The organism is Vibrio sp. T3Y01, assembly GCF_013114525.1.
Taxonomy (GTDB): Bacteria; Pseudomonadota; Gammaproteobacteria; order Enterobacterales; family Vibrionaceae; genus Vibrio; species Vibrio chagasii_B.
In genome coordinates this window covers 1-115,343 of sequence record NZ_VTXJ01000001.1, presented here as the reverse complement: position 1 = coordinate 115,343, position 115,343 = coordinate 1, and the positions used below count along the sequence as shown (strand labels likewise).

Genomic DNA, 115,343 nt, shown 5'->3' with positions numbered 1-115,343 from the left:
CCAGCACGACCGGTACGACCAACACGGTGAACGTACTCTTCAGTGTGCTTAGGCATATCAAAGTTGATAACGTGGCTTACGTTTGGAATATCAATTCCACGTGAAGCAACGTCTGTTGTTACCAAGATCTTGTAAACCGCACGCTCAAACTGGCTCATGATGGCATTACGTTGCGTTTGGTTTAGATTACCACTCAGTGCAACCGCTTTTAGCTTCTTCTCGTTAAGCTTGTCGGTTAGACGATCAGTGTCAGCACGAGTTGCCGTGAAGATCATAACCTGACGGTACTCAGCCTCTTCCAGAACGCGGTCTAAAATCGCCTCTTTATGATCCAAGTGGTCACAAAGGTAGAACTTCTGCGTGATATCAAGGTGCTGCTCATTCGAAACACCAACAGAAATACGCTTAGGAGCGTCTAACATCTCATTCGCGATGTCGTTCACTTCAGCGTGATCAAGTGTTGCAGAGAACATCAAAGTTTGACGACGACGGTGCTTCGCAGCGTTTGCAATGCGACGAAGTTCAGGAGCAAAGCCTAGATCAAGCATACGGTCTGCTTCATCAAGGATAAGCGTTTCAACACCATCTAGGAACAACGAGCGGTGCTCTAGGTGGTCAGCAAGACGACCTGGAGTCGCAACGATAAAACGAGGATACTTACGCAGTGCTTTCACTTGGTCGTTAAAGTTCTCGCCACCCAAGATAAGCGCCGCTTCGTAAGACAAACCACCCAGCATGCTACGTAATTCACCGTAAACTTGCTTAGCCAGCTCACGAGTAGGAGCCAAAATTACACCACGAGGATCACGAGCAGAAAACGCTTTGGTTTTTAATGCCTTGTGAATCATTGGCAGAACAAACGCCAATGTCTTGCCTGAACCCGTTTTTGATGAAGCCAATAGATCCTTACCGGCAATAGCAACAGGGATCGCTTTCGATTGGATCTCTGTCGCTTTCTTAAAGTCGTAATGTTTTAAGTTCTTCAGTAAGCGGTTATCTAAGCCTAAATCTTTAAAGTGCAAAGGACTCTCCAGTCATGATGGTATTGAATAAAATTATTTTAACGCGACATGATACCGCGAAAATGCTTTATAAGGATAGAGATCACAGAAAATTTATCCCTACTAACAAAGTTGTCTAGAACATTGTATGCGTTGCTAGCAAAGGGTTAGCCCCATTCAATCGACGAAAAAGTCCTTCAAAAGCGGCCATCTCATAAGTGAGACAGAACGTGATGCTTAGCTAATTCCCTCAAAAATTTAGCAATTTCTTTAGTTATTGTTTTTGCAGTTAAAAAATTAGTCGCTACAATCATTAATGAAGCGACTATATGATAAAGAATGTATAGCGCATTTTTTGATGGTAAATAAGCAAGGAGTTCTTATGAATAAGACGTTAATCGCAGCTGCAGCCTCAGTTTTCATTCTAGCTGGTTGTTCTTCAGAGCCAGAAGAAGCTGCAGTATCAGAAATGGATCAACTAACTAACCAAGTCGCTCAACTAACAAGCGAAGTTGAAGCTCTTAAGAGTGACAAAGCAGCAGCAGAAATGAAAGCTCAAGAAGCTTCTGCAGCCGCTATGGCAGCAAAAGAAGAAGCGGATCGTGCTAACGACCGTATCGACAACATCGCTGAGTCTTACACTAAATAGTTTGATATCTAAGCGCGATTAAGCTGTAGATTAAATAAGTCGCAAAAAGCAGTATATAGAAAGCACCACCTCTTAACGGATGTGGTGCTTTTATTTGGGGAAAACTAAATAGGTTAAAAGAAGAAAGTAAACCGACTCTCAACAAAAGCCTACGAGTTAAAATTCAATCACAGGAGGTGCGATTTCAACAGGCACACCATTTTGAGCAAAGATAACCGCTTTGGCTTTTGAGTTTGGTAGATCGGCATCTTCAAGCCACCATTTCAACTCTACCGGGATTTGTAGTGATTTTTTAGAACCATCACTTCGAGTCAATGGCTCATGCGCTTCAACAAACACACTTCTATCTGGCTCTAATGAAACCTTGATCGGCTCATTAATAATGGTCACTTGCTCACCACGGTTTACCTGTTCAAAAAGCCACTCTATATCTTTAGGCTCCATTCGGATACAACCTGAGCTAACACGCAGACCGATACCAAAGTCTTTGTTAGTACCGTGTATAAGATAATCCCCCGCACCATAAGCAAGTCGCAATGCATATTCTCCCAATGGGTTTTCTGGCCCAGCTGGAACCACCCTAGGTAATTCGATCCCTTTCTCTAGATACTCTTCACGGATTGACTTCGGTGGTGTCCAGGTCGGGTTGGGTCTTTTTTGACTTATCTTGGTGATCATTTCTGGCGTATCACGTCCTACTCGACCAATGCCGACAGGGAATACGTGCACCTGGTTCTTCTCGGGCTCAAAGTAATACAGCCTTAACTCGGCAAGGTTAATCACAATTCCTTTTCTTGGGGTGTCCGGCAGAATCAAACGACTAGGGATACTCAGTACATAGCCTTCAGCAGGAAGGAAAGGATCAACGCCTTTATTTGCCGCCATTAACGAGAGAAAACCAATATCGTATTGCTTTGCAATGTTCGCTAGCGTTTCACCTGCTGCGACTTCGTGCTGTTGTATTCGACCTACAATGCGACTCTCTTCAGGAGGCAGTTCAAAGGTCGCCGCAGACACCCACGACGACACCATCCCAGCAGCAATCAAAGTACCTTTCACTGCAAACGTAGTTGCTCTCAATGCAAACGAAACGCTCTTGCGTATTTTTGTTGTCATGGAGTACAAAAGCGTCGAGTTAGCGCAATACAACATACAATTCCTTGGTTTACTGTCCTTATCAAAGTTTAGATTATCGTTGATTAAACGTCTCTACAACGAATTGTTACTTCAAACCCCATATGCAATCGATCTTTAATTTGAGTTTTTTCTTTAAATCACCTTCAATTATTCCACACAAAATCGATTGCCTTTAAGATTTCAACATATTTAGTTATCAATATTAATAAAACGATAATAGCAGAGCCATTTTGTGACTAGGGTCTCATGGAGCCTCGTTTTAACTCGCTAATATTGCCTCAACAAAACGAATTCAATTCAACAGAATCGGTAATTGATTAAATCCTGTTCCTATAATTACCGTTTAAACTTTGGAGAACGACCATGGCTACACCTCATATTAACGCTCAAGCTGGTGATTTCGCAGAAACAGTACTGATGCCGGGTGACCCGCTTCGCGCAAAATACATTGCTGAAACATTCCTTGATGACGTGAAGCAAGTTTGTGACGTTCGCAACATGTTCGGTTACACAGGCACTTACAAAGGTAAGAAAGTTTCTGTAATGGGCCACGGTATGGGTATCCCATCATGCTGCATTTACGTGCACGAGCTAATTGCTGAGTACGGTGTAAAGAACGTAATTCGCGTAGGTAGCTGTGGCGCAGTACGTGACGACGTTAAATTGATGGACGTTGTTATCGGTATGGGTGCTTCAACAGACTCAAAAGTAAACCGTATTCGTTTCAACAACCACGACTTCGCGGCAATCGCTGATTTCGGTCTTCTAGAAGAAGCAGTAAACCAAGCACGTGCACAAGAAGTTCCAGTTAAAGTTGGTAACGTATTCTCTGCAGACCTTTTCTACACTCCAGAAGCTGACCTTTTCGAAAAAATGGAAAAGCTAGGCATCCTAGGTGTTGATATGGAAGCGGCTGGTATCTACGGCGTTGCTGCAGACCTTGGTGCTAAAGCACTGACTATCCTAACAGTATCTGACCACATCATCCGTGGCGAGAAACTAAGCTCTGAAGAGCGTCAAAAATCTTTCAACGACATGATGAAAGTTGCTCTAGAGACTGCAATCAACATCTAACGATTTGATAAGAGATACATTGAAAGGCGTTACCCCGCAGCCAAGTTCACTTGGCTGCTCAAATAATCCCGAGGGGGAGATCGTGTCTAACGACAAGCTGCCAAAAGATGCGGATGGTTTGCAACTCAACTTTTGTAAAACATTGGCGTGTGACAACTTTGGCTTGAGCGATGCAAAACGTTATGTTTTGCAACACGCGAACCCTAAGCGTCCAGCGATGGTTTGTCGTGAATGTGGAGCTTTCCCCCCCTTACTTAACAATCGTGAAGTGTTAAGCGAACTTCATCGCCTAAGACAACTTCATAGCGATGGGCTCCCTGCTTGTCGTAATGACGATTGCGATAACTTCGGCTTATCGGTTCATACCCATAAACATCTTTATCATGCCTTCGGCTACAGTGGCGACAGGCAGCGTTATCGATGCAAAGACTGCCAATCAACCTTTGTTGACAAGTGGTCTGGTTCCAATAAAAAACTTCAGTTTCAAGAGAACCTCATGGGCTTACTGTTCATGGGCTATTCCGTACGTGAAATCTGCCGAAAACTAGAGATCAACCCAAAGACTTTCTATGACCATGTTGACCATATCGCGAGCCGATGCCGTCGCAAATTAGCGATGATCGATGCACGATGGGTAAATCATGCCAAAGACTATCAGTTCGCTTCCCATTATCAGCGCTTACAACCACAAAGTAGCAACGGAGTGGTTTGGATAGCGACGGGTGAGGCGCATTCTGGCTATATCCTTTGCCAACACGTGAATTACTCACAAAATGAAGAGCCATCAGGGAATGTCGATCACAACCCTTATGATGATGTGGCGCGCTTTGTATCTAAAGAGCACTCTTCAGAAGCGAATCTTGAACTGCCTCAGCGATCAGACAAACTCAAAGAGCGTATTGAACAGCAATACCAAGTCATTTTGGCAAGAGGCAATGTTGAAGACCCGATGGGTAACCTCACAACGTTTAGCTACCCTTCGAAAGGGGCGCTCATTCGACCGCCTTATACGTCTTATGCTCACTTCCTGCATGTGCTTGATATGTGTGATGAGAACAAACACGTTGCGATCTATATGCCACAAGATCCATTACTAAGATCTGCCGCCCTGAGCGTATGTTTGCCGCGTATCCAGAGTCAAAATATTGACCTTATGTATGTAGAAGAAGACGCAGGTTGGCAAGACGATCAAAGTTTTGAAAAGATCGATATCGTTCACATGAGTTGGTGGCGCGATCGCTGGGCTATTGCCAATCAAGGTGATAAGCAGAAAGGTATCTGCTACCTAACAGGCAGTAATCCGGAGCCAAAACAGTGGTTTAATACCGCATCAATTCAACAAACCAAGTTTTATCAAGAGCGTTTTCAGGTGCTTTTTGATAGCTTTATCAATGAACCAAGACGTAAGCTTCGTCCAGGCGGCATTCTTCCATTACTCGACATATTCAGGGCTTGGCACAATCTGTGCTACCAAGATAAGCAAGGACTCACTGCAGCGCAGCGCTTAGGCGTAGCAGAGCACCCATTGACGTTAAAGCAACTACTTTCATAAAAACAAGCGCTCTAGATAATTATTCGGGAACTCATTGATTTTAAAGTAACAACATGAGGCATCCCCCATAATTGGAAAAGATTCATGTTCCTTTAGTGCTCTGAGAAAGATAATTGGTGCTTATCCTAAACCACACTCTTATAATGATTGTGTTATCAATATGTTCGATAATTATGGATCTAAGCCTTGGACAAAAATCAGTACCTTCTTGAAACAGAACTAGAACAACTCAAAACTCGCGTCGACTCTGAACCATTGGTGATCCTAGAGATTGCACAACAATGCCTCGTCAGATCCGAACAAGTTCTGTTTGAAGAAGGCGCGATTCAGTCGCTAATGTTGATGGCGAGATGTTGCTGGAACCTAATGGATTACCAAAAAGGGTTAAAGTACATCAAGGAAGCCTATAAGCGACAAAGCCGCTTAGATACCGATCTTTTTCTGCCCGAAATCCTCCATTTACACGCGCTCCAGTTCTGGGGACAAGCCAAGTACTACTCTGCACAACAGTTCTGGATCAATGCGTTAGAACAATCAGCACTGGTCGATGAGGTCGAGATTCAAATCGAATGCCTCATTGGCCTTGGCAACATCTGGCGAATGACTCACGAATATAAGCTGGCTCGTTCTACACACCAGCTTGCCGTTAAAGTAGCCAACAACAGCCGTATCGGTTGGTTAGAAGGTAAAGCAAGAATCCTTCTCGCATGGGATTACTACCTACTCAACAACTATGTTGAAATGCTGTCAGTATTAGATGGTGCAGAGGAAGCGTTAAAAGAACATAAAGACAACACTTGGCACGCAGAGGTATGGGACTTCAGAGGCTTAGCTCTACTTGGCCTTGAGCGCTTAGACGACGCTGAACGTGCAACAGCCAAAGCGCACAACTTGGCAGTTGAACACAACCTAGTTTGGATGAAAGCGCACTCGTATATCAGTCGTGCTCGTCTAGAGTTGCTACGAAAAAGACCAGAGCAAGCCGCGGAACTGCTTAGGCTCGCGGAAGAGTCAGCAAACGAATTCGACAATGGTGAACTGCTCAGTCAGATCTGCTACCAACAATCTTTAGTCGCAGAAGAAAATCAAGATTTCAAAGCCGCATTAATCGCCTTTAAAAAGTACCGTCAATATTCTACCGGTATGCTTCGAGAACAGACTGCTCGTGTTGGTTTAGATAAAGCGCGCAGCTCCAAACGCCAACTCGAACAGAGAGCGAGAAAGCTCATCAACCGTATTCGTGGCCAACACGAGTACGATCCTGAAAAACATTTCTCTTATGTTGTTTCAGAAACCTTTTGGTGGGAGCAGTTAGTCCTGTTCAAAACTGAGCTTAAACGCTCAAACCACAGCATCATTATGTTTCAACACGTCGACCCAGACTACTTAGATGTCTGCACCGAAATCGCTCATACCTTGTGTAATCAAGATGATTTCATTTCAAGACTCAGTTCAGAGCGTGTTGCTCTCATGCTCTCTGAAAAAGGCGAAGCTGCAGAGCAAACCTTCCAAACTCTAAGTACCATGCTTGATATTTATCCATGGCATCGAAAAGGATTAAAAGGTTCAAAACCAACCGTCAGCCTCAATGACATTTTGACGTTCCCATTCACTCTTGAACAACTAGAAGAAGACGATGCCGAGGTAAGAGTTTGATGGAAACGCTACTAAGTAAAATCACCGATGCAGGTCTAGACCCTTCTTCCGTTTCAGGTGAAGAAGCGATCATATTCTGGAACCATATTCGCCAGCATGTTTCGACAACCAAAACCGAGCAAGCGCACTGCTATATCATTAGTTCGGAATATCGCGCTGAACTGCAGCAAACCCAAACCAGTATCGAAGAACTTAGACTGGCACTCAATCTATTAAATTTGCCAACAGATATAGAAGATATTCTGACCGTCAAAACCAGCCTAAGTGATCGCTTGGTAGAAGTTGGGGATTACACTTCGGCGCTTAATGAGTTCGTTAGCTCATCATCCATCGCGGTTGAACATGGCTATATCGATGAATACGTAATGGCAATTCTAGGCATGGGTAACCTGTGTGACGCTTATGGCGACCACAGTAGAGCCCTTCGTTATTACCAAAAAATCAATAGCATAGACCATGCGATAAGTAGTCGCTCGCTTCGTCTCAAGTTCAAGCTTCATATGGTCGCGAGCCTACTGCTACTCAACCGCATTACTGCCGCTAGCGACTTACTCAATGAGTGTGAAGAACTCAGTATTCTGGTCAGTAACAAACTGCTTACCGCTCAGATCTTGCTTTACCAAGCAAAAGTATTGCGTGCAAAGAAGAAATATCACGAGGCGCTGCGTTGCCTGTCTAAGATTCAATACTCTGCTAACAACACTCAAGCAAGTTGGTTAGCAACCATGACACGTCTCGAGCTCGCTCATTGTTTAAGTGCCATCGGCAAACAAGAATACGCCAGCATGATCTTGTCGAGTACAGACAAGCGCATGAAGGTTTACTCATCCCCAGTACTCGCTAAACGGTTCTATGATTCGCTAAGCGACGTGTGCATGAACCAAGGACGTTTTCAGGAAGCATTAAGCTACGAGAAAAAAGGCTATCGAATTGAGACGGATCTAATGAAACAGATCCCAATCAGTGAGCTGGGAGCCAGCCAACTTCGTCGCCTGTCGAGATTCGAGCTGCAACTAAAACTCATCCTCTCTGAACAAGAAAACAGAGAGCTAAAAGAGACAACCGAACAGCACAAAAACGCTGTGGCACAGCTCCAACAGGATGTGTTCACCGATCCATTAACCGGTTTGCACAACCGCCGATGGTTAGATGTGAAGCTAAAAGACATGCTGTTACACGACACCTCTTTCGCACTCATGGTTGTCGATATTGATCACTTTAAGTCAATCAATGATGAACTGAGCCACCTAGTGGGTGATAAAGCAATTGTGAGTGTCTCTCAAGAGTTAAGGTCGTACTTCAAGTTCCGAGGCGCTTCCTGTGTCAGATTCGGTGGGGAAGAGTTCTTAGTCATTCTCGAAAATACCGACATGGCAAAAGCAGAAATGCACTCAGAGAATTACCGTGAACGAATTTTCCAATTTGGTTGGCATGAAATACTCGGTGAGCGTGGCTTAACAGTCAGTATTGGTATCACGATGCATCGTGAGGGCGAGAATACACAGCGTACCTTCTATCGAGCAGACAAAGCCTTATATCGTGCAAAAGCAAACGGTCGAAACCAAGTCTGCACCGAGTAATGAAATAGTTAAAGTAGTGCCGAACCACTTCAGCTCGGCACTATCCAATAGCAAAACAATACCTTGCTTCGAGCTTTATCTATTCATGAAAAGACGTCATTGATAGAAGAACAAAGATATTCCTCCTACTGCGGCAAGCGTGCCTATGAGACTCTGCTTTGAGACCTTTTCCCCCTTCAACGCATAAATCACCAGAATAAAGACCGGACTGGTCGCTATCAATGTTTGAGCTATCGCGGGATTGGCATTTTTTAAAGCAATTTGTTGCAACCAAAGCGCGAGAAACGTCCCAACAAAAATGGCGCTGAGTAACCATAGCTTGTCGAGTTTAGTCATATCCCATAAATCCCTTTTGATTGATGAGTAAGGTTTATTCTCTACAAAAGGAATAATCATCATCACCGCAAACACACCGACTGTCAGGCGAATCAACGCCCCCAACAATGGTGGGATATCACCAGCCACCAAAGCGTAGTGAGAAATAACCACACCTGAAGCTTGGCACACACTTGCTACTAGCCCGTATCCAATGCCGCTCCATTGCGCTTGGTTAGTTGAATCATTGTTCGCCGATTTAGAAGGTTGAAATACCACGAAGGTCACCGCTAGCGTGGTAATGACGACACCGAGCCAACTTTGAAGTGTCAACGCAGCACCCAAGAACATCAACGCCAGTACACCAGAAAGAGGCGGAGCTAACGATTCAAGCAGCAGTGTCTTATTGGCACCAATTCGTTTCAAAGCAGCGAAGTAAGCACTGTCACCAATTGCGATTCCAATAATTCCTGAAATCGCCAATATCCAAAAGTGATTAGCACTCAGTTCAAACTCTAGCATTGGGATAAGCGGCATCACAAGCAGCATCATGACTGAAGCAACCAAACCCTTGATGATATTGAGCTGCATTGCTGAGAAACGATGCCCAAATTGCCCATAAATCCAAGTCGCACACGCCCACACGATAGCGGCACCGATCGCCGCTATTTCACCTATATACATTTGTATCCATCCTTGTGGTTATGTGCATCCCGCATATTTCAACGATCACTATTGAGTCAGTATGACAAACAAGATAACAGAAATAACTCAATAAATTAGAGAGTGATTTTATAAGTTCCAATAATGACATCGCTCACATTAGAAGCAAAAACACATTATTTATAACTCGGTAAATCATTTTGATAACAATTACTTGGATGATAGCGTAGTATATTTATAACTAATATCTAACATCACAAGGATCTGTTATGTTTTTAGACTACTTTGCGCTCGGTCTACTGATTTTCGTAGCATTAGTCATCTTCTACGGCATCATCGTCATTCACGATATTCCCTATGAAATTGCGAAAGAACGCAATCATCCTCATCAAGATGCTATTCATGTCTCTGGCTGGGTTAGCCTTTTCACTCTACATACTATCTGGCCGTTTCTTTGGATCTGGGCGACATTATGGCGCAAAGATCGTGGGTGGGGCTTTGCCAAACTCGAAGAAGAACAGCACGACATTCACCACCGTGTTGATATCTTAATCGACCAAGTGAACACTCTTCAGGAAGAAATCTCACAACTCAAGAAAGCAAAGCCAGAGCAAAGTAAGCAAGATAACGATCAAAATAAAGCTCAAGATCAGGAGGTTAAGTAATGGATTTACTGCTGATAATGACCTACGCGGCACTGTGTATCACCATTTTTAAGGTGTTCAACATTCCGCTAAATAAATGGACTGTCCCTACTGCTGTTCTTGGCGGTGTGATCATCATCGGTACTTTGATCTTACTGATGAACTACAACCACCCTTTCACTCAGATTGGTAACCAAGTTTACTCAACAACGCCTATCGTTTCAGGGGTTAGAGGTAAAGTAATTGAAGTGCCAGTAGAGGCAAATAAGCCTCTGAAAAAGGGCGATATCCTCTTTAAAATCGATCCTATTCCGTTCGAGGCTGAAGTCGCAAGATTAGAAGCGAAAGTAAAGGAAGCAAGCCAAGGTGCGCTAGGAATGGAATCTGACGTTGCTGAAGCTGAAGCTGCAAGAATCAAAGCTATTGCTGAGAGAGACAAAGCTCAACGTGAGTTCTCTCGTTACAAACGCGGTTACGACAGTGGTGCCTTTACTGAGCAACAACTGGATACTCGCAGACAAGCGTATAAAGCATCAGAAGCTGCCGTAAAAGTGGCAGATGCGACTTTAGAAAGAGCAAAAATTGCTTTGGATTCTGAGATCGGTGGCGAGAATACAGCAGTATTAAGCCTATTAGCTGAATTGCGTAAAGCTCAGTTTGACTTAGAGCAGACCGTGGTTCGAGCGCCTACCGATGGCTACGTGACTCAATTAGCACTGCGCCCAGGTGTTATGGCAGTGCCACTGCCACTTGCTCCGGTGATGACTTTTGTTCACACAGAAGACCAGTTCTACACCGCAGCCTTTAGACAAAACTCTTTGCAGCGCTTACAACCAGGCTATGAAGCAGAGTTCCTGTTTAGAGCATTACCAGGCAAAGTATTCAAAGGACGCATCGAAGAAGTGATTCCAGCCATCGGTGAGAGCCAATTCCAAGCGAGAGGTGCGCTACTGGGTACTGAGGCATTGCGTACTAGTGGCCGTGTGTTTGTGAAATTGACCATTACTGATGACCTGTCTGATTTCCACTTACCTATGGGTACAGCAGTAGAAGTTGCAGTTTATTCAGATAGCTTCACTCATGTATCTATCATGCGTAAAGTACTTATTCGCATGAAGAGTTGGCAAAACTACCTATACCTAGATCACTAAGCCAGGTATAGGTTGGCCAAGAACTGACTTAACACACTGTTAATGTGAATGAAAAAGCCAGACCTGCTCTGGCTTTTTTGTTGCTTGATTAACCATAAACCAATGCTTTTTACATCATATAAACTTATCTGGATGGAATTTTAGACATCTAGACACTTACCTTCCCTTATGGAAGGGTTCTACTGTATAATGCGCGCCTTATTTTTTATATTTGCCTAAAAAACGATCTCGATGAGATACCTACTAAAAATGGCGAATATACGTTCTTTGTTATTTTTATCTTTCAGTATTTGAGGTTACCTATGAACTTTTCAGCTAAAACAGTGGTTGTCATTGCCATTGGTGCAGCACTTTACGGCATTGGTGGTTTACCTATGTTTGGTGTGCCAGTGTTCGCTAATACGACATTAAAACCAGCAATGGCGGTGTTAGCACTGTTTTCTGTTTTGTTCGGCCCAATTGTAGGTTTCTTAGTCGGCTTCATTGGCCACTGGGTAACAGACCTATTCGCAGGCTGGGGTGTATGGTTAACTTGGGTATTGGGCTCAGGTATTGTGGGTATGATCATCGGTTTATTCCCGATGTTGACCAAAAATCGCCTTCAGCAAGGTGAGTTGCCGATGAAGGACTTCGCGCTGTTTGTGATACTTGCGCTTGCCGGTAATGTGGTCGGTTACGGCTGCTCCGCATTCCTAGATACCATCCTTTATGCAGAACCGTTTACCAAAGTCTTCACTCAACTGTCTATCATTGCAGCGGGTAACACCGTTCTGATCGCTGTTGTTGGCTTGCTGATCCTTAAATCAGTCGCTAAACGCAACAAACAAAGCCGTAACCTGACTGAGGCATAAGCGATAATGACTATAGCATTTTCGAACTTCTCTTTTAGATATGAGTCGCTGGATAAACCGACGCTAAAAAATATCAATCTAAGGATAGAGAAAGGAGAGAAAATCGTCATTATTGGACCAAGCGGCAGTGGTAAATCTACCCTAGGTCAATGCCTTAACGGTCTAATTCCTCATGCTATCAAAGGTGAGGTGACCGGGTCTCTAGAGATCAACGGCAAGAACATTTCTGATTTTTCTATGCACGACTATACCGAGCAGGTTGGCACAGTATTACAAGATACTGATAGCCAATTTGTCGGCTTGAGTATTGGCGAAGACATCGCATTCGCTCTGGAAAACCAGTTAGTGTCGAACATTGATATGTACCCTCTGGTTAAGTCGACAGCAAAAATGGTCGACTTAGCAGATATGCTTGATCGTTCGCCACATGATTTATCAGGCGGTCAGAAACAACGCGTGTCATTAGCAGGCATCTTAGTTGATGACGTTGACATCCTGTTGTTTGATGAACCTTTGGCTAGCCTTGACCCGAAAACGGGTAAAGCGACTATCGAAATCATCGACCAGCTTCATAAAGAAACCAACAAGACTATCGTAATCATCGAGCATCGTCTTGAGGATGTTCTGCACCGCGATATCGACCGAGTGATTTTGATGGAGCGCGGTGAAGTTGTTGCGGACATGACACCCGATGAAATCTTAGCTTCTGAACTGCTTGAAACACACGGTATTCGTGAACCACTTTATTTATCTGCTCTTAAGGCAGCGAAAGCACCTTTGACCAGTGAAGATAAACTATCAAACCTCAAAGCTCTCGATTACAAAAGGTTCCGTCCTGCAGTTCAGACTTGGTTTGCAGAGCGCCCGACTCCAGTTGCCGAGAAACAGTACCAACCTTTGCTTGAGGTCCACGGCCTGACTTACTCTTACGATGGTGAAAAGAACGCTCTCGAAGATGTTAGCTTTAAGATTGGTAAGGGTGAGTTCGTTTCAATCTTAGGCAAAAATGGCTCCGGCAAATCAACCATCACTAAGATTATCATGGGTGTGATTGACGCAGATTCAGGATCTTCATACCTTAACGGTGAAGACCTGTCAGAGCTTTCTATCTTCGAAAGAAGTCAGAAAGTCGGTGTTGTGATGCAGAACCCAAATCATATGATCTCTCATCATATGATTTTTGATGAAGTTGCATTCGGTCTGCGTAATCGTGGGGTAGCAGAGCAGGAAATCAAAGAGAAGGTGGAGAACGTTCTTGAGCTATGTGGCTTGAGTAAATTCCGTCACTGGCCAATCGAAGCACTGAGCTACGGCCAGAAAAAACGCGTCACGATTGCTTCTATCTTAGTATTGGAACCTGAGCTTCTGATCTTGGATGAACCAACAGCGGGTCAAGATTACCGTAACTACACCTCAATGCTGGCGTTTATCCAAAAGCTTAACCGCGAGTTAGGTATCACCGTCGTGATCATTTCACACGACATGCACCTTGTTCTAGAGTACACCACACGCTCAATTGTCATTGCTGACAGTAAGCTGATTGCCAATGCCGCGATGACGGAAGTATTCAGTCAGCCATCGCTGTTAGAACGCGCAAATCTTTGTACCACCAGCATTTATGAACTCGCGACCATGATGAAAATCGACGACACCAATGCATTTATGCAGTACTTCATCGACTACGAGAGAAGCTCGCTATGAATGCATCAAAAGTAAAATTCGGCATCAACTACATTGATACCAAATCACCGCTGCATGCGTTAAACGGCATCACTAAATTTGCTCTTTTCTTAGCTTGGGTGACTGTTGTATTAACGACATTCGACCTACGGTTAATCACGTTACTCATCCTAACGGGGCTTTATCTACTCAAGCTAACCAGAGTGCCGGTTAGGGTTTATAAGCCTCTGTTACTTGGTACGGCTAGCGTACTGAGCCTGAATGCTTTATTCATGTATCTACTTGCGCCTCAACAAGGTACTGAGCTTATCGGTAGCGAAACACTATTACTTGCTTTGCCTGGTAACTACTCGTTGAGCCAAGAGACATTGTTTTACTTGGTGACCGTAACACTTAAGTACATGAGCATGTTTCCGATAGCGCTGATCTTTGTATTCACAACGCACCCGACTGAGTTTGCGGCTAGCCTCAACCGCATTGGTGTTCCTTACAAGATTGCCTACGCAGTGAGCTTAACGCTACGTTATTTGCCAGAAGTTAAGAAGGATTTCGTCAACATCATGCATGCCCAACAAGCTCGTGGTGTTGAACTATCTAAGAAAGCGCCACTTCTTACACGCATTAAAAATGTTGCTAAAGTGTTAGGGCCATTGATTTTCTCAAGCCTAGATAGAGCAGATGAAATATCGAATGCTATGACGCTGCGTGGCTTTGGCAGACACAAGTCTCGCACTTGGTATAGCTACGAACCATTAAAACGTATAGATTTTATTTGTCTATTTATCATTGGTTTAATCGTGATGTTGGCTATCGCGAAACGCATTCTTGAACCAACGTTGTTTTGGTATCCATTTTAGTATCAAGCTAAACAACCAGTTAAAATGATACACCGCTCAATAGGGCGGTGTTTTTGTTTTACCTATCCACTTTTGAACAAAACTTAACCGAACAAACCATAACCATCGGATTTTGACGATAAACTGACCGTTTCCTCACATCTTTGGTTTGAATTCTAATTTAGAAGCTCTTAATATTCTTTTTACAGAATGTTGCGCGAAATAGAGATTTGTAATGGCTCGAATTACCCAAGTACAGAAACTAGAAAACCAAAAGCACTACGATGAGATCGTACTAAGCCTTTTTCTAGCTGAAGGACATGAAGCACTAACTTATGCAAGGATTGCTCAGGAAATTGGCATTAGTTTAACAACGCTTCAGGGTTACTACCCATCGACTCGTGCTATCCGCTCCGTATTACATCAACACATGCTTTCGATTGTTATTGAGAGTTTAGACTTCTCGTCTGAGGAAGCCTTTGTTCAATCATGGCAAAACGCTTTAGATAATGAACAATTCCGATACGTGATCAAGTTGATGTTCTTTCATGCCTCTCAGGTTAAAAGCCCAGAAGAATTTAATATCAGCTCAGATGGTGAGTTTCGAGAGAAAATGTTTGAGAGCTTTGGTAACGATTCAGTTCGACTCCTTGAAACTGTGGTAGGACGTTCAATGTTTTATCTAACGAACTTCAAACAACACTGAGCAAATACGTCACCCATTGAAAAAGGAGCTTTAAAGCTCCTTTTTTGTGCCTAAAACAAAACAACTGCAGAATACCACTCCATAGGCACACCCATGTTATAGATAATTATAATGCCTTGTAATTAAAACTAATTTAGCGCTATAACGTATAAATTCATTGTTATTTATTTGTTCTCGGTACCTTACATACCTAAACTTTCTCAATATGAAATAGACGACTATAATTTTAAAATGTCTCGAATTACTAAAATACAGAAACTAGAAAACCAAAAGCACTACGATGAAATTGTACTCAACCTTTTTCTTGCTGAAGGTCATGAAGCACTAACTTATGCAAGGATTGCTCAAGAAATTGGTATCAGTTTAACGACGCTTCAGGGCTATTATCCAACGACTCGTGCTATCCGCTCCGTATTGCACCAACCCATGCTCTCGATCTTCATGGAGTGTCTCGATTTTTCATCAGAAGAGGCGTTTATACAGTCATGGGAGAACGCCCTCGATACAGAGCGTTGCCAGTATGTGATTAAATTAATGTTCTTCCACGCATCACAAGTTAGTCACCCCGAGGCCTTTGATACGACCTCGAAAGGTCAGTTTTGCGAGAAAATGCTGGAGAGTTGTGGCACCGATTCGATTCGGCTTCTTGAGACCATGCTAGGACGCTCCATGCTCTATCTCACCAACTTCAAGTAGCTCAGATCAATTTGCTGAAATAATAAAGGGAACCTCTAAGGTTCCCTTTTTGTTCTGTCTAATAAGTGACGTATCTTCGTTAACTAGTTCAGCTTGTAGAAAACCGTTGATAATGGCGGCAAACGCAGCTCAATCGATGTCGCTAAGCCTTCGCTTTCCACTTGTTCAATTTCAGCAACCTGCTTCACTTCAAAACCACTACCTGCGTAATCTACAGAGTCGGTATTCAATAGCAACTTATACTGACCTTGTGCCGGCACGCCTAAACGGAAGTGCTCGTGAGGAACTGGCGTAAAGTTCGATACCACCAGCACACGCTCACCAGATTCACTGATACGCTCGTGAGCTAGAATGCTCGCTTCCGCTGAATCCTGTAGACGCCATTCAAAACCTCGTGGGTCGAAGTCCAAATCATGCATCGCAGCTTCATTACGGTAAAGATGGTTCAGATCTTTGGTTAGCTTTTGGACACCTTGGTGACGTTCGTAGTCGAGTAAGAACCACTGCAGTTGGTCATCATGGTTCCACTCTGCTGTCTGGCCAAACTCAGCCCCCATAAAGTTAAGCTTCTTACCCGGCTGTGCGTACATGTAACCCATGTATGCGCGTAGGTTAGCCGTTTGCTGCCACTCATCACCCGGCATCTTGTTATGGATAGAGCCTTTACCATAAACCACCTCATCATGAGACAGTGACAATACATAGTTCTCACTGTGTGCGTAAACCAGTGGGAAAGTAATCGTATCGTGGTGGTATTTTCGGTTAATTGGATCTTCTTGGATGTAAGATAAGCTATCGTGCATCCAACCCATGTTCCACTTAAAGCCGAAGCCTAAACCCCCCATAAAGGTCGGTGTAGAAACACCAGGGAAAGCCGTCGATTCTTCCGCAATGGTCATCGCATTCGGGAAATGTTTGTAGACTTCTTCGTTCATCCATTTCAATGTCGCGATGGCGTCGTAGTTCTCATTGCCGCCATCAACATTCGGAATCCATTGATCGTGGCTACGCGAGTAATCGAGGTACAGCATTGAAGCTACGGCATCCACACGAATACCATCAATATGGAATTGCTCGAACCAGTACAGCGCGTTTGCCACTAAGAAACGACGTACGTGTTCGCGACCTAAGTCATAGATGTACGAGTTCCAATCCTGATGCCAACCACGGCGTGGATCTGGGTCATGGAACAACGGTGTACCATCGAAGTTAGCTAAACCGTGGTCATCGCTCGGGAAGTGTGCTGGAACCCAGTCAAGTACCACGCCAAGACCGGCTTGGTGACATTGGTCTACGAAGTATTTGAAGTCATCCGGTGAACCAAAGCGGCTGGTTGGCGCGAAAAGACCAACAGGCTGGTAACCCCATGAACCATAGAACGGGTGCTCTGAAACTGGCATTAGCTCGACGTGAGTGTAACCAAGCTCAGTGAGGTACGGGATCAGCTCTGCTGCTAACTCGCGGTAGTTTAGAAAATCACCTTCAGCATTACGCTTCCAAGAACCAGCATGTAATTCATAGAACGACAGTGCTTCTTTACGCTTCTCTGTCACTGGGCGATTTTGCCATTTGGCATCTTGCCACTCATAACGAGCGTGATCGTAAGTCACAGAAGAGAACGAAGGGTACTGCTCAGAGTAGAAACCCCATGGGTCAGCCTTGTGAGGTAAGCCTTCACCATTTGGTCCTTTTAATTCGAACTTATATTGAGCGCCCTCTTCCAAGTCTGGAATGAATAAGCCCCAAATACCGTAGTCCAAACGTTGCATAGGGTGGCGACGACCGTCCCACGAGTTGAAGTTACCTACTAAGCTAGCCGCTGTTGCATGCGGTGCATAAACCAAGAAGCGAGTACCAGAAATTGTCTGACCATCACGCTCTAGCGTAACAAACTGAGCCCCCATGTGATGGTACATATCTTTAGGTGTGTGAAGGTCTTCATAGCTCGCGTACAGATCATGATACTGGTAAGGATCATCGATGATCTGCTCTACTCCCGCCCAATCAACTGCAAGCTTATAGTGAGTAAAACGCAAATCTCTTTGTTGCTTAAGAATGAAGCCACTTTCATCCTCTCGCTCTAACTCAATACGAGGTTCCTTTCCAACAATCAACTCGACTTTATCTGCCCCAGGGATCCATACGCGTAATGCACCTTGAGCTGAAGGTAAGTACGGCCCTAAAAACGCAAACGGGTCAGTGAAACAAGCCTGTGATAGTTGGGTATATATTTGTTTTTGCTTTGAAATCGAACTTAGTTCCAAAACGTTTCTCCCTAACCAAACATCCAAAAAATATAATACAAAAATGCCCGCTATTAGTGCGGGCAATATAACGACGATTTATTCTACCAGATGAGCATTCATTATTGAGTGACCAAGGTTGTAGTTTCGTACGCCGTAAGCAAAAAACCACCTATTTTCAAAGCCACTCAAACTCATCATTTACCTGCTTTTTCTCGAACTTCTGTTAGCTTAGAAGCAATTCGATTCACGCCGTCATGAGCAAAGATTTCGTCTAGGTTCATCGATAGTTTACGACGCCAGTTTGGGTACTCATCTACAGTACCAGGAATGTTTACTGGCTGGTCCATTTCCAACCAGTCTTCCAATTGAACACTAAGTAGTGTTGAGCCACCGGCAGCAACGTGCAGTTGAAGTGCTTCCGCAAGGTATGAGTCCATTGGTACTTGGCTCGCGTCACGGCCTACACCTTCAGGTAAGAAACCATGCCATGCCACAGAGTCTAAGATACCTTGCTTACATTCAAGACGGTCATCAAACAAGCCGTTCAGCTGCTCCTGATCTGGGTACAGACCAATCTCTTGACCCATTTTCAGGTCATCGCAGTGCCAGAAGCCACGTAGTGTTGGCATATCGTGAGTACATAGTGCCGCCATCGACTGTTCAGCATAATGAGCAGGTGAGATGAAACCACCATCTTCTTCTGATGTTTCGAAGAAGAACACCTTGTACGAGTGAACACCCGCATCAGCCAAGATATCGACAATCTCATCCGGCACAGTACCTAAATCTTCACCGATAACGCTACATTGGTAACGATGAGATTCAAGAGCAAGAATTGACAGCATGTCTTGAACTGGGTAGTAGATGTAAGCGCCTTTCGTTGCGTCTTCACCTTTTGGAATCCACCATAGACGAAGCAGGCCTAATACGTGGTCAATACGCAACGCACCACAGTGCTTCATGTTTGCTCGAAGCAACTTGATGTAAGCATCATAACCCGTCGCCTGAAGTACTTCTGGGTTTAGCGGTGGAAGACCCCAGTTTTGACCCAATGGACCAAGAATATCTGGCGGAGCACCGATGCTTGCATCCATCACAAGATTACCTTCATCAGCCCAAGTTTCACTGCCTGAATCCGCAACGCCTACCGCTAGATCTCGATACAAGCCAACCGCCATGCCTTTTTCTTCTGCCAATGACTGAGCATCGTTGATTTGGCAGTCAGCTAGCCATTGTAGGTACATGTAAAGATGTACTTTATCTAGGTTGTCTTTGATGTACTTTTGAGTAGCTGGGCTGTCGAATGTACGGTATTTCTCAGGGAATACCGGCCATCCCCACATACCAGAATCTTCAGCATGCAATTCACCGTGCAGAGCGTCAAAGGCCGCTTGGTGCATCAGGCTATCACCGCCCTCTTCAACAAACGCTAAGAATGCTTGTGCGCGATCGCTGTTTTTGTCTAAGTGACGAGTTTTAAACTCTGTAAATAGCAGAGGCAAGATGCTCATCTTCAGCTCAGACACTTCGGTGTAGTTCACCCAATGTGCATCACGTGCTTTCTGAAGGCGCTGTTGGAACTCTGCGCTGCCTACTGTTTGTTGCGCTTCAGCGCTTAATGCAAATTCAGGAACTGAGCTCACATCAATGTATAGGATGTTCAACCAACGACGTGAAGACGGGCTGTATGGGCTCGCACCTTCTGGGTTCGCTGGGAATAGAGAGTGAATTGGGTTAAGACCCACAAAATCACCACCACGTGATGAGATGTCAGCAACCAGCTGTTTCAGATCACCGAAGTCACCGATACCCCAGTTATGCTGAGTGCGCAGTGTGTAAAGCTGGACACTTGGGCCCCAAAGCTTTTTGCCTTCTTCAATTGGCGACTGCTTAAAGCACGCTTTAGGTGTAATAATTAGCGTCATTTCGTAAGGCTTTTTACGGCGCTTACGGCTCACAATTAACTTGTGGTAACCCCATGCCAGATCACTTGGCAATGCAAACACTAAAGGGCCACCCTCTGCACGCTCATCACGAACGACTTGAGATTGAAGATAGCCTTCAAGTACCTCTCCTTGCTCGGTCTCTAAACGCCAGCTGAACTCACTTTCACGAGCGCTTACACCTAGATTCAACGCCACTTCTACTGGCTCACCATCACGCAAGACAAGAACTGGGTCTAGTACATCTTTTTTGTGTTTTCTTTCTGCTGACTTAAGCAGTGCATCATCGCTGCTTGTATCGTAGCCCAATGAAGCCAGTAGAGATGTAATTGTCTCATCTGATACCTGTGCTTCATCGCCCCACGCACTAACGTAACTGTCGGCAAGGTTTGCCATTTCTGCGACTTGTTTTAATACGGTCTGTTCTTTCATCGCTCTCTCCGAAAACGTTCTAACGCTTTCAATTTTGTAGGGTTGTTATTTAATCTGTTACTAATCAATTAGCTTGTGACAATCAGTTTGTGAGCATTTCTATCGGAGCTAAGCCATCTGTTTGCTCACAAGCTAATTGAGCCAAGGCAGAGGCTGCCTTGGCTGCGTTGGAAGTATTAACGGTTAACCGCTTCTAGTTTCCAGATATTGTTCACGTAGTCGCGGATAGAGCGGTCTGATGTGAACTTGCCAACCAATGCGGTGTTAAGAATCGCTTTCTTAGCCCAACCCGCTTGGTCTTTGTATTGCGTGCCCATGTCTTCATGCGCTTTCACGTAAGAAGCAAAGTCAGCAAGACATAGATATGGGTCACCACCATCTAGCAGGCTGTCAAACGTTGCACGTAGAAGGCCTGGTTGACCTGGTGTGAACTCTTCACCAGTTAGTAGATCAAGTGACGCCTTCAGTAGTGGGTCTGCATTGTAGTAATCGTATGGGTTGTAACCCTGAGCTTTCAGTGCTTGTACACCATCAACGTCTAGACCGAAGATGTAGATGTTCTCATCACCCACTTCTTCACGGATCTCAACGTTCGCACCATCCATCGTACCGATAGTTAGAGCGCCGTTTAGAGCCATCTTCATGTTACCCGTACCTGATGCTTCTTTACCCGCTAGCGAGATTTGCTGAGAAACGTCAGCCGCTGGGATGATGATTTCCGCCATGCTTACACGGTAGTCAGGGATGAATACCACCTTAAGCTTATTACCGATGCGAGGATCGTTGTTGATCTTCTCGGCAACCTTATTCACTGCGAACATGATCTCTTTCGCTAGGTGGTAACCCGGTGCTGCTTTTGCTGCGAAGAAACATACGCGTGGCTCACACTCAAAACCAGGTTCGTTAAGGATGCGGTGGTACAGAGATAGAATGTGAAGCAAGTCTAGGTGCTGACGCTTGTACTCGTGCAGACGCTTGATTTGCACGTCAAAGATAGCGTTAGTATCTAATTCGATACCCATGTTCTCTTGAACCCAATCAGCAAGACGCTGTTTGTTTTCTTTCTTAACCGCCATGAATTCTTTTTGGAATTTCGCGTCTGTCGCGTACTTAGCAATGCCTTCTAACTGCTCAAGTTTCGCAGGCCACTCTGAACCGATCTTATCTGTGATTAACGCAGACAGACCTGGGTTACAGAACTTCAACCAACGACGTGGTGTAATACCGTTTGTTACGTTAGTCAGTTTACCTGGGAAGATTTCGTTGAACTCAGGGAATAAATCTTTCTTAACTAGCTGAGAGTGAAGCGCTGCTACACCGTTTACCTTGTAAGAGCCAATTACACATAGGTTTGCCATGCGAACCATGCGGTGGAAACCTTCTTGGATGATAGAAAGCTTCGCTTGCTTCTCACCGTCACCAGGCCACATCTTACGAACTTCTTGCAGGAAGCGGTGGTTGATTTCAAAAATGATTTCCATGTGACGTGGAAGTAGACGCTGGATTAGCGACTCAGACCAAGTCTCTAGAGCTTCTGGAAGTAGAGTGTGGTTCGTGTATGCAAATGTGTGTGCACTGATTTCCCACGCTTCATCCCAAGATAGGCCGCGCTCATCGATAAGAATGCGCATTAGCTCTGGGATCGCGATTGTTGGGTGCGTATCGTTTAACTGGATAGTCTCTTGCTTAGGAAGATCCGCTAGAGAGAAGCCTGCTGCTTCGTGACGACGTAGGATGTCACGTACAGACGCTGCAGAGTGGAAGTACTGCTGCATTAGACGAAGCGTTTTACCCTTCTCGTGGTTATCATTCGGGTATAGAACCTTAGTGATGTTACCAGCATCGATCAGTGCGTGTTGCGCTTCGAAGTAATCACCGTTGTTGAAGCTTGCTAGTGAGAATGGTGCAATTGCCTGGCATTCCCAAAGACGCAGTGGGTAAACCGTGCTTGACTCGTAACCAACGATTGGTAGATCCCATGGCATTGCTTTTACTTCCATACCTGGAACCCAAGTACGCACTTCTTTACCGTCAATGTATTCAACTTCAACATGACCGTAAAAACCAATGTGTTGCGCAAGTTCTGGACGAGCGATTTCCCAAGGGTAGCCTTCAACGCCACGCCATGCGTCCGGTGCTTCTTTTTGACGACCGTCTTCGAAAGACTGCTTAAATAGACCGTACTCATAGTGTAGGCCGTAACCTACTGTTGGGAATTCTTGTGCTGCACAAGAGTCCATGAAACATGCTGCTAGACGACCAAGACCACCATTACCTAGTGATGGGTCACGTTCTTCTTCTAGAAGGTCCGTTAAGTTCTGGCCTAACTCTTCCATCGCATGCGTGATCTGCTCATACAGACCCATGCTAATTAGGTTGTTACCCGTTAGACGACCAATCAAGAACTCTAGCGAAAGGTAGTTTACGCTCTTCGCATTTTTGATTTTCTCGTCATTTTCAGTTTCTAACAGGTCAAATGTTGTAAGTTCGGCTAGCGCGCGACCCATTGCTAGGTACCATGCGCGGCTATCTGCGTTTTCTATAGTAGTTGCGTAGGTTGCAGATAGATGTTTCTTAACGCTTTCTTGGAACGACACTTTATCGAAAGTTTTTTGCTGAGTTGGTTTCATTTCAGAAATCTCGCTTTTAATAGTTCTAATTCATCTGTGACATATCGTGCATGGTCACTAGAAACTAAACATCCTCCCGCTAACGCGCCAAACTAGGAGTAGATGGGAGGGCGTAGGGGGCGTACCGACATAGGGTTAGTGATCTGACTCTCATGTTCTGACTTCGAACAAAAACTTGGAGTGACTAAGATCACAAGCTCCCGTTCGATAACTTAACTTCGATTGATGTGATTTTTATTTGACCTAATTACAGTCATTGTCAAATCTGAGTTTCAGATCACGAAAATAATTTCCGGGTATCATCTTTTGCATTAAATACAGTGCAAACAGAAACAAAGTCACATTATCGAACCACCACATTTTGTGAGAAAAGTCACAAATAAAGGGCGTAGAGACTCAAAAACATGCAGGAGTGCAAGGTTTCTGCGGAGGATCATAGTCGGTGTCGTTTTGCTTCACGTAATATGAGTAAAGACTTAAGTAATTAGGCTAGTGTCATTGGACAGCACTCAATGCGTGCTTAATAGATTCCAGACCATAGCCACGGAATAGGTGTAAAACTTCGACATGTGGATCCCTTCGAAACTGACTCGTCCCGGCCGCTTACACAATGCAATTCTGCGTCCTAGGGTTCTCGATCTGCTTCAGAATGCAGATTGCTATAAACTCGTACTGTTCCGCTCCCCAGCTGGATACGGCAAGACCACCATGGCTGCCCAGTGGTTGGTAGATAAACCCAACGTAGGTTGGTATAGCATCGATGATAGTGACAACGATGCATTCCGCTTTATCAACTACCTACTTCAATCACTCAATAAAGCGACGCAAAACGCCTGTCCTAATGCGCAAAAACTGGCAGAAAAAAGACAATTTTCATCGCTGCATTCTCTATTAAGCGAAGTCTTCGCCGAGATGTCTGAGTTCCATCAGGAATGTTTCCTCGTATTGGACGACTATCACTTAGTGAACAATGACGACATCCACGAAGCCATGCGCTTTTTCCTTAAGCACATGCCCGACAACCTAACGCTTGTTGTGACCAGCCGCGGCACACCTCCACTTGGAACGGCCAACCTGCGTGTTCGCGACTTAATGATCGAATTAGGCAATGACTCTTTGGCATTTGATACCGAAGAGACGACACGTTTCTTTAATCAACGCGTTGCCGATGGCATTGATGACACAACCGCCGATAGTATTTGTAGTTATGTAGAAGGTTGGCCTTCTGCGTTGCAACTTATCGCCCTTCAAGCACAGCACCAAAAGCGCACGCTGGCACAGTCTGCTGAGTCGTTCTCTCACTTCAACCATGCTCATTTGTGGGACTACCTGGTTGAAGAAGTCTTCGACTTGTTAGACAAAGAAACCCGCCAGTTCTTGATGCAATGCTCTGTACTTGACCACTTTAATGATGAATTGGTGTGCGCACTTACTCAACGCGAAGATGCGCTCGGAATGATCGAATCTCTCAACCGATTTGGCCTATTCATCTACCCTCTTGAGGGAGAGAAGAACTGGTACCGCTTCCATAATCTGTTTGGTGAGTTCCTTGCCCATGAGCGCCAAGCTCGCATTCCGCAACAAGAAGCTGAACTGCACCGCAGTGCAGCAAAAGCCTGGATCAAACAGAAGACACCGCATCAAGCACTGCGTCACGCACAACGCGCCGATGATCCTGATTTGATTGTTCAAATCCTCAGCGAACACGGCTGGCAGATGTTTAACCAAGGTGAGTTGTCATCACTAGAGATGGCAATTAAGCAGCTCACGACCGATCAGCTCTACAGCGAGCCAAAACTATCGATGCTACGGGCATGGCTAGCGCAGAGTCAGCACCGTTATGATCAAGTGGGTACCTTGTTAGAAGAGGCAGAAACTCAGTATCAAGCACGAAACATCGAGCTAGATACTCAACAACAAGGCCAGTACAACGCCTTACGTGCACAGGTAGCCATTAACAGCAACGAACCAGAGAAAGCACTCGAACTCGCAGAGCTTTCTCTAAGCCAGCTTAATACCACGGTTTATCGCAGCCGCATTGTGGCAACCTCAGTTGTTGGCGAAGTCAATCATGTCATGGGTAACCTGAGCCGCGCTCTACCAATGATGCAGCAAACTGAGAAGTTGGCTCGCCAGTATCAGGTTTACCATCAAGCACTGTGGGCAATTCTTCAACAAAGTGAAATCTTGATTGCTCAAGGCTACGTTCAAGCGGCATTTGAATTGCAAGACAGCGCGTTCAAGTTGATTGAAGAACATCAACTTCAATACGTACCTCTACATGAATTCTTGCTACGCGTACGAGCTCAGATCTTCTGGTGTTGGAACCGTTTAGATGAAGCGGAAGAGTGTTGCTACAAAGGCTTAGATATCCTCGGTCACCACTCTCCAAGTAAACACCTTCATAGTTACTCAATGCTAGCTCGTATTTCATTGAGCCGTGGTGAGATCGACAAAGCGTCGAAGTTTATTGACCAGATCCAACACTTGTTACGCCAATCAACCTACCACGTTGACTGGACGGCGAATGCTTCACTGTCTCTGATCTTGTTCTGGCAAGTGAAAGGCGATAAAGATGCAATCCGTGACTGGCTAAGCGTTGCTGTAAGACCGGAGTCTGCTAGCAACCACTTCTGTCAGCTTCAGTGGCGAAACATCGTGCGTGCTCACATTATTCTTGAGCAATATGAAGAGGCTGAAGAGGCATTAGCATTCTTAAAGAGCGAAGCACAGCGCTCACACTTGATTACCGATACGAATAGAAACTTGATCGTCGAGGCTGTTTTACGCACGCAAATCAACGATGAAGACAGCGCACGTGTATTACTTGAAGAAGCCCTACACATGACCAACCAAACAGGCATGGTCGGTAACTTCTTGGTCGATGGTGGCACTATCGGACATATCTTAGATAAGTTGAGCAACAAGCCAGGCCTAGGTGATTTAGAACGTCACCGAGCACAACAAATCATGAAGGATATCTCGACCACTCAGCGCAGCCGCTCAGTTCACTTTGATGAAGACTTTGTTGAAAACTTGGTTAATCACCCAAACATTCCTGAACTTGTACGTACCAGCCCACTCACTCAACGTGAATGGCAGGTACTGGGCTTGATCTACTCTGGCTTCAGTAACGAGCAAATCGCTCAAGAACTGGATGTAGCAGGCACCACGATCAAAACTCACATTCGAAATCTTTATCAGAAGCTCAACATTGCTAACCGTAAAGAAGCGATAAGCACAGCAGAGAATTTGTTGCAGTTAATGGGTTACTAAACTGATTCGAAATTCGAGAAAACACAAGCTGGTCACCGACGGTGGCTGGCTTTTTTTTCACCTGAAATTCAGAGCCTGAAAGTATAGAGGCGGGAGTAGAAAAAGGAGAACACCAAATGACAGGCAAAAAAATAGCCAACCGCAATAATCGCGATTGGCTCTATATATTTGTGAACAAATCATAGGTTCACTAACAACGTCAGTTGGCTAGGTGACCCTCGGCTTAAGAAGGGTCGATTAGTACTATGCAGTTAGCGTGCCAACTTTAATTAGGCATTTTATAAGCCCTGCATCGCATAAAAGCGGCTAATTTTACATGCGAATTGCAAAGTGCATTTGCATAATGCAATCAAGATGCAATATTGATAAGAGACCAGTTTCATCCCTAGCATTAATGATAAATTACTAATTGACTGTATTTTAAATGTTAGGCAGATATTCACATCAACGTATTGCCTTACAATTAAGAGAGTAAGAAAAGCACCTTCTCAGTAGCATATTCATACTTTTTTGACAGCAAAGTTTGTATACTGCACGAAATCACCCTCAACTCTATGAAGCAATGAACTACTTAAGTACTTTTTTCAAAGGCATGGCCATGGGCGCGGCTGACGTTGTCCCAGGCGTTTCAGGCGGAACCATCGCATTCATCACAGGTATTTACGATACGCTTTTAGAAAGCATTCGCAGAATTAACCCTAGCGTACTTGGTTTATGGAAGCGCGAAGGCTTCAAAGCCGCGTTTAACCACATCAATGGCTTTTTCCTAATTTCATTATTCGCAGGCGTGTTCACCAGCATTGCGACATTCGCAAAACTGATTTCTTGGTTATTGGTCACCCACCCAGTTCCACTGTGGTCTTTCTTCTTTGGTTTAATCTTGGTGTCGGTTTTCCACATTCTTAAGCAAGTAGAAAAGCGCGATATGATTCGATTCGTTTTTCTACTGCTTGGCGTTGCCTTCGCTTATAGCATTACTGTGCTTAAGCCACTGCAAATGGAGCCAACCAGCATCAACGTCTTAATTGCGGGTGCAATTGCTATCTGCGCGATGATTTTACCCGGTATTTCAGGCAGCTTTATTCTGCTCCTGATTGGCATGTATGGCCCAGTGCTTGGCGCCGTTAAATCATTTCAAGTCGATGTACTTGCGCTATTCCTTGCGGGCTGTGTGATTGGACTGCTGACTTTCTCACATGTACTGTCTTGGCTATTGCGTTCATTCCGCGACTTCACGCTTGTGTTCTTAACTGGTTTGATGATCGGTACGCTGCCTAAGATCTGGCCTTGGAAAGAGACCATCAGTTGGCGCATCAACTCTAAAGGTGAGCAAGTGCCTCTCATTCAAGAGAACTTGTCTCCATTTAACTTCGAAGCCGTCACCTCTCAGCCTTCTCAACTGACCTTGGCTGTGATCATGATGTTGGTCGCTATCGCATTAGTTCTTGGCTTAGAAAAGTTTGCCGAGCGCAATGCTGACTAACCTCTAACAATCGAGCGGCATTTCGCATGTAGGGTGCTTTCCTTAAATAGCGACGTGTCAGTAAATTGAATCAAAGCGAAGCTACTGGCTTCGCTTTTTTATATCTACCATACGCACAAAATTGCTTTTTGATACAAGCACGTATTGAGTGGTGTGATACCATCGCCGTTCTTATAAAATCAAATGAGAACACGACATGCACCCAGCATTAAAGGTTGCTGCGCTCGGTATTGCGCTGGTCGCTGGCTTTTATGGACCACAGGCAGTCGAGCAATTTAAATCGGTAGTAGGGAGCCACTCTCCTGACGTCAACTTAGATGACTACTGCATGCTTTCAACAACATCGTGTGAGCAAGACAGCGTTGCTATGACCCTTGAGCATGAAACAGCTCAACCTCTAGTCCCAACAAAAATCAAAGTGGTGTGGGAAGGCGCGGCCTCTGAAACCTTGATGCTATCGCTGACCGGTTTAGAGATGGAAATGGGCTCAGCACGTTTCCAATTAAAAAATACTGGTAACAACATCTATGAAGGTGATGTCATTTTACCCGTGTGTACCATGGATCACATGACTTGGCTTGGTGAGCTCACCGATGGTGTTGAAACCGTAAAACCTGCAATAAGGATGACAAGATGAGTAAGAATTGGTCGCTAGCGCTGGTTGTAGCGTTTGTACTTGGCTTTGGAGTAAAAAGCTATCTCGATGGTCAAACAGAGGCTCAAGAGCAACACGTTGAAAAACAACAATTCTCCGAAACAACGCTTTTTGGAAAAGACAACCAACCAATAAAACTCTTTGACGAAACCGATGACAGAATTCGTATCGTTTACTTTGGCTTCACACGCTGCCCTGACGTTTGCCCAACATCATTAGCAATGCTAGCGGGTGCGCTCAACCAGATCTCTGATGAATCGAAAGCCAAGATTCGCCCTATGTTTGTTTCTCTTGATCCAGAGCGCGATGCCGCGGAAGCGTCATACGAATACGCGCAGTACTTCAACCCAATGATTGAAGGGATGAGTGGCCCATTGGATGTCACCACGAATCTGGCACATAAATACGGTGTTATTTTCAGAAAGACACAGCTTGAAGGTTCCGAGCTGGAATACACACTCGACCACAGCTCATATTTCTACTTTTTAAAGCCCAACGGTACCTTGATTACTAAAGTACCGCACACGTTGACGCCTGCGCCAATTGTTGAAGCCATCAACACATTGACACGCTAGTGTGCTAAGTCACTCTAGAAGCAGCGTGTATAAAAATAAAGAACTCAACTAATCGAGTTCAAAACGTAAAGTCAGGTCCCAGACCAAAACATAAAACAATAAGGACAACAACATGAAGTTAAAAGCACTTGCTCTAGCAGGCTTATTGCTCACCCCTCTTGCTCAGGCAAAAAGCGACATCATGGTACATGACGCGTACGCTCGTGCGACACCGCCAACGGCTGTGAACAGCGCAGTATTTACGACCCTGATGAACCATAGTGACAAAGACCGCGCTATCGTTTCAGCGACAACACCAGCAGCAGGTAAGGTAGAGCTTCATGATGTGATCGTTGAAGGCGATGTAATGAAAATGCGTCAGGTTCAACAGATCACAATCCCAGCAAATGGTGAAGCCGTACTTAAGCCTGGCAGCCTGCACATTATGTTGTTCGACCTAAAAAATGGTCTAAAAGAAGGCGAGCAGATCGAAATGACACTGACTTTCGCAAATGGCGAAACACAAACTTTCGAAGCACCAGTTAAGAAAGTGATGAGTGGCATGAAAAAGATGAATCACGATCATCACTAATTCTAGAAACTGATGCTCATGAGGCTTATCAAGAGCCAAAGCACATCAGTGAAAAATTAGACAAAATAAGCCACGATGACTTCTCGCCATCGTGGCTTTTTGTTAAACTGCACTCGCTTTTTATGCAAAGCCTAACCATATTAATAACCAAGGAGAAGAGAAGATGATTGTAATGAAAACACTAAAACTGGCAGTAAAAGTAACGCGTTAATTTTGTTTGGTTAAACCAACTTTAATTCCGAACTACCAACATTAAGCCACCAGCTGGCTACCGCACACTTTTACCCGGTTTACATTTGATCGCACATGGTCAAAGCATGCTCATTATGCATGAATCAATCCGGGGTCCTATCTATTGAATTCGACCCAAACTCTAAAGCATTTTTGACGTCCCGACGCTTTTGGGCTTTTAACGCTTCTGATCTCACCAACAATAAGAGATCTCACAAGAAGTTAATGCTCTCATAAGAAAAGAAAGCTCGCACGTCTGGGTAAATAGACATGAATTCACAAGCTGCATTTTCTCATCCAATGTCACTTCAACAACTTGGATGGCAACCTGTATTCCAACAACAACTGACACTTGAAGTTTACGACCATTCAGTGATCGCCCGTATCACCGCGCACCATCGCAGTGGCTACACATTGGCTTCTGAACAGGGCGAAATCACTCTACCTATTCATCACAACCAACCTGCAATGACGGTTGGCGATTGGGTAATATTGAACTCTGAACTGCAATTCGATCGCTTACTAGAACGCCAATCGCTCTTTAGCCGAAAAGCTGCGGGCAGTCGTGTGGCTGAACAATATATTTCAGCCAATATCGACACAGTGTTTATCGTGGTTTCATTGAACAACGACTTTAATCTGAGTCGCATTGAACGCTACCTGGCACTCGCAAATGAAGCACAAGTTGAAGCGGTTATCGTCCTGACGAAGAAAGACTTGTGTGACGACTACGAAGACAAAGTACAACAGGTACAAAGCTTAGACCCGATGCTCATGATCGAAGCGGTCAACAGCCTAGATCAAGGCTCAACCCAAGTACTTTCACCTTGGTGTAAAATCGGCAAGACCGTCGCGCTAATGGGCTCTTCTGGTGTGGGTAAGTCGACTTTGGTTAACTCATTGCTAGGTGAAGCATCGCAGGCAACTGGTGGTATTCGTGAAGACGACAGTAAAGGTCGTCATACAACCACATCACGATCACTCCACTTGCTCGCATCAGGTGGCTTGCTTCTCGACACTCCAGGAATGCGAGAGCTCCAACTTGCAGACTGCGCTGAAGGCGTGAGTGAAACTTTTTCAGACGTCGAAGAGTTAGCAATGCACTGCCGCTTCTCTGATTGTCATCATGAATCAGAGCCGGGATGCAAGATAAGGGCTGCCATTGAGAGTGGTGAACTGTCTGAAAGACGATTTACTAACTATCAAAAGCTACTGAGAGAGCAAGCAAGAAACGGCGCTTCTCTTGCAGAGCAACGCGCTAACAATAAGCAGCTTTCCAAAATGTACCGAAACGTACAGTCAGAAAGCCGCAATATTAAGAAAGGCTCAGCTTAAGCAGCTAGATATAAAGGTAATCTGAGTTAATCGCTCAACACTGAGCTGAAACACCGAGCCCCACGTGCCAATCGCGTGGGGCTTTTTGTTTCAATTAGATAAGAAAGCGACTATTTACGCACACAATGTTCTTACTAATCGCCATTTACATCTTCTAATTTACAGTACATTAGCTCTACCAAATATGAATTTGTAGATTTTTAGCTAAATCAAAATACATTTATTTAACATTTAGCTCTAAAAACACCACGTAGTGCAAACAATCACACTAAAAGTAAACTATTCCTAGACACCCGCTACGATCCCGCTAATATGACCGCCCATTCCACTAGTGTATAGTTGGAATCGGTACAACTTTATAAAAGATACATCACTATAATAAATTAACAATTGCAGGTATTTTATGCAAAATCACAACATGCTCGCCCGCATCGCTCGTGGGAATCTTGTCCTACAGATCCTTGCTGGTATTGTTTTCGGTGTCGTTCTCGCCATGGTTTCTCCTTCAGCAGCTCAAGACGCAGGCCTTTTAGGTAGTCTGTTTGTTGGCGCTCTGAAAGCTGTTGCCCCAATTTTAGTATTCATTCTTGTTGCAGCTTCTATCGCAAACCAAAAGAAAGGTCAGCATACTCATATGCGTCCAATCATCGTGCTTTACCTGATTGGTACCTTCTCAGCTGCACTTACAGCCGTAGTATTAAGCTTCATGTTTCCAACCACTTTGACACTGGTTGCTGGCGCGGAAGGTGCTACTCCTCCTCAAGGTATTGGTGAAGTTCTTCACACGCTTCTATTCAAGCTTGTAGACAACCCAGTTAGCGCGCTAATGAACGCAAACTACATCGGTATTCTTGCTTGGGCTATCGGTCTTGGTCTGGCTCTGCACCACGCATCTGCAACAACCAAAGCGGTTTTCGAAGATCTAAGCCACAGTGTTTCACACATTGTTCGCTTCATCATTCGCCTAGCACCATTTGGTATCTTCGGTCTAGTTTCAGCGACTTTCGCAACCACTGGTTTTGAGGCGCTAGCAAGCTATGGTCAACTTCTAGCGGTACTACTAGGTTCAATGCTCATCATTGCTCTAGTGGTTAACCCACTGCTTGTTTTCGTTAAAACAAAGCAGAACCCATACCCTCTAGTATTCCAATGTATTCGTGAATCAGGCGTAACTGCATTCTTCACTCGTTCAAGTGCTGCGAACATCCCAGTAAACATGAACCTTTGTAAGAAACTAAACCTAGACGAAGACACTTACTCTGTATCTATTCCACTAGGTGCAACCATCAACATGGCTGGCGCTGCAATCACTATCACTGTGTTAACGCTGGCTGCTGTACACACGATGGGTATTGAGATTGATATATTCACTGCAATCCTACTAAGCCTAGTTGCTGCGGTATCGGCATGTGGTGCATCTGGTGTTGCGGGTGGCTCATTGCTACTTATCCCTCTTGCATGTGGTCTATTCGGTATCTCAAACGATGTTGCGATGCAGGTAGTAGCGGTAGGTTTCATCATCGGTGTGATTCAAGATTCTGCTGAAACAGCGCTTAACAGCTCGACAGACGTAGTGTTCACAGCTGCAGTATGTAAAGCTGAGCAGAACAAAGCTTAATAAGCCTTTTTTGGCTCTCAAGCCAAAAACTATATAAAGAAAAAGGGAAGCAGATGCTTCCCTTTTTTGTTGGCTAGATTTTCTAGATAAGAGTTAGAACTTAAATCAACTCATCGCTGATTGGTAGCTGGCTCATTAAATAAGCCGATGACCACCATCGACTAGTTTCTGTTCCAGTTAGACTGACTAAAATCTAGAGGGTCAATACCGTGATTGGCTTGTGTCTCTGAGGATGTCTGTTCGGTACTAGGTTGCTGGCTGTAATCGACATTCGCTTCCTGTGCAGTCGATACCGGTATTTCTAGATGGCTGGTCTCTACACTTAATGGCTCAGCCTCTTCATCAGACGCTTCTTTCACTTTCTTTGGAATCGGTATATTGCGTTTGTAAAGCTTGTTGAGCGCCTTGATAATAGAGTGCTTAGTGATTGCTTGCTGAGTAAGTTTGGTCATGATCGGTTTAGTCAGTGCTTGTAAGCCCACAACCGCATCGACACCTAGCTCACCGCCTACTTTATCTCGCTGCTGCTTAGCTTCTGAGTAGCCAAAATGAGCAGATAGGAATAGCCAGATATAAGCAATCGCATTACCGTGTTCACCATGGTCTATCCATGCCTCACCGGCTCTAAACATCGCCTCTGCGCTGTTCTTTTCTGCTGCTGTCTCAAACCAGTACACAGCCTCACCATGGTTAGGCTCTACGCCAACACCATTTAAGTAACTCATACCCAGTTTGATCTTACCGTCTAGGTTGTTTTTCTCCGCCGCTTTGCGATACCAATCAACAGAGCTTTCTGCAGAGTAGTCTGGGTTTTCTTTGTCTAGGCACCAGTCACCCATGAATAGCATCGCTTCGGTATTACCACCAGCAGCAGATTCCTCAATATAGGTGTAGCCTTTGGGGATGTTCTTCACGGTCCCGCGTCCATGGACCAGCGCTTTACCCATCTCAAATTTCGCCGACATATCGTTATCTAAGGCAGAGATCGCAAGCTGCCAAAAGTTGGCTTGTTCTCTCAAGATCAGATCTTCTTTGCGCTTCATACTTAAGCGAACAATGCCGTACATGCCGTTGACGTTATCCAAATGCGCCGCTTTATCGTACCAATATAACGCTTCCTTGATATTGTTACGTTCAGCCTCTTTCGCTAAATATAGAATCGACGGGACATGCCCTGTTTCTGCTTTAAAGTGGCGCTCTTTTTGCTCTTGGATACGTGCTTTTTCAATCGCCTTTCGGTAAGCGACAGCTCGCGCTTTACGTTCTTGTTCCAAGCGCTGCTTTCTTAGTGATAAAGAAATCAGCCACACAGCAACAAGTATTAACGAAAGAGCGGTCGCACCAATTGCGATTCCCATTGTACTCATAAAATGTTTAACCTAATTCGGTTCCGTTCTACTCTATATCGGCCACAAGCAGCCTATATTGAGTAGTTAATTTCTGGGGCTATTAGCCCTGATGGTGACAAGAGACGCAGTCTCTATACGCTTCGCCTTAAACTCGGTTCAGTATCTCAGGAATACATAACGATAAGAAGTCTGCAAAGACTAATCCGTACGCACTCCATAAATCGTGTGATCTTGCTTCAATAAGGAGGGTTTATCGAGCTTGCCTTTCATCAAGTTAGACTCAACCATTCACCAGAAACTGATGGTTAAAGACCTGTACCTGAAAGCAGCGGTGACGTTGCCCCACCAAGTGTGACAACGTCACTCGCGCGTGAAATATCAAGATCTATGAAGCGGGCACTGATCGTCGATCAAGAAGTAGAAATTGATGGCCACGTACTGGGGACAAAAGCTTACCCAAGTGGTAAAGAAGTGATTCACAATCACTAACTTCAACCAAGGGGCACTCTTTGTGAGAAAAAGCCGCTCACGCTAGCTATAGCTGAACTTTACATTGTAAATTAGTGACGGCAGGAAAGTAAAAAAGAGCCAGATCGTGTGACGTTCTGGCTTCTTTTTTGATTTGATATAGCAGAGAAACCGTTAATCTTGCTGCATCTTCTCCCAAATCGTTGGCGACCCAATATAATCTTGCACTGAGGTGATGAACTCTTTTACTAGCTTGGTCTGCTTACGGTGTGGGTAGACGGCATAAATGGCGGTATCAGCTGTTGAAATGGCGTAATCAGGAAGCAGTGTCACTAAGCCCAACTCTTTCATGGAGGCGTACAGATTTGATTGATCAAGAAAGCCATAACCTAATCCATCTTTCACACAAGACACCATAGTACGAACATCACTCACCTTATAATTGCCACGAATAGTCAGGCTCTGAAAAGTATTACCATGCGGCTCTTCACTTATGCGTAGATGATCCACCGTCATATCGCCATTGGTATAAATCACGGCAGGCAGAGACAACAAATCTTGTGGCGTTTTCGGCTCACCATGCTGCTTCACAAAGTCATTCGAGGCGACCAGCATGAAGTTACTGTCGGCTATCTTCTTCGCAATCAAATTCGATTCCACCAGCTTGCTAAAGCGGAACGCAATATCAAACTGCCCGGCAATGATGTTGGCGATCTTGTCGTCCAAGGAAAGTACGATCTGAACATCCGGGTACTTTCTCATGAACTGCGTGATGATAGGTTGCAAGTATTGCTGACCAAAATAGATGGGTGAGGTAATTCGCAGAACGCCTTTGGGTTCAGACTGGTATGAGTCAGCAATGCCTTGTATCTGATTGATGGTGTCTTTCAACACATAGGTTTGTGCGAGAATATCTTCCCCAGCTGACGTCAGCGAAAACGAACGAGTAGAACGGTTGAGTAGCTGAACACCTAAGTCTTGCTCAAGCTTTTTGATCTGTTTAGAGAGAGAGGAATTGTCCATGTCGTGCAAGGTTGCCGCTTTGGTAAACGACCCTTGTTGAACCACATCTAAGAACAATAACAACTGATTGGTATTGGGCACTGTGCCGCTCCTGATATTAAGCTCGATTAACGTTCATCTTTAGGGGTATCCATCACCACCATGGTTGTGATGGATTGAACTTGAGCACATTCCCCTAGCACATCGGCATGAAACTTCTTATAGCTCGGTAAGTCTTTAGTCTCAACTCTCAACAAGTACTCATTGGCACCGGTGATGTTGTGACACTCGACCACCTCTTTCTCCATAGCGACGTGCTCTTCAAACTCCAATTGAGCAGATTTTTTGTGGCTTGATAAACCGATCGAAACGTAGGCGATAAAACCCATGCCCATCAAACTGTTATCGAGAACCGCACGATAACCTTGAATGATGCCTTTCCGCTCAAGATCTTGTACACGCCTTAACGTCGCTGAAGCCGACAAGCCAATCCGCTCTGAGAGCTCAATGTTGGAGATTCTGCCGTCCAACTTAAGCTCTTGCAATATCCTTTCGTCAAATCTATCCATAAGTACTTATTATTGTGCATTTAGTGATAATAGAGGAAATAAAAGCACATAATTGCCTCACTTTCCACCTACTATGTTTCTCAACACGTGAAAGTCATGACCGGTCAGTCACTTCGTTCATTTTATTGCTGGAGAACCATTATGCCTTTAGAACAACTTAGCGCACTTGCTTTGTTTGCGTTTGTCTCGACCTTCACGCCGGGTCCAAATAACATCATGCTCATGACATCAGGTGCCAATGTTGGCTTTGCCCGTACCATTCCGCACATGCTTGGCATTGCTTTAGGTTTTGCGGCTATGTTGCTGTTGGTTGGCTTTGGGTTAATGGGGATCTTCAACGCCTATCCGGTGACTCACCAAGTATTGAAATACCTGAGCCTTGCATACTTGGTGTACCTCGCAATTAAAATAGCCAAGAGTGGAAAAGCGAAAAGCACTGAAGCTTATAAACCTATGACCTTCATTGGCGCGGCAAGTTTTCAATGGGTTAACCCGAAAGGTTGGTCAATGGCACTGACAGCTATTTCTGTTTATAGCAGTGGCAGCTCATGGTGGGAGCTTGCAATCATCGCAGCCATTTTCACGCTAGCCAACTTACCATCTGTGACCTTCTGGACGGCAGCAGGCAAGCAACTACAACACTGGCTAACAACGCCAGTCCGCATAAAAAGCTTCAACTACGGTATGGCTGGCTTGCTTCTAGCATCGACCATTCCGATGTTGTAACCAGATAGCTTCTCTAAGATGGTTAGTCAGTGATTACTAGCCATCAATTTCATTACAAGTATCTAATAGCCTCACCAAGCCAACGACCAAACATCGTCTGCCCGCTCGGCGTTAACGTCCATACAAACGCCGCTACATTGATGACTACGGTTAGCCAATAGATCGCTCTGAAAGGCTGTTTTTGTGTTTTATGACGCAGCTTATCTTGTGCGATCAAAGCGCCTAACCAACCACCAACAACAGAAAAGATGTGCAAGGTTTTCTCTGGCACGCGCCAATTACCATTAATCGCGGCTCGCTTGTCTTTTGCGTACACAAAAAACGTCACGACACCGATAACTAAATACCACGCCAACAGCACTTTAGAACTTTCCGCAAACAACATAGATGCAGCCACCAGAACCAAATAAGTGGTAGCGATTTGAATAGATGAAGACAACATCAACTCCTTTTGGGTAACAGCTCACATACTGTGGCAATTACGCCCTGTAGATTTTGATAAGGATGAGTAAGGCGTATTGTAATTCAGTTAGCCTGCACAAAATAAACAAGCCCTTTCATCACTACATAACATGATGGAAGTTAAAGGAATTATAAATATGTACAACCAAAAGTACGCCATCTACCAAGTTTTTACGCGTTTATTTGGCAATAAAAACACCCAACATGTCCCATGGGGCTCCATTGAACAGAATGGCGTTGGCAAATTCAGTGATTTTACTGACAAAGCGCTGTCTGAAATTCGCAAGCTTGGTATGACTCACATTTGGTATACCGGCGTTCCTCACCACGCGTTAATCAATGACTACAAACACATTGGTATTTCAGACGATCACCCGAGCGTGGTAAAAGGCCGTGCAGGCTCACCTTATGCCGTAAAAGATTACTACTCAGTTAACCCTGATCTCGCTGATAACCCCGAGCAGCGACTAGAGGAATTTGAGGCGCTAATTAAAAGAAGTCACGACAACGGCTTAAAGGTGATCATCGATATCGTCCCTAACCATGTTGCACGTCATTACAAAGGGTTAAATAATCCCGAGGGCGTCAGTGACTTTGGTGCTCACGATGACACAAGTCTCGAATACCATAGAGACAATAACTTCTACTACATCCCCAACAGCGCCTTTGAGCTGCCGAATATCGAGCCTGATTTTACCCCTCTTGGTGGTGAACAACACCTAGCCCTACACTCTCCGTTTATCGAAATGCCCGCTAAATGGACAGGTAATGGCTCACGCCTAGCGAAACCCAATTTCGACGATTGGTATGAAACCGTGAAGATCAATTATGGCGTACGCCCTGACGGTTCAAAGGACTTTCCAGAACTACCGAGTGACTATGCTCAACATGATTACCGAGCTCACTTCAATTTCTGGAAATCTATCGATGTGCCTAACTCTTGGGTTAAGTTCCGAGACATCGCCTTGTTCTGGTCAGATAAAGGCGTCGATGGGTTTCGTTACGATATGGCTGAAATGGTGCCTGTTGAGTTTTGGAGCTATCTCAACTCATCAATAAAGATGCAAAAACCCAATACTTTTCTAATGGCGGAGGTGTATCAGCCAGGCTTATACCGCGACTACATTCACTTAGGCAAAATGGACTATCTATACGACAAAGTGGACCTATACGATGGGCTCAAAGCCGTTATGCAGGGCAAAGCTTCAACAGCCATCATTCTCGAGATTCAGCATCAAATGATGGACATAGAGCACCACATGCTGCACTTCTTGGACAACCATGACGAACAGCGCATCGCGTCTCCTGAATTTGTAGGCGACCCGAATATAGCCAAACCTGCAATGCTCGTCAGCGCCTTATTGAGCAGCTCACCGACTATGGTTTATTTTGGGCAAGAGGTGGGAGAACCAGGGAAAGAAAATGCAGGTTTTGGACAACCCTCTCGAACATCGATCTTCGATTACATAGGCGTCCCACAGCATCAAAAATGGATGAACCACGGCGCCTTTGATGGTGGGCTATTAAACGATAACGAAAAGCAACTGCGTCACTTCTATCAAAAGGTGATGAACTTTTCTCTCGAGCACTCTTCAATGACCGGGCATTACCGAGACTTACACCAAAGCAATAATTTGAGTGATTCGGTTTACGCATTTCTGCGCTATAACGACCAAGAGCTGACAATAGTTGCTGCGAATTTCAGCCAACACACTACAAAGCGTGTTTGCTTGACCATTCCACGTGATGTAATCCAAGCAATCAAAATTGCGGATGGCAGTTACTTGCTTAATGAACATATCGAATCTATTCAGTCACAAGAATTACGCGTAGAGGAAGGAATTGGCTATTTCAATATTGAATTAAAACCGCTGGCATCGTTGGTTTGGGTATTACCTTTAAATACTTAAAACCCTTGTCGATATTATATAAAAAGAAAATAAAGGCTAATTGATAATTAACTTAATTCCCAAACTAAATTAACAGACGACCATTTCGATATCTTCCTCACATTTATAAGGATGAGCTCTCATCCTTATTCTCTACGCCTAGCCACTACGCCCTATCTTATTGATATTAAAGATATGAGCTGTTGATCCAAGTAATTCACTGCAAACCAAGTACAAATCGTGACATTGACACTAGGTTTCTTATTTTTACTTATTAAAAATAACTTTACATATAGACATCACAAATAGTTGACCACCGTTACGACTAGGATATTCATCTTCATAAAAAGTGAAATATGGATATCGAAACGTGAACAATATAAATATTAATCAATGTTTAACTCTACGAAATACCTTTAACAATACAAAGAAAAAAAGCTTCAATAAATCGACCTTAACCAAAGCGATTTTACCTCTTTTCACCGCTACTTTAATCGCAGGTTGTGGCAGTGATAATAACAGCGACAACGGTACTGACACTGGCAGCAGCGGTCTATACCCTGCTGCAGAAAACGAAGTGGTTATTTACTACAAACGTGATATTGCAGCTTCAAGCACATCAGGCTCGACTTATGACGGTTGGGGGCTGCATTTATGGAATGGTGAAGGCTGCACTAGCACAGACCTAGAAGCGATGGGATTAAGTGCAACAGGTACAGATTGGAACAGCCCATACGAATACGATGGTATTAGCGATACTTACGGCGCTTACTATGTATTGAAAGTCGATCCAGACGCTTCTGACCCACACCGATGCATGAACTTTATCTTGCACAACGGAGATGAGAAAGCCTTTGGTAGCGCAAACTCAAAAGTAGAACTGGATAAACTTGGTGAATCTCAGGGAGTATTTGGTTTCCATGGCAGTAGCGAGTTGTACTACGAACCTATCTCAGAACGACCTGTAAATATTGATGGTCAAAAAGCACATTGGCTTGATACAACGACCATAGGTTGGGAAGCGGCTGGCAATGCAGACTCCGTAAAGCTCTTCTATGCATTAGATAACAGCATCTCAATGAATGATGACAAAGAAATCGTTGGTGGCACTGCAATTGAACTGAGCAAAGATGGCGAGCTATCCTCTGAATTAAAAGAACGTTTCCGCCACCTAGCAAGTTTACCAGCAGTCGCGATTGACGTTGATGACACTACACTACGCACGATTTTGAAATCTCAGATCATTGTTGTAGCCTACAATGCCAATGGCGATGTTATCTCTTCAACCGAGATTCAGAAACCAGGCGTGCTTGACGCGGTATTTGCTAGTGAAGATACCGGTAATGCAATGGGTGAAGAACTCGGTGCTATTATCGACGGCAGCGCAGCTACCTTTAAACTATGGGCTCCTACAGCCCAAGATGTTGAGCTAGTCTTATACAGTGAAGATCTAAAAAGTTCACAAGTCATCCCAATGACGGAAAGTACTGAGACAGGCATCTGGGCAACAGAAGCGGTGTCTAACGCCGTCAACATGTACTACCGCTACCAAGTGAAGGTTTACCACCCAACCACTGGCAAAATAGAAAATCGCCTTGTGACAGACCCATACTCTCTCAGCTTGTCGAAGAACTCTGCATACTCTCAAGTGATTGACCTGAATGATTCAACCTTGAAGCCTGCGAACTGGGACGGCTACGAACGACCAACCGTAAAGAAAGACGAAGATCATGTACTTTACGAGTCACACCTGCGTGATTTTAGCTTCAGCGACAAACTCGGCACAGCGAGCCTAAATGGAAAATACCTTGCGCTTACGGAAGCGGAGCGTGAATCAGTCAAACATCTTCAAGCGCTGAAAGATGCAGGTTTGACGACTTTGCATATCTTGCCAGCATTTGATATCGCCACCGTTGATGAAGATGAAGCAAGCCGCGTCGATATTACCGATACCGTTGGGAAACTGTGTGATGTAAAACCCGCCGCTGCCTTATGTGGTAATGAAGATGAAAACAGAGTTATCGAAGACGTACTCGACGGATATGACCCTTCAACGGGCGATGCACAAGCATTAATGAACGACTTACGCATGCTCGACAGCTTCAACTGGGGTTACGACCCATTCCATTACACGGTTCCTGAAGGAAGCTACGCAACAGATCCAAACGGATCAAAGCGTATTCTAGAATTCCGTCAAATGGTTAAGGCCACGCACGACATGGAACTCAAGCTGATTATGGACGTGGTGTACAACCACACCAACGCATCTGGTGTGAATGATAAGTCGGTACTAGATAAGATTGTCCCTGGGTACTACCACCGTCTTAACGTCAACACAGGTGGCGTAGAAAACTCGACTTGTTGTGACAACACCGCGACTGAAAACCTAATGATGGGTAAATTGATGGTCGACTCACTCAAGGTGTGGGCTGACGACTACAAAGTGGATGGTTTCCGTTTTGACTTAATGGGCCACCAGCCAAAGGACGTGATGGTCGAAGCGCTGGAAGAAGTGCGCAAAATCGACCCGAATACCCTGTTCTACGGGGAGGGTTGGGATTTTGGCGAAGTAGCCGATAATGCACGCTTCGATCAAGCGAACCAAATCAACATGGCGGGCACTGAGATCGGCACATTCTCGGATCGACTGCGTGACGCTGTACGTGGCGGTAGCCCGTTCGATGGAGGTGTTGACTCAGAAGGCAACCACCCACTTCGCTTTAACCAAGGCTTTGGTAACGCAGCGATTGCCAACGAAGAAACCAAAGTTGATCAAGACTCCATCAACGGTCGCTTACACAACCAAGATCTTGTTCGCTTAGGTATGGCAGGTAACCTCGCTGAATACGTGCTAATTGACTACAAAGGCGATACCAAGCTAGGTAAAAACGTCGACTACAATGGCGCGCCTGCGGGCTACACCAAAATGCCTTCAGAGAACATCTCTTACGTATCAAAACACGACAACCAAACACTTTGGGACAACAACGCATACAAAATCGCCACTGGTACTAGTTCAGCAGAACGCGCTCGCATGCAATCTGTATCGCTCTCTACCGTAATGTTGGGCCAAGGCATTCCATTCATCCACATGGGTTCGGAACTACTGCGCTCGAAATCTATGCAGCGTGACTCTTACGATTCTGGTGATTGGTACAACCGTGTATTGTTCGATGGGTCTGGCAACAACTGGAACGTCGGCTTACCTCGTGAAGACAAAGATGGTGCGAACTGGGATCTGATTAAAACCATCATTGCAGACCCAACGGCGAAACCAGACGCAGACGACATTGTACTCACTAAACAACAGTTCTTAGAGTTATTAAAAATCCGCAGCTCAAGCGAATTGTTCCGCTTAGACACAGCAGACGAAGTAATGAAGCGAGTCGACTTCCGCAATGTTGGTGAAGATCAAGTCGAAGGCCTGATTGTCATGTCTATCGATGATGGTGTGTCTGCGGGCGACGATCTTGACCCTGTAAATGATGCGATTGTGGCAGTTGTAAACTCAACCAATGAATATCAATCGTTCAAAATCACCGGAGCAACAGGCTTTACACTTCACGATGTTCAACAAAACTCTGCTGACGACACAGTGAAAGGCGCAAGCTTCGCCGCTGAAACCTTCACAGTACCTGCATTAACCACCGCTGTATTTGTACAAGCTCAAGGCGATGCACAAGGTGCTGGTTTGCCGGTTGATAACTCAGGCAAGGATGTATCGAGCATTCCGCCATACGGTCAAACAACCGTTTATGTGCGTGGTTCTATGAATGGTTGGACGCCTGTTAACGATTGGGCGATGAGCTTTGTTGCTAATGGGGTTTACTCTGTAACAGGCAACTTGGAAGCGGGTAACTATGGCTTCAAGTTTGCTGATGTTGATTGGAAAACACCTAACTTTGGTTGCAATTCTTTAGAACTTGCTGATGGCTCAATCGATCTGGGTACTGATGGTAACTGCCAACTAAGCGTAACTGAAGCTGGCACCTACACATTCACTCTGAATGCGATTCACGAGCTGGATGGCAATGTAGACAAAGCTGTGGTATCTGTCACTAAGAATTAAGCTCTAAGCTTAGGTTCAAGTAACAGATAATAAAACAAGCGAAAGCTAGCCTTTGGGAGACGTCAGTCTCCCTTTTTTGTACCCAATAAACGCCAACCTAAGAAAGCCTTCTCCTAACACACATAAGTAACATTCAACCTTTAGTGATTGAGGAACCTTGTTGGCACTTGGTGAATATGAAGGCTTCTTTTTATTCACTTTCGGTTGCAGTTCCTGTACCCAGGATAAGCTTTCTTGAATCAAGTACATGAAATAGAGAAATGAGAGACGCTGTCTAGGCCAACGCCTACTTAATAGTAATCACGGATCCAAATGACATTGACCTACGTTAATCAGCTAGAGCGTTAGTGAATATCTATAAGCTCGCGTCTTCGAATCTCAAATATTTAACTAATTAAAGTATTTCATTTATCGCGGATAATAAAAAAGGACCCTATTAGGGTCCCTTCTCTTAAATCAGACTTTGTAATTGTATCTGCTACTTTTTATTAACTGCTTTTACAAAGACTTCTTGTGCGCCTTCAATGCCTAGTGCTTTCGCTTCGTCTAATAGACCCAAAGCTTTTGGAATATTGTCTGCTTCGACAGCGGCTTTGATTGCATTGTGGTAGTAAGTTTGTGTCTCTGGTTGAATCGCCTCAACCTTCGCGGCTGCCGCTGGCTTAGCGTTAGATTCACTGCTTGAACCAAATGAGAAGAAGCTTGGTTTATCAATCGTAACTTCTACTTTACCAACACTAGCGTTTGGAATTGGAATATCTTTAACTTCAGGTAGATAATTGCCACGCCCTTCTGCATCTAAACGAGCAGGGTGAATCACATCAGTAAAGCCACCGATGTCTTTCTGGTCTGTATAAACAACTAAGAAAACTGAGTCTTCAGTACGAGGAGGGAAGAACTCTTTTTCGGCAACAAGTCGATTACCCAGATGCATTCTAGGTTTCTTATATTCAAAGTCATCTTTACCATAACTTTCTAACTCTTTACCGTTTTTATCAAAGATCACTGCACGTGGGACAAATGCTGTATCTCCAATCAAACTTGAGATTGTTAATGAATACTCACCACGATTTGCTGGAAGTTCAACAGCAACCACAGGGCTATTAATAGATTGATAGTTTAGGTGTTGGCTTTCTGGCGTTACATCAAAAACTACAGAACTAGGTAGTTTCATTGCTGCAAATTGAAGAGCAGCAATAGAGTTAACTTGTTCAGCTTGTGCCACTTGCACTTGCTCAACTACTTGTGCAGATTGACAACCGGCCAACGCAACACAGCCACTCAACATTAGAGCTTTAAAATACATAACTCTTCCTTCTTGTTATTTTTTTAAGAAATTTACTAACTTTAATTACCACAAAGAAAACTATTTACCTAGGGAACGATCTGCTTAATCGTACATTCCTTAAAAAAATAGCCGACGCAAGCCGGCTATGAATTAGGACAGTTTAGGATTGGTTACGCTAGGTGATTACCACCAAGCTTCTACTTGGATACCAGCTACGTATTCAGTATCTTCGTTTGTACCGAATGCGTTGTCATTTTCAGTATCTAGGATGTACGAACCGTAAACACGGATTTCAGGACGAGCCCAGAAGCTGTCACCCATTGCCCAAGCTTGAGCTACTGTGAATTTAGCGTTACCAAAGTCTTCTACACCAGTACCTGCGCTGTTGATTTTCTCACCAGCGTTGTAGCCAGCTTCAAATACTGTACGCATTGTGTCGTTCCACTTGTACATTGGACGAGCTACTACAGAGTACTGATCAATATCTTGCTTAGATGCACCAATTTCAGAACCAGCTAGGTAAGCAAGTTGGTGACCCATTTCCCATGATTCGCCAAGGTTCATTACACCCCAGTTGATCAAACGGTAACCTGTTGCGTCATTTTGGTCGCCTGAGCGGTCGTAATATGCACCAGCACCCCAGAAGTTAGCAGCTTGAACACCGTAGCCGTTAGTACCGTACTGTAATACAGTTTGGTTAAAGCCATTGTCCATACCTTGGTGGATGATACCTGTTACTAATAGACCATCATCACCTTTAACAGATTGACCATCAGTCGAAGTAGCGAAGTTGTATGCCATTGCAACTTCTAGAGAAGCGTCAGACCAAAGGCCAATGTTAGCTAGGCGAACATCAGCAATGTAACCAGTTACGTCTTCAGATTCTTTACCAACAACACCCCAAGTTGGTGCGTCGCCAGGGTTAGTACCTGGAACCCAACCGTATTTATCTGTGTCAGACTCTTGAGAGCCATTATCTTGAATCAATGCTACCGATAGTTTCTGGTCGCCGATTGATAGGTTTTCAATACCACCACCAGTACCAGATGTGTTTAGAAAGTAGAAATCAGTGATGTGGATATCTTTACGTTGGTAGTATGTTTTACCAGCCCAGATAGTTGCTTCTTTATCTGAAGAGATTAGGCCTTTTGCCTTAACAGCAAACTGAGCAACGTTGAAGTCAGCATCTTCCCAACCATTCTCTCCAGGAGCACCAGAAGCGATCATAGACTCAAGGCGCCAAGTTTGCTCACCTGTTTTTAGCTCTTCAGAAAAACCAAACTCAGAGTAGTTGTCATTTTCGTTACCTAGACGACCAATACCGTTTTTATTAACAGATACATCACCAGAACCACTTGCGCTAATACCAGTACCAGCACGCATGTAACCATTAAAGTCAACAGCGAACGCAGAGCCAGCAGCTAGCGTAGTCGCCACTGCAGCAGCAATCAAACTTACTTTTTTCATTCTTAACTCCATTAAGGACGATTTATTTTAGGTTTTTATATTTTTGCTCTCTTGCGGCAACCAAAGGCAGTTATGGTAGTCGTAAGATAGAGAGGTTTAGGGTTTCCCCTGATTCGTTTCAACGGGGTCAATATTAAGAGGGGATGACAAGTTTGACTTCCTCCACCCCCAACTAAATTAAGGGGGACTAGAGGGGAGTAGAAAATATACAGAATGGTATTTTAAAGAGGTAGATCACTTAATCTAGGAGGAGTAGACAGCACGAAGATCTAATTATTCAGCATAAGTGAGATCTACTTCAAATATATAATTTGAACTTCATCGATCAATTATTTTTTTAACCGTAATTAATCTGTGAAGTTGCTTGACCTTACTGTGACAAAGCCTTTTACTAATAGTTCACTGATGTTGATAAACGAACAAGAAATCAAGCAATGACTAGAACGCTCGCTCGCCCTTATCCGCTAGGCGCAACGCTAGGTAACACTGGCTGCAACTTCTCTATTTATTCTCCTGACTGTAAATCTCTTTCACTCGCTCTTTTTGATGAGAACGAGGAGTTCACAACTTATAAATTGGACAATGAATACGCTGATATTCGATATGTATTTATCGAAGGTATTAAAGCGGGGCAAAAATACGGATTCATAGCAGAAACAGCTAATGGTCCAATATTACTTTCTGACCCTTATGCTAAAGCGATAAGTGAGCCGCTCCACTACACCACGCCTTATAGTAATGAGAAAAGCTTTGCGATGGCGAAATGTGTCGTTGTTGATGATACCTTCGACTGGCAAGGCGTGGAAAAGCCGCGAATTAGCCGCGAAGAGACCGTTCTATTTGAAACGCATGTTAAAGGCCTATCTCAACTTCACCCTGAAGTCGCAAGTAATATCAAAGGCCGTTACCTGGGGTTAGTCAGCCCTGAAATGCTTGCGTTCTACAAGCAACAAAACATCAACTCATTACAACTTTTGCCCATTGCGGCCTGCATGCACGAACCACACCTGCTTGATATGGATAAAGTGAACTATTGGGGCTACAACCCTTATTTGTTCATGGTGCCAGACCCTCGCTATGCAGAAAAAGACGCCGTAACTGAGCTCAAAACTGCGATTCGTGAACTGCACCGCAATGGTATCGAAGTGATCTTAGATGTGGTGTACAACCACACAGCAGAAGGCGGCGAAGGTGGCACAACCTTTAACTTAAAGGCACTAGATAGCCGAACTTACATCAAGCACGGCTGTCATTATGCAAACTTCACAGGCTGTGGAAACACCGTCGACCTTACCCACCAGCCAGCACTCAACCTCGTCATGGACACGCTTCGTTACTGGGTAAGCGAATTCCAAGTCGACGGCTTCCGTTTTGACTTGGCAGCCACACTGGGGCGCGAAGGTGACAACTACAACCCTGAGGCTGCTTTCTTTAAAGCCGTAGCTCAAGACCCTGTACTTAAAGAAACTAAGTTAATTGCAGAGCCGTGGGATATTGGCCCTAATGGTTATCAGGTGGGTAATTTCCCACTTGGTTGGAATGAATGTAATGACAAGCTGAGAGACATCACACGTAGTTTCTGGCGCGGTGATCAGGGTTACCTAAAAGAGTTTGCTACACGCCTAATGGGATCTCGTGATATCTACAGTGCAGCGCACTGGCCTTACAAACTCACCGTTAACTACATCACTTACCATGATGGCTTCACCATGCAAGACCTTGTCTCGTACAAGCACAAGCACAATGAAGAAAATGGTGAGAATAACCGCGATGGGCATGGTGATAACCGTTCTGAAAACTACGGTGTAGAGGGTGAAACCGAAAACCTCTTGGTTATCGCGACTCGTGAAAAGCAGAAACGTAACTTCATGGCGAGCCTGCTGTTTGCTTTCGGTATTCCACACATTCTGACAGCAGACGTGTTATCTCATACTCAAAAGGGTAACAATAACGCTTACTGCCAAGATAGTGATACGAGTTGGCTGAACTGGGAAGATTCAGAGCGCAAGACCTACTTCAAAACTTGGCTGTCAGAGATGATCGCCGCACGTCAGCAATACATGGTGCCTTTTATCCAGGCGTTCAGCGGCGAAAAACGTAACTCTAATCGCATCTTCTGGAGCCGTGTCGATGGCACGCTGATGGAGCATGATGATTGGAACCGTTTAAGCTCAGTAGCACTGCATCTTGGTATTGGTAAAGATGGCGATGAGCTGATTTATCTGATCAACCAAACCAACGCCCCAGCGCGTTTCAGCTTACCCAATGACCGTGAACAAAACTGGGTGACGATATGTGATACCAACCTGAGAAACGTAAAGCCAGGTCATGCCGAAGGGGAATTGCTGCTATCACCAACATCGATGGCGATTTTGCACTATTCGCCAAACAAAACTGAGTTAAGTGAAAGTTAAGCCTACTCAATAAAAAAGCAAAAACTATAAAAGCCAGTTATATTTTTAGCTGGCTTTTTTGTTAGCTGAATATCACAAAATTCATTCTTTTATATGGAATCATTTGCATTGATGTGATTAATAAAACTGTTTAGTATGGCCGTACTATAAAAATGAATCTATCACGTCTTTGGATATCATGGCTTTACCTAAAACACTTATTCGGCTTTTTAAACCATACATAATCTTATTAACCGGAGGAATGCTTTACCTCGCAGCAGCTCAATTAGAAAAAGTAGAGACCGCAGCAACCAACCAATCAGCATCAAACATTCGCATCGCAAGCGCGACTATTCGTTCCAACATAGAGGCCGTATTCGGTAAACTCTATTTCTTAGAAACCAGTCTGGGCATACCTAACGCCACCGACTTTAGCGACCAAAAATTTCGCGAACTTAGCGATAATATTCTAAAAAGAACACCGAACTTCTCCGATATCATTCGATACAAACCTAACTCCCAACATTATGTCTCCACTCGTGGTCTTCCTCTTTCCAATGAACAAATCACCACAATACAATGGCATTCAATAGACGGTGTTGTAGAAGATTTTTACATCTCTTCCGTTTACCAAAAAGCCGATGGACGATGGGTTTTCGCCGTTAAACACACTGCAGAAAAGCTCAACGAAGAAATCTGGATTGAGTTTGATTTAATGCATACCACGCAAGGTTTAAGAGATTTAAAAACGCTTAATAATGGCTATGTATTTGTTGTAGACAGAGCAACAGAGCGACTGGTATTCCACCCGGATCCACAGCGTATCGGTTCTAAGTCCATCAGCTTCCATGCAGGGATCAGCCACCAACTATCTCAAGGTGAATTGGCGGGCAAACATGAATACTACTATCAAGATAACTTCAAAATATCGGTATTTGACGCAGACAACAGCTTAAATTGGGTGTTCATTGCGGGCACTGATCGCCACGACATCTTAACCAGCTCACATCAATTTACGTTGACGGGCTTAGTACTGGGCTCACTCCTGCTATTGTGGATTGGTGCCAACTATCTGGCTTATCGTTTAAACGTCTCTTTGTCTCAACTCAACAAAATGGAAGACCTTGCGAGTTTTAAGCGCAAACTGAAATCAATTTTAGATAACTTTACCTACCACAAAGGTATTCAATTCTGTCTCTACCAACCAGAGAACCACTCATTCAGTACACTTGATTATCATGGAAACAAATCGACAGTGCATTGTGATAAATCGCTCTCTGAACGTTTTGTCGCAAACGCCATGGTTTATCGAAATGGTAAGGACGCCGATCCTCTCGCACGCAAACTAAAAATAGACCAACGTCACTACTGCATTCCTTTGTACTCACGTCAGCAATTGATTGCTGTGTTGTATGTGAATGCGCGCTTGCCGATCAGCCAGAGTATTCTGCGTATGATCAGAGATTACACCGAAGTCTCACTGTCTAACTTACTGCTTCAGCACCAGTTGAGTAGCAAGGACTTGATGACGCAATTAGACAATAAAAGTAGCTTTAATATTGCACTGGAAAACTACGCCAACCAACCTGAAACCTATATCGCTCTACTCGATATCGATAATTTTGACCACGTGAACCGTGCTTATGGTGAAGCTGTGGGTGACAAGATGATCAAGCTGACCGCAGAAGCACTACGCTCGTACTTTCCGAAGCCTAAAGGACTATGCCTTGCTCGTGTTGGAGGCAAAGAGTTCGCAGTATTATTTAAAGCAAACGGCGCCAACGACGCCAAGCTCCAACTAGACCAGTGCCGAATTGGCGTAGCAGAGAAAACTATTGTGACGCCAGACATCAGCCTCTCTTTAGGCGTAAGTGTCGGTTTTTCACAAATAGAGGGAGAGCCAGATACAGCTCTAGCACTGGCGGAGCAAGCAAAGCTTATTGCTCAACAGCTTGGAAAGAATCGAGTTGAAGGGCACATCAGGGCAGTTGCTAAAGCATCATAGGCAATAGCTAACGCACTCATATCGCACCGTTTGGTATGATACCGATAACAACAAAGCACCTAGGATTCATACCCTAGGTGCTTTTGTTTTTATGGAAAGTCATTACAATGCGCGTTCAACACGACAATACCCCTTTTCTAACGACACGAGCCTTATGAAGCTAAGTAACCGACTGCAAACTCTCCATTCCCTTGTCAGCAATGACTACCAACATATTTGGGACTGTTGTTGTGATCACGGCTTCTTGGGTGTTCAACTGTTGGCGGATAACAAAGCGCCGCAGATTCACTTTGTCGATATTGTTCCGTCTCTAATGAATGAACTGGAAGGCAAGCTAACACGTTACTTTCCCCAAGATAATTCAGAGCAACAAGCGGTTACCAGCCAATGGCAAGTCTACTGCATGGATGTCGCAGCGATTCCATTGGAAAAGCACACTGGCAGACATCTAGTCATTATCGCTGGTGTGGGTGGCGATCTAACTCAGAAACTAGTCGATGATATTCACCGTCAACACCCAAACAAAACGATCGATTTCTTACTCTGCCCTGTCCATCAGCAATTCGAATTGAGAAGCCATTTAAAGTCGCTCAAATTCGGCCTTATTGATGAAGTGCTAATTGAAGAGAACCGCCGTTACTACGAAATTTTATTGGTCACCAATAACTTAGGCGAAGCTGAACAGAGCCGATCGGTTAGTGAGATATCAAACGTGGGTGACAAGATCTGGGCGCCGAGTTGTGATGAACAAATGAAGGTATCTCAGCAGTACAAAGCCAAAACACTGCAGCACTACTTACGTATTCATCAAGGCCAAGAGAAGCAAGGTAAGCCCAGTGAAGTTAAACACATCATCGATGCGTACCAATCTATTTAACGGGAGTGTGCACTAACTCTCTCGCTTGCCTCTGAAAAAACCTAATTCAATAAAAAAGCCGATAGTTCAATGAACTATCGGCTCTTTTAATGCTATCGATTCAGTTTCAGCTTACTGTTCTTGTTTCTTATAAGCCACATCAGGCTCGTCAACTGTCTCAACCTCAGAAGGCTTATCAACCCCATAAACCGTATCAAGATAGGCGTCTTTCTCTTTCCAAGTGTTGTTCAACCAACTATGGAAACGACGTTTAAATGCCTTATCTTCAAAGTAGTTACCATTCACGTTCTCATCCATTGGGTGCAATTTAATACGCACAACGACCTTCGTCATTTTGCCCTTCAGCATATCTTCAAACGGAGAGGTTTGGTTTTCAGGGTAAGCTAGCGTCACATCCACTATGCCATCTAAGATTGGGCCCATTGCAGATAAAGCAAACGCCACGCCACCAGTTTTTGGCTTCAGTAGGTGACGGTAAGGGGTTTTCGCTGACGCCAGTTTCTCGTGGTTTGCACGAGTCCCTTCAACAAAGTTAACCAATGTTGTCGGTGCTAATTTGAACTTAGTACACGCTTTGTTGATTGCATTGAAGTCATCATTACGGCGTTCTGGGTTACGTAATAGGAACTCACGAGAGTGGCGTCTCATGAATGGCATATCTAAGCCCCAACACGCCAAGCCAACAAATGGTACGTACAACAATTCATGTTTCAAGAAGTACTTCGTCATCGGCATTTTGTCTTTTAGGATTGAAGACAAAATCACAATATCTGCCCAGCTTAGGTGGTTAGACATCATCAAATACCACTGCTTGGTCGAAATATCTTCCCCCCCTTCCACTTGCCATTCGATATCGTTATTGGCGTTCAACATCCATAAATTAAGAGAAGCCCAGCACCAGAATGTGAAGTTAGCTAAGCGAGTGCATGATTTTTGAACGACAGAGATTGGCAAAATAAGTTTGATTAGGGCAAACAGACTCACAGCCAATGCGGTGAATGCAGTATTAATGGTCACGAACAATACGTTCAAGGCCATACGAAGATTATCAAGCATAAAACACAGTTATATTGAGAACGAAAATCGCCATTATACGCATCTATAAATTATTCTCTTCAGTAATTGATTGAATATCCTAGGGGTCAAACCACTCAACCTATGCTAACGATGTTCAACCAGCGAAAGCCTATTAAAACGAAACCAAAAACACACAGATAAGTCATTTAGACATTATTGGTATGTTGTCTTTTTGACAACATTCGATCCAACAACCACCCTTCAAACCAGTATTGATAAGCATTCTCATTATTGGCATGATACATGCAACTCTAAAGTGTAAATAGTTGAGTATCCTTAATGAGATAACTTCTCTTCTTAAAGGTGGATGATATGACAGATATTCCTCATGGTTTAGTTACAGGCAAAGTCCTAAACAAAACAGAATGGACAGATCAATTGTTCTCACTCCAGGTTAGTGCACCGGTCTCTTCTTATCAGGCAGGTCAGTTTACTAAGCTTGGCTTGCTCAATAACGAAGGTGAGTTCGTGAGACGCGCTTATTCCATGGTGAATGCACCAGAGCATGAGCAAGGCCATCAACATCTAGAATTTTTGATTATTAAGGATCAGAACGGTCAGCTCTCGCCTCAGCTTCACGAACTGCAAGCTGGCGATGACATCTTTGTCGGCAAAGACCCAAGTGGTTTTATGACATTAGATGAGATCCCAGAGATCGTCGACGATCTATGGATGCTTTCAACCGGAACCGCGGTAGGTCCGTTTATCTCAATGCTTGAGAGCATTCAGATACAGCAGAATGAGTTGGCTTCATACAAAGCCTCTTCATTCAAAAACCTAGTTCTGGTGCATGCCGTCAGAACAGAGCAAGACCTCACTTATCGAGATCGTATCACTCAACTCGTTGATCACTTTCAAGGGAGACTTAAATATGTGCCAATTATTTCTAGAGAATCAGTTACCGGAACTTTGCGCGGACGAATCCCAAGTTTGTTACTTGGAGGCGACCTCGAGCAAGCTGCGTCTGTCACTTTCAATCAAACCCGCAGTTTCTTCTACCTTTGCGGCAATCCGCAAATGGTTCGTGACACAAGTGACGCGCTAACAAGTTTAGGTTTCGAAAAGCATCTACGCCGAAAGCCTGGTCAATTCAGCAGTGAAAATTACTGGTAAAGATAGGCCACCTAAAACACCGTGGTATCTATTTCAAAGCACAGTTAAAGTTAAAATAAGAGGTTTTATATGAGTCATTTACGTATTCCTTCTCACTGGAAAATTCAACGTTCAACACCGTTTTTCACTAAGGACAACATCCCAGCCGCATTGCTCAATCATCACAATACGGCTGAAGGCGTGTTTGGTCAGATCTGCGTAATGGAAGGCACAGTGACCTTCTATGGTTTTGCTGATGCTGAAGCAACAGAACCAGAAACCGTTATCACTATCGAAGCAGGGCAATTTGCCACCAGTCCACCTCAATATTGGCACCGAGTAGAGCTGAGTGACGACGCACAATTCAACATTAACTTCTGGTCAGAAAGCCGATAACGCAGTAGAAATGACCAGCAAACGCTGCCCGAAGGGTTCGAGCTGGGCGCCCCCGCAAAAAGCGTTTTACTCTTTGTTGAGGGGGATTTACTTAGAGTGACTAGGCTACTTCCCCCTCGCCGCGATTAAAACGCTTTTATCTCGAACAAAATTTAACCACGAAAGGTCAACACGCCCTAGCTTTAACCCCTTATCAAATAAACATAATTGGGGTATTCATTTTTTAGGTAAGAGAGGAAGCCATGCTCAACATTGCTTTTTTTAGCTCAAAATCATATGACGAAAAATCATTCAACCTTGCGAAAGGCGAACTCAACGCTGAGTTTCATTTCCATGATTTTCGCCTCACCACAACCACAGCGAAAATGGCGCACGACAACGAAGTGGTTTGTGCGTTTGTAAACGACGACCTATCACGAGAAGTGCTGGAGATTCTTGCACAAGGCGGCACCAAGCTGATTGCAATGCGTTGTGCAGGCTTTGATAAAGTCGACCTAGACGCAGCCAAAGAGCTTGGCCTGCAAGTGGTTCGCGTTCCTGCTTATTCACCAGAGTCGGTAGCAGAGCACACTGTCGGCATGATGATGTGTTTGAACCGTAAACTTCACAAGGCATACCAACGCACTCGTGATGCAAACTTCTCTCTAGAAGGCTTGGTTGGCTTTAACTTTTACGGCAAAACTGTAGGTGTAATTGGTTCCGGTAAAATTGGCCTAGCGACCATGCGTATTCTGAAAGGCTTGGGCATGAACATCCTATGTTACGACCCATACCCAAACCCACTAGCCGTTGAGCTAGGTGCTAAATATGTAGAGCTAGACGAGCTTTACAAAGAGTCTGATGTGATTTCTCTGCACTGCCCGATGAGTAAAGAGAACTATCACCTATTAGACGCGACTGCATTCGAGAAGATGAAAGATGGCGTGATGATCGTCAACACAAGCCGTGGTGAACTACTGGATTCCACAGCTGCTATCGAAGCGCTTAAACAGAGCAAGATCGGTGCGCTTGGGCTTGATGTTTACGACAACGAGAAAGAGCTGTTCTTCCAAGACAAATCAAATGACGTGATTGTTGATGACGTGTTCCGCCGTCTATCGGCTTGTCATAACGTGCTGTTCACTGGCCACCAAGCTTTCTTGACCAAAGATGCTCTGTTCAACATTGCTAATACAACCCTAACCAGTGTTGACGCTTTTTTTGCAGGCAACACAAGCGGCAATGAGCTTGTTCAATAACGGACTGAGTTAAAACAAACTCGCTCTACAAATATAAAGCCACGCTATCCCTAGTGAACAGCGTGGCTTTTTGGTTTATGCCTGTATCGTAGACAGAATTAGATGCAAAAGTGGCAGTCCTCGATATCTAAGCCATAGGTCCCTTTACGAATCGCTAAGTGTTCTTCCCCTGCTTTCAAGCCCATCTGATAGCCTGCATCTAAGATGTTTTGATCCATAGTGAGTCGCTTAACTGCGAACGTTTCCGGTGGCGCAATCACCTTGATAGTCGCATCTTTTGGAGGGTTACGAATGAACTCCAAAGATTGGTTATAGTTTTCGGCACGCACCGCCATCGACTCTGCAATGTTAGGGAATTTCTTTAACAGCTTTTTCAGCATCCATTGATACTTCTGCGGCTTCATTCGGTAGCTCAGTGGGTGAGAAAGAATCACGGTAATATCGCGCGCACCACGGCGATAAGCTTCACGAACTGGGATTGAATCTGCAACACCACCATCGGTATAGCAACCACCAGAGAAACACGGTGTTTCACGGTAAGCGATAGGTAAAGCCGTTGTTGCTTCAACCACATTCGAGAGGTTTTCTGGCTTGATGTGATAATAGTCTGCACTGCCTGTGTCGACATTAGTCACCGCGGCAATCAGTGGAATGCTTGAAAATAGCTCTCCACAATCCAGTGGGTAACGTTGATTTGATTCATTCCATAACCACTTCACGTCAACCAAGTTACCACCTTTAGCGAAGCGGGCTGGGTTAAAGAAAGTTTTATCAGTCGCCATCGTGGTAATCACACCGTAGCTACGCTTTGGCGCTTGAGATAAGTAACCAACCAAATTAGACACACCCGCAGATACACCAATCGCAAAATCATAAGGACGAAAATCGTCTTGCATAAAGGCGTCTAATACTCCGGCTGCAAAGATGCCTCTCATTGCCCCACCTTCAACGATTAATGCACTTTTACTCATCTCAAACTCTACTACTTTATAAACTGATAGCCGTAGGATAATCCCACCCAAATCATAAAGATAATGGGCATAATTTATTACTTCGATAGGGAAAAACTATCGTTAGGTAATTGTCTAAGATTCAATAGTTTACTTATACCAATGATATAAAAAAGGCCATTGAGTGATTAACTCAACGGCCTTTCATTTAACTAATCAAGCTTATTGATTACGAATTAAATTCGCTTACATCGATTTCAAGCAGTTTACCAATGCCTTCGCCGTATGCTGGATCGGCTTTGTAACAGTGTCTTAAGTGACGCAGTTGAATCTCTTTAGGCACGCCGCCTAGGTTACGAGCTGTGTTATCAAACAGAATCGCTTGTTGTTCTGCAGTCATTAAGCGGAACAGATCACCCGGTTGTGAGAAGTAATCTTCATCTTCACGGTGGTCCCAGTGTGCTGCCGCACCATCAAGGTTTAATGCTGGCTCAGCAAAGTCTGGTTGTTCTGCCCATTGGCCTTCATTGTTTGGCTCATAACCTAATGTGCCACCAAAGTTACCATCTACTCGCATCGCACCGTCACGGTGGTAGCTGTGGACAGGGCAACGAGGGGCGTTCACCGGAATATGCTGATGGTTCACACCCAAACGGTAGCGCTGCGCATCACCGTAAGCAAACAAGCGACCTTGTAGCATTCTGTCTGGAGAGAAACTGATACCCGGAACCACGTTTGCAGGGTTGAATGCAGACTGCTCAACTTCAGCGAAGAAGTTTTGCGGGTTACGGTTCAATTCAAACTCACCCACTTCAATCAATGGGTAATCTGCGTGTGGCCAGATCTTAGTTAGATCGAATGGGTTGTAAGGTACTTTCGCTGCGTCCGCTTCTGGCATCACTTGAACTTTAAGTGTCCATTTCGGGAAGTCTTGGTTATCGATGCTTTCTAGCAGATCACGTTGGTGACTTTCACGATCTTCGCCGATCAGCTTCGCTGCTTCAGCATCCGACAAGTTCTTAATACCTTGCTGAGATTTGAAGTGGAATTTAACCCAGAAACGCTCATTGTCACTGTTGATAAAGCTGAATGTGTGGCTACCAAAACCGTGCATGTGGCGGTAAGTCGCAGGGATACCACGATCACTCATTACGATAGTGATTTGGTGAAGCGCTTCAGGTAAAGAAGTCCAGAAATCCCAGTTGTTCTTCGCGCTACGCATGTTAGTGCGTGGGTCGCGTTTCACCGCGTGGTTTAGGTCTGGGAATTTAAGAGGATCACGTAAGAAGAACACAGGCGTGTTGTTACCCACCATATCCCAGTTACCTTCTTCGGTATAGAATTTCAATGCAAAACCACGGATATCACGCTCTGCGTCAGCCGCGCCACGCTCGCCAGCTACGGTCGTAAAACGTGCAAACAAGTCGGTTTTCTTGCCAACTTCAGAGAACAGTTTCGCCTTCGTGTATTTGGTAATATCGTGGGTCACGGTAAATGTACCGTAAGCACCTGAGCCTTTTGCGTGCATGCGACGCTCTGGAATCACTTCACGATCAAAGTGAGCCAATTTCTCTAAAAACCAAACATCTTGTAGAAGCTGTGGGCCACGTTTGCCCGCCGTTTGAACATTCTGGTTATGAGCAACAGGACAACCCGCAGCTGTAGTTAGTTTTTTACTCATGGTCTATTCCTTAAGGTAAAAGATATCGCATCGTTGCCACATCTTAGATTTAAGTGGATTCAATACTTTAAAAACCACTAAAATAATATGGATAAAGAATAGACCTGAGTGACCAGAAAATATAATCGTTTATATTTATCGTTGCTATCTATAAAACCTATCGAACAGGTGAGTTAACTAAGCCTTTGTATCACCGAACTTTATTTAAGAATTGCATGACCTAACTTCAGCGTTGATGCGATGTTTCTTGCGGTTCTGGTTAGATTCAATTCGGCTTCTTGCAGCACTTGTTCAAGAGGCTGGGGAGCACGTACAGTTCCGAATAGACTGGCCATTTCACCATACAAAGCCTCAACTTGAGTACCCAAAGAGCCAGCTATCCCAATCGTGGGAATACCTTGTAAACTAGCTCGTTTAGCAATCCCATAAGGTGTTTTTCCTTGTAGAGTTTGATTGTCCATCTGCCCTTCCCCCGTAATCACAAGGTCAGCACCTTTCAATACCTCATCAGCTTGTAATACATCAAGCACCATCTCAATGCCCGGTTTGATCTGCATGTTGAATAGCAAACTCAGCCCCATCGGTGTGCCACCAGCAGCGCCATAACCAGCACGGCTGTGAACGGGTTCATCGCCACTAACACACCCCTGCGTTTCAGCGATTTGAGCAAAATTCGCAAGCGCTTTATCCAGCATCACAACTTGTTCTGGGCTTGCGCCTTTTTGTGGGCCGAATATATGACTGGCACCGTCTTCACCACACAGCGGATTATCGACATCGCATGCGACAATCAATTCGATATCAGCACAGCGTGAATCTAGACCTGTTAGATCAATAGATGTTAATTCCGCTAACGCAGCACCACCTCGGCTGAGCTCATGTCCTTTACTATTGAGCAACTTCCCCCCTAACACTTGAACAATCCCCGCGCCGCCATCGTTGGTTGCACTGCCACCTAAGCCAAGAATGATTGTTTGAGCGCCCTGCTTCATCGCTTCTAAAATGAGCTGACCTGTACCGTATGAAGAAGCCACCAACGGATCACGCAGCTCTGGTGCGACTAAATCCAACCCAGATGCCGCCGCTATCTCAATCAGTGCGGTTTTGTTTGGATTACGCTCTGAAGGTTCAAGCATGGCCCATTCTGCGTTTACAAGTTCACCCAACGGCCCTTCAACCTGAGTTACTCGCTTTTTCCCTGCTAAACCTTGTAGCAAAACATCAACCGTGCCCTCACCGCCATCGGCCAAAGGCAAGGTCACGTAATCCGCGTCGGGGAAGACTTCACGAAAACCTTTTTCAATACACGCCGCCACCGATACAGCCGATAAAGATTCTTTAAACGAGTCTGGTGCAATAACAATTTTCATAAAAGCTGACTCCAACACTTAACGAGGGTCTACCAAAAAACAATTCCAAAACAACAAAACCACTATATAGAAGAGGAGCCAACTGTGCGCATTTCCGTCTCTGAATTTGACCGCTCACTCAGATTTCAACACCACTATTTTATATTCAGTAAAGTTACGGTTTGCTCAAATTCCATAATTTGACAAGTTTATTCCCGCTAAATTATCGGATTTCATTCGATTTAGTCTTGGAAACCTGATCCTGGGCACGCTTTTTGTTCCGTATTATGGAATTAAAAAATCTTTTTGTTTCATTTTTTAACTCGTTAACAGTTATTAGAGAAAAACTTAATAAGAAAATAAAGCGCCACTTTGCTCACAGTATTAATTTGGAATCTCAACAATAATTCATTCCGCATTATGGAATTTAACTTATCGGAGAACAGAGATGCCTTTAGTATCCACTGAAAAACTACAACAAGAATATGAACGAATCCTACTAGCTCGAGACATGAAACCAGAGATGGCGACCAAGCTTGCCGCGGGTTTTGTTGAGATGGCTAATGAGGGTACTTATTCGCACGGCATCAACCGTTTCCCAGTGTTCATTGACCAAGTAGACAAAGGTCAAATCAAGCTTAACGCAGAGCCTGAATGTGTGAACAGCATGGGGGCACTTGAGCAATGGGATTGTAATTTTGGCCCTGGCGTACTCAACGGTCTTATCTGTGCTGAACGTGCAATGGAACTGGCTCGTGACTACGGTATCGGCATGGTGGGTATGCGTAACTCAAACCATTGGATGCGTGGCGGTGCATACGTTCTGAAAATGGCTCGTGAAGGCTTTGCAGGTATCGCATCAACAAACTCTATTGCAGTAATGCCAGCTTGGGGTGGTAAAGATCACCGCGTTGGTTCTAACCCTCTGATCATGGCGATCGCAGGCGATCCACCAGTTGTAGTTGACTGCTCAATGACACAATTCTCATACGGCCAACTACAAAACTTCGTACTTGCAGACAAAGAACTTCCTGTTGTGGGTGGCTTCGACAACGAAGGCAACCTAACCAAAGACCCACACGTACTTTGGGAAAACAAACGTCTACTGCCAATGGGTTTCTGGAAAGGCTCTTCAATGGCAATCGTGCTAGACATGATGCTAACCGCAATCACTGGTGGTAACTCAGTTCCAGCACTAACAGAAGACATGGGCGGCGAATTCGGCGTTTCGCAATTCCTTATCGCAATTGACCTAAGCAAAACAATGGGTGAAGGCCAATACGCACAAGAGATGAAGCGCATCCGTGACTACGTACTGGCATCAGAGCCAGCAGAAACAGGTTCAGTAATGATTGCAGGTTCTGAAATTCAGAACTTCATCGACAAGCACGCAGCGGCTGGCGGTATTGAAATCAACGATGGAATCTGGGACCAAATTACGTCTCTGTAATTAGCCTGAGGTGGGGAAAGCTTTATGCAAAGTGTATTTAAGAGTATTTGGAAAAGTATCGACGTCATCATGGCCGTTATTCTGACTTGTATGATTGTACTGGTCTTCACAAACGTAGTGCTGCGTTACGGCTTTTCCTCTGGTCTTCGTCCCTCTGTAGAACTATCTCGCCTTGGTCTTGTATGGATTGTGATGCTCGGTGCAGCCGTTGTGCTGCGCCGAGGTGAGCACCTCGCTGTTGCGGAATTTTCTGAACGACTTTTCCCTAAAGCAGTGCCCGTACTAAGACGAATTTGTTGGGTGGTAGTACTGATTTCAGTCGGCATGCTTTACATCGGTTCTTACCGTCAAATGATGTCCAACTGGTCAGATATTTCTCAACTTACAGGGCTTCCTTCAGCATTATTTTATTTAGCTGGCGTGGTGTCAGGCGTGTTAATGGGTGTGATTGCGTTTGTTCGAATCTTCAACCCTGACTGGCAACTAGATAGCTTAGAAGAGGAGAAAGAATAATGACGTTAGCCATTTTCTTATCGGTATTGATTGTCTCAATCTTACTTGGTCTTCCTGTTGCGTTTGCATTGTTATTGTCTTCAATGGCACTGATGCTGCACATGGATTTCTTTAGTGCGGACATTCTTGCGCAGTCTTTAATTAATGGTGTCGACAGCTTTACGCTACTCGCTATCCCATTCTTCCTAATTGCTGGTGAAGTAATGGCGTCGGGCGGCTTGTCACAACGTATTGTTCGACTAGCTACTACGTATGTTGGTCACCGCCAAGGTGGCTTAGGTTACGTAGCCATCATGACTTCGGTTCTACTTGCCGGCCTTTCAGGTTCTGCGGTAGCAGATGCAGCAGCATTGGTAAGTATCCTTTACCCAATGATGAAAGCAGCAAAATACCCAGAAGCACCATCAATGGGTTTGCTCGCTTCAGGCGGCATCATCGCCCCGGTTATACCACCTTCAATCCCACTTATCTTAGTTGGTGTTGCTGGAGGTATTTCAATTAAAAACCTTTTCCTAGGCGGTATTGTTCCTGGCCTATTGATGGGTATGACATTGATGTTTGTGTGGCGCATGACGGTTCGCAAAGAAAACTTAGCAACCTCTGAGCGCGCAACCAAAGCAGAAAAACGCGCAGCACTTAAAGATGGTATCTGGGCTCTGTTCTTGCCTGTCATCATCATTGTGGGCATCCGTTTCGGCATCTTTACCCCAACAGAGGCGGCGGTTGTTGCAGCAGCGTACGCAATCTTCATCTCAACATTTGTTTATAAAGAGCTAACGCTAAAGAGCTTCTACCACATTGTACTTAATGCGGGCCGCTCTACAGCAATGGTTATGTTCTTGGTTGGCTGTGCCATGGTGGCAGCTTGGCTAATTACTGTCGCTCAATTACCACAACAGCTTGCTGAAATGTTAGGTCCACTGGTCGATAGTCCTCGACTACTAATGGCCGTAATTATGCTGCTTGTTCTGTGTGTTGGCATGGTGATGGATTTAAGCCCGACCATTCTAATTCTGGTTCCGCTACTGATGCCTGTTATCAAAATGGCTGGAATCGACCCAACTTACTTTGGCCTGTTGTTCGTTATCAACTGTTCAATTGGTCTGATTACGCCTCCAGTAGGCACCGTACTAAACGTAGTGTGTGGTGTAGCTCGAGTGCCAATGTCGACTGCTGTGAAAGGCGTACTACCCTTCATTGCTGCATACATGGCCCTACTCACACTGTTTGTCATCTTCCCTAGCATTATCACTGTGCCAATGTCGTATGTCATTGGTTAATCCTCGACGGAGAAAATAATAATGAAAACCCTACTAAAAATGACTCTACTTGCTTCAACCATCGCGATGAGCGCTAACACGTTTGCTGCAACAACTCTAAAGCTTGCACACGCTGCACCTGAGTCTGACCTGCAACAAGATCTATCTCTTTTCTTTAAGAAAGAAGTAGAAGCTCGTTCAAATGGCGAAATCAAAGTCAACGTATACCCTCAAGGTCAGTTAGGCAGTGATAAGCAGATGATCGACGGTTCTCGTGCTGGCATCGTTGATTTAACGATGGTTGGTTTGAACAACTACAACGGCCTGATGCCTGAATCAGCAGCGTTCACTCTGCCGTTCATGTTCCCAGATCGCCAAACGGCATACAAAGTACTGGACGGTGAACCGGGTAAAGAAGTGCTAACTAACTTCGAGAAATTCGGTCTGAAAGGTCTTGGTTTCCCAGAGAACGGTTACCGCAACATGACCAACAACGAAAAACCTATTCGTGTTCCTTCTGATGTTGAAGGTCTGCAAATGCGTGTAAACGGCTCTAAAGCACTGAACGATATGTTCAACGAGCTAGGTGCTAACCCACAACAGCTACCAGTTTCTGAACTATACACAGCACTTGAAACGGGCGTTGTTGATTCACAGGACCACCCAATTCCAGTAACGCTGTCGTTCAAGTTTGACGAAGTACAAAAGTACCTAAGCCTGACACAGCACGCTTACTCACCGTTAGTTCTGACAATGAACCTACGCAAGTTCAACAAGCTAAGTGCTGAAGAACAAAAAATCATCGAAGAAGTATCGGCTGAAGCAGTCGCAATGCAACGTAAGCTAAGCGTTGAGAAAGAAGAACAAATGATTTCTCAGCTTGAAGCGAACGGTATGCAAGTTAACCGCGACGTTGATGGCAAAGCCTTCCAAGAAGCGATTCAACCAGTATGGAACGCATACATTGAGAAAAACGGTGATGTGATGATCAACAAGATCAAGGTTGCAGCTAAGTAAACCTAAAGCACATCAATCGATGAAGGCTGCCCAGCCTATCCACTGAGGCAGCCTTAATTTCCATCCTTCTGACTTCTACTTATTGAACATTGGCAAATCACTATGTACCAAGAATTAAAAGAACGCGTTCTCGCAGCTAACTTACAACTTCCTAAATACGGCCTTGTGACTTTCACTTGGGGCAACGTCTCTGAAATCGACCGCGAGCGTGGTGTCATTGCGATTAAACCTTCTGGTGTTGAATACGATGTAATGACGGCAGACGATATTGTAGTTGTCGACCTTGAAGGCAACCGTATTGAAGGGACAATGAACCCATCTAGCGATACCGCAACTCACATTGAACTCTACAAAGCGTTTCCATCAATTGGCGGCATTGTTCATACGCACTCTCGCAACGCGACGATTTGGGCTCAAGCAGGCCGAGATATTCCAGCACTAGGTACCACACATGCTGACTACTTCTACGGCGATGTACCTTGTACCCGACTCCTTACCAAAGCAGAAATTGAATCTGAATACGAGAAAAACACAGGTCTTGTGATCATCGAAGAGTTCAACCAACGCGATATTGATCCGCAAGCAATGCCAGGTGCAATCATTGCCGGTCATGCCCCCTTTACTTGGGGTAAAGATGGTTCAGATGCTGTCCACAACGCTGTTGTGATGGAAGAGATCGCAGCAATGGCAACCGCAACTCGCTCAATCAGCCCAGAGGTCGCGATTCAACCTGAACTGCTTGATAAGCACTACAACCGAAAACACGGCAAGAACTCATACTACGGACAGAAGTAAGGCCTCGCACATGCATACGTCATCACCGCTCAAGTCTGGTAAACATAAACTTCTAGCTCTCGATCTCGATGGAACAGTGCTCACCTCTCAGCACACCATCAGCCAAGAGTTAATCGACGCTATCAAGAGCATCGCAAAAGACACACATGTGGTGATAGTGACAGGCCGTCACCATGTTGCTGCTAAACCTTACTACGAACAGTTGGGTTTATCGACGCCGATCATTTGCTGTAACGGTACTTATATCTTTGATTACCAAACCAATACTGTTCTTGAAGAAAATGCCATCGACAAACAGATGGCAGCTGAATTTATCACGCTCTCGCAAACGCATGATCTCAAAATGGTGATGTATGTGCGTGACGCCATGCTCTACTCGAAAAGTCGTCCTATCGAATACATGGAAGCGCTACTTGAATGGTCTGAGACATTTCCACCAGCGAAACGTCCGGACATCCAGAAAGTAGACAACTTCCATCATGAAGCCACTGCGTCTGAGTACGTTTGGAAATTTGTTGTCGAGGGAGAAGTCGACCAATTCGCCAAACTTCCATTTGTCCAAGATCACTTTAATGGCGAGCGTTCTTGGATCGATCGCGTTGATTTCGCAGCGAAAGGAAACAGCAAAGGCAATGCGCTTACTCGTTACATCGAGCCACTAGGCATCCGCCTTGAAGAGTGTGTCGCTGTTGGTGATAACCACAACGATATCTCGATGCTGCAAGCCGCAGGTCTCGGCGTAGCTATGGACAATGCCGACGACACCGTTAAAAACACCGCAGACCTTGTCACAGACAAAAATAACGATGACAAGACAGGGCTCGCTGAGCTTTTAAGCCGCTTATTTAAATAGAGAATTTTATGCTAGTCGGAAATACTCATCCTTCTAAATTTACCCGAAGCTACCCAGTCGCTGTTCAAAATGTACTTGAGCATATCAACAGCCTAGATACTGATGCTCTAGCGATTGGCCGCCACACCTTACCTGGTTTTGATGCAGACCAAGCTTGGTTCGTTGTACTGGAATACAAAAAAGAACCACTCGCATGCTTTAAGCCAGAAGTACATAAGCACTACTCAGATCTACAAATTGTACTTAAAGGTTCAGAGATCATGGCTTGGTCTAAAGACACAGGCGACCACAAGCTCGCAGAACCTTACAACGAACAGAGAGATCTGCAGTTTTATGAGTTCGAAGGTGTTGAACTGAACTTTATCCATGCCAAACCGCAACAGTTCTATCTCTTCACACCCGATACCGTTCATATCACTAACATTGAAAATGACGACAGCTCGATTGTTAGAAAGTTGGTGGTGAAAATTCACAATGACTTACTGGATGCCAAATAATGAATTACTACATCGGAATTGATTCTGGCGGTACCTTTATGAAAGCCGCTCTGTTCAATGCCAAGGGCGAACAGCAAGGCTTGGCTCGTGTCTCAGCGAGCGTCATTAACGAAAAGCAAGGTTGGGTAGAACGCGACCTAGACGCGCTGTGGGGTAACGCTGTCGCCGTGATTAAACAGCTACTTGAAACAACACAGGTTGAGCCAACAGACATCAAAGGCTTAAGCATTTCAGCGCAAGGTAAAGGCGTCTACTTGCTAGACAAGCAGGGTAAAAACTTGGGCCACGGCATCATGTCGTCAGACTCTCGCTCGCTACCTATCGTTAAAGAATGGTTAGAGCAAGGCAAAGCACAAGAGATCTACCCAACCACATTGCAAACTCTGTGGACAGGTCACCCAGTATCGATTATTCGCTGGGTCAAAGAGAACGACCGTCAGCGCTACGACCAAATCGGAGCGGTCATGATGTCGCACGATTACCTACGTTATCGCTTAACGGGTGAAGTTGCCGCTGAACTGACCAATATTTCAGAAAGCAACTTCTTCAACTCCATTACTGGCGAATACGACAAAGCATTACTGAAAACCTTTGGTATTGAAGAGATCTGGGATGCGCTGCCACCGGTAGTAAAACCTCAGCAGCAAGCAGGCAAAATTACAGCCGCTATCGCTGAAGAAACAGGCCTTGCACTAGGCACTCCAGTCTTTGGTGGTCTATTTGATGTGGTTTCAACAGCCATCTGCTCTGGTATCAATTCATCAGAAGACACCTTGAATTATGTGATGGGCACTTGGGCAGTGACCTCAGGTATTTCCAAGCAAGTCACTCAAGAGACGCACAACTTTGTCTATGGCCACTATGCGGTCGATGGGGAATACATCATTCATGAAGCAAGCCCAACCTCAGCTGGTAACTATGAGTGGTTTGCTGACTACCTTGGTGAAGATGGCAAACTGGACCATGCTCAGAATCAAGCATTAGTCGATGCATTAGACCCGGCATCTAGCTCGGTCTACTTTGTGCCATTCCTTTATGGCTCAAACCAAGGCTTAGGGCTTAAATCTGGCTTCTACGGATTACAGTCTCACCACACCAAAAGTCACCTAATTCAAGCGATTTGGGAAGGGATTCTGTTCTGCCACAACCTTCATCTTGAACGTATGCGTCAGCGTTTCCCGAAAGCGGATGTGCTGAAAGTGACTGGCGGTCCTGCCTCCAGCCCAGTTTGGATGCAAATGCTGGCAGACCTTACCGGAATGACGGTTGAAGTCTCCGACGTAGATGAAACAGGGTCACTTGGCGCAGCCATGATGGCTATGGTTGGCGCTGGTGAATTTGCTTCTTTAGCAGAGTGCACGCAAAGCGTTACTCACTCAGCTTCTCGTGTTGAGCCGAACCCAGCAAACTACGAAAAATATCAGAAGAAATACAAGCACTACCAACGACTGGTTCAGTTGTTTAAACAATTTGAGGAAGAAATGGATGCCTAAGTCCTTACTAAAACCATCTAAGCCTTTGTTACAAATGGCGCTTGATGCTACGGATATTGATACCGCACTCGCGTCTATTGAGCATGTCGCAGACAAGCTCGACGTGATTGAAATCGGGACGATTCTGGCCTTTGCTCACGGCGTACACAGCGTAAGAATCCTGAGAGAAAAGTACCCAAACCACACTATCGTGTGCGATATGAAAATCACCGATGCGAGCGCCATTTTGACCCGTCTAGCAATGGAAGCAGGCGCAAACTGGGTAACCGTTAGCGCAGCCGCTCACATTGAGACTATCCGCTCAGCGAAGAAAGTCACTGACGAGTTTAACGGCGAAGTACAAATTGAACTGTACGGCCATTGGACGATGGATGACGCGCGCGCTTGGGTCGATATGGGTATTACGCAAGCAATTTATCACCGTTCACGCGATGCCGAACTGGCTGGTGTGAGCTGGACCGAAGAAGATTTGATAAAAATGCAGAAATTATCGGATATAGGAATTGAACTATCCATTACTGGTGGTATTGTGCCAGACGATCTGCATTTGTTTAAGAATCTGTCTGCAAAGTCATTTATTGCTGGCCGCGCTTTAGCCGGAAGCAATGGACGTGATATTGCAGAAAATTTCCATACTGAAATAGGTAAACACTGGTAGCACATATATGAGTGAGCAAATTAAATCGTTGTCTAAAGCACTGACTGTTCTGGAATTCCTTGGGAATTATCCTAATGGCGTTTCACTACAGAAAGTGTCTGAAGGGACAGGCTTCAATAAGTCTTCTGTCCACCGTATTTTGGCAACGTTTGAAGCCTCTGGTTATGTTGCTCAAATGTGCTCAGGCAAAGAGTATCGCTTAACAATGAAGCTAGTTCAGCTAGGTCACGCAGCCATCAACTCTGACGTGACTGGTACTGTTAAGCCTTACCTCTCTGAGCTGCTCGACGATGTGAATGAGACGGTGAACTTTCTCTCTTTTGACGCTGACAACATCATCTTCAAAGATAAGTTTGAACCGGTAAATTCCGCGTTTCGTACTCGCACATACGTCGGTTTGCACTCTCCTATGTACTGCTCTGCCGCTGGTAAATGCTACCTCGCGTTCAGCTCTGACGCTGTGCGCGAAACCTACTGGCAGCGCAATGTCAGCACCATGAAGCCATTAACTGAGAATACGATTCTCGATAAATCTCAGTTTTTCGATGTTCTCGACAAGATCAAAGCGCGCGGTTATGCACTGGACGATGAAGAGAACGAAGCGGGCATTTCTTGTGTTGCGGTCCCTATTTTCGACAAGAACAAATCCCCTGTATACGCGGTAAGTGTCTCTTCACTAACGCCAAAAATGAAAGCGTTAGGCTATGAAGAAATTGCCAACAAAATCCAAGACATCACGGCGCGTATAGAACAACAACTCTTTTAAGGAAAAAGAATGTTTGATTCTAAAAACAAATTCAGATTAGGTATTTACGAGAAAGCAATGCCGGCTTCTCTCACTTGGGAAGAACGTTTTATTTATGCTAAAGACGCAGGTTTCGACTTTGTCGAAATCTCTGTCGATGAGACCGACGAGCGTCGTGCACGTCTCGATTGGTCAGACGAAGAAATTTACGAGCTTCGCCGCCTATGTGAAAAGCATCAAATGCCTTTCCAATCAATGTGTCTAAGCGCACACCGTAAATTCCCATTCGGTTCTATGGATGAAGGGATTCGCACAGAGTCTTTCATCATCATGGAGAAAGCGATTTCTCTTGCATACAAACTGGGCATCCGCTGTATTCAAATGGCGGGCTACGACGTGTATTACGAGCCACAATCATCTGAAACACATGCACGCTTTATCGATGGTATGAAGCAAGCAACGAAAATGGCAGAGCGTGCTGGCATTATGCTGGGCGTGGAGATCATGGATACGCCTTACCTCAACTCGCTAAGCAAGTTTGAAGTACTAAAACGTGAGATCCCATCTCCTTACTTCATGGCCTACCCAGATGTCGGCAATATCTCTGGTTGGAATTACGATGTTTGTACTGAACTGAAACTGAGCCGTGACCACCTAGTTCAGGTGCATCTAAAAGATACACTGCGCGTTTCTGAAACCTGTAAAGGTCAGTTCCGAGATCTTGTGATTGGTGAAGGCCAAGTCGACTTCCCTGCAATTTTCAAAACCTTGGCAGACATTGATTACAGCGCACCACTAGTGATCGAGATGTGGGCTCAAAATGACAACTGGTTAGAAGACATCAAACAAGCGAAAGCAACCTTGAAGTCAATCGCGAACCAATCTGGCTTTGAGCTATAAGGAGCGATCATGACTATTTTTCGCACCGCATTTTTCGAAGCTGATTTAACCGAAGAGCAAAAACAAGACTTCTACCAATACATGGAAAATGAAGTCGCACCGATCATTCGCACTTTCCCGAATAATCAGGGTTTAACGTTGAATAAACCTGAAGCGATTGAAGCAGAAAGCCATAAAAACCTGCTACTTATGATGCAGCACAGCTACTAAAGTGAGTCAGCAATGGCGGAAGCCCTCGACTCTGACGCTCGCATTAAAAGCATGCACGCTACTAAGGTGATCATCGAAAAATACAATATTCATGTGCATCACATTAATTTTGTACGTGACTAATTGTTAGTAACTTAAATCAAAAGCAGAAGATCATCTTCTGCTTTTTTTGTCGCTATTTATAAGGAATCACTATGAAAGTATTCCAGTTAAAAGATGCCCCTCTGGTTTTGCTGTCTCTGATATTTTTTATCTGGGGGCTAATCACCGTTTCAAGTAACTCACTCATTCCTTATTACAAAGAAGCTTTTGCTCTCGACTATAAAATGGCAATGCTGTTTCCGATGGCGTTTTTTATCACTCGAGTGACCGTCTCGCTTCCGACATCATTCGTAATGGCAAAAATCGGCTATCGCCGCACATTAAAAGTCTGTTTACTTTGGTGTGTATTAGGCTGCTTGGTGATGGCTTATTTAGTCCGCTCACAAGAATTAACGCTTACCTTGCTTGGTATCTTGTTAATGGCATCGGGGCTCTCTGCTATTCAAGTCGTCAGCTCACCTTATGTGTCTCTGCTTTCAACACCCGATAAAAGCGTGATTAGACAGAGCATCGCAACAGCGTCTAACTCGATAGGAACGGTGTTGGGGCCTTTAGTACTGAGTGCGGTAGTAGTGATAGCGACAAGTTATCAAATTAACAGCACAGCCGAGCAAGTCTCCATTCTCTTTCTACTGATCGCGCTCTTTTTCCTTGGTTTGCTCGTATTCTTTCAGCGCATTGATGTCCCTGATATTAAACCTAAGCAACTAAATGGCTTCTGGCGTGGGTTGCTAACGTTATTGAAAAATCACCCTTTCTTAAAATTGGCTCTGGTTCTTCTGTTCTACATTGGGGTTGAAGTGAGTTTTGGTACTTTCACTATCACCTACCTGGCAGACGCAAAGTATGGTGATTTAGGGCTTATCTCAGCTACCCAAATCATTGCTGCGTATTGGGTATTTATGTTTATTGGCCGTTTGTTGTTTGCCAAGTTTGGCCAACGTCTGAACTCACACACTCTGTTTTTGTGTTCATGCTCGGTTGCCATTGCTATCAGTATCGTCGCATTGCTGTTTGATCACCTTTGGACAGGCTATTTACTGCTGGTCGTCGGCCTTTGCAACTCGACACTTTATCCGATCATTTACGCTCAAGCGCTTCAAGCTGCTGGCAAACAGAGTTCACAAGGAGCCGCGATTCTGATCATGTGTTCTATTGGTGGAATTGCATTGCCTTTTGTACAAGCGAGCTTAATTGACGCATTTACGCTGAGTATGAGCTATGTTGCGCCAGCATTGGCTTATATCGGCATGGTCGTGTTGTATTGGTCGGTGGTGAAGCACCAAGCTAAATCAATCGCTTAAATAGAGTTTAAATATAACGATGAGATAGAGATCAGCATGACTGATGAAGGAAGTACAAGGGAAGTAAGGAAAAGTTGAATTGAGCTTGAACTAAGTTGTATCAGTAGGTGATATTGCATCACCCCTGATCACACTTAGCTAGTGTTTATCTGTTGAGATTAAACCCAAGCAGAAGCAACAAGTAGGATGATTGCACCCATAATTGCCGTAGACTTTGCAAAGAAAAGAACTTCATTCATTACAGAAGGTTTTACTAATGTTTTGCTGCTTTCGTTTGTGATTACTGTAGCATTCATTGTTCGTTCTCGTTGTTGTGTGATCTATGGCTAATTTTCCTCCTAAATGTGATTGAAGTCAACAATTTCTGTAGTTTTATTACACAATGGTAAATCGTTAGTTTGGTCACGCTATAGATAAGCTAACCACACCTTAAGGCTCTTCTAGACAATATTCACTCTAGATTGAGAGATATAAAAAAAGGCTTGGAGCCCCCTTTAGATCAAGGGGAGACCAAGCCTATTAATTGTCGAGCCTTTGTTGGCGCTACTTAGCCAATTCCGCTCTCAAAGCGTCAATCGTCTGCTGATAGTCTTCACTATCAAAAATCGCCGACCCAGCAACAAACATGTCAGCACCGGCATCAGCAATCTCTTTTATGTTATTTACTTTCACCCCACCATCGACTTCCAAACGAATTGTGCGCCCCGTTTGGTTAATACGTCGTCTAATTTCACGCAGTTTATCTAGCGTCGCAGGAATAAACGATTGGCCTCCAAAGCCAGGATTCACAGACATCACTAAGATAAGATCCACTTTGTCCATGATGTAATCCAAATGGCTTAACGGTGTTGCAGGGTTCAGCACTACGCCCGCTTGGCAACCACACTCTTTGATCAGCTGTAGCGTACGATCAACATGTTCAGACGCCTCAACATGGAAAGTAATCATACTCGCCCCTGCTTTTGCAAAATCAGGGATCATTGAATCAACGGGTTTTGCCATTAAATGGACATCAATGGGAGCAGTAATACCGTAATCACGCAGAGCCTTTAGCACCGGAGCACCAAAGGTTAAGTTAGGTACATAATGATTATCCATTACATCGAAGTGAATCACATCAGCACCTGCTGCAATGACATTTGCAACATCTTCGCCTAAACGAGCAAGATCAGCAGACAGAATGGAAGGCGCGATAAGGTAATCTTTCATAGGGTTCCTTGAGGTCATTATTGTATATTTGAGTTATTCGTTGTTGGCAGGTATGAAGGTGGTGACAACCCCCTCTTCCACCATAAAACAGTCCATCCCGGCACTGCTCGCCGCTTGCTGCCCTATGAGTGTGTCTTCAAACACAACACAGTCACTTGGTAATACATCAAGTTGCTGCGCGACTTTCAAAAACGTATCTGGGTGAGGCTTGTGATTATCGACATCATCGGAGGTCACAAGCGCAGTGATCATTGAAGGAATGTCGGTGGTATCTAGAATGGCTTTAGCATGCTTAGCTTGTGCGCCCGTACCAATACCCACTTTCTTGAGCTGATAATAACGCTCTAATATGGCGTAGGTTTCAGGTAATACGTCGCCCTTGTGCTCAATTGCTTCGAAGTTTGCAATTTTGTCTTTGGTGATCAGTTGTGGGTCAAGAGATAAGTCATATCGCTTCATGATCTCAAGCGTGACTTTGCGTGAAGGCATGCCACCCAGTTGATCCAACCACTCTTTGTCATAAGGGATGTTGAACTTACTGCAAGTCAATTCCCAAGCATGGGCGTGGGCAACCATGGAATTAACCAAGGTACCATCTAAGTCAAAGATAATTCCTTTATATTTGTCTAAATTCGGCATGACTTTTTTAATCCTTTTACCACTTATCATAATAAGAACAGCGCAGCGGAACTATCAATTCTTGTTGTGAATATGATCTCCGCCACCAATACGGTAAATAGTTTTTGCAGTGGTAAACAATAAGTGCTTTTACTCTTGAAATCCTATTTTGATCGGATCGATATCCGTTTTTGAGGAATGCGTATAGAGTTGAATAAAATGAAAGTGATATAGTCCACCAAAATTCAATTTTGGAAAAATACCATGCATTCAACCGACGCAATTGAACTCGTCAAACTAGGCGTAAACATCGAAATCACAAAAGACTCTTCTCTACACCCAACAGACGCACTAGAAATCGTAAAGATTGCCAGTGAGATTGGTACTCACGTTACCGTGAAGAAGAAGTACCACACTGAAGTTCTGATGGAGATGGCAAAGGTAGGACGCGACCACATCACTGTTGCTATCTAACCAACGGCGATCGAGTCCTTCACCGCAGAAAAAGCAGAACGTGCAACATGTTGGGGGCAATATGCTGCACGTTTTTATTGTCAGAAAGGAGCATGAATTTTCTGACATTAGCGATGTTTGATTCGCTAATCGATTAAGCCAACTGAGCTGCTATTCTGTTATTTTTGCGCAATCTCAATCTACGCGATTAGCTTCCAAGCGCTTCTTGTCCAAACGATTTACTTCCAAGCGATTAGCTCCCAAGCTATTCATTTCCAAACAGGGGCATAACACCCGTTTGACGACAAACTTCGTTTAAGCGAACCTGAGCTTTCAAGATGTTCTCTTTCCAATGTTCATCTTGCGCCCACATTTCGATAACAAGTGGTACTACACACTCCGTTTCTTTCAATGTTTTGAAAATCGCATTGAAATCGACTTCTCCCTCGCCAATCACTAAATCACGGAACTGCCCTTTATATTCAGGAGTGACGCGATACGTGTCTTTAAGGTGAATCTGCGTAATACGCGGCTTACTCAGCTTAAGCTCTGTCACGATGTCATAGTTCCAACCTGAGATATTACCGACGTCTGGATACGCAGTGAAATAAGGCGAGTCAATCTCACGGCTCAACACTTCAAACTTACTCAGAGAGTTAAGGTAATCCGTATCCATGATCTCAACCGCTAGCATCACCCCTGCTCGCTCCGCTAGTTGTGCCGAGAGCTTCATACCTTCGATAAAACGCAGGTGTGTCGCTTTGTCTGCAGGTTCGTAATACACGTCATAGCCTGCAAGCTGAATGGTGCGAATGCCCAACTTGTATGCCAACGTAATGGACTTCTCCATATGGATAACGGCTTGCTCTCGCACTTTCGGATCGGCTGAGCCAAATGGGAACTTGCGGTGTGCACTCAAACACATCGACTGCAACGGCACTTGATGCTCTTCACACAAGCGGCGTAGGCCATAAACCTCTTCATCGCACCAGTCTAAACGGCTGCGTCTTTCATCAGATTCATCGACCGAAATTTCAAGGAAATCAAAGCCTAACTCTTTCGTCGTTTTTAGCTTATCTTCCCAACTTAAGTCATTCGGAAGGGCTTTTTCATAAAGCCCGACACGATGGCGCGTTAAGTTTTGGTACATAACGCCTCCTAGTTCCAGTAGCGGTTGATTTGCTCTTTCAGTGCTTCAGCGGTTTCTTGGCCTTTTTCACCCGCCAACGCGCGGCCAGCAATGAAGGTTTTCGCTTTAATGCCTTCAAATAGGTACAGATCTTCTGGCACGATACCACCAGTGATAGAAAGCTCGATACCCAGCTCAGACAGAGCACGCATCTTCACTAAGTCCGCTTCTGTCCAGCCCACGCCCGCCAACTCAGCATCACGAGAACGGTGATAGATCGCTTGTGTAATACCTAAATCAACCCATGCTTGAGCGTCTTCCATTGTCCAGTTACCGTAGATCTCGATTTGAATTTCGCCATTGAACTCATCAGCGACTTTCTTACACGCATCAATGGTCGCAATGTGCGCAGCAGCTGAAACCGTAATCCAGTCAGCACCTGCTTCAAATGCCATACGAGCCAAAATCGCGCCACCATCTGTGGTTTTCATATCACACACTAAGATATGGTCAGGGTGGTTTTTACGCAGTGTCGAAACCGCCTTCATTCCTTCAGCGAACGCAAGGATAGTCCCCACTTCAATCACGTCTACGTAGCTCTCTACGTTGTTCGCCACTTCAATAGCAGCAGGTAGGTTCGTTTGGTCTAGGGCGATTTGAATCATTGGTTTAGTCATGGTTTTATCCTTTAATTTGTTCACGTATTAGATGGGCAAGGCCATCTTGATTGTTGTCTGTTTTGCATACGGCTTGAGCGTTCGATTTGACGGTGTCGTCAGCATTAAACATCGCTACACCTAAGCCTGCGTATTGAAGCATTGATATGTCATTGTGATTGTCGCCAATGGCAATCACTTGAGAGGGTTGAAACCCCAGTTCATTCACGTATTCAGCAAGGCGTAAGCCTTTACTATTTCCCTTGGCGGCAAAGTCGATTCGGTTCGACCACGAACGTTCGCCATTAAAGTGGCCTTTAACCCAAGGCGTTTGCATTAAACGATCAACCGACTCTTGCTCCCCTTCCACCACAAACTTCCACACAAACTCGGTGTTCTTCGCCGTTTCGGAGAATGAATCCACGCGATAGATATTTGGCTTGTGGTGCTCTGGTGCTTGCTCAGCCCACTCTTCCAACGCCAACATGTAGGCGAATGGGTTGTAGTTGGAGTAAGTCATCGCATCGGTGATATACATCACCATCTTCAGCTTGTATTCCTGTGCTAGGTCGATGAACGTCAGAGCGTGTTGATGTTCGATAGCGTCCTGAGTTAAAACGGTCTCGGTTTGATAGTCATACACATAGGTTCCGTTGCAGCAGATAATTGGAGTGTCTAGCCCCAACTCATAGTAATAAGGCCTTGCTGCGGTGTGATGCCTACCAGTCACGATCATCACATGGCAATGTTGCTTGGCCTCTTGGATCGCTTTTTTCACTTCAGGATGGATAGTGTGATCATCGGTCAACACGGTTCCATCAAGGTCTAACGCCAATACTTGATACATCGCCTCTCCTCACATCACGCTTATTGCTGCCCGTAGTAAGCATTTTCACCGTGCTTACGTAGGTAATGTTTGTCTGATAGCTCCGGCTGAATCTTGATGCCACTGTTCAGCGAGCGTGTAGCCAATGCCATGGCCGACACTTCCTCTAGCACCACCGCGTTATGTACGGCGTCTTTGGCATCTTTGCCCCAAGAGAAAGGCGCATGCCCCGCCACAATCACACTCGGTACTGCCATCGGGTCGATACGGCGCTGGATAAACTCTTCGATGATCACCAAGCCAGTGTTTTTCTCATACTGATCCGCAATTTCGCTATTTGAGAGCTTGCGAGTGCACGGAATATCTCCGTAGAAGTAATCAGCGTGTGTCGTACCGAGAGCTGGAATATCAATGCCCGCCTGCGCCCAAATCGTTGCACTGCGAGAGTGGGTATGAACAATGCCACCGATTTCTGGGAATGCTTTGTAGAGCTCTAGGTGAGTAGCAGTATCACTTGAAGGATTCAGTTTGCCTTCGATGATGTTGCCCTCTAAATCCACTACCACCATGTCTTCAGCCGTCATGTCACTGTATTCAACACCTGAAGGTTTAATCGCTATCACGCCATTTTCACGGTCAAACTCAGAAACATTACCCCAGGTAAATGTCACTAAGCCGTACTTAGGAAGCTGCAAGTTTGCTTCTAAAACACGTTGTTTCAATTGGCTATATTTGGACATATCGACTCCTTAAGCCGCTTCAGCTTGTGCGAGCGCCATATCAATCAGGTTCGCCACATCTTGCGGTGTTTTACATGCACGTAGTTTTGAGAAATCTTCATCAAACTCGATTAGGTTCGCGACCTGCATCGTGCCTTCAATGTGCTCTTCTGAATCTTTACCTGCCAAAGTGATCAGCACATCAACTGGCTCATCTACATCATCAAAAAGAACTGGGGTTTCTAGGACCGTTAACGCAAAACCTGTTTTGATCACGCCATCTTCTGGGCGGCAATGCGGTAGAGCAAATGCGTCGTGAATACAGATGTATGGGCCTTCAGCCGAAATCGCTTTGATGATCGCGTCGTGATAACGCTCTTCAGCCACACCTGCTTTAACTAGAGCATCAGTACCGATTTTGATAGCCGACTGCCAGTCGGTTGCTTTTGCATTAAGTTGGATTGAGTTGTTGGTAATCAGAGATTCTTTCAAGTTCATTGTTTTGCTCACTTAGTAATTTGTTATTAGTATTTTTATTAGCCCAGCCGCTTTGCCGCTGGGCTAGCTCAATTATTTGTGGAAGTTGTTTTCGATAAGTGAAATCAGCTCATCACCAAAGGTTTTCACCATGATCATGTTCTTCACTGCTAGCTGCTGTTTACCTTCCGGTAGGTTGGTAATCTTTTCAGCCAGCGCAACCGAAGTAACGATGATGTCGAATGAACCTAAGTGTGATTTGTAGTCTGTGATTGCACTGTTGAATGTGGTTGCTGGAATCCCTTTCTTATCTAAGAACTCTTTGATCTTCTTAGAGCACATCATTGATGAGCCTTGACCAGAGCCACAGCACACGAGAACTCGTACTGGTTTCTGTTCAGTAGCACTGCTCGCTTGTGGAGCCTCAGCCACCGCTTGAGATTTCACTGGCGCTTGAGAAGTGGGCGCTTCAACCTCAACCTCTACACCTTCTGGTGTTACTGCTGTTATGGTTTGTGCTTGTTGCGCTTCGCCGTCTTCTTCAGCACGTAGTGCTTTCGATGCGAAGTACATGTACACACCAGAAAGTGCGACAACAACAAAGAAGAACATGCTAGAGCTAGAGATACCTTGCATGATTGGTGGGAATACGAGAGCCCAGTCAGCCATACCCATCCAGCCGTTAAACTCAGTACCTGATTGCGCGAAGATGTGAATAGCCCAAGCTGAGCCAACTACTTCGATAATGCCCATCACGAAACAGATCTTCATCACCGCTTTCCAGCCACCGAAGTGGTTAGCGAACACACCAATCGTTGCGTTAGAGAAGAACATTGGAATAAAACCAGGGATAATCATAATTGGCGCATCGAAAGCCAACATCGCCAATACTGCTGTGAATTGACCCACTGCACCCCAAAGGAAACCGAACACCATTGCGTTTGGTGAGTATGCGTAGATAGCCGCACAGTCAATCGCAAGAACCGCATTCGGGATGAGACGTTGAGAAATACCGTTGAACGCTTCAGAGAGCTCGGCAACGAACATACGTACACCGGTTACGATTACTTGAATCGCTACTGCGAATTTCAGACCCGTTTCGAAGATGTAGATAAGCCAGTGCGTGCTACCTGCCATCTCTTGAAGGTTATCAAGACCGAAAGAGAGAAGGATGATGCCGAAGAATGCCGTCATGACTAACGTAGTCGCAGCAATACTGTCGTGGAAAATGTGTAGCCATTTCGGTAGGTTAATGTGATCAACGCTGTCGTTTTTATCACCCAACTTCGGAGCAACTTTAGTTGCAACCCAAGATGCAAATTGCTGTTGGTGACCAATCGAAAAGCCCGCTCCACCTGTCACTTCTTGTGTTGGCTTGAACATGATGTTGGAAGAGATGCCCCAGTATAGAGCCATCAGAATTGCAGAGTAGATGATGGTTTCCCACATACCCGCGCCTAGCACGAAATAGAAAACAGCAATCAAGCCAGCTTGTTGGAACATGATGTGTCCCGTAAGCATGATGGTACGGATACCCGTGATTCTGCGGAAGGCAACCAATAGAATGTTGATGCCTAGCGCCATAAGTACTGCGTACCCAACCCAAGAGTAATTGTCACCCATGGTTTCCATTGTGGCCATCATGGAGGTGTAAGGGTCGATTACCGAGCCTGTCAGTCCATGAATTTCACTCATCTTTTCAATAACAGGTTTAAAACCTGCTACCAGCGTTCCCGCACCCACTTGAACAATCATAAAGCCAACAATGGTTTTGATTGAACCGGAGATAACGGTTGTTGCGTCACGTTTGAGAAGGATGTAACCGAGACAAGTTACGATACCAAGCAGCAAAGGTGCTTTGGTCATAACCTGACTATAAAAAATATAGAAGATATCGTATAAGAACTCCATATCTTTACCCCTGATATAATTTGTATTTTTAATGATTTGTAGGATTCAGTGATGTCTTGTTTTGCTCACGAGATAGACTTTAACAATCAAAAGTAATCATTCAATGCTCACTTGTGATTACTTTGATTTATATCAATTATCCACCATTAGAATGTGGTTAATTGGGCATTGGATCACACCCAAAAACATAAAAATCAACAAAAACAACAACTTATAAAAACTTGTGATTAAAGTCTTGTTTTACAACAGCAAGGATTTGACAATCACAAATGTGATTATTAGAATCAAAACAAATCAAAAGTAATCATCAAGTTGTCACAACGACAAATAGAGTGATAAATATGAACGAAGTGCAAAGACACAACGGCATCCTGTCGTTACTAGAAGAAATGCAGACGATTAATGTCTCTCATATTATTGATAATTTTAGTGTTTCACCGGCGACAGCTAGACGTGATATCGCAAAATTAGATGAGCTAGGTAGACTTCGAAAAGTACGAAATGGCGCCGAAAGAATAGAAAACCAAAAGAGAAAGTGGTCACCGCTCAATATCAACAGTACTGAGTTTTATGAAGAGAAAGCTCAAATAGCGCATGCCGCGGCCGAGCTTTGTCAGGCGGGTGACACTGTAGTCATAAACTGTGGTTCCACCGCTTTCCTTTTGGGTCAACAACTGTGTGGAGAAGACGTTCAGATCGTAACGAACTATTTCCCACTAGCCAGCTACTTGATCAACGAAGATCATGACGACGTGATCATCATTGGTGGCCAATACAACAAGGCACAAAACATCTTTTTAAACCCAGCACCAAACTCATTGGGTGGATATGCCGGGAACTGGATGTTTACGTCAGGTAAAGGGTTAACTGATGCAGGTCTCTATAAAGCCGACATGCTAACCGCGGTTGCCGAGCAACAGATGTTAGAACAAGTCGACAAGTTAGTCGTTGTGGTAGACAGCTCTAAAGTTGGACAAAGGACCGGAATGCTGTTTTGCGATGCTAAACAAATTGACATCGTAATCACCGGTAAAGATGCCAACCCAGACGTGGTTAAAAAGATTGAAGCTCAAGGGACGCAAGTCATCTTAGTGTAAATCTTATGGGCTAACCCGCCCTCAAATAATAATAAATTTCAGCTCAGTGCCTTAGTCCAAATTAAGGCGCTCGGCTCCCTACATCCAAAATTAATCAAATTATTGAAATAAAAGGTATTATCATGAGCAATGTAAACGAAATCACTCGCGAGTCTTGGATCCTAAATACATTCCCTGAGTGGGGCACATGGTTAAATGAAGAGATTGAACAAACTGTAGTTGAACCAGGCACGTTCTCTATGTGGTGGCTTGGCTGTACAGGTATCTGGTTAAAATCAGAAGAAGGTGCAAACCTATCAATGGACTTCTGGTGTGGTACTGGTAAGAAGACACAAGCGGTTCAAAAAATGAAAAACCAACACCAAATGATGCGTATGGGTGGTGTTGAAGCGCTTCAACCAAACCTACGTACTGCTATCTTCCCGCTAGACCCATTTGCGATTAAAGAAATTGATGCGGTAATGGCATCACATGACCATGGCGACCACATCGATATCAACGTTGCAGCAGCAGTTCTACAAAACTGTGGCGATCACGTGAAATTCATTGGTCCTAAAGCGTGTGTTGATTTATGGATGAAATGGGGTGTGCCAGAGGATCGTTGTGTTATCGCTAAAGTTGGTGACGAGATTCGCATCAAAGACGTAAACATCAAGGTTCTAGACGCATTCGACCGTACAGCGCTTGTCACTCTTCCAGAAGGTACGTCTTCTATCGATAAAGACATTCTGGATGGCATGGATGATCGCGCAGTGAACTACTTGGTAGAAACAACTGGCGGCTCTGTTTACCACTCTGGTGATTCTCACTACTCGAACTACTACGCGAAGCACGGTAACGACCACAAAATCGATGTAGCATTGCTTTCTTATGGTGAAAACCCACGTGGCGTGACTGATAAAATGACGTCTTCAGATATTCTTCGTGCTGCTGAATCTCTAAACTGTGAAGTGGTGGTTCCATTCCACCATGACATCTGGGCTAACTTCCAAAACGACCCACGTGAAATCGAAATGCTATGGAACATGAAGAAAGAGCGTCTTCAATACGGCTTCGCTCCTTTCTTCTGGCAAGTGGGTGGTAAGTACACTTACCCAACAGACAAAGGTCGCATGCACTACCAGCACTTCCGTGGCTTTGCTGACATCTTCAAGAATGATCCAGAACTGCCTTACCGCGCATTCCTATAACCATTAACCTTACTCAATAAGGGAGCACTTTGCTCCCTTTTTTAATATTCAAATAAGGAAGTTGGTATGCTGTTACGTGAATTCAAAGAGCACTTTTGCCGCGGAGACTTGAAAGCTGCAATTGGAGTGATTCCACCAGGAACTAATGGTTATTACCTGCTCGTAAAGAGTCATAAGTGGGGAGTAAACAGTTTTCTTGAGTCTGACAGAAAGATGCAGCCGAGGGTGTTCAAGAGTCAGCAAGCCTTGCTAAATGCAGCCAAGGCCATTGGCTTCCCTTATCAAGAGATTGATATTCAACATTTATAATCAACGCGCTAATCTCTCATGCAAGCCAATAAATGATACTTACCCGCTAAACAGCCAAGATATTCAGGAAGTGAATAACTAAAAGAACTTAGTATTTATTAATCCACTCGATAAAAATAATTCTTACAATTAAGTCCCTTTATTCGTTAATAATATTGTTACTCAACGGCATAATAGTCACGAATCCATTCAATGAGTTAGGTTATGTTCTGCAAGCGCCTTTTGGCATTGGTTTTACCCATTTCTGTTATCTTTTCTACGCACGCTGAAACCTTCGGTGAGCGAATAGAGCGCATCGAGCAAGAAAACGCACTAGCGAAAACCATGAGCGAAACACAAGCTGAGTTAATACAGAAAGTCGTTCAAACTAATCATTGCGCTAAAGTAGCATTGGTTCATCACCAAAGGATTCTAGGTCAATACAAGAACCCAACCTCTTCTTCAGAACTATTCGTTAAATGGCGAGAGCAAGGCAAGCGACTAGACAGCAAATATGAAACGAACTACCCGGGCTATCCCAAGCACGTATTTCAAGAATACCCAGCCGCTTCAAGCAAGGTTGATGGTTACCTATTTGCCTTAATTGACAATGGCTTGAATGAAAAGTCATGGGTCGCCAAAGAGTTCAAACAGTGCAAAAACAACAAGCTGATTTCAAGAGCCTAATTCAATCTTGGCAAAGAGTGGGCTTCCAAAATAGAAGCCCGACAAACAACTGAAAGCACCTCGAGTTTCACGCTAATAAAGTAGAAACAACCCTTCATACCCGCCAATTTCTATCTGATTAACATATTCACCAATATTGCCATCTGCATCGACTGGCTTCATCGGAACATCCAATGTAATCGTCAGTTTCTCTATCTCATAAAAGCTTGCGCTCTTACCGTGGAAGTCAGTGCGATACAGCACTCGCCCATGATCAAACTCTCTCGCTAACACCATATCTTCAGGTCCACCAGCGACCACTTGCTCTTCAGATTGGTAGATAAAATAGGTAAATGTCGGCAATACGTGTGTCATTCCATCGGGTAAGTCTTGGTGTACCATTTCGTTCATCGATGTATCACCGACTATGGTGTAATCAGCCGGCACAGGCGTACTTGTCGAGAGCATTAGAGGGATCGCGTCAAAGCTTTGTGGAATGTGGTTCGCTGGCTCACCTAACTCAATAGCTAACAGCGAGCTTGGCTGATACGCCAAATTCTTAGGTATACCACTCCGCCAAAAGTTATCTGATGTGGTATTGCCACTGCCATATACATAGCCGTTATTCCATTGGTTAAAATAGCTATAGTGAGGGTGGCGACTCAAATGGTAAATCGCTAAAGCAGAGTACTGATCTTGCTTCCAGTTTTGTTCACTATTCCCGTAATGGTGAACTCGTCCATAGCGCGTAGTTGCCTGAAAAATAACGCCCTGCTCAGCATAAGCGAGTGCAGAGTTATCCCAATGTTTTGATATTCCTGAGTAGCCACTAAAACCGGTAGAAGGGAAAATATAATGCTCTCTGAGGTATAGAGACCCGGCTTCTCGTAAGTGAGATTGACCATTTCTTCCTAGCAAATTTGCCGTTCCTATATTCAATCCAATCAACGCAGCACTATCCAACAATGATAGATTTTTCAGGAACTCTGAAAATTGCAATTTATAGATTGTATCCGCTTCACTTGAGCCAGCGACCGCACCAAGCTCCTGGACATGCCCACCAGAGTAAACAAAGAATTGATTAGAGCCGATCAGCTTATTGGTATCATCGTTGTAAGCACCATTGAGACCTTGTTCGCCCCAACTTTGTTGGTAATAGCCCTGTATTGCCGATAGGTAGTCCAAACTATCCATATTCGTTAACGCCCAAGAGGAATTTGCACTCCACATTCGACCAAATGGAATGACTCTCGATTCCCAGCGAAAGCGAGCGGTAGCATTTTTGTTTGTGCGCTTGCGGTACTCGCTTTGTGACAAGTAGTTATCACCATTGAGGTCTGCAGCGACATCAAAACCACGGATTTTTCGCCATTGGCTGATAAGACTTCCATCTGGCGTGACTGTTGGTGCATCGGTCAGTTTCACCGTCGGAAAACTGTTTTTCAGCGTCACGTCTTTCAAACGCGGGCGGTCTTGTGGGTTATCCCCCTGCCAACGAACCCTAACAACATAAAAGCGCCCGCCATCTCTTACAAAGGTTGAACCAAAATACTGCCCACCACCATAGCTTGCACCACTGCCATCGTGTGTCGATGCTCTCACCCAATCACTTGGTGGGTTCCAAATCACAAACTGGTTTTTGGTCATATTGAGGGTTCTATCTTTCTTGATCTCTAGTGTTTGCCACTGCGATACCAACCCATGAGAATCAACGGCTGCTGGGTATTCAATCCAAAACTCGCCACCTGCAGCAAACTGAGAAAACTTGAAGGTTAAACGATCAAACGGCTCAGCATGGTAGATATAAAGCGCTCCACCGCTTTCGAAACTCTCAAATACGTCCGCATCCCACGGTGGTTGTTGGTAAAGCCAAAAACCCGCATGGTCTTCAGTGGCTGTGTACCCGACAATTACGGGTTTTCGGTTTAAAAGCGTGTTTTCACCGTGCGTTTTATCAACTTCAGCAATGACCGTATCTTCGGAGAAATGAAGGAAATAGTCTTCGAAATTAATGCCATCCAACTCGGCTTGATTACGCAGATCGTTCTCCAACCAACCCGAATTCACCGCCATCGCTTGGTTATACATATAACCAATTGTTGTAGCGTGCTGGTTGTCAGTAATGTCTGAATAAGCGCCGAATACAATGTCGCTGTTAGCGATCTCCCAATCGATAACATCATCCGCAGACAAAGGAGAGCCGTCGAGAGCAGTGCCGGGCTCATGTTGCCCAGGTAATACTACCGCTGTACCAACGGCAAATGAGTGACTAGCAACCAAGTATGATGGTATGAGCGCTAGTACCCAGAGATTGTAGGTTTTCATTATCAAAACTTCCTAATCGATACTGTCGTAACTCATATAACGAGACGAAAAGTCAGCCAACTTACGTGTCAATTTAGGAATCAAAATAAGAAAAAGTATTGGTTAGATATAAGTATTGATCAAGGGTGCTCCGCCTGAAAGCCAGTTACCTGCCAGCAGCCTATATAAATAGATATTCAAACTCAGCGCGTTACAAGGAAAACTCAAAACTTATAATCTTAATTTTTCTCGTAAGGTAACTTTCACAGATAGTGAAAATTGAGGGGGCAATTATTCTCAAAATGAGAATTTTGGATAGAAAGAGATTGTGGTGTTTCCAAAGCAACACCACCAAAATCCGGTACCGTTGATCAAATATCAAGATGGTTCAGGGGGGAGAATTACAGCCTTAAATTCCACTTACCTTGGTGGTCACGGTCGCAATTTTCTTGTGTATCGAAGCTTAGGTGCTTATCAATGCTCTTCAGCTTAATCCCAACCTGATTGAATGCGCTTTGAATAACGGAAGCCACCTGCTGTTGACCACCAACCTCTAAGAAATTCGTTCTATCTTGATTGCTATCGAATACACAGACGATTTTCAAACTTTGCGGAAATGAAGAGAAGTTGACCGAGTGAGTCACCCACAAAAAACCATCGAAGCCTTTTAGCGTGTCTTCACAAACGTCAGTTAGCACATCTCTGATTTGATTTTCGATCTTCTTATCTGATTTACGCATGAAGCAGGCATCCTATTTAACACCTTAAAAAATAAGGTTTTTAAGTCAATATTGTCTTAACCGATATTGGACACTGTGGCTGTTTCAAATGCAAAGTATTTATTGAGGATAATGGGCGAGAGGGATTAGAGAAACACCTCATGCTTGATAGCTTACGAAGCTACCAAGTATGAGGCGTGTACAGGGTTTGACAAAGAAACTAGCTCGCCGCTTGTTCCCAATCAGTCAGTAACTTCATGATTACGCGAGAGTCTTGATGAGTCGCCATAGGTGCTGCAAGCTGTGTGTCACCTTGCTCAACCGCTTTTCGGATATTGCGCACTTGATAATGGAAGCCGTCACCTTGCGCTTCGACTTTTACTTCACGTTTCGATGTTTCATAGATCTCAACCGTGAATGTATTCTCTTCAGTCGGTAACCATGGGTTGGTGTCGAGAGTGATGCAACCTTTGCTGCCTAAAATCGTAAAGCCATGCTTTAAGCCGTGGTCTTCTGCAGTATGGATTTGCGCAGTGAAGTGGTCATTGAATCGCATCATTGCTGACGACTCGCAGATATTTCCATCTTGACTACGTCGGCCAATGGCTGAGATCTGCAGATCATCAAACACACTCTCACCAAACTGGTGTTGCGCGACAGAGTGAATCAGCGACATTGGGTAACAACCCAAGTTGTATAGCGCACCTTTACTCGCAGGGTTCACAAACTGGTCAATCGCCGCAACGTATGAGCCTTGAATTGAGCGTACTTCACCAATCTCACCAGTCGCCAGTTCTTGATGAAGCTTGGCAATCAATGGATGGTTTAAGTACATCAATCCTTCTGCGAAAAATACGCCCGCTTCTTCTATGGCTTGTAAAGCTTGTTCGGTTTTTTCCATATCAACCGATAACGATTTTTCACACAGAATCGCTTTGCCTTTTTGAGCGGCTTTAATCACGTATTCGTGGTGGACGTGGTTAGGTAGCGCGATGTAGATAATGTCGACCGACTCATCTTCAATCAAGGCTTCATAGCTGTTGAAGGTTCGTGTTGGTTGGTACTGCGCTGCAAACTCATTGAGTGTTTTCTCTGTGCGTCCTGCAACGGCATACAGTTCACTTAGAGTATCGCCTTTAATCGCATCCGCCATAACGCCTGAGATAAAGCTGGTTCCTAGGATTCCCCATTTCATGCTTAGATATCCTTCTTGTGAGTTTCAAAGGCTTGTACTAATTCAGTTATATCACGCTCGATAAATGCTTGCGTATGAGGCATTCCAAAGTGCTGATTGATCGCTTCGCGGTTAACGTATTGTTCCAGCAAGATCACACGATCGCTTTGGTTTTCGTCATAGGTTGCTATTGCTTGTAGGCAGCCCGATTCGCTCCGCATATCTAGGCAAAACTGTTCGATGGCTTCAACCGCAGCCTCACGTTCAATATTGGTTTTAATCTTAAGTTCGGCAGTAACAAAGATGGTTTCGTTCGTTTGAGGCATTTCACGCTCTTATTTTAGTTAATTATCGATTTGCCATTAATATAATTAACCCCTAATAATTGATAAACTCACCTTTTGTTTATTATTTATCAACCAAGAGTGTTTAATGGATAAGTTAACCAGCATGAAAGTCTTCGTTTACGTAGTGGAACAGGGCAGCTTTCGCAGCGCCGCCAACCACTTCAACCTGTCGGCGACCATGATCAGTAAACATGTCCATCATCTTGAATCGAGCCTCAACTCTCAACTGATTCATCGCACCACACGCAAGCAGTCTTTAACCGATTCAGGGCAGCTCTACTATCGAGAATGTAAACGAATTCTGGAAGACATCAGCAATGCTGAAAATCTAATTCAAACCTTAGAAAACCAGCCTCAAGGCACGGTCAAAATAAACTGCCCAGTGACCTATGGGAACAAGGTGCTTGCCCCGATAGTGGCGAAGTTCCTTGCCAATAATCCGACGATTAATGTCGAGCTCGTACTGAACAACGATCTTGTTGATCCCTACTCTTCGGATATTGATTTAATTGTGCGAATTGGTGACCTGTCTGACTCCAGTTTAGTCGCCAGATATTTAGGGGATTACGAGATGTGTTACTGCGCAGCTCCTGCATACCTAAACCAACATGCAGAGATTCGTGTATTAGAAGATCTCGCGCGACACCCATCACTTGGATTCAGTTATAGCAGTCGTCGTGATGTGAGTGGTCGAGATGCACAAACGCGGAGTACGCAAAACAATGAAGCGCAACTCCTAGCCTCTCAGAACCACCAAGCAACGCATAGCGCGGTGAATAAAGGGCAAGTGCGTTTGATGTCGAATAATGGGGATGTGTTGCGATATGCAGCCCTACAAGGCGTGGGCGTGTTGTTACAGCCGACTATCTTAGTCTCAGAAGAGATTGAGCGTGGTGCTCTGTTGGAAATCCTACCCGGCATGGCGCCGTTACCCAAGCCGATTCACTTGCTCTACAAAACCAAGCAACTGTCGTTGAAGAACAGAACCTTTGTCGAGTTTTTATTAGCCGAGCTTGCTGAATAACGAGATGGTTTATGTAACTAGGGCTTTTAAGCAGCGATAAACGTTAAACCATTTGCCAATGACTCATCAAGCGCTTGCCAAGGTCGGAAGGCGTGGTGTTATGGACGACCACCTCATCACATTGGTTAAACACCATGAAGTGCTTTAGTTCTTCGCATAAAGCGTGAATCAATGACTCATGAGTTTTAACTCTGTCTTCAACAACTAAGTTGCGAATGTTGAGTAAACGGGTCTTCCTGTCAACCTTACAATCCATTCGCGCCACCAGCTTACCTTGCCACAGAATCGGTAAACTAAAGTAACCAAACTGGCGCTTGGCTTCAGGAACATAACACTCAAGAAGGTAATCAAAGTTAAACAGTGATTGCATTCGCTTACGTTGAATCAACAGATTATCGAACGGAGACAATATCTTTAACTTAGTTCGAGAAAGAGACTGATTCAGAAGCTCAAACGCATTAGGCAACACATAATAGTCAGAGCCTTGAACATCCACCTTCACGACTTGTTTGTCTTCAAGCATCTGCTGGAGTGTTTTCTGAATCAGTGGTTTGGTGTTCTTAAGGAGATAGCTCATCTCAGATGCGATTCCCACACCGTTCGCTTCTAAATAACGCGTGATCAGATGCTCGATGTACTCTTGTTCTGTCGGCTCAGAGGTATCAATTCCGCTCGGTAGAACTCGCTCGGTTAGGTCATACACCTTATGAAAATTAACTCGGCTTGGCACCATTAAATCGCCTTGCATGAACAAGGTTTCTAAAGCTTGCTTAGCCGGTTTACCGCCCCAACCTCCGGGGTTTGGTCGATCCCCTTCAAAGTCTTTCGCCATCAACGGCCCTTCATTCTCAATACGTTTGAGAACATGAGCCATCAGTGCGTCATCCTTTTTATACCAATGCTTGAGCTTACCGCTCGCAAAGCCATTCTTGCGATGTAGGCTGAAGCGGAAGTCACGCATAGGTAAATACGCAGCGGCATGCGACCAATATTCAAACACTTCTCGACGCTCTAACAGCTTATCCAGATGGTTCAATTGGTAGCCCTGATTGCGATTCCACAACGTATGATGGTGGGCTCGCTGAATCACCGAAATGGTATCAATTTGCACATAGCCAAGGTTTTCAATCGCAGACAGCGTGTTCGCCAAAGCGCCCCCACTACTTTGCTTCTTTGGGGGTTGCTTCTTAGGTGGCAATTTTTGTGAAAGCAATACCATTTTTTGTGCTTGTGCGAGTGAAAGTGATTCCATGAAATTCAGACTCTAATTAATACCAATGATCGGCTTATGATTCGGCCATAAGCTCTTGAAGGATTTGCTTATACGTTTCGACCGTCTGTGCGCCAGTGACTGCACTTTTGCGGTTGAATACCACAGTAGGAACAGCTGAGATGCCCATGCGTTGCCATTCAAACTCTTGCGCTTCTATTTGCTTTAAGTTGTCGATGTTCTTTAGGCGTTTCAGTGCCTTCGTTGAATCCAAACCAACCGCTTCAAGTTCTTGTGCAATCACTTCAAGATCAGACAGATCTTTTTTCTCTGAAAAGTGCGCAGTAAAGAAGCGTAGCTTTAACTCAGTCTGTTTACCGTGCGCGAGAGCAAAATCAAGCAGCACATGTAGGTGACGTGAATTCACCATTCTCATGCTGTCATAGAAATTGAAATCAAACCCAACCGCTTTGCCACGAGCTGCCAGCTGCTCACGTGAACGTTGGCTCTCTTCCGCACTAGAGCCGTATTTTCTCATGATATGCTCACGCAGGTTTTCACCCTCTTGTGGCATATCTGGATTCAGCTCAAACGGCTGCCATTCAAGTTCAATTTGTTGTTCTAAGCCAAGTTCTGATAAGGCTTGCTCTAGGTTTTTGTAGCCGACAACGCACCAAGGGCACATTACGTCAGAAATAATATCGAGTTGAAGTTTCTTGCTCATCGTCATTCCAAATATCGTTGCTAGGGCGTATCCAATTCGAAATGGATACCCATATTTCTGATCAGACTACAATAAACTGAACACTCGTTCAAATTTAACTCAATGCACCAGTAGCGAACAAAAAAGCCGACTCATGTTAGTGAGTCGGCTTTGATAAAAATCTAAAAAGGATTTCGAACGTTATGCGAGAAGTTTCTCTAACACTTGGAATACGCCTGCATCAACATTACTTGGCGCACCAAAACGAGCAATCTCTTTCAGTTTTGGATGTGCATTTTCCATCGCATATGAGTGGTAGCTCTCTTTAAGCATCTCGTAATCATTTAGGTAGTCACCAAAGCTCATGGTCTGTTCGTAAGTGAAACCTAATGTGTTTTGTAGATGCTTAATTGCCGCCCCTTTTGAAGCCTCAGCATTCATCACATCCAACCAAATTTTCGCGCTTACAACCACTTGGTAATTTTCACCAAACTTAGCGTTGATGCTTGGGTTTACTTTCTCTTGCGAGCCGTCAAAGTGGCAAATAGCAACCTTGATAAACTTGTCTTCAACCGCCAAAAGGTCTTCTACTTGCTCGCGGCGATGGTAGTACTTAGAGATCTCCGCTAGAGCACGTTCGTCTTTGGTTTCGATGTATGCTGACTTTTTACCACACAGCACCACATGGGCACCTTCGATAGCACGCGCTTCTTTGATGATGTCTTTGATGGCATCAGTATCAAGCAAGCAGCTGTATAGCTCTTGGCCTTTGTGCATCACCAATGTGCCGTTTTCAGCAACAAACATCATACGATCTTTAATAGGAGCAAAGGTTTCCATCAAGCTGTAATACTGGCGACCCGATGCCGCAGCAAAAATAATGTCTTGATCTTCTAGTCGCTCATAGAGGTTAAAGAATTCAGGGTCTAACTTTCCGTGTTCATTAAGTAGAGTGCCGTCCATATCAGCAGCGATAAATTTGATGTTCTGTTGTGGCATTTCAGAGCTTACCTATAAGTAATACCAATCGTAGTAAATAACTGTTCATCGTAGCTGGTTAAAATACTCGATAACTGCGTTAGAATTTTTGATTGTAGAATAACTACTTACCAAAAAATTCCGCCTTGTTCTCAAGTCTTTTTCCTGCGCTATTTCTGATCATTTACTTACTGTGATTGGTATAAAAATTAAATAGTAGATTATGATTTTTCGTTATCTTGGGTAACGGTTCTGCGTTCGATTATATCGCTATAGTAGCCAGTGAATGCAATGCTTTTCGGTGAGTTTCTTTGCTTAAATCTTAGATATTGCTTATGTACCATAAGGTTTAAAATCGATAGCAAATCGGGTATCAAGCTACGTCAATACGACAAGCTGCGTCGGCCCATTTAAGGCAACTTTTAAAATTCGCATTGACCGACAAAAGAAATAGGCTTACTATTAATCGTCTTTTAACGATTAGAATTAAGTGAGCTACCTAAGTATGACTGCAACATGCCAAGCAACAGAAAGCTGTTCTCTACCTCTTCCGCCGAGTAATGCTGAAGCAGAAAAAGAAATGGCAGTGTTAGCAAAAGCACTCGCGCATCCAGCGAGAATTCGCATACTTAGTATCTTGTCTGCATTGGAAAAGTCGGGCGGCTGCTTAAACAGTGATCTGGTAAGTGAATTGGGTTTAGCTCAATCAACGGTATCAGAACACTTAAGAATATTGAAAAGCTCTGGTTTTATCACTGCAGAGTCTATCCCGCCGAAGATGTGTTACCGCATCGACCGCGACAATATTCAACGCTTCGAATCGGTATTTAACAGCATTCTAAAATAGAAGTTCACGCTTGAGGGATCGGCTTTGATAGCCTTTACTTTTAAGCGTGTTTTTTTGCCACAACCAATCGTTTTTCGACGATTTACGATATCAAAAAAGAGAGATTACCATGAAACCAAAGTTAGGTTTTCTAGATCGCTACTTAACACTATGGATCTTCATCGCCATGGGCCTTGGTGTACTGCTAGGTACCCTATTCCCACAGATCGAACAGTGGAACGATTCAATGTCTGTTGGCACCACCAACATTCCACTCGCGATTGGCCTTATCTTAATGATGTACCCACCTTTGGCTAAGGTTAACTACAGTCTATTGGGCACTGTGGTAAAAGATAAGAAAGCCATCAAGCTCTCTTTGATTATGAACTGGTTGGTTGGCCCTATCCTAATGTTCGTATTAGCGCTTACATTCTTGGGTGACCACCCTGGTTACATGGTCGGCGTGATTCTAATTGGTCTTGCACGTTGTGTGGCAATGGTTCTAGTTTGGAACGACATCGGTGGCGGTAACAAAGAATACGGTGCCGCATTGGTTGCTCTGAATAGTGCGTTCCAAGTGGTTAGCTACAGCTTTATGGCGTGGTTGTTCATCAGCGTTCTTCCTCCAGTATTCGGTTACGAAGGCATGCTGGTTGATATCTCAATGATCGATATTGCACACAGCGTACTTATCTACCTAGGTATCCCATTCTTAGCAGGTTTCTTAAGCCGTAAGATCCTTGTGTCGATGAAAGGTGAGCAATGGTACACCGACGTGTTCATTCCGCGCATTTCTCCAATGACACTGATTGCTCTACTGGCAACGATCGTTCTGATGTTCAGCCTAAAAGGCGAGATGATTGTTGAGTTGCCAATGGACGTATTGTTGATTGCTGTTCCACTGACAATCTACTTCACTGCGATGTTCTTCATCAGTTTCTTCATTGGTAAGAAGATGGGCATTGAATACGACAAGAACGCATCAATTGCATTTACAGCAACAGGTAACAACTTTGAATTAGCGATTGCCGTAGCAATCTCTGTATTCGGTATCAACTCAGATCAAGCATTTGCAGGCGTTATTGGACCACTGATTGAAGTACCTGTGCTGATTTACCTAGTGAACGTTGCACTTAAGATGAAAGACAAGTACTACAACGGTCTCACAGTGAAATCTGCGAACTAGAAAAATCGCGTATCGCTTAAAACAGAAAGGCTCACAAAGTAATTTGTGAGCCTTTTCTCTATCCAGATTAATCCAATTTAAGTCTCATCCAGCTTATGTTTCGTCTAATAGGCCTTTCAATGCTTGTTCAAGCCATAGCAATGCTGGCCCTTTAGAGCGTGTTTTCGATAAAACCAAATCAACCGGAGGCGACCACGTTTTATGGTCAAATGAAACGTTCACCTCTATCAAACGCTGTTTACTCAACTCTTCTTCAACAAGGTGTTTAGGTAAGTACGCCCAACCGACATCACTACCAAGGATCATTTCTTTGATAACGATAAAGCTGTTCGACCACCATACCTTGCCCGCTATAAGTGGAAACTGATCCATCATCTTACCTTTGTCGCCTCTCAGCATGAGCTGACGATGTGGCAGTAAATCCGACAATTTCGCTACACCCGTTTTGGCTAGCTTGTGGCTTGGGTGACAAACAGCAACAAACGGTAAGTGCCCAATGAAGCAAGGTTCAGAACCGACATCAAAAGCCAAGTTGGTGAACATCAAACCAAGGTCTGCCTTCTCTTCAACTACGAAGGGATTCACTTCTGTTGTGGTACATGCGATCAACTCAACTTCAGTTGCAGGGAAAAGTTGGCTGAATTCACTTAGGATTCTGGATAGGTTGGGGACCAACAAGGAATCATCCAATGCGATTTTTATAAGCCCTTCTTCGCCCGTTCCTATCGCACTAACGGAAGCATTGAGATCTTCAACCTGAAGTACGATTGCTTTCACTTGTTTAAACAGTTGCTCCCCTTCTTTCGTTAGCGAAGGTTTGCGAGTCGAACGATCAAATAACTCTACATTGAAATCTATTTCAAGATTGCTGATGCCTTGGCTTACCGCCGATTGCACCTTACCCAAATGACGAGCACTTGCTGAGAAAGAACCCAGCTCTACTGCGTAAACGAACATTTTAAGTTGTTCAATGTTATACATACCACCAACCTATTATCACCATTGGTGATAGTTACTATCTTTCTATAATCATAATTAAAGATAATATACCTTTCAAACAGCAAATATAGATTCAACAGAAAGAGAAAATACATGTCACACAAAGAACGAATTCTACATATGGTGCTATTTGAAGTGTTCGCACTGATCATGATGGCGGGGCTAGCAACCTACATTACTGGCAATGGAGCTGGGGAAATGGCGGGGTTAGCACTTGCGATGTCGCTAATAGCAATGGCTTGGAACTACGTCTACAACTACGGCTACGACAAAATCTTCGGGGCAGACAGAACAAAACGAACGAAGAAAACCCGAGTTTTACACGGATTAGGGTTTGAACTTGGTTTAATGACAGTGACGCTACCAGTCTTGATGTGGGTGTTGAAGCTGGATTTCCTAACCGTATTGATTATGGACATCGGCCTAGTCATTTTCTTTGTACTCTACGCTATCGGATTTAACTGGGCGTACGATTCAGTAAGAGACTACTTTGTTACACAAAGCAAAGTTAACGCTCTAAATTAATTCACCGATTCGCTCAAATATCATCACTGAGCGATAAACAAAACGAATTGCCAGATTCAGTATGGATCTGGCATTTTTTGTCATAGCTTAAGTACATCCTTGTTTGTTAACGCTTTTCCAACATTTGAGACCCCGGATAGGTCCACAAGATCCAAGTTTAATAAACCACCACTCGCGAATCAGCATCACAAATCCAGTCATTAACTCCTCGTACCAGTTGTGCATCTGCTTACATACAGGTACTTTTAGCGACCTCCCAAGACATACATTCGCGCAATAGCGTCCATGCAAGCTTCTTTTTCGAGCAAAAGTGTTCGGTTTAACATTTCAAGCCAGTTTAATTAACAATTTTATGCTCAAACGCTCATTTTTAATGCTCGTTTATTTTCGGGTTCGCAAATTTATGCACAATACGCGTGCTAGATAAGCAAAAATAACAAGGACTCGAACATGACAACAAACAAACAACCTTCTTTATTTGGGCAATGCCTCGCCGAATTTATCGGTACTGGCCTGCTCATCTTCTTTGGCGTTGGCTGTGTGGCTGCACTGGTATTAACAGGTGCAACATTCGGACAATGGGAAGTTAGTATCATCTGGGGCTTCGGCGTATCTATCGCGATTTACTGCACAGCTGGCGTTTCTGGCGCACACATAAACCCTGCAGTAACCATTGCATTAGCCATGTTCCATGGATTTGATAAGGCGAAGGTAGTGCCTTACATCATCTCTCAATTACTTGGTGCCTTCTGCTCTGCAGCTTTGGTTTACAGCCTATACAGCAACTTGTTTACAGATTACGAAATTGCTCATAACTTTGTTCGTAGCAGCCAAGACGCACTATCAACTGCTGGTATCTTCTCGACTTACCCACATGCTTCACTCTCTTTCTTCGGCGCTTTTGCGGTGGAATTCGTGATTACTGCAGTATTGATGTTTGCCATTCTTGCACTTGGCGACGAGAACAATGGCGCATCACGTGGCGCAATGAACCCTCTACTGATCGGTATTCTTATCGCGGTAATTGGTGGCTCATTAGGTCCACTAACTGGCTTTGCTATGAACCCTGCACGTGACTTCGGACCAAAACTTTTCGCTTACTTTGCAGGTTGGGATTTTGCATTAACCGGTGCTCGTGATATTCCTTACTTCATCGTTCCAATTCTTGCTCCTATTGCTGGTGCGTGTTTTGGTGGTTGGTTGTACCCACGTGTTATCGGTGCTCACCTACCAGTGGAAGGCCATGGCTGCACAATTCCAAACCAATGTGAAACAGAAGAAGAAGCTGAACAAGCTCAAGCTTAACCCCAAGCGACCTTACATTTACTAAAATATAAATAACGGAACAAAAAGGATTCTTACCATGACCGAGCAAAAATACATTGTTGCCCTAGACCAAGGCACTACAAGCTCTCGCGCTGTAATCCTCGATCACGATGCAAACATCGTAAGCTCTTCTCAACGAGAATTTACTCAAATTTATCCAAAGGCTGGCTGGGTTGAGCATGATCCAATGGAAATCTGGGCGACTCAAAGCTCTACATTGGTTGAAGCTCTAGCTAAAGCAGGCATTCGCAGCGACGAGCTAGCGGGTATCGGTATCACTAACCAACGTGAAACCACCATCGTTTGGAACAAAGAGACAGGCAAGCCGGTATACAACGCTATCGTATGGCAATGTCGTCGTACTGCAGAAATTTGTGAAGAACTTAAAGAGCGTGGCCTAGAAGACTACGTGCGTGACAATACAGGTTTAGTCCTTGACCCGTATTTCTCAGGTACAAAAGTAAAATGGATTCTAGACAACGTTGAAGGCGCTCGCGAAGACGCTGAAGCAGGTAAACTACTGTTCGGTACGGTTGATACTTGGTTGGTTTGGAAGATGACTCAAGGCCGTGTACACGTTACGGATTACACTAACGCATCACGTACTATGTTGTTTAACATCAACGACCTATGCTGGGACAGCAAGCTACTAGACGAGATGGGTATTCCAGCATCAATGATGCCTGAAGTGAAACGCTCTTCTGAAGTTTACGGCCAAACGAACCTTGGTGGTAAAGGTGGTACTCGTATTCCAATCGCTGGTATTGCGGGTGACCAACAAGCAGCGCTTTACGGTCAAATGTGCGTTGAAGCGGGTCAAGCGAAAAACACATACGGCACGGGCTGTTTCCTACTGATGAACACAGGCCAAGAGAAAGTAACGTCGAAGAACGGCCTATTAACGACATTAGCGTGTGGTCCTACAGGCGAACCAGCTTATGCACTTGAAGGTGCGGTATTCATGGGTGGCGCATCTATCCAATGGCTACGTGATGAAATGAAGCTACTGGCTGGCGCAGAAGACTCTGAGTACTTCGCAACTAAAGTAGATACGTCAAACGGTGTTTACGTTGTTCCTGCATTTACCGGTCTAGGCGCACCATACTGGGATGCTTACGCTCGCGGTACAATTGTTGGCTTAACACGTGGCGTTAACTCTAACCACATCATTCGTGCAACACTGGAAGGTATTGCTTACCAAACTCGTGACGTATTGGATGCGATGCAAGCGGACTCAGGCATCAAGCTAGCAAACCTACGTGTTGATGGCGGTGCAGTAGCGAACAACTTCCTAATGCAATTCCAATCAGACGTGCTAGATACCGAAGTTCACCGTCCTGAAGTAACTGAAGTAACGGCTCTGGGTGCAGCATACCTTGCTGGTCTAGCAGTTGGTTTCTGGGACAGCATCGATGAACTTCAAGATAAAGCAGTACTTGACCGTACTTTCTTGCCACACCACGATGAAGAGAAACGTAACCGCCGTTACAAAGGTTGGAAGCGTGCTATCAAGTGTGCACAAGTTTGGTCTGAACTGCACGATGACGACGAAGAGTAAAATCGAGCGTTCGAATAATCACTCTCTTATCGATTGAATTGTTCGTTCCTCAGTAAACGAAACTAAAAAGAGCACTATTTTGTGCTCTTTTTGGCGTTTGGGGCCTTTTTTTCATGTTTTGATCAACGTTTTTGCGGTTTAGACATAATTCCTTACCATCATTACTTCTCTCAAAGAATCAATTCGAGCACAATAGCGCGAGTTAATATTTTCGATTGTGACGCGCTAGAACCCATAGCGTGCAGGGAGTGGTAAGTTAAGTGAAGCAGATACCAAGACACCAGCAGATTGTAGACCTGGTAAAAACACAAGGATATGTGAGCACAGAAGAGCTCGTTGAAAAATTTGATGTTAGCCCACAAACCATCAGACGAGACCTCAATGAGCTGGCTGATAGCAACAAAATCCGTCGTTATCACGGTGGTGCAACCATTCCTCTTAGCTCAGAAAACACCTCTTACAACACGCGTAAAGCGCTTAACTTCAATGAAAAAGATGTGATTGCCGACGAGCTGGTTAAACACATTCCAGATGGTGCAACCTTGTTCGTTGATATCGGCACTACGCCAGAATCGGTGGCGCGCGCGCTGAACAAAAACCACAAACAACTCAGAGTCGTGACTAACAACATCAACGTTGCCAGTATCCTGCTACCAAACCCAGAGATAAAGGTTATCTTGGCGGGTGGCGAGGTAAGAAACCGTGATGGCGGTATCGTGGGTGAAGCAACACTCGATTTCGTGAAGCAGTTCCGCCTCGATTTCGGCATTCTAGGGATTAGCGGTATCGACTTTGACGGCTCACTGCTTGATTTTGACTACCATGAAGTTCGAGTGAAGCAAGCCATCATCGAAAACAGCCGCAGCATCTTCCTAGCAGTCGACCACAGTAAGTTTGGCCGCAACGCAATGGTTAAGCTGGGTAACATCTCTCAGGCACACATGGTATTCACCAATAAACAACCACCAGAAGAGATTCTGAACATCCTTAAAGATTCAGACATTCCATTAGAAGTTATCGAGACCGCTTCTCAACCACTAGCGTCGGACGAATAAAAAAACGCTCAGAAATCATGTTCATTAAAAGAGCCCATTATTGATAGATCACTTTATCGATAATGGGCTTTTTTGTTACTTAGAAAATCGTACTTGAACATGAACAGTCTCACTTCTATGCTCGAATAAGAGTCATTTTGAACCTTCGCTGTCATAAGCGAAGGTTTTTTTATGCGCAAATCACATAAAACGCGCATAAACGAAAATAATAAATGACCGCAAACGAAAGTTAATATAGGATTCAATTATGTTCTAAAATGCTCGTTCGCTCAGAAAGAGGTCAAAACCATGAGTGCTCAACAAACTAATTCAAACAATAGTACATCTTCAACTCTAGACTTAATCGTTATTGGCGGCGGCATCAATGGTGCGGGTATCGCGGCAGATGCTGCTGGTCGTGGTCTAAACGTTGGTTTATATGAAGCAAATGATTTCGCCTCTGCGACGTCTTCTGCAAGTTCAAAGCTAATCCACGGTGGCTTACGTTACCTTGAACATTACGAGTTTCGTTTAGTTTCGGAAGCACTCGCAGAGCGCGAAGTGTTGCTGAGAAAAGCACCTCATGTTGCACAACCAATGCGTTTCCGTTTACCGCACCGACCATTTTTACGCCCGGCTTGGATGATCCGCTGTGGCCTATTCCTTTACGATAACTTAGGTAAACGTACGACGCTTCCTGGAAGTAAAACGGTGAACTTGGCTCAATCAGGTTTACTGAAGCCAGAAATGAAAACAGGTTTCGAATACTCAGACTGCTGGGTAGATGATGCGCGTATGGTATTGCTGAACGTATTAGCGGCGAAAGAAAACAACGCAGAAGTACGCAACTACTGCCGAGTTGAAAAAGCGCACCGCGAAGGCGACATTTGGCACGTAACAATTCTTGATGTGATGACAAACCAACGTTTCGAGCGCAAAGCGAAAGCATTGGTCAACGCAGCTGGCCCTTGGGTGAAACAGTTCTTTGATGATGGTTTAGAGCAAACCTCACCACGTAATATTCGCCTAATCAAAGGCTCACACATTGTAGTACCGCGTGTTCATGACGAACCACAAGCGTACATTCTACAAAACAAAGATAACCGCATCGTGTTCATGATCCCTTACCTAGATAAGTTCTCGATCATCGGCACAACCGACCTTGAATACAAAGGCGATCCTCGCGAAGTGGCTATCGACGATGTAGAAGTTGATTACTTGATTGATATCGTTAACCAGCATTTTGTTAAGCAACTAGAGCGTGACGATGTAGTGTGGACATACAGTGGCGTAAGACCGCTTTGTGATGATGAATCTGACTCGCCACAAGCAATCACTCGTGACTACACACTGGAGCTGGATGCAGAAATGGATCAAGCACCACTGCTATCGATCTTTGGCGGCAAGTTAACGACTTATCGTAAACTCGGTGAAGCGGCACTGAACAAGCTAGAACCTTACCTGAAACACATGGGCGCACCTTGGACAGCTAACGACACGCTACCGGGTGGCAACTTCAGCTGTAGCCGCGAACAGCTTGCAGCAATGATGCACACGAAATACCCTTGGGCATCTGAAGCACTGCTACTTCGTTACGTGACCCAATTTGGTACTTACACATGGGACCTGCTTGAAGGCGCTACATGTGAGGCAGACCTTGGTATCCAGTTCTCAAGCGAAGCACACGGTGTTTACCAAGCTGAGATTGATTACTTGATCAACCAAGAGATGGCAATGACAGACGAAGACATCTTATGGCGCAGAACTAAGCTTGGCTTGTACATGAGCGAATCTGAGCAACAAGCATTGTCTGATTACTTAAAAGAGAAGCTACAACGTAAGGTGGTAAGCTTTTCTCAAGTAAGCTAATCCACCAGCCAACAAGCACAGTTCAACAACCTGATTAATAAACAAGCTTAGCGTCCCCCGCGCTAAGCTTTTTTATTATTTGCCTCCACTATTTGCGTTCAATTCCTTGCACTTCAGTAGTTGTCACTCGACCAAATCGCCCTATTACCCTCTTCTATTTTCAACAAAAGCTAAATAGTGTTTTATCAAATGGGTTAATTATCAATTTTACGAAAGGTTGCTATTCTTTATCTCAACGAAACAACACATTTAAAAACGCTCACGATGTCAGCGCTTTAATAAGGAATCTATTCCATGCAAAAAGTCATTCTGATCACAGGCTCTACCGATGGTATCGGCTTCGAAACAGCAAAAGCACTCGTTCAGCAAGGTCACCACGTTTTATTGCATGGACGTAACCCAAGCAAACTTAAAGACGTTGAACAGCAACTTATCGCTCTCTCTACGCAAGCGAAGATCCAAAGCTACGTGGCAGACTTGTCTATTCTGGCAGATGTTGATGCACTGGCTGACGAAGTGATTGCCGAGCATGAGAAGGTTGATGTGCTGATTAACAACGCGGGTGTGTTCAATACTCCCAACCCAATCACCAAAGACGGTTTAGATGTTCGTTTTGCTGTGAACACAGTATCGCCGTATCATCTGACCAAACGCCTGTTGCCAGTATTCGATTCGTCGAGCCGTGTGGTGAACTTATCGTCGGCAGCGCAAGCCGCAGTGAGCATCGAAGCACTAGAAGGGAAAAAGCCACTTTCTGATGGCGATGCTTACGCGCAAAGCAAACTTGCGATCACTATGTGGACTCGTGAGATGGCAAAAGAACTAGGTTCTGCTGGGCCAATGGTGGTTGCTGTTAACCCAGCCTCTTTATTGGGTAGTAAGATGGTAAAAGACGCCTACGGCATTGCGGGCGGCGACCTGAGCATTGGTTCTGACATCCTCATTCGCGCATCATTGTCTGATGAGTTCGTACAAGCGGGCGGTCAATATTTTGATAACGACAACAACACGTTTGCGAACCCGCACCCAGACGCGCTATACGGTGATAAATCACAGCAAGTTATCGCTAAAATTGAAGAGATCATCAAAGCGACGCTTTCTTAATTGCGACGACTCATGCTGAGTTGATTTGCAAATCTCAATAAAAAAGCCCTGTGTTTCTAATAAATTAACTTAGAGACGCAGGGCTTTTTCGTACAACATTTGTCTCTACGTTTGTTCCCAATACGGCGGGTTACCGTAGTAGTCCGAGAAGTAATCAATAAACGCTCTTACTTTGGGAGCAAGCAGCCTAGTACTAGGATACACCGCCCAGATCGCAGGTTCTGAGGTGAGTGGGTAATCTTCCAACACTTGAATCAGCTGACCACTTTTCAGTTGCTCATATGCACACCAATTCGACGTCACGGTAATACCAAGCCCACCGACTGCAGCATCACGTAGTGCCTCTCCGTTATCTGCTCTAAAAGATCCGGTCGCCTTAATCGTTTTCCGTCCGTTTTCAGTATGAAAGGTCCAGTTTTCGAGGCCAATCAAGCTAATACATTGATGGTCATTAAGGTCCTGAGGCGTGGCAGGTTTGCCATATTTGATGAGGTAATCTGGTGATGCACATACCACTCGTTTATCTGTGGCAAGCTTACGCGCAATCAGAGTCGAATCCTTTAATTCAGAGATTCTAATCGCGATATCGAAACCGCCTTCCACAAGATCGACCACGGAGTCTGATAATCTGAAATCGACTTTTAACCCTGGGTATCGCTCAAGGAACCCCGGTAATGCTGGTATTAAGTGCAAACGTCCAAATGAAGCAGAGGCAGTAACACGCAGCGTACCGGTTGGTGAATCACTACCGACTCCAACCGCCGATTTTGCGGCATCGACACTCGACAGGACCTCTTCAGCATGAGGTAGAAATGCTTCACCCTCTTCAGTGAGTGACACTTTACGAGTGGTGCGATGTACCAGGCGAACACCTAAATTGTCTTCCAATTTACTGATGTGGGAGCTAGCAACTGCGGGAGATAAACCCAACTCTTGGCCAGCCATGCTGATGTTATGTGTAGACGCTAAGCGAATAAACAATTTGAGGTGTTCAATGTTCATGTGATTACCAATAGAATCTTAAAAATCATATCGCAATAACCCACATTATGCGTCATCCCACTAACAATACAACATATGCCGCTACTTTGATGAGATTCAGATAATCGGAGCCAAAAAGAAAAAACTCCCGAAGGAGTTTTTATTATCTATATCTAGAAACTGTCGTCCATTAGCTGTTCAAGCGAGCATATAACGCATCTTTCAACACAGAACGGTCGTGCTTCAGTTGGTGCATTGAGCCATCATCAATGGGTGAATCTTTCAGCTCAAGCTTACGAATCTCTTTATCAAGGTTGTCGTATGTCTTCATGTCAGTTGCAAAGCCATCATCAGTTTTAGCAAGCTCAGCAATTTTGTCTTTCATTTCAGGAAATTCGTGAACAAGAGAGTGATTTTCACCTAGCATAGAAACCTCTTAAGTTGATTAAAGTGATTGGTATTACACATTCATTATTAACCTTAGCAAGGGACTCAAATAACAAATGAGATCCAGTACACAGCATAGAATATAGACAATTTAGATTCACAAATTTACAACATCCCCCAACAAAATCGAGGGTGTTAAATTGAATTGTCTCAGTAACGATATAGGCTCACGAGAATCATGAATTCTCGTAAGCACTACTTTTATCTTGTTGGATTTGAATCCAGAGAACAGGTCTCAGTTTTGAGTGAGACCTTTCAGCTATCAGTTACCTACCAGGCAAAAGTTTGAATCACGCTATCCTTCGCCATTGGATTAGATGTGATCGCATGATTCACCTTGGCTAAGAACTGCTCTCTAGAATCAAGTAGGAAGCCTTTCTGAGTCACGATGTTGTTACCGTGGTCACCCCAATAGAAAGTATCGATATTGAGGTTCTCGAGTAAGTATTTTTCCTCTTCTAAGATCTGAAGTTGAGTCGGCATGATGAACGTACCGTCATTAACTTGCTGCTCCAAAGCCGTTCCTGGTTGTATTGCTAACGCCATTGGCGCTATCTGCTCAGGTTTCATGATATTCAGCAACCTTGTTGTCTCGACAATGTGCTCGCGGGAACGCTCACGACCGCCGAGTCCAAAAATAAACGACAGTAGAGTTTCGATACCTGCCTCTTTTGCCAGCGCCATGCCCTCAATCGCTTGCTCTGGTGTCATACGCTTTTTGATATTATCGAGCACAACAGGATCACCAGACTCAAGACCCGCATACGCCATGCTTAACCCTGCACTTTTCAGCTCTTTAAGCTCACTCAAGCTCTTTCTACGGAAATCATTCAAACCGCTATAGAGTGATATTTTTCTACTTTCAGGAAAGGTGTGACGAAGCTTATCCAAGACCTTAAGCAGATAATCCGTACGAGCTGCCATCACGTTGCCATCAATAAGAAAAATCGATTCAACGTAAGGGTAGATCAGGCGCGCTTCTTCAATATCTTTAAACACGCCTTCAATGTCGCGAACCTTAAATCGCTTATCGCTGAACATATTACAGAATGTGCACGTGTTGATGCTGCAACCTAGTGTAGTTTGAATAAGAATACTCTTCGCCTCTATCCATGGACGATATACTTTTCCCTCATATTTCATATTGGTATCTCCGGTCTACAAGCACAGAGCGTGCTTGAATACACCAAAGCGTATCAACGTCAGCATTCGTTGATAATCCACAATATAGTCGAATCAGTTTTTAGATTTTAAATAAAATACCCTCTCCAGATGGAGAGGGTATTAATGTACTTATTGATAGAGGAGGAGCTTTAATCTCAATGTGAGATGATTAATAACCTACTGCTTAGGTTCATATAATTTTGTTGGAACTTCGGTTTCACAACGCTCAAGGTCATAATCTTGGGTCGTGCCACTATTACCTTGAAATCTCATTCTAACGATCATGCCTCTATCAACAAACCAACGAAGGTCTTGGCAAGAGAAACGATAGCTCGATTCCAAAATATGTGCAGTTGACCATCGAGAATTTCCCGGCAGTGACTCAACGTAATAGATCACGCCATTCTCTGTAATCGTCATTCCTTTTATGTCGCTTAGATGTTCAATAGCGGTATCAATTGTTTCTTGATCTGCTGTTGGTTGTAACTCTTCAATTGGGACACTCAAACAGCCAGAAAGAGCCGTTGCTGACAGACAAGCCAAAAAAATAGATTTCAATTTCATTTTTATTCTCATTCAATTACATAGCCAAAATAACGCTAGAACGAGATTCTATTCACGAGGTAAATAAATGTGTATTAGTATGTCCACTAATTTATAAAAAGTGTGATACAGAGTGCTTATTCACTTAATTTGGGGCTTTCTAAAAGAAGAAAATGACTCCTAACACACTCTCATAGAAAAGTCCGCAACCTATTGAAAATCAGAGATTTTAATTACGCATCAACCAACTGATGGTGTACGCGCCAGAAAGACAAGCTTAATGACTGAAAGCTAGCTGTAAGTTAATCGCTCGTCGCCAAACGCACCGCGGCTTCTGCATGAATGGCTGTAGTATCAAACAGGGGCACATCGGTATGTTGTTGCTGAATCAGTAAGGCGATTTCAGTACAGCCTAGAATGACGGCCTCTGCTCCTTGCTGGCTTAGCCTCTCAATGATCTGATTATAGATAGCGCGAGACTCTTCTTTTACTTCGCCTCGGCACAGCTCTTGGTAAATGATGTTGTGGACTTTCTCTCTATCATCCTTGGCAGGAATCACAACATCGATACCGAATTTATCGATTAAACGCCCTTTGTAAAAATCTTGTTCCATCGTGAAAGCGGTGCCGAGTAACCCGACTTTCTTTACGCCCTGTTCTAGCAGCTTTTGCGCGGTAGTATCAGCGATATGTAAGATAGGAACCGTGATCTTCTGTTCGATTTCAGGCACGACTTTATGCATGGTATTGGTACAAATTAAGATGAAGTCTGCGCCACCTTTCTCAACAGATAATGCCGCGTCAGCTAAAATATCGGCAGTCTCAGCCCAACGGCCTTGGTGTTGTAACTTTTCAATCTCATCGAAGTTCACGCTATACATACAAATCTTTGCAGAGTTCAACCCTCCCAGCGTCGCTTTAACACCTTCGTTAATGGATTTGTAATAGCTCATGGTCGATTCCCAACTCATACCACCAAGCAAACCGATCGTTTTCATTTTTTATTCCTTTAATTTCTGACTATCCCGATTAAAGCGTCCTGCGTTAAAAATTTATAGTACGATCTTGCTGAAAATGAGACGAAGTCTTCGCTATTTAGCAAAAGGCTCGAATGAACCATCCGAGCCTTTGTTGTTTTGTCTGAATGTTTGTGTGGGTTAATACACCTCACACCAATCGGATTTCATGTCGATTAACGTCCAATCATCTCTGGAGTTCGCTTCGTCGAGTGCTTTATCAAGCTTACCCACATGGGACTCACGATCATACTTCCACTCGCGCTCGGCATCGGTGTGATGAACAATCATCGCCATTGAGTTTAGTTGACTGGTTGCCCACTGCATCATCGCTTGATCGCCGTCTGAGTTACCTACTGCTAGAATCGGCTTCTTACCGATAATATGCTGAATGTTGGTAACCTTTCCGGCTTTGTCATCAATGGTCAAAATGGACGAATCTTTGGTAACGGTCGGATTGCCGTCGTTGTAGCTGTAGTTGTATTTAAGTGCGCTACCGATGATCTGTTCTGACGGGATATTGTAAGCATCAGGAGCCCACACTCTCATGAAATCAACACCACCACCCGACACGATGTAAGTCTTGAAGTCATGCTCTTGAAGGTAAATCAGCATCTCTTTCATTGGCTGGTAAGTCAGATCGGTATAGGCTTTGTTGAAGCGTTCATCTTTCGCTGCAGCTAACCATTGCTCAACATCTTTTTGGTATTGTTCAACTGTCATACCAGAATGTGTCGCCATGATGATTTTCAATAACCCTTCTTCACCGCTCCCTAGAACACTCTTGATGTCACCTTCAAGCACGAACTTAAACGGTGCTTCTGTTTTCCATTCAGGATGTTCAGGCGCCATCTCTTTGATTCGATCTAACGCGAAAGCCAATTGGAAGTAGTATGGCTTTTCAGACCAAAGCGTACCATCGTTATCAAACACAGCAATACGGTCTTGAATCGCAACGAATGTATCAGATTCTTCTTTCGTAGCTTGACCAACAAAATCCACGATAGCGGATTTACTGTCGCTGTCTTTCCATGAAGGCAGCAAATTGGGATCACAATCTTTTGCAAAAGAAGAGAAAGAGAGGCTAGATAAAATTGCAACGGACAAAAGGGTTATTTTCTTCATAGCACTACCATGTTGTTGAATTAATTAACGGACTTAATGTCATTCATCCTAGTTGCTCTACTCTGATTTTCCACTTATGAACACTATAACCGACGCTTATATTGCTGTTCCTTGAGTGCTTGCAAAAACGCGACTTCAAAGGCTAGTTCAAAAATAAAAGAGTTGTGGCGTTAGAGGTTTACCCCACTAAAAAATGTCGTTATGGTGATTTGTAATACATCATAAAAACAAGGACAGTCAGAGCGCTATGAATAGTACGATTGAGACCATCTTGGGGCATCGCTCCATTCGTCAATATACCGATCAACCAATAGAGAAAGAGCACCTCGATTTAATTGTCCAGGCAGGTCTCGCCGCGTCATCATCAAGCTTATTGCAGGCTGTTTCTATCATCAGAGTAACAGACAAAGAGAAACGTAAGCTGCTAGCGGAATACGCTGGCAACCAGCCTTATGTGGAAAGTGCTGCTGAGTTTTTAGTGTTCTGTATCGACTATCAACGCCACGCTCAAATTAACCCTGAGGTGAAAACCGACTTTACCGAGCTAACTCTGATTGGCGCCGTCGATTCTGGCATTATGGCGCAGAACTGCATGCTCGCAGCAGAGTCATTAGGATTAGGTGGCGTATACATTGGTGGCTTGCGCAATAGCGCTCAACAGGTTGATGAGCTATTAGAACTTCCACAGCACACAGCCGTGCTCTTTGGTATGTGTTTAGGTCATCCTGCACAGCAACCAGATATTAAACCCCGCCTTCCAGCTCATGTGGTAATGCACGAAAACCAATACCAACCATTGAGCCTAGATGAAATCGCTAGCTATGACGATTCAATGCAGAGCTACTACGCCAACCGCTCAAGTAACCAAAAGCAAAGCAGTTGGTCACAGCAGATCACACAGAAACTCTCTGGAGAATCTCGCCCACATATTTTGCCGTACTTGAACAGTAAGCAACTGACTAAGAGATAGCGTTCAAGACCCAGCTCAGATAAACAAGCTATCTTTCCATCATCACAAACAAAAATGTCAGCGTATTATGCGCTGACATTTTTCATTATTCTGAAGTCGACTCTCTTAGAGGTATTTCTCTATCGGGAGAAGCTGTAGGAAGCCTGATTGCATGCGTTCCCACTTACCGGTTTCTGGTTCGCTGTCCCAACTCTGCTCACCTGAATACCAATACACATCACCATCTTCTAGCTCCAAACGCCAACTGTTGTCTTCGCTCATCGCCTGTTCGATAGTTTCAGCTAGCGTTTCAGCAATCGCTTTGTTTTCAATGATTAACACCGACTCAGTATTTAGGTAAGTCGAGCGCAGGTTGAAGTTGAATGAACCAATACTCGCAATACTGCGGTCAAATACCACTGATTTAGCATGCAGACCATAAGCCGTCTCTGGCGCACACTTAGACACGTCTTGGGTAGATGCTTCACACAACTTGGTATCTGGTTTTAACTCAAACAGGTCGATGCCATGCTCTAACATATCGTAGCGTCTGCCCGCGTAAGCAGAGTGGTTAGTAACCAAGTCATTTGACGCCATTGAGTTGGTCAATGCTTTTATCTCAACGCCTTCGTTATTCAACGTTTGCCACTCATTTAATTGGCCATCATCGAATACCAAGTAAGCCGACTCAAGCAAGATCTCTTGTTTCGACTCGCTAGCTAGTTGTCCTAACAGAACTGCCGTTGCTTTTGGTTCATCAGTATTGTCTGAATCGACAGGCACAGGGCGATCGTAAGCGAAACGAGCATTTACCCAAGTCATCTCATCAAGAGCCTTTTTAAGCAGGCTATCTGCCGATTCACGATTTAATGGTAACTCTGGGTAGTTTTTATATTGCGGAATGGGTATGTCGTCAATCTTTGAAAGATCCGGTTGCTCTTCGTCACCCAACATAGCGACAGGGTAAGACCAACGACTGTCCCAGTATTCAATAAAGCTGGTTTGGATAGTGGTAACGACGGTACCCATCACTAATACATCACGATCGCGGAAGTTTATCTCGTCAGAAAGGTCAAAGTATTCATCACCAATATTACGTCCACCCACCACAGACAAGGTGCCATCTACAGTGAACGATTTATTGTGCATACGACGGTTTAAACGTGAGAAATCACCAAGGAAGCTCAACCACTTACTGAAACCACGGCGCGTTGGTGTTGGGTTGAAGATTCGAATCTCAACATTCGGGTGAGCGTCGAGTGCCGACAGTAGCCCTTCACGCTCATTGAGGTTGATGTCATCCAGCATCACGCGAACCTTAACGCCACGATCAGCAGCAGCTAGCAGGCGACTAGCAAGGTACTTACCCGATTCATCCGAGTTCCAGATGTAGTATTGAATATCGATGGTGTGCTCTGCGCTTTCAACTAGTGCCAAGCGCTGAGCCAATGCATCCCAACCGGATTCTTGTAAACGAACGGCAGTCGTCGCCTGCTCTGATTCGGGTTGATATTCATCCGCCAAAACCGATAAAGCGCTTGGTCCATAAGAGGTGTACGGTTCTGCCGGGTGATCGATGCCTTCGGGTAATGAAGAGCAGCCACCGAGTGCGGCGACGAGTAATAAGGTTAAGCTGATGCGTTGGAGCACAGGCATGTGTTTGACTTCCTTTTCACGGTGAGGTCTTTGAATTGGCCTCGACAACTTTTCAACGACCAAGTTGTTCGAGGTTATTCATTGATTATTACTGCTAAATCCAGAAATTTATAGGTAATTATCCAGTATAAATAAAACTTAGCGACTTCATCGTGAGGAACACAGTACCGAATTCACCTATTCAAGCATCGATAGTGACTATAAGGTCACGATGCTTTCAGTTGTTCGATACCTAAACAATAAAGGCCTAAAGGCTCTCTCACCATCTCAAAAGTAATCTCAGTTCTATCCGGGTTACAGTTCAATGCAAGCGCATAGCCATGCAAATAGTCGACTAGCAAATGAAGAGCGTCTTCGGTTTGCTCTGATGTGAGATTCAACGGGTCCACTACCGCTTCAAAGCGCTCACTAAATACCTCAACGGGCCCAAGCGATTTCATCGTCAGCAAAGTTTCTAGTAGCCCACGGTAGTCGTTCAACACCGACAGGTAGCTCACGCTAAGCTGATACAGGTTCTCTTGCCACACTTGGTTTTGCTCAGGCTGTGCCACTTCACCTACTAATGAAACAGTGATCGACTCCAATAGATCATTTTTGTTTTTGAAGTAATGGTATATCGCCATCGCATCGACGCCGAGCTCTGTGGCTAACCCTCTGATACTCGGAACTTTACCGCCTTCGCGCATCATGCCCTTTGCCGTATCTAAGATCTTTTCGGCACTCAGTTGGCTTGATCCACTCTTTGGTCGACCTCGCTTTTGATCCTTGACAGTCATAACACCACCTCTTAAACTTAATTTCTACACTGTAGAATATTTTAATTTAATACAGCGTGAATGCCAAGTTACTGTTCAATTTCGGAGTTAACAATGTCAAATATTGTCTTTATCGGTGCGAGTCTTGATGGTTACATTGCAGACAAAAACGGTGGTCTTGATTGGTTACAAGCCATTCCAAATCCAGAGGGTGATGACATGGGGTACAACGCCCATATCGATCGTATCGATGCTTTGGTAATGGGCCGAAACACAATGGATATGGTGCTGAGCTTCGGTATTGATTGGCCTTACACAAAACCGGTTTATGTTTTGAGTAACACGTTGACTGAAGTGCCTAAAGAGGTTGAAGGTAAAGTGTTCTTGATAAAGGGCGAACTCACTCAGATCATCGAAGACCTCAACAGCAAAGGCCTTAACAATCTGTATATTGATGGCGGTGTGACCATTCAAAACTTCCTGAAAGAAGACCTGGTTGATGAACTGATTATCTCGACGCTCCCTGTGGTTCTTGGTGGTGGCGCTCCCCTATTTGGGGATTTAGTTTCGCCTCTCGACTTTACGCTGAAAAGTGTCACTACTTACCTTGATGAGATCGTAACCACTCACTACTTGCGTAAGCGTTAAACCATTTAAATGATCGATGCTGATGAGCCAAAATCGAGTTGGCTCATCATGCCACCATGACTTACGAAATCTAAAGTCTGCAACCGCAGTTCTCTCCTAAAATCCGCTCTCCATTCTGCTCAAAAGCCAATTATTGACAAGCTAGTATTTGACAAGCTAAGCCAACATTGACACTGTATAATGCTGCGTTGATTTTGCCGCACTAGCTGCACTGCAGTTCTAACTTTTTAAGATAGGTAAAATATGAACTACCCAAGCACTCTTCCAGCACCTCACAAAGCACTTCTCATCAAAGTGGTTGATGTCTTGTCTCAAGATCCTCGTATATGTGGCATTGCCGCAAGTGGCTCCTTTGGCGCTAACTCGATGGACAAATACAGCGACTTAGATTTTGTTATCGCGGTTAACCCCGCCGACTATGAAAGTGTAATGCAAGAACGGTTCAACATTCTTGATAGCATTGGCGGTAAAGTCGCTGCCTTCACGGGTGAACACGTTGGTGAGCCACGTTTAATTGTGTCGATATTTGGCCCAGAGCCTGTTCATGTTGATTTCAAATTTGTCTCTCTGCCAGATGCGGCAATTCGAGTTGATAACAACCAAGTGTTATGGGAACGAGATAGCTTATTAACCGATGTGTTCAGCAGCGCGGAACCACGCTACCCACAACCAGACCCGCAATGGATTGAAGATCGTTTTTGGATTTGGACGCACTATGCCGCAACCAAGATAGCTCGTGGCGAATACTTCGAAACGGTTGAGTTTCTCTCTTTCATTCGTCAAAACGTTCTATCTCCGCTGGCGCTAAAGCAAGTTGGGCTCACGCCATCTGGTGTGAGGAAAATTGAAGAGCGACTGCCTGAATTTGCACAAGCACTCGTAAAAACCGTCGCAATGCCAGAACGTGACGCGTTAATCCCTGCACTCAAACAAGTTGTCGCACTGTACCTTGAGTTAAGAGGTAACGAGCAAGTCAACATTGATGATCACGCTCAGTCATTTTGTCTTCAATACGTTGAGGGCGAGTTAAGCTAATTCCGTATTAATCTAATTCCGTATCAAGTGAACCACAGGTTTTAACTGTCAATTCATAAATGCGCCGAGGGCTAATTGCTCTCGGCGTATTCATTCTCAGTACAATCATGATAAGTACGGCAATCTTGACACGACACTTGCAATAACGGGTTGATCGCTCCTACACAACCCTACCCAAAAGTAGTACCATTTATCGTATCTCATTCTTAATGGTATTTATGTCTTATGAAGCTTTTAGTCGATCGTACTGGTGAACAGTTTTTAGAAATTCTGGAAGAATCAGGAGACAAACTGACGGTTCAATTCATTAGCAATGAAGGTAATCGAAAGGGTAAACCGTTCCAAGATAGCTTGAGTGGCTTGTTCCTCACAGGCTGGAAGCCTCGCACGACCTCTACCGCCATTGGCTTAGAACGCTTTAAACAAGGCAAGCTGCAAGACCCGAAAGTGAGCTTCGCGCTTCATCAGCTCTACCCACTTGGCCGAGATGTAAAACTGCCTACTGGAGATATCGCCACAATAGCAAGTTACGCCAATACTCACAGCGACGGCTACTATATGTTTGTGCGCCTCAACGATGAGTTAACTCGACTCAGAATTACGCCCGATTGGGAACTGCAACCTTCCGCTCAAAGATTGGCTCTGCCTTATTACCCTGCTCCAAGAAGCCAACAAGAACTCGACAATATTGATGATTTTGATGCTTGGGCTGGCGGTTTTTAATACTCTTTAGCCCATACCCTAAAGACTGTAAACCTAAGTTTATTATCAAATAATTTTTGATAATAATTCTAACTGCGCGCGGTTTATCGTTTTGAATATCCCTACTATTATTTATCCATCGACACAGACGAGCGAGATAAACAAAGCGTCCTGTGACAAAGAACAACACCACTTCGGTGAATCAAATAATATAGGTAACGAACATGACTCAACTGACTATCATTGCAAACATCGTCGCTAACGAAGACAAAGTTGAACTGGTTAAAGCAGAGCTGCTAAAGCTGATTGATATCACTCGCGCTGAAGAAGGTTGTATCAATTACGACCTACACCAAGACAATGAAAACCCAGCACATTTCACTTTCTACGAAAACTGGACATCACGTGAACTTTGGCAAACACATATGGGAAATACTCACCTTGCTGAGTACATGACAGCAACCGAAGGCAGTGTGGCGTCATTCACTCTCAATGAGATGACTAAGATCGGTTAGTCACTGACCGCACGTATCAACAGACAACAAAAAGCCCGTTCAGATCACCTGAACGGGCTTTTTCGTTGAACTTGATATTCTCTAAGCTACAGACTCGCTTAGTGTTGGCTCGAGCACTGTTGCTTGTTGTTTCTGCCATTTATCCACGACCAATGCAGCAATCATGTCACCTTCTACATTAACCGCAGTGCGGAATGTATCTAACGGGCGTTCAATAATCAGTAGAATCGCGATCGCTTCCAATGGTATGCCAGCGGCCAATAACACCAACTGCATGCCAGACATAGATCCAGATGGCATACCCGGTGCGCCTACAGAAGAGACCATCGCCATAATGAAGATCATCACCAAGCCAGAAGTCGTGAGGTCCACACCAAACAGTTGAGCCAAGAAGATTGCCGCAACACCTTCGAAAAGTGCCGTACCATCCATGTTCATCACTGCGCCAAGCGGTAACACCATACTACTTGTACTTTGCGATACGCCGAGCTTTTCTTCTGCGCTCTGCATCGCTAGTGGCAAAGTAGCAGAGCTTGATGACGTTGCGAACGCCATCGCCATTGGCGCTGAGATTCCTTTAAATAGTGTGCTAAGACGAATCCCAGTCATCACCTTCGCAATGGTCGGCAGTACAATCGCTCCGTGGATCAGAGTCAGCACAAATACAAGCAAAGCAAACAGTGCCAATTGCTCAAATAGTGACTCACCACCACGAACGGTAAAATCGAGAACAATGGCGAAAACCGCGAGCGGAGCTAAACGAATGATCCAACCAACAATGGTATTGATGCTCTTGTTCAAGCCATTAAGCACCTCAAAAATAGGGTGTTTTTCTGGCAATGAAGAAAGTAGAGCAATACCCAACATGAATGAGAACACGACAATCGCGAGCAAGTTACCATTGGTTAACGCCGCTACTGGGTTCACGAGCGCCATGCTAAACAACTTGCTGGCAATCGCAGCTCCTCCCGCCGCATCTTCACTTATAAGCTGAACATCGTCTCCAATCGTAGCAACGCTGGTTAAAGGCTCCCAAGCAGGCAACAGCAATGAAGCACCCAAGCCCAAAGAGATGGCTATCAGCGTCGTGAAGCTATAGAAAAGTACGGTATTACGGCCAATTTGCTTCAATCGAGTGATCGAGCCAATGCTTGTTATACCTTGCAACAACGAGAACAAAACCACTAAACCAACGACCATTTTTAGCAAGCCGATATAAGTAGTTTTACCAAGCATTAAGAACTGATACCACCCCGTTTGGGTAATGCCAGAGGTTGAAGCAATAAGTTGTGCAAAAAGCCATGCAAGCAAAGCAGCTAACATTAACTGAAGAGGTAAAGAGTGGCGAAGTTTAGTCAACATAAGGACAATTCCAGTAACCCTGTAGGACAATTCAGATACCTTTATTAAAGGGAATAACCTTTAATAAAAATATTCCTTGGTAAAGTGTGCCTAGGAAAAAATAAAGTCCGTTAGAGATTCAATCTAACGGACTTTATGAAAACCAGATGAGGTTTAAGATTTAAGGCTATTTATCCATGTGTAGAACAGTACGGATAGACTCACCTTTGTGCATGAGTTCGAATGCTTCGTTTACGTCTTCAAGACCCATAGTGTGAGTGATGAACTCTTGTAGTCCGAACTCACCCGCCATGTAACGGTTTACGATTTCTGGAAGCTCAGAGCGGCCTTTAACACCACCGAAAGCAGAACCACGCCATACACGACCTGTTACTAGTTGGAACGGACGAGTTGAGATCTCTTGGCCTGCACCTGCAACACCAATTACAACTGATTCACCCCAACCTTTGTGACAACACTCAAGAGCTTGACGCATCACATTTACGTTACCGATACACTCGAATGAGTAATCAACACCACCGTCTGTCATCTCAACGATAACGTCTTGGATTGGCTTGTCGTAGTTCATTGGGTTGATGCAGTCAGTCGCGCCAAGTTGTTTTGCTAGCTCGAATTTGCTCTCGTTAATATCAACACCGATGATTTTGCTTGCACCCGCCATACGAGCACCGATGATTGCAGAAAGACCGATACCGCCTAGGCCGAATACAGCAACTGTGTCACCTTTTTCAACTTTAGCTGTGTTCAGTACCGCACCCATACCAGTGGTTACACCACAACCTAGAAGACAAACTTCCTCAAGAGGTGCTTCTTTGTTTACTTTCGCTAGTGAAATTTCTGGAAGTACAGTGTACTCAGAGAAAGTAGAACAACCCATGTAGTGGAAAATTGGCTCACCGTTGATAGAGAAACGGCTTGTGCCATCTGGCATTAGGCCTTTACCTTGAGTTTCGCGAACCGCTTGGCAAAGGTTAGTTTTACCAGACTTACA

Annotated in this window: 102 protein-coding genes and 1 pseudogene (1 of these 103 running past the window's edge); 60 read left to right on the top strand and 43 right to left on the bottom strand. The window is 44.5% G+C overall.

The window, feature by feature from the left end; genetic code table 11:
- Positions 1 to 1,022 carry the 5' portion of a DEAD/DEAH box helicase gene (locus F0232_RS00515; RefSeq protein WP_061032142.1) on the bottom strand. 310 nt of this gene lie to the left of the window's left edge, so 1,022 of the gene's 1,332 nt are visible here — the first part of the coding sequence; the start codon lies at positions 1,020 to 1,022; its stop codon lies off the left edge, out of view.
- Positions 1,023 to 1,383: 361 nt separating this feature from the next.
- Between F0232_RS00515 and F0232_RS00510 the strand changes: the two genes are divergently transcribed.
- Positions 1,384 to 1,650, top strand: a complete 267-nt coding sequence (locus F0232_RS00510) for an Lpp/OprI family alanine-zipper lipoprotein (protein ID WP_061032141.1) — start codon at positions 1,384 to 1,386, stop codon at positions 1,648 to 1,650.
- A 156-nt stretch (positions 1,651 to 1,806) separates the two neighbouring features.
- Here the strand turns inward: F0232_RS00510 and F0232_RS00505 are convergent, their stop codons facing one another.
- On the bottom strand, positions 1,807 to 2,802 hold the full coding sequence (locus F0232_RS00505) for a L,D-transpeptidase family protein (RefSeq protein WP_105058464.1): 996 nt from the start codon (positions 2,800 to 2,802) through the stop codon (positions 1,807 to 1,809).
- Between the two features lie 348 nt (positions 2,803 to 3,150).
- Here F0232_RS00505 and deoD point away from each other — a divergent pair, with 348 nt between their 5' ends.
- The 4 genes from deoD to F0232_RS00485 all read left to right on the top strand — a co-directional run bounded on the left by deoD (position 3,151) and on the right by F0232_RS00485 (position 8,649).
- Positions 3,151 to 3,861 carry a purine-nucleoside phosphorylase gene (gene deoD / locus F0232_RS00500; RefSeq protein WP_048661021.1) on the top strand — a complete coding sequence of 237 codons (711 nt, stop codon included), beginning with the start codon at positions 3,151 to 3,153 and terminating at the stop codon, positions 3,859 to 3,861.
- 82 nt (positions 3,862 to 3,943) lie between these two features.
- Positions 3,944 to 5,413 (top strand): hypothetical protein, encoded by a 1,470-nt coding sequence (locus F0232_RS00495; protein ID WP_061032393.1) that lies wholly within the window; start codon positions 3,944 to 3,946, stop codon positions 5,411 to 5,413.
- A gap of 186 nt (positions 5,414 to 5,599) precedes the next feature.
- On the top strand, positions 5,600 to 7,069 hold the full coding sequence (locus tag F0232_RS00490) for a hypothetical protein (protein WP_105058465.1): 1,470 nt from the start codon (positions 5,600 to 5,602) through the stop codon (positions 7,067 to 7,069).
- Positions 7,069 to 8,649 (top strand): GGDEF domain-containing protein, encoded by a 1,581-nt coding sequence (locus F0232_RS00485; RefSeq protein ID WP_061032138.1) that lies wholly within the window; start codon positions 7,069 to 7,071, stop codon positions 8,647 to 8,649. Before F0232_RS00490 ends, F0232_RS00485 begins: the two co-directional genes overlap by 1 nt.
- 96 nt (positions 8,650 to 8,745) lie before the next feature.
- Here the strand turns inward: F0232_RS00485 and F0232_RS00480 are convergent, their stop codons facing one another.
- Positions 8,746 to 9,648 carry a DMT family transporter gene (locus F0232_RS00480; RefSeq protein ID WP_105058466.1) on the bottom strand — a complete coding sequence of 301 codons (903 nt, stop codon included), beginning with the start codon at positions 9,646 to 9,648 and terminating at the stop codon, positions 8,746 to 8,748.
- A gap of 248 nt (positions 9,649 to 9,896) precedes the next feature.
- Between F0232_RS00480 and F0232_RS00475 the strand changes: the two genes are divergently transcribed.
- From F0232_RS00475 to F0232_RS00445, 7 genes are all read left to right on the top strand, one after another.
- The gene (locus F0232_RS00475) at positions 9,897 to 10,292 is read left to right on the top strand and encodes a DUF3302 domain-containing protein (RefSeq protein WP_061032136.1); all 396 of its coding nucleotides are present in this window, start codon (positions 9,897 to 9,899) and stop codon (positions 10,290 to 10,292) included.
- Positions 10,292 to 11,422: an HlyD family secretion protein gene (locus tag F0232_RS00470; protein ID WP_008215839.1), complete on the top strand. Its 1,131-nt coding sequence runs from the start codon at positions 10,292 to 10,294 to the stop codon at positions 11,420 to 11,422. The genes F0232_RS00475 and F0232_RS00470 overlap by 1 nt, the downstream gene beginning before the upstream one ends.
- Positions 11,423 to 11,724: 302 nt before the next feature.
- Positions 11,725 to 12,273, top strand: a complete 549-nt coding sequence (locus F0232_RS00465) for an ECF-type riboflavin transporter substrate-binding protein (protein WP_008215840.1) — start codon at positions 11,725 to 11,727, stop codon at positions 12,271 to 12,273.
- 6 nt (positions 12,274 to 12,279) lie between these two features.
- Positions 12,280 to 13,974: an ABC transporter ATP-binding protein gene (locus tag F0232_RS00460; RefSeq protein ID WP_105058467.1), complete on the top strand. Its 1,695-nt coding sequence runs from the start codon at positions 12,280 to 12,282 to the stop codon at positions 13,972 to 13,974.
- Positions 13,971 to 14,810 carry an energy-coupling factor transporter transmembrane protein EcfT gene (locus F0232_RS00455; RefSeq protein ID WP_105058468.1) on the top strand — a complete coding sequence of 280 codons (840 nt, stop codon included), beginning with the start codon at positions 13,971 to 13,973 and terminating at the stop codon, positions 14,808 to 14,810. The genes F0232_RS00460 and F0232_RS00455 overlap by 4 nt, the downstream gene beginning before the upstream one ends.
- 214 nt (positions 14,811 to 15,024) lie before the next feature.
- Positions 15,025 to 15,495: a hypothetical protein gene (locus tag F0232_RS00450; protein WP_061032133.1), complete on the top strand. Its 471-nt coding sequence runs from the start codon at positions 15,025 to 15,027 to the stop codon at positions 15,493 to 15,495.
- Positions 15,496 to 15,726: 231 nt separating this feature from the next.
- Complete coding sequence (locus tag F0232_RS00445) at positions 15,727 to 16,191, top strand: TetR/AcrR family transcriptional regulator (RefSeq protein WP_171750653.1); 465 nt, start codon at positions 15,727 to 15,729, stop codon at positions 16,189 to 16,191.
- A gap of 83 nt (positions 16,192 to 16,274) precedes the next feature.
- Here the strand turns inward: F0232_RS00445 and glgB are convergent, their stop codons facing one another.
- The 3 genes from glgB to F0232_RS00430 all read right to left on the bottom strand — a co-directional run bounded on the left by glgB (position 16,275) and on the right by F0232_RS00430 (position 23,442).
- Positions 16,275 to 18,455 carry a 1,4-alpha-glucan branching protein GlgB gene (gene glgB, locus F0232_RS00440; protein WP_105058470.1) on the bottom strand — a complete coding sequence of 727 codons (2,181 nt, stop codon included), beginning with the start codon at positions 18,453 to 18,455 and terminating at the stop codon, positions 16,275 to 16,277.
- Between the two features lie 176 nt (positions 18,456 to 18,631).
- Positions 18,632 to 20,812: a 4-alpha-glucanotransferase gene (gene malQ / locus F0232_RS00435; RefSeq protein ID WP_061032130.1), complete on the bottom strand. Its 2,181-nt coding sequence runs from the start codon at positions 20,810 to 20,812 to the stop codon at positions 18,632 to 18,634.
- Positions 20,813 to 20,988: 176 nt separating this feature from the next.
- Positions 20,989 to 23,442, bottom strand: coding sequence for a glycogen/starch/alpha-glucan phosphorylase (locus F0232_RS00430; protein ID WP_105058471.1), 2,454 nt, complete (start codon positions 23,440 to 23,442; stop codon positions 20,989 to 20,991).
- 567 nt (positions 23,443 to 24,009) lie between these two features.
- On the opposite strand from F0232_RS00430, the gene malT reads away from it, so the two are divergent.
- The 7 genes from malT (at position 24,010) to sstT (ending at position 33,186) form a co-directional block, all read left to right on the top strand.
- A complete protein-coding gene (gene malT, locus F0232_RS00425) occupies positions 24,010 to 26,718 on the top strand; it encodes an HTH-type transcriptional regulator MalT (protein WP_061032128.1) in 2,709 nt (902 codons plus the stop codon).
- 562 nt (positions 26,719 to 27,280) lie between these two features.
- Complete coding sequence (locus F0232_RS00420; protein ID WP_008215853.1) at positions 27,281 to 28,201, top strand: DUF368 domain-containing protein; 921 nt, start codon at positions 27,281 to 27,283, stop codon at positions 28,199 to 28,201.
- Between the two features lie 196 nt (positions 28,202 to 28,397).
- Positions 28,398 to 28,838: a hypothetical protein gene (locus tag F0232_RS00415; RefSeq protein WP_105058472.1), complete on the top strand. Its 441-nt coding sequence runs from the start codon at positions 28,398 to 28,400 to the stop codon at positions 28,836 to 28,838.
- The gene (locus F0232_RS00410; protein ID WP_105058473.1) at positions 28,835 to 29,431 is read left to right on the top strand and encodes an SCO family protein; all 597 of its coding nucleotides are present in this window, start codon (positions 28,835 to 28,837) and stop codon (positions 29,429 to 29,431) included. Before F0232_RS00415 ends, F0232_RS00410 begins: the two co-directional genes overlap by 4 nt.
- 112 nt (positions 29,432 to 29,543) lie before the next feature.
- Complete coding sequence (locus F0232_RS00405) at positions 29,544 to 30,002, top strand: copper chaperone PCu(A)C (protein WP_004740439.1); 459 nt, start codon at positions 29,544 to 29,546, stop codon at positions 30,000 to 30,002.
- 501 nt (positions 30,003 to 30,503) lie between these two features.
- Positions 30,504 to 31,568, top strand: coding sequence for a ribosome small subunit-dependent GTPase A (rsgA, locus tag F0232_RS00400; RefSeq protein WP_105058474.1), 1,065 nt, complete (start codon positions 30,504 to 30,506; stop codon positions 31,566 to 31,568).
- Between the two features lie 403 nt (positions 31,569 to 31,971).
- On the top strand, positions 31,972 to 33,186 hold the full coding sequence (gene sstT / locus F0232_RS00395) for a serine/threonine transporter SstT (protein ID WP_004740432.1): 1,215 nt from the start codon (positions 31,972 to 31,974) through the stop codon (positions 33,184 to 33,186).
- 161 nt (positions 33,187 to 33,347) lie between these two features.
- Here sstT and F0232_RS00390 read toward each other — a convergent pair whose 3' ends face one another.
- The 3 genes from F0232_RS00390 to F0232_RS00380 form a co-directional block, all read right to left on the bottom strand.
- Entirely contained in the window at positions 33,348 to 34,544 is a 1,197-nt protein-coding gene (locus tag F0232_RS00390) for a tetratricopeptide repeat protein (protein WP_061032125.1), read from the bottom strand.
- A 633-nt stretch (positions 34,545 to 35,177) separates the two neighbouring features.
- A complete protein-coding gene (locus tag F0232_RS00385; RefSeq protein WP_063525381.1) occupies positions 35,178 to 36,107 on the bottom strand; it encodes a LysR family transcriptional regulator in 930 nt (309 codons plus the stop codon).
- 26 nt (positions 36,108 to 36,133) lie between these two features.
- Entirely contained in the window at positions 36,134 to 36,574 is a 441-nt protein-coding gene (locus F0232_RS00380; RefSeq protein ID WP_105058475.1) for an Lrp/AsnC family transcriptional regulator, read from the bottom strand.
- A gap of 141 nt (positions 36,575 to 36,715) precedes the next feature.
- Here F0232_RS00380 and F0232_RS00375 point away from each other — a divergent pair, with 141 nt between their 5' ends.
- Positions 36,716 to 37,300, top strand: a complete 585-nt coding sequence (locus F0232_RS00375) for a LysE family translocator (RefSeq protein ID WP_086714841.1) — start codon at positions 36,716 to 36,718, stop codon at positions 37,298 to 37,300.
- Positions 37,301 to 37,352: 52 nt separating this feature from the next.
- On the opposite strand, the gene F0232_RS00370 is transcribed toward F0232_RS00375, so the two are convergent.
- Positions 37,353 to 37,742, bottom strand: a complete 390-nt coding sequence (locus tag F0232_RS00370) for a DUF1294 domain-containing protein (protein WP_061032123.1) — start codon at positions 37,740 to 37,742, stop codon at positions 37,353 to 37,355.
- A gap of 157 nt (positions 37,743 to 37,899) precedes the next feature.
- Between F0232_RS00370 and F0232_RS00365 the strand changes: the two genes are divergently transcribed.
- Positions 37,900 to 39,672 carry an alpha-amylase family protein gene (locus F0232_RS00365; RefSeq protein WP_105058476.1) on the top strand — a complete coding sequence of 591 codons (1,773 nt, stop codon included), beginning with the start codon at positions 37,900 to 37,902 and terminating at the stop codon, positions 39,670 to 39,672.
- A gap of 349 nt (positions 39,673 to 40,021) precedes the next feature.
- A complete protein-coding gene (gene pulA / locus F0232_RS00360; protein ID WP_105058477.1) occupies positions 40,022 to 43,720 on the top strand; it encodes a pullulanase-type alpha-1,6-glucosidase in 3,699 nt (1,232 codons plus the stop codon).
- Between the two features lie 478 nt (positions 43,721 to 44,198).
- On the opposite strand, the gene F0232_RS00355 is transcribed toward pulA, so the two are convergent.
- Positions 44,199 to 45,026, bottom strand: a complete 828-nt coding sequence (locus tag F0232_RS00355; RefSeq protein ID WP_105058478.1) for a MalM family protein — start codon at positions 45,024 to 45,026, stop codon at positions 44,199 to 44,201.
- A gap of 165 nt (positions 45,027 to 45,191) precedes the next feature.
- Positions 45,192 to 46,475, bottom strand: a complete 1,284-nt coding sequence (lamB, locus tag F0232_RS00350) for a maltoporin LamB (protein ID WP_171750652.1) — start codon at positions 46,473 to 46,475, stop codon at positions 45,192 to 45,194.
- A 434-nt stretch (positions 46,476 to 46,909) separates the two neighbouring features.
- Here lamB and glgX point away from each other — a divergent pair, with 434 nt between their 5' ends.
- The 3 genes from glgX to F0232_RS00335 all read left to right on the top strand — a co-directional run bounded on the left by glgX (position 46,910) and on the right by F0232_RS00335 (position 51,750).
- Positions 46,910 to 48,889, top strand: a complete 1,980-nt coding sequence (gene glgX / locus F0232_RS00345) for a glycogen debranching protein GlgX (RefSeq protein WP_105058480.1) — start codon at positions 46,910 to 46,912, stop codon at positions 48,887 to 48,889.
- Between the two features lie 241 nt (positions 48,890 to 49,130).
- Entirely contained in the window at positions 49,131 to 50,873 is a 1,743-nt protein-coding gene (locus F0232_RS00340; RefSeq protein ID WP_105058481.1) for a diguanylate cyclase, read from the top strand.
- A 154-nt stretch (positions 50,874 to 51,027) separates the two neighbouring features.
- Positions 51,028 to 51,750 carry a tRNA (adenine(22)-N(1))-methyltransferase TrmK gene (locus F0232_RS00335; RefSeq protein WP_105058853.1) on the top strand — a complete coding sequence of 241 codons (723 nt, stop codon included), beginning with the start codon at positions 51,028 to 51,030 and terminating at the stop codon, positions 51,748 to 51,750.
- 111 nt (positions 51,751 to 51,861) lie between these two features.
- Here F0232_RS00335 and F0232_RS00330 read toward each other — a convergent pair whose 3' ends face one another.
- Entirely contained in the window at positions 51,862 to 52,806 is a 945-nt protein-coding gene (locus F0232_RS00330) for an acyltransferase (protein WP_061032115.1), read from the bottom strand.
- A gap of 333 nt (positions 52,807 to 53,139) precedes the next feature.
- Here F0232_RS00330 and F0232_RS00325 point away from each other — a divergent pair, with 333 nt between their 5' ends.
- The 3 genes from F0232_RS00325 (at position 53,140) to F0232_RS00315 (ending at position 55,553) form a co-directional block, all read left to right on the top strand.
- The gene (locus tag F0232_RS00325) at positions 53,140 to 53,940 is read left to right on the top strand and encodes a ferredoxin--NADP reductase (RefSeq protein WP_105058482.1); all 801 of its coding nucleotides are present in this window, start codon (positions 53,140 to 53,142) and stop codon (positions 53,938 to 53,940) included.
- Between the two features lie 69 nt (positions 53,941 to 54,009).
- Positions 54,010 to 54,315, top strand: coding sequence for a DUF1971 domain-containing protein (locus F0232_RS00320; RefSeq protein ID WP_171750651.1), 306 nt, complete (start codon positions 54,010 to 54,012; stop codon positions 54,313 to 54,315).
- Positions 54,316 to 54,557: 242 nt separating this feature from the next.
- Positions 54,558 to 55,553 (top strand): 2-hydroxyacid dehydrogenase, encoded by a 996-nt coding sequence (locus F0232_RS00315; RefSeq protein WP_008215907.1) that lies wholly within the window; start codon positions 54,558 to 54,560, stop codon positions 55,551 to 55,553.
- A 98-nt stretch (positions 55,554 to 55,651) separates the two neighbouring features.
- Here F0232_RS00315 and F0232_RS00310 read toward each other — a convergent pair whose 3' ends face one another.
- From F0232_RS00310 to F0232_RS00300, 3 genes are all read right to left on the bottom strand, one after another.
- Positions 55,652 to 56,524 carry a patatin family protein gene (locus F0232_RS00310; RefSeq protein ID WP_061032113.1) on the bottom strand — a complete coding sequence of 291 codons (873 nt, stop codon included), beginning with the start codon at positions 56,522 to 56,524 and terminating at the stop codon, positions 55,652 to 55,654.
- A 208-nt stretch (positions 56,525 to 56,732) separates the two neighbouring features.
- Positions 56,733 to 58,184, bottom strand: a complete 1,452-nt coding sequence (locus F0232_RS00305) for a catalase (protein WP_061032112.1) — start codon at positions 58,182 to 58,184, stop codon at positions 56,733 to 56,735.
- A gap of 200 nt (positions 58,185 to 58,384) precedes the next feature.
- Positions 58,385 to 59,554, bottom strand: coding sequence for a glycerate kinase (locus F0232_RS00300; protein ID WP_105058483.1), 1,170 nt, complete (start codon positions 59,552 to 59,554; stop codon positions 58,385 to 58,387).
- 427 nt (positions 59,555 to 59,981) lie between these two features.
- Between F0232_RS00300 and yiaK the strand changes: the two genes are divergently transcribed.
- The 13 genes and pseudogenes from yiaK to F0232_RS00235 all read left to right on the top strand — a co-directional run bounded on the left by yiaK (position 59,982) and on the right by F0232_RS00235 (position 71,329).
- A complete protein-coding gene (gene yiaK / locus F0232_RS00295) occupies positions 59,982 to 60,983 on the top strand; it encodes a 3-dehydro-L-gulonate 2-dehydrogenase (protein WP_061032110.1) in 1,002 nt (333 codons plus the stop codon).
- A 24-nt stretch (positions 60,984 to 61,007) separates the two neighbouring features.
- Positions 61,008 to 61,496 carry a TRAP transporter small permease gene (locus F0232_RS00290; RefSeq protein WP_061032109.1) on the top strand — a complete coding sequence of 163 codons (489 nt, stop codon included), beginning with the start codon at positions 61,008 to 61,010 and terminating at the stop codon, positions 61,494 to 61,496.
- The gene (locus F0232_RS00285) at positions 61,496 to 62,776 is read left to right on the top strand and encodes a TRAP transporter large permease subunit (RefSeq protein ID WP_061032108.1); all 1,281 of its coding nucleotides are present in this window, start codon (positions 61,496 to 61,498) and stop codon (positions 62,774 to 62,776) included. Before F0232_RS00290 ends, F0232_RS00285 begins: the two co-directional genes overlap by 1 nt.
- A gap of 21 nt (positions 62,777 to 62,797) precedes the next feature.
- Positions 62,798 to 63,772 (top strand): DctP family TRAP transporter solute-binding subunit, encoded by a 975-nt coding sequence (locus F0232_RS00280; RefSeq protein WP_061032107.1) that lies wholly within the window; start codon positions 62,798 to 62,800, stop codon positions 63,770 to 63,772.
- A gap of 102 nt (positions 63,773 to 63,874) precedes the next feature.
- Positions 63,875 to 64,567 (top strand): L-ribulose-5-phosphate 4-epimerase, encoded by a 693-nt coding sequence (locus F0232_RS00275; protein ID WP_105058484.1) that lies wholly within the window; start codon positions 63,875 to 63,877, stop codon positions 64,565 to 64,567.
- Positions 64,568 to 64,577: 10 nt separating this feature from the next.
- Positions 64,578 to 65,420, top strand: a complete 843-nt coding sequence (locus F0232_RS00270) for a Cof-type HAD-IIB family hydrolase (protein WP_105058485.1) — start codon at positions 64,578 to 64,580, stop codon at positions 65,418 to 65,420.
- A gap of 8 nt (positions 65,421 to 65,428) precedes the next feature.
- A complete protein-coding gene (locus tag F0232_RS00265; RefSeq protein WP_105058486.1) occupies positions 65,429 to 65,917 on the top strand; it encodes a YhcH/YjgK/YiaL family protein in 489 nt (162 codons plus the stop codon).
- The gene (locus tag F0232_RS00260) at positions 65,917 to 67,410 is read left to right on the top strand and encodes an FGGY-family carbohydrate kinase (RefSeq protein WP_105058487.1); all 1,494 of its coding nucleotides are present in this window, start codon (positions 65,917 to 65,919) and stop codon (positions 67,408 to 67,410) included. Before F0232_RS00265 ends, F0232_RS00260 begins: the two co-directional genes overlap by 1 nt.
- Entirely contained in the window at positions 67,403 to 68,068 is a 666-nt protein-coding gene (locus F0232_RS00255; RefSeq protein ID WP_105058488.1) for a 3-keto-L-gulonate-6-phosphate decarboxylase UlaD, read from the top strand. Before F0232_RS00260 ends, F0232_RS00255 begins: the two co-directional genes overlap by 8 nt.
- A 7-nt stretch (positions 68,069 to 68,075) precedes the next feature.
- Complete coding sequence (locus tag F0232_RS00250) at positions 68,076 to 68,834, top strand: IclR family transcriptional regulator (RefSeq protein ID WP_105058489.1); 759 nt, start codon at positions 68,076 to 68,078, stop codon at positions 68,832 to 68,834.
- A gap of 9 nt (positions 68,835 to 68,843) precedes the next feature.
- Positions 68,844 to 69,713, top strand: a complete 870-nt coding sequence (locus F0232_RS00245; RefSeq protein ID WP_105058490.1) for an L-ribulose-5-phosphate 3-epimerase — start codon at positions 68,844 to 68,846, stop codon at positions 69,711 to 69,713.
- A 9-nt stretch (positions 69,714 to 69,722) separates the two neighbouring features.
- Positions 69,723 to 70,046 (top strand): annotated as a pseudogene (locus F0232_RS25225) (hypothetical protein).
- Positions 70,047 to 70,117: 71 nt separating this feature from the next.
- A complete protein-coding gene (locus F0232_RS00235) occupies positions 70,118 to 71,329 on the top strand; it encodes a sugar MFS transporter (protein WP_105058491.1) in 1,212 nt (403 codons plus the stop codon).
- 158 nt (positions 71,330 to 71,487) lie between these two features.
- Here the strand turns inward: F0232_RS00235 and F0232_RS00230 are convergent, their stop codons facing one another.
- The 3 genes from F0232_RS00230 to F0232_RS00220 form a co-directional block, all read right to left on the bottom strand.
- Positions 71,488 to 71,625 (bottom strand): hypothetical protein, encoded by a 138-nt coding sequence (locus F0232_RS00230; protein ID WP_162884311.1) that lies wholly within the window; start codon positions 71,623 to 71,625, stop codon positions 71,488 to 71,490.
- A gap of 247 nt (positions 71,626 to 71,872) precedes the next feature.
- Positions 71,873 to 72,538, bottom strand: a complete 666-nt coding sequence (gene rpe / locus F0232_RS00225) for a ribulose-phosphate 3-epimerase (RefSeq protein WP_105058492.1) — start codon at positions 72,536 to 72,538, stop codon at positions 71,873 to 71,875.
- A gap of 33 nt (positions 72,539 to 72,571) precedes the next feature.
- Positions 72,572 to 73,177, bottom strand: a complete 606-nt coding sequence (locus F0232_RS00220; RefSeq protein ID WP_105058493.1) for a beta-phosphoglucomutase family hydrolase — start codon at positions 73,175 to 73,177, stop codon at positions 72,572 to 72,574.
- Between the two features lie 243 nt (positions 73,178 to 73,420).
- Here F0232_RS00220 and F0232_RS00215 point away from each other — a divergent pair, with 243 nt between their 5' ends.
- Positions 73,421 to 73,630 carry a hypothetical protein gene (locus F0232_RS00215; RefSeq protein ID WP_061032095.1) on the top strand — a complete coding sequence of 70 codons (210 nt, stop codon included), beginning with the start codon at positions 73,421 to 73,423 and terminating at the stop codon, positions 73,628 to 73,630.
- A gap of 244 nt (positions 73,631 to 73,874) precedes the next feature.
- Here the strand turns inward: F0232_RS00215 and F0232_RS00210 are convergent, their stop codons facing one another.
- From F0232_RS00210 to F0232_RS00185, 6 genes are all read right to left on the bottom strand, one after another.
- Complete coding sequence (locus F0232_RS00210; RefSeq protein WP_105058494.1) at positions 73,875 to 74,759, bottom strand: L-ribulose-5-phosphate 3-epimerase; 885 nt, start codon at positions 74,757 to 74,759, stop codon at positions 73,875 to 73,877.
- 8 nt (positions 74,760 to 74,767) lie between these two features.
- Complete coding sequence (locus F0232_RS00205) at positions 74,768 to 75,415, bottom strand: 3-keto-L-gulonate-6-phosphate decarboxylase UlaD (protein WP_008215914.1); 648 nt, start codon at positions 75,413 to 75,415, stop codon at positions 74,768 to 74,770.
- A gap of 4 nt (positions 75,416 to 75,419) precedes the next feature.
- Positions 75,420 to 76,241, bottom strand: a complete 822-nt coding sequence (locus tag F0232_RS00200; protein ID WP_061032092.1) for a pyridoxal phosphatase — start codon at positions 76,239 to 76,241, stop codon at positions 75,420 to 75,422.
- A 20-nt stretch (positions 76,242 to 76,261) separates the two neighbouring features.
- Positions 76,262 to 76,960 carry an L-ribulose-5-phosphate 4-epimerase gene (locus F0232_RS00195; protein WP_061032091.1) on the bottom strand — a complete coding sequence of 233 codons (699 nt, stop codon included), beginning with the start codon at positions 76,958 to 76,960 and terminating at the stop codon, positions 76,262 to 76,264.
- A gap of 9 nt (positions 76,961 to 76,969) precedes the next feature.
- Positions 76,970 to 77,437, bottom strand: a complete 468-nt coding sequence (locus tag F0232_RS00190; RefSeq protein WP_061032090.1) for a PTS sugar transporter subunit IIA — start codon at positions 77,435 to 77,437, stop codon at positions 76,970 to 76,972.
- 72 nt (positions 77,438 to 77,509) lie between these two features.
- A complete protein-coding gene (locus F0232_RS00185; protein WP_105058495.1) occupies positions 77,510 to 79,327 on the bottom strand; it encodes a PTS ascorbate-specific subunit IIBC in 1,818 nt (605 codons plus the stop codon).
- A gap of 341 nt (positions 79,328 to 79,668) precedes the next feature.
- Here F0232_RS00185 and ulaR point away from each other — a divergent pair, with 341 nt between their 5' ends.
- The 4 genes from ulaR (at position 79,669) to F0232_RS00165 (ending at position 82,589) form a co-directional block, all read left to right on the top strand.
- Positions 79,669 to 80,424 carry an HTH-type transcriptional regulator UlaR gene (gene ulaR, locus F0232_RS00180; RefSeq protein ID WP_061032088.1) on the top strand — a complete coding sequence of 252 codons (756 nt, stop codon included), beginning with the start codon at positions 79,669 to 79,671 and terminating at the stop codon, positions 80,422 to 80,424.
- A gap of 122 nt (positions 80,425 to 80,546) precedes the next feature.
- Entirely contained in the window at positions 80,547 to 81,614 is a 1,068-nt protein-coding gene (gene ulaG, locus F0232_RS00175; protein WP_008215922.1) for an L-ascorbate 6-phosphate lactonase, read from the top strand.
- A gap of 66 nt (positions 81,615 to 81,680) precedes the next feature.
- Positions 81,681 to 81,923, top strand: a complete 243-nt coding sequence (locus tag F0232_RS00170; RefSeq protein WP_105058496.1) for a hypothetical protein — start codon at positions 81,681 to 81,683, stop codon at positions 81,921 to 81,923.
- Between the two features lie 204 nt (positions 81,924 to 82,127).
- On the top strand, positions 82,128 to 82,589 hold the full coding sequence (locus F0232_RS00165; RefSeq protein ID WP_105058497.1) for a hypothetical protein: 462 nt from the start codon (positions 82,128 to 82,130) through the stop codon (positions 82,587 to 82,589).
- Positions 82,590 to 82,661: 72 nt separating this feature from the next.
- Here F0232_RS00165 and F0232_RS00160 read toward each other — a convergent pair whose 3' ends face one another.
- The 4 genes from F0232_RS00160 to F0232_RS00145 form a co-directional block, all read right to left on the bottom strand.
- Entirely contained in the window at positions 82,662 to 84,893 is a 2,232-nt protein-coding gene (locus tag F0232_RS00160; protein WP_105058498.1) for a hypothetical protein, read from the bottom strand.
- Positions 84,894 to 85,273: 380 nt separating this feature from the next.
- Positions 85,274 to 85,612 carry a Fis family transcriptional regulator gene (locus F0232_RS00155; protein WP_105058499.1) on the bottom strand — a complete coding sequence of 113 codons (339 nt, stop codon included), beginning with the start codon at positions 85,610 to 85,612 and terminating at the stop codon, positions 85,274 to 85,276.
- A 199-nt stretch (positions 85,613 to 85,811) separates the two neighbouring features.
- On the bottom strand, positions 85,812 to 86,786 hold the full coding sequence (locus F0232_RS00150; protein ID WP_105058500.1) for a Gfo/Idh/MocA family protein: 975 nt from the start codon (positions 86,784 to 86,786) through the stop codon (positions 85,812 to 85,814).
- A 2-nt stretch (positions 86,787 to 86,788) separates the two neighbouring features.
- Positions 86,789 to 87,091 (bottom strand): putative quinol monooxygenase, encoded by a 303-nt coding sequence (locus tag F0232_RS00145; protein WP_061032082.1) that lies wholly within the window; start codon positions 87,089 to 87,091, stop codon positions 86,789 to 86,791.
- Positions 87,092 to 87,197: 106 nt separating this feature from the next.
- On the opposite strand from F0232_RS00145, the gene F0232_RS00140 reads away from it, so the two are divergent.
- Positions 87,198 to 88,136, top strand: coding sequence for a LysR substrate-binding domain-containing protein (locus F0232_RS00140; RefSeq protein WP_061032081.1), 939 nt, complete (start codon positions 87,198 to 87,200; stop codon positions 88,134 to 88,136).
- Positions 88,137 to 88,179: 43 nt separating this feature from the next.
- Here F0232_RS00140 and F0232_RS00135 read toward each other — a convergent pair whose 3' ends face one another.
- The 3 genes from F0232_RS00135 to F0232_RS00125 form a co-directional block, all read right to left on the bottom strand.
- Complete coding sequence (locus F0232_RS00135; protein ID WP_105058501.1) at positions 88,180 to 89,388, bottom strand: winged helix-turn-helix domain-containing protein; 1,209 nt, start codon at positions 89,386 to 89,388, stop codon at positions 88,180 to 88,182.
- 34 nt (positions 89,389 to 89,422) lie between these two features.
- Positions 89,423 to 90,070: a DsbA family oxidoreductase gene (locus tag F0232_RS00130; protein WP_105058502.1), complete on the bottom strand. Its 648-nt coding sequence runs from the start codon at positions 90,068 to 90,070 to the stop codon at positions 89,423 to 89,425.
- A gap of 180 nt (positions 90,071 to 90,250) precedes the next feature.
- Positions 90,251 to 91,048 (bottom strand): Cof-type HAD-IIB family hydrolase, encoded by a 798-nt coding sequence (locus F0232_RS00125; RefSeq protein WP_105058503.1) that lies wholly within the window; start codon positions 91,046 to 91,048, stop codon positions 90,251 to 90,253.
- 484 nt (positions 91,049 to 91,532) lie between these two features.
- Between F0232_RS00125 and F0232_RS00120 the strand changes: the two genes are divergently transcribed.
- Positions 91,533 to 91,874, top strand: a complete 342-nt coding sequence (locus F0232_RS00120; protein ID WP_061032078.1) for a helix-turn-helix transcriptional regulator — start codon at positions 91,533 to 91,535, stop codon at positions 91,872 to 91,874.
- Positions 91,875 to 91,983: 109 nt separating this feature from the next.
- Positions 91,984 to 93,039 (top strand): ACR3 family arsenite efflux transporter, encoded by a 1,056-nt coding sequence (gene arsB, locus F0232_RS00115; protein WP_105058504.1) that lies wholly within the window; start codon positions 91,984 to 91,986, stop codon positions 93,037 to 93,039.
- Between the two features lie 93 nt (positions 93,040 to 93,132).
- Here arsB and F0232_RS00110 read toward each other — a convergent pair whose 3' ends face one another.
- Positions 93,133 to 94,020, bottom strand: a complete 888-nt coding sequence (locus F0232_RS00110; RefSeq protein WP_105058505.1) for a LysR family transcriptional regulator — start codon at positions 94,018 to 94,020, stop codon at positions 93,133 to 93,135.
- Positions 94,021 to 94,131: 111 nt separating this feature from the next.
- On the opposite strand from F0232_RS00110, the gene F0232_RS00105 reads away from it, so the two are divergent.
- The 6 genes from F0232_RS00105 (at position 94,132) to F0232_RS00080 (ending at position 101,454) form a co-directional block, all read left to right on the top strand.
- Positions 94,132 to 94,563: a PACE efflux transporter gene (locus tag F0232_RS00105; RefSeq protein WP_171750650.1), complete on the top strand. Its 432-nt coding sequence runs from the start codon at positions 94,132 to 94,134 to the stop codon at positions 94,561 to 94,563.
- 450 nt (positions 94,564 to 95,013) lie between these two features.
- The gene (locus tag F0232_RS00100; protein WP_008215950.1) at positions 95,014 to 95,868 is read left to right on the top strand and encodes an MIP/aquaporin family protein; all 855 of its coding nucleotides are present in this window, start codon (positions 95,014 to 95,016) and stop codon (positions 95,866 to 95,868) included.
- 58 nt (positions 95,869 to 95,926) lie between these two features.
- Complete coding sequence (gene glpK / locus F0232_RS00095; RefSeq protein ID WP_008215951.1) at positions 95,927 to 97,447, top strand: glycerol kinase GlpK; 1,521 nt, start codon at positions 95,927 to 95,929, stop codon at positions 97,445 to 97,447.
- 260 nt (positions 97,448 to 97,707) lie between these two features.
- Positions 97,708 to 98,502 carry a DeoR/GlpR family transcriptional regulator gene (locus F0232_RS00090; protein WP_061032073.1) on the top strand — a complete coding sequence of 265 codons (795 nt, stop codon included), beginning with the start codon at positions 97,708 to 97,710 and terminating at the stop codon, positions 98,500 to 98,502.
- 288 nt (positions 98,503 to 98,790) lie between these two features.
- On the top strand, positions 98,791 to 100,350 hold the full coding sequence (gene glpD, locus F0232_RS00085; RefSeq protein WP_061032072.1) for a glycerol-3-phosphate dehydrogenase: 1,560 nt from the start codon (positions 98,791 to 98,793) through the stop codon (positions 100,348 to 100,350).
- Positions 100,351 to 100,644: 294 nt separating this feature from the next.
- The gene (locus F0232_RS00080) at positions 100,645 to 101,454 is read left to right on the top strand and encodes an SDR family NAD(P)-dependent oxidoreductase (RefSeq protein ID WP_105058506.1); all 810 of its coding nucleotides are present in this window, start codon (positions 100,645 to 100,647) and stop codon (positions 101,452 to 101,454) included.
- Between the two features lie 105 nt (positions 101,455 to 101,559).
- Here the strand turns inward: F0232_RS00080 and F0232_RS00075 are convergent, their stop codons facing one another.
- From F0232_RS00075 to F0232_RS00050, 6 genes are all read right to left on the bottom strand, one after another.
- Positions 101,560 to 102,456 (bottom strand): LysR family transcriptional regulator, encoded by an 897-nt coding sequence (locus F0232_RS00075; protein ID WP_105058507.1) that lies wholly within the window; start codon positions 102,454 to 102,456, stop codon positions 101,560 to 101,562.
- Positions 102,457 to 102,625: 169 nt separating this feature from the next.
- Positions 102,626 to 102,862, bottom strand: coding sequence for a YdcH family protein (locus tag F0232_RS00070; protein WP_004740376.1), 237 nt, complete (start codon positions 102,860 to 102,862; stop codon positions 102,626 to 102,628).
- 290 nt (positions 102,863 to 103,152) lie between these two features.
- Entirely contained in the window at positions 103,153 to 104,025 is an 873-nt protein-coding gene (locus F0232_RS00065) for a radical SAM protein (protein ID WP_061032069.1), read from the bottom strand.
- 198 nt (positions 104,026 to 104,223) lie between these two features.
- Entirely contained in the window at positions 104,224 to 104,610 is a 387-nt protein-coding gene (locus tag F0232_RS00060) for a hypothetical protein (protein ID WP_061032068.1), read from the bottom strand.
- Positions 104,611 to 104,891: 281 nt separating this feature from the next.
- A complete protein-coding gene (locus F0232_RS00055; RefSeq protein ID WP_061032067.1) occupies positions 104,892 to 105,587 on the bottom strand; it encodes an aspartate/glutamate racemase family protein in 696 nt (231 codons plus the stop codon).
- A 159-nt stretch (positions 105,588 to 105,746) separates the two neighbouring features.
- Positions 105,747 to 106,730: an HAD family phosphatase gene (locus F0232_RS00050; protein ID WP_061032066.1), complete on the bottom strand. Its 984-nt coding sequence runs from the start codon at positions 106,728 to 106,730 to the stop codon at positions 105,747 to 105,749.
- Between the two features lie 247 nt (positions 106,731 to 106,977).
- Between F0232_RS00050 and nfsA the strand changes: the two genes are divergently transcribed.
- A complete protein-coding gene (gene nfsA / locus F0232_RS00045; RefSeq protein WP_105058508.1) occupies positions 106,978 to 107,700 on the top strand; it encodes an oxygen-insensitive NADPH nitroreductase in 723 nt (240 codons plus the stop codon).
- A 105-nt stretch (positions 107,701 to 107,805) separates the two neighbouring features.
- Here nfsA and F0232_RS00040 read toward each other — a convergent pair whose 3' ends face one another.
- Positions 107,806 to 109,335 carry a phospholipase D family protein gene (locus F0232_RS00040; RefSeq protein ID WP_105058509.1) on the bottom strand — a complete coding sequence of 510 codons (1,530 nt, stop codon included), beginning with the start codon at positions 109,333 to 109,335 and terminating at the stop codon, positions 107,806 to 107,808.
- Positions 109,336 to 109,541: 206 nt separating this feature from the next.
- On the bottom strand, positions 109,542 to 110,111 hold the full coding sequence (locus tag F0232_RS00035; protein ID WP_171750649.1) for a TetR/AcrR family transcriptional regulator: 570 nt from the start codon (positions 110,109 to 110,111) through the stop codon (positions 109,542 to 109,544).
- A gap of 60 nt (positions 110,112 to 110,171) precedes the next feature.
- Here F0232_RS00035 and F0232_RS00030 point away from each other — a divergent pair, with 60 nt between their 5' ends.
- The 4 genes from F0232_RS00030 to F0232_RS00015 all read left to right on the top strand — a co-directional run bounded on the left by F0232_RS00030 (position 110,172) and on the right by F0232_RS00015 (position 112,990).
- The gene (locus F0232_RS00030) at positions 110,172 to 110,738 is read left to right on the top strand and encodes a dihydrofolate reductase family protein (protein WP_105058511.1); all 567 of its coding nucleotides are present in this window, start codon (positions 110,172 to 110,174) and stop codon (positions 110,736 to 110,738) included.
- A gap of 243 nt (positions 110,739 to 110,981) precedes the next feature.
- Positions 110,982 to 111,773 (top strand): oxalate:formate antiporter, encoded by a 792-nt coding sequence (locus tag F0232_RS00025; protein ID WP_061032061.1) that lies wholly within the window; start codon positions 110,982 to 110,984, stop codon positions 111,771 to 111,773.
- A gap of 225 nt (positions 111,774 to 111,998) precedes the next feature.
- A complete protein-coding gene (locus F0232_RS00020) occupies positions 111,999 to 112,496 on the top strand; it encodes a hypothetical protein (RefSeq protein WP_061016237.1) in 498 nt (165 codons plus the stop codon).
- Positions 112,497 to 112,699: 203 nt separating this feature from the next.
- Complete coding sequence (locus F0232_RS00015) at positions 112,700 to 112,990, top strand: putative quinol monooxygenase (protein ID WP_105058512.1); 291 nt, start codon at positions 112,700 to 112,702, stop codon at positions 112,988 to 112,990.
- An 81-nt stretch (positions 112,991 to 113,071) separates the two neighbouring features.
- Here the strand turns inward: F0232_RS00015 and F0232_RS00010 are convergent, their stop codons facing one another.
- The gene (locus F0232_RS00010) at positions 113,072 to 114,352 is read right to left on the bottom strand and encodes a dicarboxylate/amino acid:cation symporter (RefSeq protein WP_105058513.1); all 1,281 of its coding nucleotides are present in this window, start codon (positions 114,350 to 114,352) and stop codon (positions 113,072 to 113,074) included.
- Positions 114,353 to 114,518: 166 nt separating this feature from the next.
- On the bottom strand, positions 114,519 to 115,343 hold an 825-nt coding region (locus F0232_RS00005), incomplete at its 5' end, for an S-(hydroxymethyl)glutathione dehydrogenase/class III alcohol dehydrogenase (RefSeq protein WP_171750648.1).

What these genes read in the sequence shown, in the direction of transcription:
- F0232_RS00150 (WP_105058500.1), bottom strand. Translation starts at nt 86,786, where the DNA reads ATGAAATGGGGAATCCTAGGAACCAGCTTTATCTCAGGCGTTATGGCG.
- F0232_RS00315 (WP_008215907.1), top strand. Translation starts at nt 54,558, where the DNA reads ATGCTCAACATTGCTTTTTTTAGCTCAAAATCATATGACGAAAAATCA.
- F0232_RS00220 (WP_105058493.1), bottom strand. Translation starts at nt 73,177, where the DNA reads ATGCCGAATTTAGACAAATATAAAGGAATTATCTTTGACTTAGATGGT.
- F0232_RS00380 (WP_105058475.1), bottom strand. Translation starts at nt 36,574, where the DNA reads ATGGATAGATTTGACGAAAGGATATTGCAAGAGCTTAAGTTGGACGGC.
- F0232_RS00160 (WP_105058498.1), bottom strand. Translation starts at nt 84,893, where the DNA reads ATGAAAACCTACAATCTCTGGGTACTAGCGCTCATACCATCATACTTG.
- F0232_RS00070 (WP_004740376.1), bottom strand. Translation starts at nt 102,862, where the DNA reads ATGCTAGGTGAAAATCACTCTCTTGTTCACGAATTTCCTGAAATGAAA.
- rsgA (WP_105058474.1), top strand. Translation starts at nt 30,504, where the DNA reads ATGAATTCACAAGCTGCATTTTCTCATCCAATGTCACTTCAACAACTT.
- F0232_RS00370 (WP_061032123.1), bottom strand. Translation starts at nt 37,742, where the DNA reads ATGTTGTCTTCATCTATTCAAATCGCTACCACTTATTTGGTTCTGGTG.
- F0232_RS00330 (WP_061032115.1), bottom strand. Translation starts at nt 52,806, where the DNA reads ATGCTTGATAATCTTCGTATGGCCTTGAACGTATTGTTCGTGACCATT.
- glgX (WP_105058480.1), top strand. Translation starts at nt 46,910, where the DNA reads ATGACTAGAACGCTCGCTCGCCCTTATCCGCTAGGCGCAACGCTAGGT.
- F0232_RS00365 (WP_105058476.1), top strand. Translation starts at nt 37,900, where the DNA reads ATGTACAACCAAAAGTACGCCATCTACCAAGTTTTTACGCGTTTATTT.
- F0232_RS00215 (WP_061032095.1), top strand. Translation starts at nt 73,421, where the DNA reads ATGCATTCAACCGACGCAATTGAACTCGTCAAACTAGGCGTAAACATC.
- glpK (WP_008215951.1), top strand. Translation starts at nt 95,927, where the DNA reads ATGACCGAGCAAAAATACATTGTTGCCCTAGACCAAGGCACTACAAGC.
- lamB (WP_171750652.1), bottom strand. Translation starts at nt 46,475, where the DNA reads ATGAAAAAAGTAAGTTTGATTGCTGCTGCAGTGGCGACTACGCTAGCT.
- F0232_RS00280 (WP_061032107.1), top strand. Translation starts at nt 62,798, where the DNA reads ATGAAAACCCTACTAAAAATGACTCTACTTGCTTCAACCATCGCGATG.
- F0232_RS00260 (WP_105058487.1), top strand. Translation starts at nt 65,917, where the DNA reads ATGAATTACTACATCGGAATTGATTCTGGCGGTACCTTTATGAAAGCC.
- F0232_RS00390 (WP_061032125.1), bottom strand. Translation starts at nt 34,544, where the DNA reads ATGGGAATCGCAATTGGTGCGACCGCTCTTTCGTTAATACTTGTTGCT.
- F0232_RS00455 (WP_105058468.1), top strand. Translation starts at nt 13,971, where the DNA reads ATGAATGCATCAAAAGTAAAATTCGGCATCAACTACATTGATACCAAA.
- F0232_RS00120 (WP_061032078.1), top strand. Translation starts at nt 91,533, where the DNA reads ATGACTGCAACATGCCAAGCAACAGAAAGCTGTTCTCTACCTCTTCCG.
- F0232_RS00325 (WP_105058482.1), top strand. Translation starts at nt 53,140, where the DNA reads ATGACAGATATTCCTCATGGTTTAGTTACAGGCAAAGTCCTAAACAAA.
- F0232_RS00025 (WP_061032061.1), top strand. Translation starts at nt 110,982, where the DNA reads ATGAACTACCCAAGCACTCTTCCAGCACCTCACAAAGCACTTCTCATC.
- F0232_RS00480 (WP_105058466.1), bottom strand. Translation starts at nt 9,648, where the DNA reads ATGTATATAGGTGAAATAGCGGCGATCGGTGCCGCTATCGTGTGGGCG.
- F0232_RS00505 (WP_105058464.1), bottom strand. Translation starts at nt 2,802, where the DNA reads ATGTTGTATTGCGCTAACTCGACGCTTTTGTACTCCATGACAACAAAA.
- F0232_RS00035 (WP_171750649.1), bottom strand. Translation starts at nt 110,111, where the DNA reads ATGACTGTCAAGGATCAAAAGCGAGGTCGACCAAAGAGTGGATCAAGC.
- F0232_RS00210 (WP_105058494.1), bottom strand. Translation starts at nt 74,759, where the DNA reads ATGTACCAAAACTTAACGCGCCATCGTGTCGGGCTTTATGAAAAAGCC.
- F0232_RS00185 (WP_105058495.1), bottom strand. Translation starts at nt 79,327, where the DNA reads ATGGAGTTCTTATACGATATCTTCTATATTTTTTATAGTCAGGTTATG.
- F0232_RS00105 (WP_171750650.1), top strand. Translation starts at nt 94,132, where the DNA reads ATGTCACACAAAGAACGAATTCTACATATGGTGCTATTTGAAGTGTTC.
- F0232_RS00060 (WP_061032068.1), bottom strand. Translation starts at nt 104,610, where the DNA reads ATGAAATTGAAATCTATTTTTTTGGCTTGTCTGTCAGCAACGGCTCTT.
- arsB (WP_105058504.1), top strand. Translation starts at nt 91,984, where the DNA reads ATGAAACCAAAGTTAGGTTTTCTAGATCGCTACTTAACACTATGGATC.
- F0232_RS00475 (WP_061032136.1), top strand. Translation starts at nt 9,897, where the DNA reads ATGTTTTTAGACTACTTTGCGCTCGGTCTACTGATTTTCGTAGCATTA.
- F0232_RS00275 (WP_105058484.1), top strand. Translation starts at nt 63,875, where the DNA reads ATGTACCAAGAATTAAAAGAACGCGTTCTCGCAGCTAACTTACAACTT.
- F0232_RS00170 (WP_105058496.1), top strand. Translation starts at nt 81,681, where the DNA reads ATGCTGTTACGTGAATTCAAAGAGCACTTTTGCCGCGGAGACTTGAAA.
- F0232_RS00465 (WP_008215840.1), top strand. Translation starts at nt 11,725, where the DNA reads ATGAACTTTTCAGCTAAAACAGTGGTTGTCATTGCCATTGGTGCAGCA.
- F0232_RS00410 (WP_105058473.1), top strand. Translation starts at nt 28,835, where the DNA reads ATGAGTAAGAATTGGTCGCTAGCGCTGGTTGTAGCGTTTGTACTTGGC.
- F0232_RS00470 (WP_008215839.1), top strand. Translation starts at nt 10,292, where the DNA reads ATGGATTTACTGCTGATAATGACCTACGCGGCACTGTGTATCACCATT.
- F0232_RS00335 (WP_105058853.1), top strand. Translation starts at nt 51,028, where the DNA reads ATGAAGCTAAGTAACCGACTGCAAACTCTCCATTCCCTTGTCAGCAAT.
- F0232_RS00100 (WP_008215950.1), top strand. Translation starts at nt 95,014, where the DNA reads ATGACAACAAACAAACAACCTTCTTTATTTGGGCAATGCCTCGCCGAA.
- F0232_RS00300 (WP_105058483.1), bottom strand. Translation starts at nt 59,554, where the DNA reads ATGAAAATTGTTATTGCACCAGACTCGTTTAAAGAATCTTTATCGGCT.
- F0232_RS00040 (WP_105058509.1), bottom strand. Translation starts at nt 109,335, where the DNA reads ATGCCTGTGCTCCAACGCATCAGCTTAACCTTATTACTCGTCGCCGCA.
- F0232_RS00080 (WP_105058506.1), top strand. Translation starts at nt 100,645, where the DNA reads ATGCAAAAAGTCATTCTGATCACAGGCTCTACCGATGGTATCGGCTTC.
- malQ (WP_061032130.1), bottom strand. Translation starts at nt 20,812, where the DNA reads ATGAAAGAACAGACCGTATTAAAACAAGTCGCAGAAATGGCAAACCTT.
- F0232_RS00340 (WP_105058481.1), top strand. Translation starts at nt 49,131, where the DNA reads ATGCTTTACCTCGCAGCAGCTCAATTAGAAAAAGTAGAGACCGCAGCA.
- F0232_RS00445 (WP_171750653.1), top strand. Translation starts at nt 15,727, where the DNA reads ATGTCTCGAATTACTAAAATACAGAAACTAGAAAACCAAAAGCACTAC.
- yiaK (WP_061032110.1), top strand. Translation starts at nt 59,982, where the DNA reads ATGCCTTTAGTATCCACTGAAAAACTACAACAAGAATATGAACGAATC.
- F0232_RS00290 (WP_061032109.1), top strand. Translation starts at nt 61,008, where the DNA reads ATGCAAAGTGTATTTAAGAGTATTTGGAAAAGTATCGACGTCATCATG.
- F0232_RS00450 (WP_061032133.1), top strand. Translation starts at nt 15,025, where the DNA reads ATGGCTCGAATTACCCAAGTACAGAAACTAGAAAACCAAAAGCACTAC.
- F0232_RS00010 (WP_105058513.1), bottom strand. Translation starts at nt 114,352, where the DNA reads ATGTTGACTAAACTTCGCCACTCTTTACCTCTTCAGTTAATGTTAGCT.
- F0232_RS00200 (WP_061032092.1), bottom strand. Translation starts at nt 76,241, where the DNA reads ATGTATCAAGTATTGGCGTTAGACCTTGATGGAACCGTGTTGACCGAT.
- F0232_RS00320 (WP_171750651.1), top strand. Translation starts at nt 54,010, where the DNA reads ATGAGTCATTTACGTATTCCTTCTCACTGGAAAATTCAACGTTCAACA.
- F0232_RS00405 (WP_004740439.1), top strand. Translation starts at nt 29,544, where the DNA reads ATGAAGTTAAAAGCACTTGCTCTAGCAGGCTTATTGCTCACCCCTCTT.
- F0232_RS00130 (WP_105058502.1), bottom strand. Translation starts at nt 90,070, where the DNA reads ATGAGCAAGAAACTTCAACTCGATATTATTTCTGACGTAATGTGCCCT.
- F0232_RS00190 (WP_061032090.1), bottom strand. Translation starts at nt 77,437, where the DNA reads ATGAACTTGAAAGAATCTCTGATTACCAACAACTCAATCCAACTTAAT.
- glpD (WP_061032072.1), top strand. Translation starts at nt 98,791, where the DNA reads ATGAGTGCTCAACAAACTAATTCAAACAATAGTACATCTTCAACTCTA.
- F0232_RS00075 (WP_105058507.1), bottom strand. Translation starts at nt 102,456, where the DNA reads ATGAACATTGAACACCTCAAATTGTTTATTCGCTTAGCGTCTACACAT.
- nfsA (WP_105058508.1), top strand. Translation starts at nt 106,978, where the DNA reads ATGAATAGTACGATTGAGACCATCTTGGGGCATCGCTCCATTCGTCAA.
- F0232_RS00310 (WP_061032113.1), bottom strand. Translation starts at nt 56,524, where the DNA reads ATGAGTAAAAGTGCATTAATCGTTGAAGGTGGGGCAATGAGAGGCATC.
- F0232_RS00510 (WP_061032141.1), top strand. Translation starts at nt 1,384, where the DNA reads ATGAATAAGACGTTAATCGCAGCTGCAGCCTCAGTTTTCATTCTAGCT.
- F0232_RS00135 (WP_105058501.1), bottom strand. Translation starts at nt 89,388, where the DNA reads ATGGAATCACTTTCACTCGCACAAGCACAAAAAATGGTATTGCTTTCA.
- F0232_RS00460 (WP_105058467.1), top strand. Translation starts at nt 12,280, where the DNA reads ATGACTATAGCATTTTCGAACTTCTCTTTTAGATATGAGTCGCTGGAT.
- F0232_RS00055 (WP_061032067.1), bottom strand. Translation starts at nt 105,587, where the DNA reads ATGAAAACGATCGGTTTGCTTGGTGGTATGAGTTGGGAATCGACCATG.
- F0232_RS00255 (WP_105058488.1), top strand. Translation starts at nt 67,403, where the DNA reads ATGCCTAAGTCCTTACTAAAACCATCTAAGCCTTTGTTACAAATGGCG.
- F0232_RS00020 (WP_061016237.1), top strand. Translation starts at nt 111,999, where the DNA reads ATGAAGCTTTTAGTCGATCGTACTGGTGAACAGTTTTTAGAAATTCTG.
- F0232_RS00420 (WP_008215853.1), top strand. Translation starts at nt 27,281, where the DNA reads ATGAACTACTTAAGTACTTTTTTCAAAGGCATGGCCATGGGCGCGGCT.
- F0232_RS00065 (WP_061032069.1), bottom strand. Translation starts at nt 104,025, where the DNA reads ATGAAATATGAGGGAAAAGTATATCGTCCATGGATAGAGGCGAAGAGT.
- F0232_RS00355 (WP_105058478.1), bottom strand. Translation starts at nt 45,026, where the DNA reads ATGTATTTTAAAGCTCTAATGTTGAGTGGCTGTGTTGCGTTGGCCGGT.
- F0232_RS00285 (WP_061032108.1), top strand. Translation starts at nt 61,496, where the DNA reads ATGACGTTAGCCATTTTCTTATCGGTATTGATTGTCTCAATCTTACTT.
- F0232_RS00140 (WP_061032081.1), top strand. Translation starts at nt 87,198, where the DNA reads ATGGATAAGTTAACCAGCATGAAAGTCTTCGTTTACGTAGTGGAACAG.
- F0232_RS00110 (WP_105058505.1), bottom strand. Translation starts at nt 94,020, where the DNA reads ATGTATAACATTGAACAACTTAAAATGTTCGTTTACGCAGTAGAGCTG.
- F0232_RS00230 (WP_162884311.1), bottom strand. Translation starts at nt 71,625, where the DNA reads ATGAATGCTACAGTAATCACAAACGAAAGCAGCAAAACATTAGTAAAA.
- F0232_RS00195 (WP_061032091.1), bottom strand. Translation starts at nt 76,960, where the DNA reads ATGTCCAAATATAGCCAATTGAAACAACGTGTTTTAGAAGCAAACTTG.
- ulaG (WP_008215922.1), top strand. Translation starts at nt 80,547, where the DNA reads ATGAGCAATGTAAACGAAATCACTCGCGAGTCTTGGATCCTAAATACA.
- ulaR (WP_061032088.1), top strand. Translation starts at nt 79,669, where the DNA reads ATGAACGAAGTGCAAAGACACAACGGCATCCTGTCGTTACTAGAAGAA.
- rpe (WP_105058492.1), bottom strand. Translation starts at nt 72,538, where the DNA reads ATGAAAGATTACCTTATCGCGCCTTCCATTCTGTCTGCTGATCTTGCT.
- F0232_RS00245 (WP_105058490.1), top strand. Translation starts at nt 68,844, where the DNA reads ATGTTTGATTCTAAAAACAAATTCAGATTAGGTATTTACGAGAAAGCA.
- sstT (WP_004740432.1), top strand. Translation starts at nt 31,972, where the DNA reads ATGCAAAATCACAACATGCTCGCCCGCATCGCTCGTGGGAATCTTGTC.
- F0232_RS00165 (WP_105058497.1), top strand. Translation starts at nt 82,128, where the DNA reads ATGTTCTGCAAGCGCCTTTTGGCATTGGTTTTACCCATTTCTGTTATC.
- F0232_RS00015 (WP_105058512.1), top strand. Translation starts at nt 112,700, where the DNA reads ATGACTCAACTGACTATCATTGCAAACATCGTCGCTAACGAAGACAAA.
- F0232_RS00305 (WP_061032112.1), bottom strand. Translation starts at nt 58,184, where the DNA reads ATGAGTAAAAAACTAACTACAGCTGCGGGTTGTCCTGTTGCTCATAAC.
- deoD (WP_048661021.1), top strand. Translation starts at nt 3,151, where the DNA reads ATGGCTACACCTCATATTAACGCTCAAGCTGGTGATTTCGCAGAAACA.
- F0232_RS00250 (WP_105058489.1), top strand. Translation starts at nt 68,076, where the DNA reads ATGAGTGAGCAAATTAAATCGTTGTCTAAAGCACTGACTGTTCTGGAA.
- F0232_RS00125 (WP_105058503.1), bottom strand. Translation starts at nt 91,048, where the DNA reads ATGCCACAACAGAACATCAAATTTATCGCTGCTGATATGGACGGCACT.
- F0232_RS00265 (WP_105058486.1), top strand. Translation starts at nt 65,429, where the DNA reads ATGCTAGTCGGAAATACTCATCCTTCTAAATTTACCCGAAGCTACCCA.
- F0232_RS00485 (WP_061032138.1), top strand. Translation starts at nt 7,069, where the DNA reads ATGGAAACGCTACTAAGTAAAATCACCGATGCAGGTCTAGACCCTTCT.
- F0232_RS00270 (WP_105058485.1), top strand. Translation starts at nt 64,578, where the DNA reads ATGCATACGTCATCACCGCTCAAGTCTGGTAAACATAAACTTCTAGCT.
- F0232_RS00145 (WP_061032082.1), bottom strand. Translation starts at nt 87,091, where the DNA reads ATGCCTCAAACGAACGAAACCATCTTTGTTACTGCCGAACTTAAGATT.
- F0232_RS00235 (WP_105058491.1), top strand. Translation starts at nt 70,118, where the DNA reads ATGAAAGTATTCCAGTTAAAAGATGCCCCTCTGGTTTTGCTGTCTCTG.
- F0232_RS00430 (WP_105058471.1), bottom strand. Translation starts at nt 23,442, where the DNA reads ATGAAACCAACTCAGCAAAAAACTTTCGATAAAGTGTCGTTCCAAGAA.
- malT (WP_061032128.1), top strand. Translation starts at nt 24,010, where the DNA reads ATGTGGATCCCTTCGAAACTGACTCGTCCCGGCCGCTTACACAATGCA.
- F0232_RS00375 (WP_086714841.1), top strand. Translation starts at nt 36,716, where the DNA reads ATGCCTTTAGAACAACTTAGCGCACTTGCTTTGTTTGCGTTTGTCTCG.
- F0232_RS00030 (WP_105058511.1), top strand. Translation starts at nt 110,172, where the DNA reads ATGCCAAGTTACTGTTCAATTTCGGAGTTAACAATGTCAAATATTGTC.
- F0232_RS00415 (WP_105058472.1), top strand. Translation starts at nt 28,398, where the DNA reads ATGCACCCAGCATTAAAGGTTGCTGCGCTCGGTATTGCGCTGGTCGCT.
- F0232_RS00205 (WP_008215914.1), bottom strand. Translation starts at nt 75,415, where the DNA reads ATGACTAAACCAATGATTCAAATCGCCCTAGACCAAACGAACCTACCT.
- F0232_RS00050 (WP_061032066.1), bottom strand. Translation starts at nt 106,730, where the DNA reads ATGAAGAAAATAACCCTTTTGTCCGTTGCAATTTTATCTAGCCTCTCT.
- F0232_RS00155 (WP_105058499.1), bottom strand. Translation starts at nt 85,612, where the DNA reads ATGCGTAAATCAGATAAGAAGATCGAAAATCAAATCAGAGATGTGCTA.